General features: G+C 55.1%; 109 protein-coding genes (1 of these 109 running past the window's edge). 43 read left to right on the plus strand and 66 right to left on the minus strand.

Translation table 11 applies throughout. The features are described 5' to 3' along the window. Nucleotides 1–258: 258 nt before the first annotated feature. The 14 genes from PQR63_RS19360 to PQR63_RS19425 all read right to left on the minus strand — a co-directional run bounded on the left by PQR63_RS19360 (nt 259) and on the right by PQR63_RS19425 (nt 8,427). On the minus strand, nt 259–570 hold the full coding sequence (locus tag PQR63_RS19360) for a hypothetical protein (protein WP_408169589.1): 312 nt from the start codon (nt 568–570) through the stop codon (nt 259–261). A gap of 134 nt (nt 571–704) precedes the next feature. Continuing rightward, a complete protein-coding gene (locus tag PQR63_RS19365; RefSeq protein ID WP_408169590.1) occupies nt 705–1,241 on the minus strand; it encodes a hypothetical protein in 537 nt (178 codons plus the stop codon). A 201-nt stretch (nt 1,242–1,442) separates the two neighbouring features. Continuing rightward, nucleotides 1,443–1,730 (minus strand): hypothetical protein, encoded by a 288-nt coding sequence (locus PQR63_RS19370; protein WP_408169591.1) that lies wholly within the window; start codon nt 1,728–1,730, stop codon nt 1,443–1,445. A gap of 16 nt (nt 1,731–1,746) precedes the next feature. After that, nucleotides 1,747–2,169 (minus strand): hypothetical protein, encoded by a 423-nt coding sequence (locus PQR63_RS19375; protein ID WP_408169592.1) that lies wholly within the window; start codon nt 2,167–2,169, stop codon nt 1,747–1,749. Between the two features lie 113 nt (nt 2,170–2,282). After that, nucleotides 2,283–2,579: a hypothetical protein gene (locus tag PQR63_RS19380; protein WP_408169593.1), complete on the minus strand. Its 297-nt coding sequence runs from the start codon at nt 2,577–2,579 to the stop codon at nt 2,283–2,285. Nucleotides 2,580–3,837: 1,258 nt separating this feature from the next. Continuing rightward, entirely contained in the window at nt 3,838–4,146 is a 309-nt protein-coding gene (locus PQR63_RS19385) for a hypothetical protein (RefSeq protein ID WP_408169594.1), read from the minus strand. Nucleotides 4,147–4,221: 75 nt separating this feature from the next. Beyond that, entirely contained in the window at nt 4,222–4,671 is a 450-nt protein-coding gene (locus tag PQR63_RS19390; protein ID WP_083458103.1) for a hypothetical protein, read from the minus strand. Between the two features lie 69 nt (nt 4,672–4,740). Further along, nucleotides 4,741–5,262: a hypothetical protein gene (locus PQR63_RS19395; RefSeq protein ID WP_408169595.1), complete on the minus strand. Its 522-nt coding sequence runs from the start codon at nt 5,260–5,262 to the stop codon at nt 4,741–4,743. A gap of 57 nt (nt 5,263–5,319) precedes the next feature. Further along, nucleotides 5,320–5,805 (minus strand): hypothetical protein, encoded by a 486-nt coding sequence (locus PQR63_RS19400; protein ID WP_408169596.1) that lies wholly within the window; start codon nt 5,803–5,805, stop codon nt 5,320–5,322. Between the two features lie 328 nt (nt 5,806–6,133). Beyond that, nucleotides 6,134–6,844 (minus strand): hypothetical protein, encoded by a 711-nt coding sequence (locus tag PQR63_RS19405; protein WP_408169597.1) that lies wholly within the window; start codon nt 6,842–6,844, stop codon nt 6,134–6,136. A gap of 95 nt (nt 6,845–6,939) precedes the next feature. Further along, nucleotides 6,940–7,290 carry an immunity protein Imm33 domain-containing protein gene (locus PQR63_RS19410; protein ID WP_408169598.1) on the minus strand — a complete coding sequence of 117 codons (351 nt, stop codon included), beginning with the start codon at nt 7,288–7,290 and terminating at the stop codon, nt 6,940–6,942. 67 nt (nt 7,291–7,357) lie between these two features. Next, complete coding sequence (locus tag PQR63_RS19415; protein ID WP_408169599.1) at nt 7,358–7,681, minus strand: hypothetical protein; 324 nt, start codon at nt 7,679–7,681, stop codon at nt 7,358–7,360. Between the two features lie 57 nt (nt 7,682–7,738). Continuing rightward, a complete protein-coding gene (locus PQR63_RS19420) occupies nt 7,739–8,035 on the minus strand; it encodes a hypothetical protein (RefSeq protein ID WP_408169600.1) in 297 nt (98 codons plus the stop codon). 125 nt (nt 8,036–8,160) lie between these two features. Continuing rightward, nucleotides 8,161–8,427: a hypothetical protein gene (locus PQR63_RS19425; protein ID WP_408169601.1), complete on the minus strand. Its 267-nt coding sequence runs from the start codon at nt 8,425–8,427 to the stop codon at nt 8,161–8,163. A gap of 43 nt (nt 8,428–8,470) precedes the next feature. Between PQR63_RS19425 and PQR63_RS19430 the strand changes: the two genes are divergently transcribed. Both PQR63_RS19430 and PQR63_RS19435 read left to right on the plus strand, forming a co-directional pair. Continuing rightward, entirely contained in the window at nt 8,471–8,935 is a 465-nt protein-coding gene (locus PQR63_RS19430) for a hypothetical protein (protein ID WP_408169602.1), read from the plus strand. A 278-nt stretch (nt 8,936–9,213) separates the two neighbouring features. After that, the gene (locus PQR63_RS19435) at nt 9,214–9,402 is read left to right on the plus strand and encodes a DUF1289 domain-containing protein (RefSeq protein ID WP_408169603.1); all 189 of its coding nucleotides are present in this window, start codon (nt 9,214–9,216) and stop codon (nt 9,400–9,402) included. 630 nt (nt 9,403–10,032) lie between these two features. Here the strand turns inward: PQR63_RS19435 and PQR63_RS19440 are convergent. The 4 genes from PQR63_RS19440 to PQR63_RS19455 form a co-directional block, all read right to left on the minus strand. Then, nucleotides 10,033–10,230 (minus strand): hypothetical protein, encoded by a 198-nt coding sequence (locus tag PQR63_RS19440; RefSeq protein WP_094564099.1) that lies wholly within the window; start codon nt 10,228–10,230, stop codon nt 10,033–10,035. A 366-nt stretch (nt 10,231–10,596) separates the two neighbouring features. Further along, entirely contained in the window at nt 10,597–10,824 is a 228-nt protein-coding gene (locus PQR63_RS19445; RefSeq protein ID WP_408169604.1) for a hypothetical protein, read from the minus strand. A 1,117-nt stretch (nt 10,825–11,941) separates the two neighbouring features. After that, the gene (locus tag PQR63_RS19450; protein WP_408169605.1) at nt 11,942–12,706 is read right to left on the minus strand and encodes a sortase family protein; all 765 of its coding nucleotides are present in this window, start codon (nt 12,704–12,706) and stop codon (nt 11,942–11,944) included. Nucleotides 12,707–12,772: 66 nt separating this feature from the next. Continuing rightward, nucleotides 12,773–13,261, minus strand: a complete 489-nt coding sequence (locus PQR63_RS19455) for a hypothetical protein (protein ID WP_408169606.1) — start codon at nt 13,259–13,261, stop codon at nt 12,773–12,775. Between the two features lie 757 nt (nt 13,262–14,018). On the opposite strand from PQR63_RS19455, the gene PQR63_RS19460 reads away from it, so the two are divergent. Beyond that, on the plus strand, nt 14,019–14,648 hold the full coding sequence (locus PQR63_RS19460; protein WP_408169607.1) for a hypothetical protein: 630 nt from the start codon (nt 14,019–14,021) through the stop codon (nt 14,646–14,648). Between the two features lie 99 nt (nt 14,649–14,747). Here the strand turns inward: PQR63_RS19460 and PQR63_RS19465 are convergent, their stop codons facing one another. The 5 genes from PQR63_RS19465 to PQR63_RS19485 form a co-directional block, all read right to left on the minus strand. Then, entirely contained in the window at nt 14,748–15,818 is a 1,071-nt protein-coding gene (locus tag PQR63_RS19465; RefSeq protein ID WP_408169608.1) for a 5-methylcytosine restriction system specificity protein McrC, read from the minus strand. 4 nt (nt 15,819–15,822) lie between these two features. Next, on the minus strand, nt 15,823–17,649 hold the full coding sequence (locus PQR63_RS19470) for an AAA family ATPase (RefSeq protein WP_408169609.1): 1,827 nt from the start codon (nt 17,647–17,649) through the stop codon (nt 15,823–15,825). 359 nt (nt 17,650–18,008) lie between these two features. Then, nucleotides 18,009–19,256 (minus strand): hypothetical protein, encoded by a 1,248-nt coding sequence (locus tag PQR63_RS19475; protein WP_408169610.1) that lies wholly within the window; start codon nt 19,254–19,256, stop codon nt 18,009–18,011. 60 nt (nt 19,257–19,316) lie between these two features. Next, on the minus strand, nt 19,317–19,799 hold the full coding sequence (locus PQR63_RS19480; protein ID WP_408169611.1) for a hypothetical protein: 483 nt from the start codon (nt 19,797–19,799) through the stop codon (nt 19,317–19,319). 84 nt (nt 19,800–19,883) lie between these two features. Continuing rightward, nucleotides 19,884–20,018, minus strand: coding sequence for a hypothetical protein (locus PQR63_RS19485; RefSeq protein ID WP_408169612.1), 135 nt, complete (start codon nt 20,016–20,018; stop codon nt 19,884–19,886). 180 nt (nt 20,019–20,198) lie between these two features. Between PQR63_RS19485 and PQR63_RS19490 the strand changes: the two genes are divergently transcribed. The 9 genes from PQR63_RS19490 to PQR63_RS19530 all read left to right on the plus strand — a co-directional run bounded on the left by PQR63_RS19490 (nt 20,199) and on the right by PQR63_RS19530 (nt 31,545). After that, nucleotides 20,199–21,101, plus strand: a complete 903-nt coding sequence (locus PQR63_RS19490; RefSeq protein WP_408169613.1) for a hypothetical protein — start codon at nt 20,199–20,201, stop codon at nt 21,099–21,101. Beyond that, complete coding sequence (locus PQR63_RS19495) at nt 21,098–22,831, plus strand: hypothetical protein (RefSeq protein WP_408169614.1); 1,734 nt, start codon at nt 21,098–21,100, stop codon at nt 22,829–22,831. Before PQR63_RS19490 ends, PQR63_RS19495 begins: the two co-directional genes overlap by 4 nt. Nucleotides 22,832–23,135: 304 nt before the next feature. Continuing rightward, complete coding sequence (locus PQR63_RS19500) at nt 23,136–23,471, plus strand: ArsR/SmtB family transcription factor (RefSeq protein WP_408169615.1); 336 nt, start codon at nt 23,136–23,138, stop codon at nt 23,469–23,471. A gap of 146 nt (nt 23,472–23,617) precedes the next feature. Then, the gene (locus PQR63_RS19505) at nt 23,618–24,901 is read left to right on the plus strand and encodes an arsenic transporter (protein WP_408169616.1); all 1,284 of its coding nucleotides are present in this window, start codon (nt 23,618–23,620) and stop codon (nt 24,899–24,901) included. A 10-nt stretch (nt 24,902–24,911) separates the two neighbouring features. Beyond that, nucleotides 24,912–26,126 carry an MFS transporter gene (locus PQR63_RS19510; RefSeq protein ID WP_408169617.1) on the plus strand — a complete coding sequence of 405 codons (1,215 nt, stop codon included), beginning with the start codon at nt 24,912–24,914 and terminating at the stop codon, nt 26,124–26,126. Nucleotides 26,127–26,128: 2 nt separating this feature from the next. After that, nucleotides 26,129–26,560: an arsenate reductase (glutaredoxin) gene (gene arsC, locus PQR63_RS19515; RefSeq protein ID WP_408169618.1), complete on the plus strand. Its 432-nt coding sequence runs from the start codon at nt 26,129–26,131 to the stop codon at nt 26,558–26,560. Further along, the gene (arsH, locus tag PQR63_RS19520) at nt 26,541–27,275 is read left to right on the plus strand and encodes an arsenical resistance protein ArsH (protein ID WP_408169619.1); all 735 of its coding nucleotides are present in this window, start codon (nt 26,541–26,543) and stop codon (nt 27,273–27,275) included. Before arsC ends, arsH begins: the two co-directional genes overlap by 20 nt. 79 nt (nt 27,276–27,354) lie before the next feature. Next, nucleotides 27,355–28,716, plus strand: a complete 1,362-nt coding sequence (gene chrA / locus PQR63_RS19525; protein ID WP_408169620.1) for a chromate efflux transporter — start codon at nt 27,355–27,357, stop codon at nt 28,714–28,716. Nucleotides 28,717–28,941: 225 nt separating this feature from the next. After that, the gene (locus PQR63_RS19530; protein WP_408169621.1) at nt 28,942–31,545 is read left to right on the plus strand and encodes an EAL domain-containing protein; all 2,604 of its coding nucleotides are present in this window, start codon (nt 28,942–28,944) and stop codon (nt 31,543–31,545) included. Between the two features lie 71 nt (nt 31,546–31,616). Here the strand turns inward: PQR63_RS19530 and PQR63_RS19535 are convergent, their stop codons facing one another. The 3 genes from PQR63_RS19535 to PQR63_RS19545 form a co-directional block, all read right to left on the minus strand. Continuing rightward, on the minus strand, nt 31,617–36,038 hold the full coding sequence (locus tag PQR63_RS19535; protein WP_408169622.1) for a response regulator: 4,422 nt from the start codon (nt 36,036–36,038) through the stop codon (nt 31,617–31,619). A gap of 33 nt (nt 36,039–36,071) precedes the next feature. Then, nucleotides 36,072–37,235, minus strand: a complete 1,164-nt coding sequence (locus tag PQR63_RS19540) for an HD domain-containing phosphohydrolase (protein WP_408169623.1) — start codon at nt 37,233–37,235, stop codon at nt 36,072–36,074. A 350-nt stretch (nt 37,236–37,585) separates the two neighbouring features. Next, nucleotides 37,586–37,876, minus strand: coding sequence for a YciI family protein (locus tag PQR63_RS19545; RefSeq protein WP_408169624.1), 291 nt, complete (start codon nt 37,874–37,876; stop codon nt 37,586–37,588). A gap of 256 nt (nt 37,877–38,132) precedes the next feature. Here PQR63_RS19545 and PQR63_RS19550 point away from each other — a divergent pair, with 256 nt between their 5' ends. Continuing rightward, nucleotides 38,133–39,320, plus strand: a complete 1,188-nt coding sequence (locus PQR63_RS19550) for a winged helix-turn-helix domain-containing protein (protein WP_408169625.1) — start codon at nt 38,133–38,135, stop codon at nt 39,318–39,320. Here PQR63_RS19550 and PQR63_RS19555 read toward each other — a convergent pair. From PQR63_RS19555 to PQR63_RS19575, 5 genes are read right to left on the minus strand one after another with little or no spacing between them, the layout of a single operon-like run. After that, nucleotides 39,317–40,975 (minus strand): methyl-accepting chemotaxis protein, encoded by a 1,659-nt coding sequence (locus PQR63_RS19555; RefSeq protein WP_408169626.1) that lies wholly within the window; start codon nt 40,973–40,975, stop codon nt 39,317–39,319. The genes PQR63_RS19550 and PQR63_RS19555 overlap by 4 nt on opposite strands. Before the next feature lie 34 nt (nt 40,976–41,009). Continuing rightward, nucleotides 41,010–41,504, minus strand: a complete 495-nt coding sequence (locus PQR63_RS19560; RefSeq protein ID WP_408169627.1) for a DoxX family protein — start codon at nt 41,502–41,504, stop codon at nt 41,010–41,012. Nucleotides 41,505–41,535: 31 nt separating this feature from the next. Then, nucleotides 41,536–42,303 (minus strand): HvfC/BufC N-terminal domain-containing protein, encoded by a 768-nt coding sequence (locus PQR63_RS19565; protein ID WP_408169628.1) that lies wholly within the window; start codon nt 42,301–42,303, stop codon nt 41,536–41,538. Beyond that, on the minus strand, nt 42,300–43,142 hold the full coding sequence (gene bufB / locus PQR63_RS19570; RefSeq protein WP_408169629.1) for an MNIO family bufferin maturase: 843 nt from the start codon (nt 43,140–43,142) through the stop codon (nt 42,300–42,302). Before bufB ends, PQR63_RS19565 begins: the two co-directional genes overlap by 4 nt. 25 nt (nt 43,143–43,167) lie before the next feature. Then, nucleotides 43,168–43,446 carry a BufA1 family periplasmic bufferin-type metallophore gene (locus tag PQR63_RS19575; RefSeq protein ID WP_408169630.1) on the minus strand — a complete coding sequence of 93 codons (279 nt, stop codon included), beginning with the start codon at nt 43,444–43,446 and terminating at the stop codon, nt 43,168–43,170. Between the two features lie 255 nt (nt 43,447–43,701). Here PQR63_RS19575 and PQR63_RS19580 point away from each other — a divergent pair, with 255 nt between their 5' ends. Then, nucleotides 43,702–44,346 (plus strand): DUF1109 domain-containing protein, encoded by a 645-nt coding sequence (locus tag PQR63_RS19580; RefSeq protein WP_408169631.1) that lies wholly within the window; start codon nt 43,702–43,704, stop codon nt 44,344–44,346. Nucleotides 44,347–44,363: 17 nt separating this feature from the next. On the opposite strand, the gene PQR63_RS19585 is transcribed toward PQR63_RS19580, so the two are convergent. Next, a complete protein-coding gene (locus PQR63_RS19585; protein WP_408169632.1) occupies nt 44,364–44,948 on the minus strand; it encodes a TetR/AcrR family transcriptional regulator in 585 nt (194 codons plus the stop codon). Nucleotides 44,949–45,094: 146 nt separating this feature from the next. Between PQR63_RS19585 and PQR63_RS19590 the strand changes: the two genes are divergently transcribed. Together PQR63_RS19590 and PQR63_RS19595 are read left to right on the plus strand one after the other, a co-directional pair. Next, nucleotides 45,095–45,679 carry a sigma-70 family RNA polymerase sigma factor gene (locus PQR63_RS19590; RefSeq protein WP_408169633.1) on the plus strand — a complete coding sequence of 195 codons (585 nt, stop codon included), beginning with the start codon at nt 45,095–45,097 and terminating at the stop codon, nt 45,677–45,679. Continuing rightward, nucleotides 45,676–46,317 (plus strand): DUF1109 domain-containing protein, encoded by a 642-nt coding sequence (locus PQR63_RS19595; RefSeq protein WP_408169634.1) that lies wholly within the window; start codon nt 45,676–45,678, stop codon nt 46,315–46,317. The genes PQR63_RS19590 and PQR63_RS19595 overlap by 4 nt, the downstream gene beginning before the upstream one ends. A 37-nt stretch (nt 46,318–46,354) precedes the next feature. Here the strand turns inward: PQR63_RS19595 and PQR63_RS19600 are convergent, their stop codons facing one another. Together PQR63_RS19600 and PQR63_RS19605 are read right to left on the minus strand one after the other, a co-directional pair. After that, a complete protein-coding gene (locus PQR63_RS19600) occupies nt 46,355–47,296 on the minus strand; it encodes an AraC family transcriptional regulator (RefSeq protein ID WP_408169635.1) in 942 nt (313 codons plus the stop codon). Next, a complete protein-coding gene (locus tag PQR63_RS19605; RefSeq protein WP_408169636.1) occupies nt 47,277–48,725 on the minus strand; it encodes an aldehyde dehydrogenase family protein in 1,449 nt (482 codons plus the stop codon). Before PQR63_RS19605 ends, PQR63_RS19600 begins: the two co-directional genes overlap by 20 nt. 477 nt (nt 48,726–49,202) lie before the next feature. Here PQR63_RS19605 and PQR63_RS19610 point away from each other — a divergent pair, with 477 nt between their 5' ends. The 6 genes from PQR63_RS19610 to PQR63_RS19635 all read left to right on the plus strand — a co-directional run bounded on the left by PQR63_RS19610 (nt 49,203) and on the right by PQR63_RS19635 (nt 58,332). Further along, nucleotides 49,203–50,540, plus strand: coding sequence for an MFS transporter (locus PQR63_RS19610; RefSeq protein ID WP_408169637.1), 1,338 nt, complete (start codon nt 49,203–49,205; stop codon nt 50,538–50,540). A 13-nt stretch (nt 50,541–50,553) separates the two neighbouring features. Beyond that, the gene (gene nirB, locus PQR63_RS19615) at nt 50,554–53,130 is read left to right on the plus strand and encodes a nitrite reductase large subunit NirB (protein WP_408169638.1); all 2,577 of its coding nucleotides are present in this window, start codon (nt 50,554–50,556) and stop codon (nt 53,128–53,130) included. 144 nt (nt 53,131–53,274) lie between these two features. Continuing rightward, complete coding sequence (nirD, locus tag PQR63_RS19620) at nt 53,275–53,631, plus strand: nitrite reductase small subunit NirD (protein WP_408169639.1); 357 nt, start codon at nt 53,275–53,277, stop codon at nt 53,629–53,631. Continuing rightward, nucleotides 53,628–54,902 carry an NAD(P)/FAD-dependent oxidoreductase gene (locus tag PQR63_RS19625; RefSeq protein WP_408169640.1) on the plus strand — a complete coding sequence of 425 codons (1,275 nt, stop codon included), beginning with the start codon at nt 53,628–53,630 and terminating at the stop codon, nt 54,900–54,902. Before nirD ends, PQR63_RS19625 begins: the two co-directional genes overlap by 4 nt. 11 nt (nt 54,903–54,913) lie before the next feature. Further along, nucleotides 54,914–57,658, plus strand: coding sequence for a nitrate reductase (locus PQR63_RS19630; RefSeq protein WP_408169641.1), 2,745 nt, complete (start codon nt 54,914–54,916; stop codon nt 57,656–57,658). Between the two features lie 86 nt (nt 57,659–57,744). Next, nucleotides 57,745–58,332, plus strand: coding sequence for a flavin reductase family protein (locus PQR63_RS19635; protein ID WP_408169716.1), 588 nt, complete (start codon nt 57,745–57,747; stop codon nt 58,330–58,332). A gap of 155 nt (nt 58,333–58,487) precedes the next feature. On the opposite strand, the gene PQR63_RS19640 is transcribed toward PQR63_RS19635, so the two are convergent. Beyond that, on the minus strand, nt 58,488–58,691 hold the full coding sequence (locus tag PQR63_RS19640) for a hypothetical protein (RefSeq protein WP_408169642.1): 204 nt from the start codon (nt 58,689–58,691) through the stop codon (nt 58,488–58,490). Between the two features lie 22 nt (nt 58,692–58,713). After that, the gene (locus tag PQR63_RS19645) at nt 58,714–58,863 is read right to left on the minus strand and encodes a hypothetical protein (protein ID WP_408169643.1); all 150 of its coding nucleotides are present in this window, start codon (nt 58,861–58,863) and stop codon (nt 58,714–58,716) included. Nucleotides 58,864–58,896: 33 nt separating this feature from the next. Here PQR63_RS19645 and PQR63_RS19650 point away from each other — a divergent pair, with 33 nt between their 5' ends. Together PQR63_RS19650 and PQR63_RS19655 are read left to right on the plus strand one after the other, a co-directional pair. After that, nucleotides 58,897–59,934: a 5'-methylthioadenosine/S-adenosylhomocysteine nucleosidase gene (locus PQR63_RS19650; protein WP_408169644.1), complete on the plus strand. Its 1,038-nt coding sequence runs from the start codon at nt 58,897–58,899 to the stop codon at nt 59,932–59,934. 128 nt (nt 59,935–60,062) lie between these two features. Next, nucleotides 60,063–60,515 carry a hypothetical protein gene (locus PQR63_RS19655; protein ID WP_408169645.1) on the plus strand — a complete coding sequence of 151 codons (453 nt, stop codon included), beginning with the start codon at nt 60,063–60,065 and terminating at the stop codon, nt 60,513–60,515. 12 nt (nt 60,516–60,527) lie between these two features. Here the strand turns inward: PQR63_RS19655 and PQR63_RS19660 are convergent, their stop codons facing one another. Both PQR63_RS19660 and PQR63_RS19665 read right to left on the minus strand, forming a co-directional pair. Further along, the gene (locus PQR63_RS19660; RefSeq protein WP_408169646.1) at nt 60,528–61,802 is read right to left on the minus strand and encodes a glucarate dehydratase family protein; all 1,275 of its coding nucleotides are present in this window, start codon (nt 61,800–61,802) and stop codon (nt 60,528–60,530) included. 41 nt (nt 61,803–61,843) lie between these two features. Next, nucleotides 61,844–63,160 (minus strand): MFS transporter, encoded by a 1,317-nt coding sequence (locus tag PQR63_RS19665; protein ID WP_408169647.1) that lies wholly within the window; start codon nt 63,158–63,160, stop codon nt 61,844–61,846. Nucleotides 63,161–63,440: 280 nt separating this feature from the next. Here PQR63_RS19665 and PQR63_RS19670 point away from each other — a divergent pair, with 280 nt between their 5' ends. Continuing rightward, nucleotides 63,441–64,151, plus strand: coding sequence for a GntR family transcriptional regulator (locus tag PQR63_RS19670; protein ID WP_408169648.1), 711 nt, complete (start codon nt 63,441–63,443; stop codon nt 64,149–64,151). 29 nt (nt 64,152–64,180) lie between these two features. Here the strand turns inward: PQR63_RS19670 and PQR63_RS19675 are convergent, their stop codons facing one another. The 5 genes from PQR63_RS19675 to rph form a co-directional block, all read right to left on the minus strand. Continuing rightward, on the minus strand, nt 64,181–66,226 hold the full coding sequence (locus PQR63_RS19675; protein WP_408169649.1) for a putative bifunctional diguanylate cyclase/phosphodiesterase: 2,046 nt from the start codon (nt 66,224–66,226) through the stop codon (nt 64,181–64,183). Between the two features lie 4 nt (nt 66,227–66,230). After that, nucleotides 66,231–67,433 (minus strand): EAL and HDOD domain-containing protein, encoded by a 1,203-nt coding sequence (locus PQR63_RS19680; RefSeq protein WP_408169650.1) that lies wholly within the window; start codon nt 67,431–67,433, stop codon nt 66,231–66,233. Between the two features lie 140 nt (nt 67,434–67,573). Continuing rightward, entirely contained in the window at nt 67,574–68,845 is a 1,272-nt protein-coding gene (gene hemW / locus PQR63_RS19685) for a radical SAM family heme chaperone HemW (RefSeq protein WP_408169651.1), read from the minus strand. Further along, nucleotides 68,842–69,426: an RdgB/HAM1 family non-canonical purine NTP pyrophosphatase gene (rdgB, locus tag PQR63_RS19690; RefSeq protein WP_408169652.1), complete on the minus strand. Its 585-nt coding sequence runs from the start codon at nt 69,424–69,426 to the stop codon at nt 68,842–68,844. The genes hemW and rdgB overlap by 4 nt, the downstream gene beginning before the upstream one ends. Nucleotides 69,427–69,616: 190 nt before the next feature. Then, nucleotides 69,617–70,351 (minus strand): ribonuclease PH, encoded by a 735-nt coding sequence (gene rph / locus PQR63_RS19695; RefSeq protein WP_408169653.1) that lies wholly within the window; start codon nt 70,349–70,351, stop codon nt 69,617–69,619. 323 nt (nt 70,352–70,674) lie between these two features. Between rph and PQR63_RS19700 the strand changes: the two genes are divergently transcribed. The 4 genes from PQR63_RS19700 to PQR63_RS19715 all read left to right on the plus strand — a co-directional run bounded on the left by PQR63_RS19700 (nt 70,675) and on the right by PQR63_RS19715 (nt 74,910). Then, complete coding sequence (locus tag PQR63_RS19700; protein ID WP_408169717.1) at nt 70,675–71,568, plus strand: YicC/YloC family endoribonuclease; 894 nt, start codon at nt 70,675–70,677, stop codon at nt 71,566–71,568. 68 nt (nt 71,569–71,636) lie between these two features. Then, on the plus strand, nt 71,637–72,278 hold the full coding sequence (gmk, locus tag PQR63_RS19705; protein WP_007881848.1) for a guanylate kinase: 642 nt from the start codon (nt 71,637–71,639) through the stop codon (nt 72,276–72,278). Nucleotides 72,279–72,371: 93 nt separating this feature from the next. Next, the gene (gene rpoZ, locus PQR63_RS19710) at nt 72,372–72,575 is read left to right on the plus strand and encodes a DNA-directed RNA polymerase subunit omega (RefSeq protein WP_007881846.1); all 204 of its coding nucleotides are present in this window, start codon (nt 72,372–72,374) and stop codon (nt 72,573–72,575) included. Nucleotides 72,576–72,612: 37 nt separating this feature from the next. Then, the gene (locus PQR63_RS19715) at nt 72,613–74,910 is read left to right on the plus strand and encodes a RelA/SpoT family protein (protein WP_408169654.1); all 2,298 of its coding nucleotides are present in this window, start codon (nt 72,613–72,615) and stop codon (nt 74,908–74,910) included. Nucleotides 74,911–75,012: 102 nt separating this feature from the next. On the opposite strand, the gene PQR63_RS19720 is transcribed toward PQR63_RS19715, so the two are convergent. After that, nucleotides 75,013–76,005 (minus strand): LysR family transcriptional regulator, encoded by a 993-nt coding sequence (locus PQR63_RS19720; protein WP_408169655.1) that lies wholly within the window; start codon nt 76,003–76,005, stop codon nt 75,013–75,015. Between the two features lie 138 nt (nt 76,006–76,143). Between PQR63_RS19720 and PQR63_RS19725 the strand changes: the two genes are divergently transcribed. Then, nucleotides 76,144–76,752 carry an FMN-dependent NADH-azoreductase gene (locus PQR63_RS19725; protein ID WP_408169656.1) on the plus strand — a complete coding sequence of 203 codons (609 nt, stop codon included), beginning with the start codon at nt 76,144–76,146 and terminating at the stop codon, nt 76,750–76,752. Nucleotides 76,753–76,851: 99 nt separating this feature from the next. On the opposite strand, the gene PQR63_RS19730 is transcribed toward PQR63_RS19725, so the two are convergent. Further along, nucleotides 76,852–78,204, minus strand: coding sequence for a DUF3422 family protein (locus PQR63_RS19730; protein WP_408169657.1), 1,353 nt, complete (start codon nt 78,202–78,204; stop codon nt 76,852–76,854). A gap of 220 nt (nt 78,205–78,424) precedes the next feature. After that, nucleotides 78,425–78,982, minus strand: coding sequence for a transcription elongation factor GreB (greB, locus tag PQR63_RS19735; protein WP_408169658.1), 558 nt, complete (start codon nt 78,980–78,982; stop codon nt 78,425–78,427). A gap of 176 nt (nt 78,983–79,158) precedes the next feature. Here greB and PQR63_RS19740 point away from each other — a divergent pair, with 176 nt between their 5' ends. Together PQR63_RS19740 and PQR63_RS19745 are read left to right on the plus strand one after the other, a co-directional pair. Next, the gene (locus tag PQR63_RS19740) at nt 79,159–80,046 is read left to right on the plus strand and encodes a methylglyoxal synthase (RefSeq protein WP_094564145.1); all 888 of its coding nucleotides are present in this window, start codon (nt 79,159–79,161) and stop codon (nt 80,044–80,046) included. Between the two features lie 122 nt (nt 80,047–80,168). Then, nucleotides 80,169–80,759: a hypothetical protein gene (locus PQR63_RS19745; RefSeq protein ID WP_408169659.1), complete on the plus strand. Its 591-nt coding sequence runs from the start codon at nt 80,169–80,171 to the stop codon at nt 80,757–80,759. A gap of 90 nt (nt 80,760–80,849) precedes the next feature. Here PQR63_RS19745 and PQR63_RS19750 read toward each other — a convergent pair whose 3' ends face one another. The 4 genes from PQR63_RS19750 to PQR63_RS19765 form a co-directional block, all read right to left on the minus strand. After that, nucleotides 80,850–82,187 carry an EAL and HDOD domain-containing protein gene (locus PQR63_RS19750; RefSeq protein ID WP_408169660.1) on the minus strand — a complete coding sequence of 446 codons (1,338 nt, stop codon included), beginning with the start codon at nt 82,185–82,187 and terminating at the stop codon, nt 80,850–80,852. A 168-nt stretch (nt 82,188–82,355) separates the two neighbouring features. After that, a complete protein-coding gene (locus PQR63_RS19755; RefSeq protein WP_094564148.1) occupies nt 82,356–83,243 on the minus strand; it encodes a 23S rRNA (adenine(2030)-N(6))-methyltransferase RlmJ in 888 nt (295 codons plus the stop codon). Nucleotides 83,244–83,426: 183 nt separating this feature from the next. Next, nucleotides 83,427–85,163, minus strand: a complete 1,737-nt coding sequence (locus PQR63_RS19760; protein ID WP_408169661.1) for a ClcB-like voltage-gated chloride channel protein — start codon at nt 85,161–85,163, stop codon at nt 83,427–83,429. 11 nt (nt 85,164–85,174) lie between these two features. Further along, entirely contained in the window at nt 85,175–85,534 is a 360-nt protein-coding gene (locus tag PQR63_RS19765; protein ID WP_408169662.1) for a winged helix-turn-helix domain-containing protein, read from the minus strand. Between the two features lie 124 nt (nt 85,535–85,658). On the opposite strand from PQR63_RS19765, the gene modA reads away from it, so the two are divergent. The 3 genes from modA to PQR63_RS19780 are packed head-to-tail and all read left to right on the plus strand — an operon-like array spanning nt 85,659 to nt 87,842. Next, nucleotides 85,659–86,444, plus strand: coding sequence for a molybdate ABC transporter substrate-binding protein (gene modA / locus PQR63_RS19770; RefSeq protein WP_408169663.1), 786 nt, complete (start codon nt 85,659–85,661; stop codon nt 86,442–86,444). A 52-nt stretch (nt 86,445–86,496) separates the two neighbouring features. Then, nucleotides 86,497–87,174 carry a molybdate ABC transporter permease subunit gene (gene modB / locus PQR63_RS19775; RefSeq protein ID WP_408169664.1) on the plus strand — a complete coding sequence of 226 codons (678 nt, stop codon included), beginning with the start codon at nt 86,497–86,499 and terminating at the stop codon, nt 87,172–87,174. After that, on the plus strand, nt 87,171–87,842 hold the full coding sequence (locus PQR63_RS19780) for an ABC transporter ATP-binding protein (protein ID WP_408169665.1): 672 nt from the start codon (nt 87,171–87,173) through the stop codon (nt 87,840–87,842). The genes modB and PQR63_RS19780 overlap by 4 nt, the downstream gene beginning before the upstream one ends. 133 nt (nt 87,843–87,975) lie before the next feature. Here PQR63_RS19780 and aceA read toward each other — a convergent pair whose 3' ends face one another. Together aceA and PQR63_RS19790 are read right to left on the minus strand one after the other, a co-directional pair. Beyond that, nucleotides 87,976–89,280, minus strand: coding sequence for an isocitrate lyase (gene aceA, locus PQR63_RS19785; RefSeq protein ID WP_408169666.1), 1,305 nt, complete (start codon nt 89,278–89,280; stop codon nt 87,976–87,978). Nucleotides 89,281–89,426: 146 nt separating this feature from the next. Next, complete coding sequence (locus PQR63_RS19790; protein WP_408169667.1) at nt 89,427–89,621, minus strand: hypothetical protein; 195 nt, start codon at nt 89,619–89,621, stop codon at nt 89,427–89,429. 73 nt (nt 89,622–89,694) lie between these two features. On the opposite strand from PQR63_RS19790, the gene PQR63_RS19795 reads away from it, so the two are divergent. Both PQR63_RS19795 and PQR63_RS19800 read left to right on the plus strand, forming a co-directional pair. Continuing rightward, nucleotides 89,695–90,225 carry a PaaI family thioesterase gene (locus PQR63_RS19795; RefSeq protein WP_408169668.1) on the plus strand — a complete coding sequence of 177 codons (531 nt, stop codon included), beginning with the start codon at nt 89,695–89,697 and terminating at the stop codon, nt 90,223–90,225. Between the two features lie 142 nt (nt 90,226–90,367). Continuing rightward, entirely contained in the window at nt 90,368–92,596 is a 2,229-nt protein-coding gene (locus PQR63_RS19800) for an FUSC family protein (RefSeq protein WP_408169669.1), read from the plus strand. 241 nt (nt 92,597–92,837) lie between these two features. Here the strand turns inward: PQR63_RS19800 and PQR63_RS19805 are convergent, their stop codons facing one another. The 5 genes from PQR63_RS19805 to PQR63_RS19825 all read right to left on the minus strand — a co-directional run bounded on the left by PQR63_RS19805 (nt 92,838) and on the right by PQR63_RS19825 (nt 99,482). After that, nucleotides 92,838–94,571 carry a sensor domain-containing diguanylate cyclase gene (locus PQR63_RS19805; protein ID WP_408169670.1) on the minus strand — a complete coding sequence of 578 codons (1,734 nt, stop codon included), beginning with the start codon at nt 94,569–94,571 and terminating at the stop codon, nt 92,838–92,840. 341 nt (nt 94,572–94,912) lie between these two features. Next, entirely contained in the window at nt 94,913–97,504 is a 2,592-nt protein-coding gene (gene clpB, locus PQR63_RS19810) for an ATP-dependent chaperone ClpB (protein ID WP_408169671.1), read from the minus strand. Between the two features lie 120 nt (nt 97,505–97,624). Continuing rightward, nucleotides 97,625–98,095: an NADPH-dependent FMN reductase gene (locus PQR63_RS19815; protein WP_408169672.1), complete on the minus strand. Its 471-nt coding sequence runs from the start codon at nt 98,093–98,095 to the stop codon at nt 97,625–97,627. A 7-nt stretch (nt 98,096–98,102) separates the two neighbouring features. Next, the gene (crcB, locus tag PQR63_RS19820; RefSeq protein WP_408169673.1) at nt 98,103–98,477 is read right to left on the minus strand and encodes a fluoride efflux transporter CrcB; all 375 of its coding nucleotides are present in this window, start codon (nt 98,475–98,477) and stop codon (nt 98,103–98,105) included. 63 nt (nt 98,478–98,540) lie between these two features. Next, nucleotides 98,541–99,482 (minus strand): LysR family transcriptional regulator, encoded by a 942-nt coding sequence (locus PQR63_RS19825; protein WP_408169674.1) that lies wholly within the window; start codon nt 99,480–99,482, stop codon nt 98,541–98,543. A gap of 218 nt (nt 99,483–99,700) precedes the next feature. Here PQR63_RS19825 and PQR63_RS19830 point away from each other — a divergent pair, with 218 nt between their 5' ends. From PQR63_RS19830 to PQR63_RS19845, 4 genes are read left to right on the plus strand one after another with little or no spacing between them, the layout of a single operon-like run. Next, nucleotides 99,701–101,200, plus strand: coding sequence for an efflux transporter outer membrane subunit (locus PQR63_RS19830; protein ID WP_408169675.1), 1,500 nt, complete (start codon nt 99,701–99,703; stop codon nt 101,198–101,200). Continuing rightward, a complete protein-coding gene (locus tag PQR63_RS19835; RefSeq protein ID WP_408169676.1) occupies nt 101,197–103,452 on the plus strand; it encodes an FUSC family protein in 2,256 nt (751 codons plus the stop codon). Before PQR63_RS19830 ends, PQR63_RS19835 begins: the two co-directional genes overlap by 4 nt. Continuing rightward, nucleotides 103,442–103,642: a DUF1656 domain-containing protein gene (locus tag PQR63_RS19840; RefSeq protein WP_094564162.1), complete on the plus strand. Its 201-nt coding sequence runs from the start codon at nt 103,442–103,444 to the stop codon at nt 103,640–103,642. The genes PQR63_RS19835 and PQR63_RS19840 overlap by 11 nt, the downstream gene beginning before the upstream one ends. Before the next feature lie 58 nt (nt 103,643–103,700). Then, a complete protein-coding gene (locus PQR63_RS19845; protein ID WP_408169677.1) occupies nt 103,701–104,588 on the plus strand; it encodes an efflux RND transporter periplasmic adaptor subunit in 888 nt (295 codons plus the stop codon). 2 nt (nt 104,589–104,590) lie between these two features. Here PQR63_RS19845 and PQR63_RS19850 read toward each other — a convergent pair whose 3' ends face one another. The 8 genes from PQR63_RS19850 to PQR63_RS19885 all read right to left on the minus strand — a co-directional run bounded on the left by PQR63_RS19850 (nt 104,591) and on the right by PQR63_RS19885 (nt 112,402). Further along, the gene (locus tag PQR63_RS19850) at nt 104,591–105,907 is read right to left on the minus strand and encodes an Nramp family divalent metal transporter (protein ID WP_408169678.1); all 1,317 of its coding nucleotides are present in this window, start codon (nt 105,905–105,907) and stop codon (nt 104,591–104,593) included. Between the two features lie 29 nt (nt 105,908–105,936). After that, a complete protein-coding gene (gene moaE / locus PQR63_RS19855; protein WP_408169679.1) occupies nt 105,937–106,398 on the minus strand; it encodes a molybdopterin synthase catalytic subunit MoaE in 462 nt (153 codons plus the stop codon). A 131-nt stretch (nt 106,399–106,529) separates the two neighbouring features. Next, nucleotides 106,530–107,906 (minus strand): GntT/GntP/DsdX family permease, encoded by a 1,377-nt coding sequence (locus tag PQR63_RS19860; protein WP_408169680.1) that lies wholly within the window; start codon nt 107,904–107,906, stop codon nt 106,530–106,532. Nucleotides 107,907–108,021: 115 nt separating this feature from the next. Then, nucleotides 108,022–108,654, minus strand: coding sequence for a LysE family translocator (locus PQR63_RS19865; RefSeq protein WP_408169681.1), 633 nt, complete (start codon nt 108,652–108,654; stop codon nt 108,022–108,024). Nucleotides 108,655–108,691: 37 nt separating this feature from the next. Continuing rightward, entirely contained in the window at nt 108,692–109,333 is a 642-nt protein-coding gene (locus tag PQR63_RS19870; protein ID WP_408169682.1) for a class I SAM-dependent methyltransferase, read from the minus strand. A gap of 14 nt (nt 109,334–109,347) precedes the next feature. Next, nucleotides 109,348–109,605 carry a molybdopterin converting factor subunit 1 gene (gene moaD / locus PQR63_RS19875; RefSeq protein WP_408169683.1) on the minus strand — a complete coding sequence of 86 codons (258 nt, stop codon included), beginning with the start codon at nt 109,603–109,605 and terminating at the stop codon, nt 109,348–109,350. Between the two features lie 55 nt (nt 109,606–109,660). Next, nucleotides 109,661–110,905 (minus strand): molybdopterin molybdotransferase MoeA, encoded by a 1,245-nt coding sequence (locus PQR63_RS19880; protein ID WP_408169684.1) that lies wholly within the window; start codon nt 110,903–110,905, stop codon nt 109,661–109,663. 93 nt (nt 110,906–110,998) lie between these two features. Continuing rightward, nucleotides 110,999–112,402 (minus strand): aminotransferase-like domain-containing protein, encoded by a 1,404-nt coding sequence (locus tag PQR63_RS19885; RefSeq protein ID WP_408169685.1) that lies wholly within the window; start codon nt 112,400–112,402, stop codon nt 110,999–111,001. A 158-nt stretch (nt 112,403–112,560) separates the two neighbouring features. Between PQR63_RS19885 and PQR63_RS19890 the strand changes: the two genes are divergently transcribed. Next, nucleotides 112,561–113,847 carry a hydroxymethylglutaryl-CoA reductase, degradative gene (locus tag PQR63_RS19890; RefSeq protein WP_408169686.1) on the plus strand — a complete coding sequence of 429 codons (1,287 nt, stop codon included), beginning with the start codon at nt 112,561–112,563 and terminating at the stop codon, nt 113,845–113,847. Nucleotides 113,848–113,908: 61 nt separating this feature from the next. Continuing rightward, nucleotides 113,909–115,129: an ABC transporter substrate-binding protein gene (locus PQR63_RS19895; protein WP_408169687.1), complete on the plus strand. Its 1,221-nt coding sequence runs from the start codon at nt 113,909–113,911 to the stop codon at nt 115,127–115,129. 125 nt (nt 115,130–115,254) lie between these two features. Here PQR63_RS19895 and PQR63_RS19900 read toward each other — a convergent pair whose 3' ends face one another. Continuing rightward, nucleotides 115,255–115,343, minus strand: partial view of a LysE family translocator gene (locus PQR63_RS19900; protein WP_408169688.1) — the 3' end only. Its footprint extends 559 nt past the window's final position; 89 of the gene's 648 nt are visible here — the last part of the coding sequence; the start codon falls outside the window, past its right edge; its stop codon occupies nt 115,255–115,257.

Here is a 115,343-nt window from a genome sequence, read left to right on the forward strand (position 1 = left end):
AAGCGGTAACCCAGCAAGAGCTGGTCTCCCGGAGCCATGTCCAATCGAAATGGCAAGCACCACGCCAATCGTTCCCAGCCCCCCCAAATATGCGATAAGAGCTCGCTTTATGATGTTTTTTAGCTTGACTTGCATTTTCTTTTTTTGATGATGAGGCCTTGGGTAAGCATAAATCAGAAATTCGTAGTGCCTCTATTTTTTAACGGTCGACCAGTTCTCCAGCGTCTCCTTCTGGCCGATTACGGACTTGGAAATAAACTAGGTCGTTTCGTGTATCTGGATATCAAAGCCTGCATCTTTTGCGACCATCGGCCAATTTGACTCCGCAAGACCACCCTTCACTAAAATATCTCGCCAATCAATTTCTGCACTGGCAACACCGACCAATAGTCTTTCAAGGTCCGACTTAGATGATATAAAAATCGCCACCTGAACGCGTGCACGGGTCGTCGTCCACTCCTTGTCGGGAGGCGGCGTTGTCATACCAGACAATGCAGAAATAGCTACCTCGGCTTCTTGAGCTGGGAATGTAACCTTAATCTTCTCTTCAACTGGCGGAAAGATTCTCATCTTGGAGTCAAATTAATGTAATTGTGATTCACGTCTTTATCATCGCATGCTGCTTCCGCAAAAAACGCTCTTTCAGAAACGACCGCTTCTAGCCGATTGCGGACGTCGGCTACCGTCAAGTCCGCTTACGACAATCATTGAATTAATACGTATCCGCCATGTGTTTTGCATTCGCGAATAATCCGTTGTAGAGCGAGTTTCAAATCTTCGTTATCAATATTTTTATGTTGAATATGCTCTAGTGAGATTTCTTGCTCAAAACGTAGCAATGACTCTCCCCCAAATTTGGCCCCAGGCTTTAGTTCAGCCTTAATCCACGCTGAGCTGCAGGAACTAAGCAATGAAGCCCATGCTATCTCGTCACCCAAAACCCAGCTATCTTTCTCTAGGCCATTCTGGTCGAAATGGCTGACGCTCACGCTGAAAGACTTGCAGTCATGATACTCAACCTTCCCTCCGAATTTGACAATACTTTGGAGAAGTTCGTTTTCGATGTCGGTATTAGGTGGCGCGACGAGCTTGAACGTTTTCTTTCCCTCGATAGCAAAAAATAGGGCAAGCCTAATTTCATAAGTGTTTTGGACAATCGGAGATACTTTGCAGAGGACGAATTCTTGACTCGTTACATAGGTCGGCAAAATACCGCGAGGATTTTGAGATTGGGGTGGCATCGATTGGGGCAATTTATGTAGTTAGCATCGGGGATAATAGGACCAGAAATGCTTGTACTAGATTAATGGGCATTGAGGTATAAAAACGTCTTGTCGGCGCAATTCCGATAGCGCGCTCCTGGCCGATTGCGGATGTTCAAACCACCTAACTAGATGCTCCAGGAGAAGACTGTAATCTAGTGTCGAATTTTAGTTCGTCACCTACTCGCCATCTGCCCGCTCTGAAAAAAAACTTTTGTAGGCATCGGGAAAAACTGTAGCACACCATTTATAGAATTCTGATTTCTCTTGAATGACGATATACGTTGTTCCATCAAAAACTCGGAGACCGCGTCCTTCCTTATTTAGTTTTTCCAAAATACGAAGCCTTTTCTCGAGCCATTGCATGGGTGTGGCTGTTCCATAAATCTCAGCGTCCCTAAACTCTTTCAGAGAATCTATCGAGACATAGCCATTCGCTATTTCGGAATCCAATTCTCTATTATTCAATTGAATTTCGCCTTATTTATTCTGGGACATTGAGTGGAAATACCCGCAAGATGTTTAAGAGAGAGAAATGATTATTTCCTCGATGAGTCCAAAATATTTTCTCATCTGCGCCGACTTTAATATACTCGGCGGATTGTTTCACTTCATTCGGCGGCAGATTTATATCGTTGACCGTAGACATTTCTCCGAGCATATCGAGGTTAACGGCGGATATCCTGGCCGCAATTTCCCCAACTAGAAACTGACTTGTCACCAGCGTCCAAGTGTCATCATTCAGCCAAAAAATGATAAGTGGCGCTCCATATCCGGCGGCCTTCTTCAAAATATGTTCCGCGGCTTGCTCATTCGACAGGGAGAAATTTCGCCATAGGCAAGAGTCAAGATGATGTTTCGCTGCTCGCCATAGAATCCGGTCTTCATACCAATCCGATTTCTTCATTTTCTATACCTTGGAAGTGACCTACCCGCCACCTTTACGGACGAATTCTTTATCGGCAGCGCCGTAAAATAATGGATGACGGCTTCTGGCCGGTTGCGGATATCCATCTTAAGTTAATCGTACTGTCGAATGATGACAACGCATTCAGCCAAGAGTTTTACGCGAAAGCGCTCTTCCACTGACGCTAATTTCAAATCTGTTTTAAGCATTGCTTCTGCGTCCCACCAAAGGCGTGCACTTCCTACGGGAATATCTTTTGGTACAGCTTTCGTAAATTCCGAAAATATCTTGTGCTTAGTATCGAACTCACTACCAAGGGTTCGGAGCACGTTCTCAATGCGGCTAGCCCCAACAAAAAGTCCGACCTGTAATGTCAAGAGCGCCTTGGCCGCACTGACCAATTTTCGCACTCGTGCAGCTCGCTGTTCAGGGGTCATAGGTAGCAATAAAATTTATATGTCCGTTGTGGCCGATTGCGGAAGCAACGCGACAATCTAATTGTAATTTGGCCAAGCAAGCTGTACGGCACAAATACAGGATGTGATGAGTGTTGCGGAGCTCGCTGGAAAATTCATGGGATTTTTGCGTAGCCTCGCCAGTACCACTCCAAGCTCGCCAAGACATTCCATCCCTGTGGCAGCAGCTGTCATTGCGTCATGAACTTGGTGGGCTTCGTCCTCTCGCCCAAGTCGTGAGAGCTCTTCTGCGAGTTTGCGAAAGCAATCATATCCGTCGTTAGAGGCCATATTAGTCTGCGAAAATTTGGATTTAAGTAGTTTGATGAAGAGTCTGCTTCTTGACGGTAGCCGAAGTAAATTGCACTTGCTAATAACTCAACCGATTTTAGATTGAGGTCTTATACCATCGTCGTCAATTCGACAACACCATTTGACGTGGCTACTCCAGCCATCAGCTACGTTTCTGGTTACCTCGCCGTGAGCAATCAACTTATCAGCATGTCCATTGTCATCGACATCGTCCATGTAAACAGTGATGACCATACCCTCGGATAGCTCGACTGCCCTACCAGAAGAGTCCACCTTCGTGTCATGCTGAGATAGAAGTACAGTAGTGGCATCTACCATCTCATTAAAATCGACATAAAAAATCGGATGAAGCATACCTATCCTATTGTTAAACCATGGTTGCTCGAGATGTCTGCGTCTGGCCGATTGGAGACATCCTAGCTCTGCGAGGGCCAAATACCTATCAACCTCGTCGCAGTAATGTTGTCAGGCATAGCATCGTGATTGCCAGCTCCGTAAGTTACGTCGACTCGACATAGATTGCCACGCACATCCGCGAACAGAAGAATGTCTATTTCTTCCGATAGATTGGATTCAAACGCAAGCTCGCAAAATAGGCCAGAATCTGATTGTAGAGGCGCAACGATTGCTCCATCTGGAACAAGAAAGTCAAAACCGTTACACCCACAGTCACAAAGCGACGTCACAGCTCCGGCTGCGACCTGCTCAAAAAAAACACTACGAAGTGGCAACGCTTGGTCTTGTAATAGGCGAAGCCACTTCAGAGCTGTATCTTGGCTGTTAGGCATTCTCTTATCTTCTAATTTTAGAGCGATTTAATTTTTCGAAAAATCCGCTCTTGGCCGATAGCCGGCGTCCACCGGTTGAAACCGCCGCCGATTACAGACATTCTGCGACTCTCTTATTCGCACTCAAGTAAGCCCCAGAGATTCGATATGATTTGATTCAACTCCGCGTTAAGCGTATCTGTCGTAGTTTGATTTGTTGTCCAAATCATGAAATCCGCCAACGTCCCAGCGCCTCCAAGCATTCCTTTAAAAGTAGCTCTGGCCCGCTCAATGCGCTGAACCTCATCTGTTTCGATTACGGTCAGTTGCGTCAACATGTTGTCTATGCCTGGAAGATATACATGTCCGCGATTCTCTAGCAGGAGAATTTTGAGGCGAGCAAGCAAAGCGCCGCTAGCTGAAATACGACTCTTGATATTCATATTTTTCTTTTTCTCAACATTTGCTCTAAGACAGTGGCTGCTTCTGCCCAGTTGCGGGCATCTGGCGCGTTATCTCTATTTTGGTTTATCCCAATTGAAGCTGAAGCCAGTCGCATTGCGAATTGCATAGACACCTTCGTACTGAAATGAGAGTACGAATTGCATTGGAGACAGGTCCGCTAAGGTACTTAAGAAAATCCGGATTTCCTCTACGAATTCGTCAAATCCGCTATTCAGAGGGCGAAAGACCATTACATATCGCACTTTGAAATCACAGCCATGCCGCCCTTCAGCAGTGATATTCCCAATACTTGCTTGTTTGTGAAGATGGAAAGACGTTCTCGACTTCAAAAACCAACCATCAAATTGCTCTTCCGTTTTATAAAAATTAGACAAAAATCCTTTTTTTGGGGGACGCGAAAATGAATTGGTCAATTCCCCGACTACAGCAGCCTTTGCCGCCTTTTCCAAGGCTGCCCAATCTGGCGAGTCACCTTCAATCTCAAGATTCATGTCCAGAGACATAATATGTATCTTCCGTAGCTTATGGACTGGTTTATCAACGACTGCTGCCGCCGCCGATTGCAGACGTTATCAGCGATATTGTTCCGACCAACCAAGACGTTGTTCGACCCACTCATCCACTTCAGATGAATCTACAGTCGAAAGTAGTGCCCCCAACTTAATCTCTCCCTTTGCCAGCGCGAGAACCCCAAGAATAGCCTGCACGGTAAGTGCCTCACAATTCCGTGCCAAATCTGCGGCGGCAATCTCCATCACTTGGTGCCAGGCGTCCTGATAACTCTCCATCAGCCAGTCCGGAACTGAGGGATTCCCCTTGCGGTGACGCTCAGTTTCGATAGTGGCAATAAGACCGTAGAAATTCCAATCTCTACGTACTAATGTCGCAGCAATGGCCACCAACTGTGGTACCGCTGCGTAAGAGGCAATACCAACGTCGCCCTGGTGATGAAGCTCATTCCAGAGTTCATCCCAAACATCCACGCCGTCGCGCAAAGAACGTAGCGCAAACGACGCATCGTACGGAGAGCGATAACCTCCTTCAAATTCTTTCCACTTGGCGTCATCTAGGCTTAGCAATTTCTGAGTGTCCATTTTGTTGTCAAACTATCTCGCAGTCTGCTCTTGGCCGGTTTGCGACTATCACCGAGTTCATTTTTTCAACTCCCAAGAAGCTCCGAGCAAGGAATTGAGTGTCGCGGCGACGTCGGTTTCAAACGCACCTGCCTTTCCCACGTCGTAGGCTTGTCTCCACGTGTCATAGCCTTCTTTAAAATCCGGCACCGTCGATGACTTGCGTATTAGCTTCGTGACGCTTCGCTGTACAGCCGCACTCCGAAACGGTAAATGGGGTATGTCCGTGACGATATTTCCCTTTATTGGATTACGCATTCGAATCCCATCTATTCTGACGTGAACCACTTGTCCAAGGTCTTTGTACTGTTCAATTTTGAGCACCGTAACCGTTGACTCACTTTCACCGGGCCGCGTCTTGTATGCCCACACTTGGCCCTCCTGCAGGTTGGACGCATTCGCGAACGCAAGAGAAGACAATGTAAGGAGTACGAGTGTAATGAGGTGGCGCATGGATGGCTGAGCATTTTTATCGATTTGGTTAAGGATGTCGTCTATATTCATTCTTAAAATGTGAATGACCGTTACTGGCCGGAAGCAGACCTTAATCTTTCCCGAATCCTGAACGGACGTTTCTCCATATGAGCTCTGAAAATCGAAAATGATTGCAAAAATTGCTTTAACTGAAGCCTCAATTTTGCAGCCGCTTCTCTATTGCTTTGACTCTTGCCGCTCTTCTCGCTTCAGCGCCCGAACTTCCTTGAACAACTGGTATGTGATTCCCGCAAAAATGGTTAGCCTGTGTCATAGAAGCGATATGTTGCATCCTCGGATGTTTCGCTAATTTTATTGATTATGATGTGAAATGCCATAGCTAAAATTTGTGCGCAATTTAACTGGTGCTTCTGGCCGATTGCGGACTTTTCGAGTCCTTATCTTTTTGCGGTGAAGTGACGGAATCCGGATTTAATTTTTTGAAGCGGATTGTATAGAAATACTCCGCCGTTCCTGTGGGTATTCCCAAAAGTGCGTTCATATGTACTTGGGATATTTGCTCACGGATTAAATTTCCATCTTCGTCTTTGTATATCTGATACATCCCGCTGGAATCGTTTTTTCCCCATTCTGAACTACCCGAATTTTGACTGCGTCCTCCGCCAATCAGACGATTGTTCATGCAAACAAATTTAGACTTGTCTGTCAGGTCAGTATGATATTCGCCAGCAAGGCCGTCGTCGTAAAACACACTCAATAAATAGACTCGCTCGCTTATTTGCGTAATTTTCCCATAGCGCGGACGTTCTTGAAAACGAGTACCTTCCTTCGTCCGATAGCCCCGAATCATTTTTGTCCACTCGGTCGCGTATCCAGAAATTGGGAGTACAGAGTCAAGTCCATGGGTTCTTCCATATATTTTTTCGTTCTGGTCGCCTTTTAGAAGCGAGGCAATGAACTCATACTCACCACTTAAATCCGGGCACGGAGAATTCGAATTAGCTAGCGGGTCAACTCCGGAGGCCGGAGAGCCAGGATAAATCTCCCGGTCGTGCACACAACCTGTCAATCCAACCGCCACCAATATTAGAAACAATAAATTCTTCATTTTGTATTTATGCGCTAAATGAATACTAAGGAAGGAACGAGTAATGTGGAATCAAATTAGGGTCGTCAACATCAGCTTCTGGCCGATTTCGGTCACTACGTGTCATCGGATATGTTTTTAATTAATTTTTCGTCAAACCAAACATCCTCATAGGAGTCTGACCCAAGCAAAACTCTCCATCCCGGTGGCAGCGCCAGATACGGGATAATCTTGGTGCAATAACTCGCTACGTGGGAAACATGAAGTGCTTGATAGAAATTTGCATCTTCAGAATTCTCACCGCCGTGAATGTACCAACCACAATCCCCGTTATCAGGCTGGAGTCGAACTGCGTGAAGTGGCAACCTGTCCAACGTCTCCAAGGCAATACCCATCTTCTCGTCTATTTCTGGCGGCATGTACTGCGCATCAAATCGTTGGCAAGTTTTTTGTTGGTCGTCGTGCATAGTGAAGGCTCAATTTATTTTTAGTATCAAAGGCAGCTACTGGCCGACAGAAGGCATGCGCTGTGCGTCAGGCAAGCTTTGGCGGCTTTTGTAAAATCACGCCACCAGCAACTTCCTGAAGGTAGGCGGCAGCGCGCTTTGTGATTTCCTCATCGGGAGAGCGAATCTCTAAGACAAGAGGCGTAACCGATACTGAGTCAACATGAACTTGGTCCCGTTCGTTCCCGCTGCGAAGAATAAGTGAGACCTCAGTCCACTGGGTATCGTCCGGATGACTACTGTTACCATCCGAATCTATGTTCGCAGCTTTTCCCCAAAGATAATCAGCGATTTTGTAGTATGCCGGCCTATCGCCTGGGCTTTCCAGATAGAGAACAAAATCGTCATGCACGGCGTAGTTCCTCTCTAATTATGAGCGTTGCGATAGTCCGCTACTGGCGGATTGGGGTCAACGCCAATCGTAAGTAAATTTCCACGTGATTGCATCAACGGCGTTTGCATCAAGTTCAGGAAATTTCGCTAATAGCACCTCTCGAAAGAGCTTACTGCCTTCGAGAATATCGTGGCTCGTCCAGTCAATCGAAATATGCTCGGTCACTTTAAGCAGTTCTTTTATTTCCAGAACCAAACGATGTCCCTCTATATTTCCGAATGCCTGGAGGACGTTGTCGGCATCGGCCGAGGGAAACGGTTTGGTACCAAAACCTAGATAAATTCCTATCGCGCTGCTTAGGGATGACATCATAAGACTTTATACATTTGAAATAATCAGGATGACCACTCCTGGCCGATTGAGTGCATTCATCTGTTACATGAAAATTGGCAGGTGCGAGACAACCTTCCGCATGAGTCTCTCTGCTTAAGATTTTTTTATTCTCTATTTATCGGTGGAACGCCGGCTGATGTCTGTGCCAACAGCACCCGCTGATATCGTAGTAACTCTTGAGATATCAGTAGCATGACATTTTCTACATTCCCGTTGGGAACTGGTAAATGAGCGACATTACTCGTCATTTTCTGAATTAGGCCAAGCGCACCCGAGGCCTTGGATGCATCCAGTTGCGCGCACACTGCCATTAAAACAATGTCCATCGAGTGCATTTTTGCAAACAAATACTCTATTTCTTTTTCTTTCATGTTGTAACCTATCCTTAAAAATTCAACAATTTGCGAGGGCAATATGGAATGTGTATTAGTAGATATGCAGAAATATACCGCGTTAAAGGGCATGGTCGACCAGTCGGCAAAGGCATACGCAGCCGCTACTTCGCTCATTGACGCACTCAACCACACATTTGCAGGCACCAATTCAGCTTTAGGGGCTGGAGCGCTGAAAATTGCTCCCATTGCCCTGGAGTCATTTGAATTTTCAGTTACAAGCGGAGTGACACAGGGAAGACTGACCTACGATGCGGAAATAATTGAAGGTGCATATGTAGGCGCTCTCACATTGTGGAAGAGAAGTTTTAATGCCGAAGGCGCTCGAATTTGGACGAAAGCATGGAAAGTGTATCTGCCAGCAAACGACTCTCCGTATTACTTTGATGGTCGACAACGACAGGCACTAGAGATTATTGGACCACGAGGCGACAGGACAATAGTTACAATCGGCACCACGTTCATCGTGCGATTGATGGAAGAGTAATGCTTCCCTAAAGCGAGATATCGAGGGATAGTCAAAGGACAGTTCAAGCTATTCAAAAGGATGCTTGACTTTGTCCTGCCCGGAACCGTCGTCATCAGCGCTTCCTTCCAGTACCCCTAGCCTGTGGCTAACTAGACTTGCGTCCCCCGCCCCAAGGTTCCCTCTGGCGCACGCCGCAATCGCTTAATTTTTTATGCAAACTCTGGAATTACTATTGAAAAACCATCTTCCGCCAGCATGTCTGTCGGCATCTCAATCGAAACATCCAGGAATCGAAGGTGAGTAAAGAAGTTAAAAGCCCTTGTGTCTCACTTTGTTATCTGAAGCACGATGTCTGCACTGGGTGTGGCCGCTCCAAATCTGAAATCAAGGATTGGAAGAGCATGAAACACAAAGAACAGAAGGTGACCGTTGAGCGCGCAGTGATACGGCTGAAGGAAATCCGCAAGAAAGAAGGGAAGCGATAGGCTAGTTGCCGGCGTCACTACCGTTCCACACAAAACCAGTCAACGCTTCATATCCGCGATAGCGACCGATGGCCGGTTCTGCCAATGTCCGCAGAACTCCAGAGCCCGAGGCTCCGACCAGTCATCAACGCATACTGGAAGCAATAGAAAAATTGCTGCGACAGGCCAGCGTATCGAGTGGTATGCGTACGGCGCTCCAGGACGAGAAGTTTGAGCTAGCACTAGATTCCCTCGACCATCTCTACTGGATTGAGCCGTCTAATCGATAAACGGTTGAATTCGAGGTGCTAATGCGTCCAGGTGGTGTAGGTCGGCTTTTAACGGTACAAGCGGGGCCGGATGACCATTCGTAATTATTCCCTCTTTACGGGAACAATTTTATTGTCATTTATTTTCCGTGTACGCGGCACGGCGTTGCAATACTTTGTGCGCGCCACCGAGCCTCGCGGGAAACTGCTCTCAGGGATATTTGTCAAAAAAGCCTGCAGAAGAAGGCTTTTAAACGTTGCCGCCGCTTCCAGGAAATCAGTGACTAGCAGACCGAGAAGATTCAGGAAATTTACGGGCATTCCCGTAGAATTGCCCCCCCCCCGGCAGAGACTGCGCGGGGGTTGAAATTGCATAGAGTATTTACTCGTTGTCGTCCGAGGCCAAGTCGTCCGGAACACGACCTTCAGGGTCACCCGAAACTACAGGGCCATCAATCGACGCAAGTGCATTCCACTCTTCCTCATTGAAAAAGCGCGGTGCGGCTTGCATACGAGCAACAGCGTCCCGCACAACCGCAGTAGCTTGCTGTGGGGCGATTCTTTCCAAAACTGCGGCCATATTTAGCTCCTTTTCAGGGGTTTCTGATAGCATAAGCGATGAATCTTGTCAGTTGCAAGTGTAAAACCATCTCGTTCGTACTGCGAAAACAAGCCTTCAACCGGCTGAAGCAATCGGATATTGAGCACCGAAGCGCCTCGCCGTAAAGGGCTAGCCCTTCCAATAGGATTGGAAGCACCTGCCCGCTGACCGCTGTCACTACATTTCGCATTGCTCGATATTCTCGTTTTTAGTCTGAGAATTCAGGCCAAATCAACGGCAACTTCTGGCCGGAAGCGGACCTTAAAAAACCTAAAAACGGCATATCGCCTAACGAGGCGGCCACCTTAGATAGAGATTGGAATGGAAGCCCATTTACTTTTGCTGTTAAGGTTCTTGCTGCGCTTCTCGCTTTAGCGCCTTGAGTTCTTTGAGCAACTGATAGGTAATCCCTCCAAACACGATAATAAATAACGGCAGAGGGATAAGGAGAGGTTCGAAACCTTTTCCATAGCTCACAGACACTCCAAGATAAAAGAGAACCATCGCTACACCACCGGAGTATGCAATGACTGCTCGTTTAATCAGCTTCCTAAATCTCGTATTCTTGTCCATAAATTGGTCCATTCAGTCTGCGTAACAACATTTCTAAAACGCAGAGTAAATATTAACGCCGTGAGATATTTGTTCTAGCGACCATTTTCGATACAAATACACCAACCCCATTTGCAAGCGCCGCAACTATTGGAGGTGATTTTTCCAAAGATATATTCGACGACTGCTTCTGGCCGATTGCGGACGTCGAACGCCCTATGAACTACGGATTGACATCGCCAGCAACCGCAGAAATTCCTTCCCTCGCTTTTCTTTTAAAATAGAGCGAACAACGAGCAAAGAGAACGCAAGAAAAACAATCAAATTGAACCATGCCATTCCAATTAAAAAATTGTAGATATGGTCCCACTCATCCTCTTTATAAAAGATACGATACAACAACACAAAAACAGAGGCGATATCGCCCGATATCCAAGTCCAAAGAATTCTCCCTACGGAATATCCGTTGTCCCAAGTCTTAGACGTGAATAACTCCAACCAAAACCTCTTCCACGGCGAATGCATTGCTATTCCTTATTTTTTGAAAGAGGCGTTTGAGGGGGCAACAGTTTCAAATGTTTACTAATTTCAGACCTATTTCATTTTTAAAAAGTCTGCTTCTGGCCGGTTGCGGACCTTCGTGCAATGTATGTGCGACGAGTCTTTTCCAACAATGTCTGCAATCGAGATTTAGGCAGCCCGCTTCTGGTCTTCAACAGATGAGTTCTCCCATTTCAACCATGTCATCACCGAGAAGTTCGAAGCCAAGATTCTGTTTAGGGCAGATTTCGTCATTTCCGCGAAAAACATGAATGTCCACGTACTTTGAAATTGATGTCTTATTGTTCGTAAAGACAAAATATTTCACTTCCGTATCGCTCGGGCCAATCGGAGTTACACATGGCACTATACATACATCGAAATGGTCTTCGTACCCCTTAAGTGCTTCGCCAAGCGTTTTCGCGCCCGACTCAAAGGCGAGGTCGGTGTGAGGACAGGGACTACCTGTATACGAATAACGTGAGTTATTGGGACCGAAAATGATAGGCATGACACTTATTTAGGAATTTACAAAAAATTTTCATGGTCGCTTCTAGCCGGAAGCAGCCTAACCTATTTACCGGGTGCCGCCTGCCGTCTATCGATATGCATTTGTGTTGGGCAGTTCAACAACAATGCCACAAGCCGAAGGCAACGCCATCGCCGTCAGTTTCCCGGGGTTGATGCTCCATCGTTCCGCCAATAGTAGAGGAGCTTCTTCGTCAGGCAACGATGTCTCTCCGTTAAACATCTTGGCGGTTGCCTCTTCCAACGACAAGCTATTTAGTTCTGGCAGGCCCAAGGCGACTTCTTCCGCAGTTTGTGTGCCGATATTGGCATAGACGTCGCCATCACCAAACGCAAACATGCGGCTAATCTCGCCAGTTTGCATCCTTGCCCAAGCGACAAAACCGACTCCACGATAACTGCCAAAGAACTGAACGTCGGAAAAACAAGCTCCGAGGCGTGCATACAAGATGTCAAATGCGGAACCGATACCGTCGTGGCGGTCCGCCGTGTGCATCACAGGATAAGGCAGGGACGCTCCGGCCACCATTACCCAACCGTTGACTGGCGGTGTAATGAAGGCAAGGTCCTTTTCATAACCGCCAATACGGGAACTATAAGCAGAGCGAACGCCAGAACTCCAGTTGGCAATTTGGCCGGCTCCCAAATTCAATGCCTTCAGTACAGCTCCAACGTCGGATGTGTTGACTGCAAACCAGTTGATTTTAAGACCAAAGTCTTCAGGCACATCTGGATGCGTATTGAGTTCGAGCGACTTTGCAGGGGCGGGTAGATTGACTGCCTTTTTGGAGGAGAACCCGAAGAGATTGCCTATCAATGTTTTTATATTCGTCATCACATTTCTAAAAAATAACTATATTTCGAAAAATAGCGAAGTCTGCTCCTGGCCGATTTCGGACGGTCAAGTACGAATGTGAGATTGTAATTTTGTGTAGAGTAATTTCATTTTATCGTTTGTACTAACAACCTTTATCTTTACGCCGTGTACCGTCATTGAGACGAGATTACTTGCTTGGAAATGTAGGTCCTTCACATCGGCATAGTAGATTTTTTGCGTTCCGAAAAATACACATAGAAAGAAATCGTCATAGGTCGAGATTCGATAAAAGGGGCCTCCGAGCATCAACCAAGCGGGTCCAAATGCGATAGATGCTCTAAGTGAGAGTTCTGGAGATTTTTCTTTTTCTGCAGCTCTGGGCAACGTCGGAACAAGCCAAAATAAAATAATGAAAGCTACGAGAAGTATACAGAGAGCAAGAGCGGCTTCGTTTCCTTGAATATGACCGGTGTACCGCATTGAGTTTCTCTCCAAATAATTTTTTGGTTGGACGTCCGATTCTGGCCGATTGCAGACTTCCATCATTGTTTTAATTGGCTGCTGGTTACTCACGAGATTGATTCTGCTCTCGTTGAGCCAAGAGAAAATTTCTTTGGACGGGGCTCTTTAGTATAAGTTGGTGCTCTTCAAGAAACTTGGCCAAATGCGGTTCGTTCTCACGGACTCCGACGAGCCTGGCGCGCGCACTATCGAGTGCAATAGACGCCCTGCATGTCGAGCAGACAACGTAAGACTTGGAGAGAAACGGGATAGTCTTAATGGTGAAGAACGACACCCACTCGTTTTCCTTCCAGTGCTCCCACGTGCGCTTGTTTTGGCAACGGTAGCAATGGCAACTGAGTGCAAGACCAATCTTTTTCGTCTCCTTGACCCAACCGAACATGACTAACATCAGTTCTTCCCTTGTAATGGTTCTTAGTTTGTAATGCGCGAGCAGTTTACCAGTGGATATCACACCTACGTAGACTTATGCAGAGACCAAAGACCGAGTTTTTACTTTCCTGCGAACGCTCGCTCCTGGCCGATAGCCGCGTCTAGGCGACAGGCGGGCGGCGGCTGTACAGCTTAGCGAAGTTTTCCGCTCCGTTCGTGTTCCGGGCTGAAGGCATCACCAACATACGGTAGGCAGTGCGACTTAAGTTTGCGCTTGCCTTACCTAATATGCTGCATCCATCCAAAGTAATTTTTTCAACTCACTCTTGCGTGCTGTCGCACGGAACATCATTAAGTCTCTTTTTGCCAAACCAAATCACATCTTATTTGTGGTGTGATTCGCTATACCCAATGTAACCCTCACATTGGAGAAAGCATGGCAACAACACCTATTGCACGCAGCAAGTCTGCGGCCCTGGCCCGTATTTTGGATTGCGTCCCAAAAGGCTACCATCGCTACACTTGTGGCATTGTCGCAGCATCCAAGGCAGTATCTTTAGCGAAGAAGTTTCATCTCCTGTACGGAATCGGCTGCACTCCTGCCCAGCGTCTTACCAGGAAGTCAAAGGAGTATGCGAACACGCTTCTCGTCATGTACTGGCCAGTTGACACTGACGTCGTCGAATGGATGCTCCTATCGACTGATGGGAAGGGAATGGAGAAGGAGAACTTGCGTCATGCCGAAGACAAGCCGCGGCTGCACTTCCTAGGTTACGAGCTGACCCGCCACTCAGTACGAGGCAAAGCTACCTGGACGTGGCGCCGGCCGAAACAACAAATGGAAGAGCTCCATACTCTTCTTGCTTACCAAGCAGTAACCAAAAACTACAGCGCATTGGCGGCAAGTTTAGAGCGCATCGCGCGCCAACCGGGATTCCACGGAGTTCTCAGCCAATCGGCCGAACTGTTCCATGCCGCGCGTCGAACCGGATACACCGAAGCGCCACCAAAGTTGTTCTACATGCAAAAAACCAAGCACGGTGAGCGCATCTCCGTCGCTCCTTAAGGTGGGTGTTCACAAAGACAGCCTCAATGACTCAATCCTTGCTATGCACGGAGCTCTTAAAACGCCGCTAGTCTTCCATTCGGGAAGCCCCCCTAAACCTTAAGCAATCGTATCCCCAATTGCAAGAAGCTGTCTTTCCAACTCTTCAGCCGAGCCCATCAAATCTATTGTTTTGAACCGCATGCGATGCCCTTGTATGTCGATGTATGCATCTAGCGCCTCACCAAGTTGTGGATGCAGCAGCATGCCCTCACTGCGGAGGCCTTGTATTTGCAATTCTGCCTCTTGTGTCCTCAGGTAGGTATATAACTGGTACAAGTAACCGCTGCGAAGCACTTCTTCCCGATACCTTGTGGCTCCAAATATTTGAGTGAACTTGGTATCTATTACCAGTTTGCGCTTCTGGTCTGCATTCACGAGTTCAATGTCGGTTTGCATGCCGGGGAGATGTTCTCTTATAGCATCACAAGCATGGTCTATAGGCCAGCGCAGCTTACGGCCACTTTGAATCTGCCACCCTAAAGGACGCATTTGCATACGTAAAGCATTGGCCACGGCTTTTTCAAAAAGCCTGCGCACCAAATGCACATTGGCATCCTCTGCTAACGCATGTGAGCTTCCCGCTTGCTCGCTAGGAATTAAGGCTTCAAATACCATTTTTGCCAAGCTAACCATCAGGAAATCCTGAGTTTCATTGCGGCTGATTTGGTCGCTGGCAATAGCATCACGTGAAGGTTTCTGAGTTGACACTCCAAATCGTGCTAACGACTGCGAAAGCGTACGACACTCATGCGCGACTGCTGGGTCTGGCACCATTTTCGCCAAATAGTCGAGCGCCGCACGCACCAGCCGATTCCGTGGCGTATCCATGGTGTGCTCCTCAAAACGGCAGGCCACACGCCCTCGCTCAAGTAATTGTCCCGTGACCGTTCCCAGCACATCAATTCGCCCACGAACCCGCGAGAGTACAGCTTGTTTAGCTTGGTAACCGCGACTTAAGTTACACCTCAGGCGCTTCTGCACCACCCAAACTAATAGTCGAGCTACCAATTCTGGCAAATTCCTCGCCGACTCAAGTTGCACATTCAGCAAATCTTTAAAGCGCGCCAAATCTGCCGCATACAAAAACAACAGCCAAATGTTACGCAATGGAATGGGCGCTGCTGCCATGTACTTATGCCCGCTTCAGGAGCCGTCGTATTGCCTCATCCGCACGCTCAGGAGCGTCGAACCAATATTCATGCAGCAATGGGCCAATTTCTGATTGCACCACATCGGCAAACCAGGCCTGTGCATCGGTCACAAGTTCGTGCGGCGTAATATACGAGTGACCAACTTGGAATTGCGGCCCCAAGGTACGGTCTTCCGCCACCTCCTGATTCAAGGCTTCCATCAACGTCTTGATACGTCGAGTCTCTGCTAAATCTATTCCTTTGCTGCTGCACCATTGTTCCCAAGCGCTGTTCATAGTCGGTTCTAAGTTTACGAAGGCAAAGCGGCGGCGCAGTGCCAAGTCCACTAGCGCTAGCGAACGGTCCGCGACATTCATAGTACCAATCAAATAAAGATTCTCCGGCACATACACCTTTTCACCCCGAGTCTTGGAGTACGTTAGTTCCATCGCCTCAGCGCGTGAACGCTTGCTGCTCTCTATCAGAGTCAGCATTTCACCCAACACTTGAGCAGGGTTACCACGATTAATTTCCTCGATGATAAGCACATGCTCTAAGTCTGGCTGAGCTCTCGCTGCTTCCACGACCTGCAAAAAAATCCCATCTATAAGCGTCAGACGCCCATCACCGCCTGGACGGTAGCCACGCACGAAATCTTCATACGATAAGGCCGGGTGAAACTGCACCACACGCAATTGCTCATCAGAGACATTTTTTTGCCCAATCAGAGCCTTAGCGAGACGCCTAGCTAACCACGATTTTCCGGTACCAGGCGGGCCTTGTAAAATCAAGTTCTTTTTTTCGACCCAGCGTTTAAGCATGCTAGCCAACTCCTGCTCTGGAGTAAAACCGCCTTCGATAACGATGTCCGCAACACCGTACGTAGTCACCAATGGCACCTGCTCCATCTCTTCCAGCTCTTCGGATTCATCAACTTCGGGCGTGGCAACCGATACAACTTCCCCTTCACTACCAAATCGGTCGCGCCAGTATGGCTGGGCCATAAAGAAAGAATAGTCTTGTTGCGCGGCCTGAAAGGTAAAAGTCACCAGACGACGAGCCAGCTCTTCGTCTTCCACCCGTGCACGAGTAATAGTGGAGCGGTAGGTATAGAAATACCACTCCCTTACCTCGCCCAGTGCCTCCCACGCCACATCCACCGTGCGACCATCTCCATGGTTGCGGGTTACCGTACCAACGGCCTTGATTTTCATGCCACTTACAGACTGCCCTTTGGTATCAAACGGTAAACGGTGTTTGCGCACAAATGAAGCTTTGATAGCAATCAGGTCCCCTGGCTTCATGCTACGCACTTGCTTGGAGAATTTTTCTTCGTAGCCGTTTTGCCAAATGCCTTCTTTCAAAAAGCGTGGAATTTGGTCGCTCTCGCCATTACCCCACGTCGCACCAACAAACCAATACTGCGTATCGTCAGGTTGCACATCGTCCTCCGGTGCAACAACCTCTTCCTCGTGCCCCTTGAATTGTGTAGTTACACTTTTAAATACCGCCACGGCCTGTGTATCTGTAAATTCAGTTGCCTGTTTTCCGAGTTCCGTTAACGCCCATACACCTCGCTTTGGAGCGTACATCCAACCTGCTTTTGTCAAATAAAACCGCGCCCAAGCGGCACGGTTTTCAAAGGTGGGACGACCGTTTTTATTGGCCTGTGCCAAGTCACCTGCTGATAGCCCGCAATGCTCAGCTATATAGTCATACACCTGCCTGGCCTTGGCCTGACCACCGAAATGCTGCAAGGCGAGATACACAGGCGCGAAATAACTCACAAACTGCGGAACACCTTCTATTTTGGAGTGAAATAAAGACATACCTTGTAAACTTCCTTTGCTCTATAGGGCGCATAGGCCATTCTTGTTTCAGCTAAATTGTGATGCCTAATTGTTGCGTTGACTTTGTTGCCAGCCCTTCCGTCGGACTAGCGGGATGCCCACCAGCGCACGCCAATTGAGAACATTATGCTCGAATCGGCGTATGCTCGGAACGTCACACTGATAATAGGAAAGAAGCCTCCAAGGAAACCTCGGTGCCGTAAAGGTGATTTCCTCTGGAATGCATGGCGCACCATCCATCAAGAGACAAGCCGTGTAATTAGCGCATGCAAACACGATACTCACCTCTCGTGCTAGCCGGTGCTGCGCACAGGCGTTCGTGACGGACCTGCTAAAAGTCAACGCTCATCAAATTTAAAGCTTCCATCCTTCCGGTACAAATCTCTCATCCCAAAACGCAGTCTCGGATACTCGCCATGCTCAAGAGCGAAATTAAAGACTTCGAAATAGGCACGAGAAAATTCATCTACGTCCTCGCAAAACGAAGTCCAATTGTGCAGCTCAGCGTAGTCTAGCGCGATACATGGCAGGTCAATCTTTTTGAAAAGCCCAAACAGATGTTCGCTATACTCCGAGTAGCTGTCTGTAAAAAATTCGCGCACAACAATCAGAGATAGTATCTGGCGCCGCCCTAAATCAATCTCTATCTCTTTGTCGTCGATGAGCATGCGCAGCGGCTGAATTCGCTCCAAATAGCCGATTGCACCCTTAGCCTGAGCAATACCACCTTTCAACTGTTTTACCGCCCTTGAACGTTTTCTTTCCAGAGTATTTTTAAGAATTTCCTCAGTGTTTTGCGAGTCTTTTGCTTGTATCAGAAGACATATGTCATCAGTGATGACAATGATGTCTGCAATTTCTTCGCCATCGTATACCCGCTTCGGCGCATGGTAGATTTGGTCTACGCTGAGAACTCGCTGCAGCAGAAGGATAATATCTATCTCCTGAAAATACCCCGGCTCCGTCTTAACCAAAACTGAACGATTGAATCCTTGTCCGCCATGAAAACTATAGCGTTCAGGATTCATGTCCATAATTACCGTCTCTTCTGGAAAAATAGGCTTGTCGAACTTGATGGCAATCGCTTCAGCATCGTGTTGCTCTGTGCGCGTAGCAAACCATATCGTCGCCGCCTCAGCTAGTTCATGAACGACGTCGTGGGCCAGGTCGTAGAGTTTGGCATCGTTTAAGGTCCTCTTCGCCTCAGGTGATATGTGAACCGTCGCTTCATAACCGAGTAGCTCCCTATCGTGTTCATCGAAGAGGTGAACTTTGAGCTGACTTCCTAGCAGTGTTGCAATTATGGACTTTGACGTCGCGTCGTTTGAGAGCGGAGTCCACACGGTTAGCGGACTTTCAGCATCTTCAAAGAATGCAGTCATTAAGCCAATCGTTTGAATACCAGCGACATCCAAAGGCACTATATAGACTTTAAAACCCTGATTCATCTTTGCCGTCAGCAAGTATTGCTGAAGCATCTTCACAATTAAACTCGGGACCGCTTCACCTGGTATCTGAAATCCTCGAATACCCGCTGGATATTGGAGAACCATCTGTGCAATCTCGGGATAAAAGATAGTTAGCATTCGTAGCTTTCAGAATTGAGCGGCCAAATTACTTAGCCGGCTGCATTGTTAGGGGCGTCTTCAGGAGGCGAATCTTGAACGGCGTCGTTCTTGCGTCTGATACGAGCCTTCACAGAAGCCCTTCTTCACGACAACGGGCTTCTTGGCAGCAATAGCTGTTGCTACCACAGGCTTCCTAGATGCCGTTTTCTTTGCTTTAGCAGCCTTCTTCGCCTCAATCGTATCGATAGCAGCGATTTCCTTCTGTTGCGCCTTATAGGCCACGAGCCATTCGGCAGCAGCGGCTTTTGACTCAGCTTGAAGGTTCTTAGCCACGTCAGCATATTGCACGCTTGTCAGATTGCCGACGAGCCATCCGATACGCTTCGCGCCAGCCGCTGTGATGACGAAGTGCATATCAGGGAGGCCCCACATCGGTTCTTTATCGTTGAGACGCTCCTCGAACAGAGATTGTGCCTCTTTGTTCGCGATTTTCACAAAACCGCTGTTCAGCAAATTTTGCAATGTGATTTCAACGATTTTTTGCGCTTCGCCACGGTCCATTTAGCCATAGGTCATATGCAAATGCATTTGCAGCTGCTTACTTCCAAATGCCTTCTTCAATCCCATCAGCGACAGAGTCAACGCCTATGCCGGCGACAGGTTCTCAGCTTCTTTCTCGCTGACATCGGTGGTCAGCGGGAAGGTAACGTAGAGACTCAGGAGCGATGTAACAAGAGCTGCTGCTGGGTCTGGCTTTTCAATTTTTTGCAGCTTCGGCATTTCAGATTCCCCTAAGAAAGTTTTGCATTATACAAAGCCTTTCCATTGAGCAATTTCCATAGGGGAATTATGCGGTCTTGACGGTTATGGCCAAGCTCAATCTATCCGGGCCAAGTCGTTCGCCCTGACTGCTACAATCGTCGACAACTTATAATAAATTACGTCTCAGGGGGAATTCGAATGGATTCAGATTTTCCAGAGCTCTATCGGAAACTCACGTCTAACCGTGCTGTACCCGAAGCTGCAATTGCCACTCTCCCAGAGATTGCGGCACTCTGCCGAGCCCACAAATCTACAGCAGGCACAGATAACAAGCTACCGCCTTATGCCGACCACTGTTTCCACGAAATCGTCATATCTCTCCCGCTTTTCACAAGTGCCATAGCTCAATGGCTAACGTCGGATGAAGACTTCGAACTAGGTTCGGCTTTGCTTTCCAAGGCCAACGGAGAATATTTAGACGCGAAGTCACCATTGAGTTTCGATTTGGAGCAGGTTAAGGAAAACATGGCCATCCTTGCCGGATGCCGGCTAGCAGCCGAATTTTCCACCCCGGCTATAAGCTTAGGCTGGACTCTCAGTCTACTGGCAGCTCGACCAACATCGGAATTGACTCAGAACGCCGTGACATCGCTACTCGGCTATCACCTAGATGAATTCCCTATCACTAGCAAAAAACTTCTCACCGTCCCAAGTCCTGAATTCGAGTCTTTGGATTTATTTCAACTTGCGCGAGCTGAAATACAAAAACGTGCTCAATTTATCAACTCACTGCCCTTCGTGAACGAGTTTGCCATGACACCAGAGATGCACATGCGCTTGGTGGCGATTCGGAGACAAGAGAATCGAGAAATTCTACGAAGCGCAAATGACACCTCGTTCTTCGCAAAACTGTTTTCGACCCACCACTTCAAATATTCAAACAAAACGTCTGTAGAAATTCACCATGCCGATGGAATTGAGGAAACCACCCTAGATATGGCAACCCATAGCGTATCCATGGAGCTCCCCCTGTCTGAACGAACAGACCCCATGTTTGGAACTAAACTCCGATACGCCTTGTGGCAAGGTCACCTGAAATGAGCATACAACTTGTCCTTTCAAACTATCTCTCTGGCCTAAAAGAACGACACGAACTGGACGCACTTTTGCCGGAACTTCTGAAGGCCATGGGTCATTCTGTATTGAGCCGTCCTCAAGTTGGAGTAGGCCAAGGCGGAGTCGATGTGATGTCAACGTTTGTCAGCGAGGATGGCATCGAGACTGTCTTCTTGTTTGTCATCAAATTCGGCGACGTCAAGCGAAGTGACCTTTATTCGGGTGACCAAGCAATTGACCCATCTATCAGAGAAGCTTGTAACGACTTCGTCCGCAATAGGATTCCCGCTACGCTCCAGGACAAGCCTAAAAATATCGTTCTTATATCTAATGGCGAACTGCGACAAGAGGCACAAAGCGGCTTTGCTGCATTATCTAGTGATGTGGAAAGTCGGCCTCTCTGCTCTCTTCATTTTTGGGGCACGGACCAACTTACCCCACTCATCGAAAGACACCTCTTTGATGAGGCACTTTTGCTATCCAAAGGAAAATCAGACCTCAGGGCTGCGTTGGCAGGCCTAGAAAATTCAGACATGGCGATTCACTGCTTTGTCCGATTCGTAGCGCACTGCTTCGAGAAACCTGACGACGAAGCGACATCAAGCAACTCGACCCGCAGAAAGCGATTTCTGAAGAGGTGTGCAGCCGCAGCTATGGGATGGGCCGTGTTACTTGTTTGGGGAAAAAGCGAGAAAAACGAAAAGCCTGGCGTAGTTACTGGAGAATTTTTGGCTCTATACCTGTGGTCCGAAGCCGTGAAGGACGGGTTACAAGAGGATGAGGAGTTCCAAAGTCGACTCAGCAACGTCCTAAAAATTCAGACCAGAGCTTTACTGGAGTATTTTGCGAAGTCAGCACAGCAACTAATGAATCGAGAGGTAGTTCTACTGCACCGACCGGAAAGAATTTTCTACGCTGACCTCATTTTTGAGGAAATGGGTAGGCTCGCGACACTGATACTGCTGCTGGAAAAATTTCCTGAATTCAGCACCTACCGTCAAAGAACTATTCAATTGTCAGTATATCTGGTGAATGCGCATACCGGCTGCCGACTTCCAGTCTACGATGGCCAGGCAATCGATATCAGCCTCCTGCTGTCGGCATGGATGGGAAGTGCTGCTTGGTCGCATGCAAAGAATTTGGCCTTTGATATCGTCGACAGACTGGGACACGCGTTAGCTAGAAACCAATATCTTCCTATCGACACAGATTTGATTGATGACGCAATCGCGCTGAACATCACGAAGACAGCTGATTCACGAGACTTTTTCAAAACTTCCAGTCTCATACCGGCTCTCGCTACCGCCTCCGCATTCCTTGGCTCAGATGACACCATCCAACTCCTCAATGAGAAGATTCAGCCATTGCTTCAAGAGGTTACTCTTGAGCGTTGGTATCCGCAAGTAGCGCTAGAGACGCTGACCGCCTCGACGCAGTCGGTTCAGGACGTTGGAATATCTCGTGCGATAGCAAAGCTTTACCCCTCAGCTGCCGAGGAGCGTGATTCTTCGCTGAAGGTCGTAAAGGACGCCGCGTTGCCAACGGACTTCAAATGGCACAAAAACTGGGAAGTTCTGGTGGCACTATCGGCGCGACTTCATCGCCATCCCTTACCCACATGGTATTTGGCTGCAAAGCACCAGCAAGGTATGCAGTTGACCGCGAGTCCGGTTCAAGAATCCACAACCGTTGACGGAAAAAAGACGACCAGTTAAAGTACAAGAACTGGTACAAAGTGCTGGTACAAGGTGAAAAACAGGGGCAAAAAATGCCCTTGATTTCAAAGGATATTTTTTCTAAGTTCGCCTCTCACACCTTCCGCCAAAAACAGACAAAGCCTTGATTTCGTTGAGATTTCAGGGCTTTTTTGTTTTTGGGAATACATCCGGCCGAGAAATCGCCCCCCCCCCCCCCTTTTTAATCCCCACTGGCGGCACGCTTCAAAATGCATGCAAGCAAACTCCTTGCATTAACTCAATGATTCAACAATAATTGAATCATTGAGTTAATGAGAAAATCATGGATACCAGGGAAACAATCGCCGCGCTTGCCGCGCTTGCACAGGAGTCACGTCTCGCGGTCTTCCGCTTGCTGGTTCAGGCTGGTCCGGAAGGTATGGCGGCCAGCAAAATCGCTGAACAAATATCCGTTACCCCATCCGCACTGTCCTTCCACATGAAGGAGCTCTCTCACGCCAGCCTGGTGACCTCTCGTCACGAAGGACGCTTTGTCATCTACTCGGCCAACTTCAACACCATGAACGGTTTAATCGGCTTTCTGACGGAAAACTGCTGCGGAGGGAATGTGTGCTCACCCGTTAGTGCATGTCGAGAAAAGGAAGGATTGGCGACTTAAGATGCCGTTCGTCAATCTCGCAACGTCACCTGCCGAGCCGGATCAAAAGGCCGCGTCTTGCGATTTGCTGACTTTCTACCCTGCCTCGTTCTACATCAGTACCCTCGGTGCAATCAGACAGCCAACATAACAAGGATAAAAACCACGTGCTCATCGCTTTTACTATCTTCTTGCTGACTCTCGTTTTTGTTATCTGGCAGCCTCGTGGACTGGGCATCGGCTGGAGTGCATCCGCGGGGACCTTCATCGCTTTGGCGTTCGGCGTGATTCAGCTGTCCGATATTCCGGTGGTATGGCACATCGTCTGGAATGCGACTGGCACCTTCATTGCCATCATTATCATCAGCTTGCTTTTGGATAAAGCCGGCTTCTTCGAATGGTCGGCACTGCACGTTGCACGCTGGGGCGGAGGCAACGGGCGCAAGTTGTTTGTCCTATTGATTTTGCTCGGCGCGGCTGTCTCTGCGCTGTTCGCCAACGATGGCGCCGCGCTGATCCTGACTCCGATTGTGATCGCCATGCTGCTGGCATTGCGCTTCTCGCCGCAAGCCACTTTGGCGTTCATCATGGCCGCCGGTTTTATTGCAGACACAGCAAGCTTACCGTTAGTCGTGTCGAATCTCGTCAATATCGTTTCAGCCGATTTCTTCAAGATCGGATTTTCACAGTACGCGGCCGTCATGCTTCCCGTCAATGTCGTTTCGGTGCTCATGACTCTGCTGGTGCTGTTCTTGTATTTTCGTCGCGATATCCCCCGCGACTATGACCTCAGCCAGCTCAAAAAACCAAATGACGCGATTCATGACCGCGCTACTTTCATCGCCGGCTGGTGGGTTCTTGGTCTGCTGTTGGTTGGCTTTTTCTGGTTTGAAAGAGTGGGAGTCCCGATTAGTGCTGTCGCTGCAGCCGGCGCCCTCGTCCTCCTGATTGTCGCAGCAAAAAGCCGCATCATCCCCACACGCGAAGTGATCAAGGGGGCACCGTGGCAGATCGTCTTCTTTTCGCTGGGCATGTACCTGGTGGTCTATGGATTGCGTAACGCAGGCCTGACGGGTTATCTCACAGACATCTTGAACGGCTTCGCCCAACACGGCGTGTGGAGCGCTGCCATTGGTACGGGCCTGCTGACGGCTTTCCTGTCGTCGATCATGAACAATATGCCGACGGTCCTGGTCGGAGCGCTATCGATCGACGCAGCAACCGCGCAAGGCGTGGTCAAGGACGCCATGATTTATGCGAATGTCATTGGAAGCGACCTCGGCCCGAAGATCACACCAATCGGCAGCCTGGCGACGTTATTGTGGCTGCATGTTCTGGCGACAAAGAAGATTCAGATCTCCTGGGGTTACTACTTCCGGGTCGGCGCCGTGCTGACAATCCCGGTTCTGGTAGTGACGCTTGCAGCCCTTGCTTTGCGCTTGACTGCCTGAGTACCTGAACATGGACATCACAATCGATAAGCCAGCCTGGTTGATCCCCTCTCTCGGATTGACGCAAATCGTCGGGTGGGGATCCATGTTCTACGCCTATGGTGTGCTGATGCAGCCTATGCAGACGGAACTGCAAGTCTCCAAGCCAGTGATTGTCGGTGCCTATTCACTGGCGCTGCTGATTTCAGGCCTGCTGTCGACACTGGCCGGCAGCATCATTGATCGCGTAGGCGGTCGTTTGTTGATGGGAATTGGAACAGTATTGGCTGCGGCGATGCTGGCGCTGCTCTCCACCGTCCATAGTGTGACAGGCTTGTATGTGATCTGGGCAGGCATCGGCGTGGCGATGAGCGCTACGCTTTATCAACCGGCATTTGCGGTCATTACTCAAATCTTTGAAGCCGATTTTCGGCGTGCAATTACGATGCTCACGCTCTTCGGCGGTTTCGCCAGTACGGTGTCGTGGCCGCTGACGCAATGGCTCTTGGTGCATTTTGGATGGCGTGACACATGGATGATTTACGCCATAGCCAATCTCGCCATTTGCCTGCCGATCCATGCCTTGTTGCCTCGGGCTACCAGCATCAAGGCAAAGATCAAGAATCGCACGGCAAAGAGCATTGGCCTGGCAACGGTGTTGCGCGATCCTGGTTTTTATCTGCTCACGACAGCGATCACATTGAATGCACTGGTGTTTTCAGCGATGTCGTTGCATTTGATTTCTATTCTTCATGACAGAGGCATGTCCATTTACTATGCCGCAGGTATCGGCGCCATGATCGGCCCCATGCAGGTGTTAGGTCGTATTTTGGAAGCCACCGTCGGCAAGAAAGCCAAGACCAGACAGATTGGTCTGGTTGCCATTTCCTTGTTGCCTGTAGCCCTGATTTTGCTGTTTGCACCGGCGAAATGGTTACTCGTCTACGGATTGTTTGCCGTCATGTACGGTGTCGGCAACGGCGTAATGACCATCGTCCGAGGAACATTGCCGGCGGAACTCTATGGCCGTGAGGCCTATGGGGCCATCAGCGGCGCCATGGCCACACCCGTGACAATTGCCTTTGCTGCCGGCCCCTTTGCCGCCTCCCTGCTCTACGCCATCGGAGGCGGTTATCGAGGAGCTATCGCGGCGCTGATCGGTATCGCCGGCCTCGGTGCCGTGCTGTTCTTTTATGCCACTGCACTTCCTCGATCCGCAACAACTTCATTCTCACCTCAGGATTAATCATGACAACCACGATCTATCACAATCCCGCCTGCGGCACGTCCCGCAATACGCTCGCCCTGATCCGCAATAGTGGGGAAGAACCGATTGTTATCGAGTATCTGCAACATCCGCCTTCACGTGAAATCCTGATCCAGCTCATCAACGATGCGGGTCTTACTGTACGTGAGGCGATCCGCCAAAAAGGAACTCCTTATGCGGAGCTTGGACTGGACGATCCGGAGTTGACAGATGAGCACTTGCTCGATGCCATGCTTACACATCCGATCCTGATTAATCGTCCTTTTGTGGTGACCTCCAAGGGGACTCGTCTATGCCGCCCATCTGAAGTGGTGTTGGATATCCTGCAAAATACTCAACAAGGATCCTTTACCAAGGAAGACGGCGAAGTTGTCATCAACGCGGAGGGACAACGTGTCGCACCAGCCAAATGATCTGCAAAGCATCCTGCCAAACATTGCCGATGACTTGCTCAAAGCACCAACGGTAAAGGACTTTGCCAATATCGGCGCGGCAACGCATGCACCGCGATTCTTGCTGCTGTACGGTTCGCTGCGTGATCGGTCTTATAGCCGCTTGCTGACAATGGAAGCGGCACGTCTGCTTGAAGCGATGGGTGGAGAGGTGAAAATCTTCGATCCGCACGGGCTGCCAATGCCCGATGCCGAGCCTGAAACGCATCCCAAAGTCGTAGAACTGCGCGAACTGGCGCAATGGTCAGAAGGAATGGTCTGGTGTTCACCTGAGCGCCACGGCGCCATGAGCGGCATCATGAAGGCACAGATCGACTGGATTCCCCTGACGCAAGGGGCTGTTCGGCCAACACAAGGAAAAACACTGGCGGTGATGCAAGTATCCGGCGGTTCCCAGTCTTTCAATGCCGTCAATCAGATGCGTATTCTCGGGCGATGGATGCGTATGATCACCATCCCAAACCAATCCTCCGTGGCGAAGGCCTACCTCGAATTTGAAGAAGATGGCCGCATGAAGCCATCGTCTTACTATGAGCGGGTTGTTGACGTAATGGAAGAATTGTTCAAATTCACTGTATTGACGCGGGACGTGGCGCCGTTTTTGGTCGACCGGTATAGTGAGCGACGCGAGACCAGAGATCTGTTGGCGAAACGTACAAATCTCAACGCCATTTAGAACTCATTTAGTAAATAGGTAGCCTATTTATGAAATGAGTTCTAGCAAGTGAGTGTTCGCTACAACACAAAAAATATCCATGAATACACCCGATCTGCAGCCGCCTATTGAAGTGAGAACAGAACCGCCTGCCGTGCGATTTCGCGATGCATTTATTTTCTGGCTCAAACTCGGATTTATAAGCTTCGGCGGCCCGGCAGGACAAATATCCATCATGCACCAGGAGTTGGTAGAAAACCGACGCTGGATATCTGAGCGGCGCTTTCTGCATGCGTTGAATTACTGCATGCTATTGCCAGGTCCGGAAGCGCAGCAATTGGCTACCTACATCGGCTGGCTAATGCACCGTACGCGAGGCGGAATTGTTGCAGGCGTCCTGTTTGTCCTTCCTTCGCTCCTGATTCTGATTGTGTTGTCATGGCTTTACATCGCGTTTGGCAATCTGCCGTTGATAGAAGGCTTGTTCTACGGAATCAAGCCTGCGGTGACCGCGATCGTTTTGCAGGCGGCGCATCGCATTGGCTCTCGCGCTCTCAAAAATAGCGCTCTCTGGACGATTGCTGCGGCGTCCTTCGTTGCTATTTTCGCCCTCAATGTCCCCTTCCCTGTCATTGTCGTCGCCGCCGCACTGATTGGCTATCTCGGAGGAAAAATTGCGCCATCCAAATTCTCCGTTGGCGGTGGTCACGGAGCGGCGCAAAAATCGTTTGGAAAAGCAATCATCGACGATGACACACCAACCCCGCTGCATGCACAATTTCACTGGATAAAGTTGTTTAAGATCGTCTTCGTCGGAGCACTGTTGTGGGTAATTCCGATGTGGGGACTGGTCGCGATATATGGCTGGAATCACACCTATACCAAAATGGGATGGTTTTTTACGAAGGCGGCATTCATGACCTTCGGCGGTGCTTACGCCGTTTTGCCGTATGTCTATCAAGGCGCCGTTGCACAGTTTTCGTGGCTGACGCCCACCCAGATGATTGATGGGCTTGCCTTGGGTGAAACGACACCCGGCCCCTTGATCATGGTGGTAGCATTTGTCGGCTTCATTGGAGGGTATGCAAAGGCGGTATTGGGTCCCGATCATTTGTTCCTCGCGGGTGCCATTGCCGCGACGCTAGTGACCTGGTTCACTTTTTTACCGTCTTTTTTATTCATTCTCATCGGCGGGCCGCTCGTTGAAGCGACGCATCAGGACATCCAATTTACTGCTCCCCTGACTGCCATCACTGCGGCAGTGGTAGGTGTCATCTTGAATCTGGCAACCTTCTTTGGATTGCATGTTCTATGGCCGCAAGGATGGGCACAGCGTTTTGACTGGATATCCGGACTCATTGCACTTGCAGCATTGATTGCATTATTCCGCTTCAAACGAAATGTGATTCACGTCATCATCGCATGCGCCTTGCTTGGACTGCTCGCCAAAACATTCCTCTGAACAGCAACCGGCAATTGAAGACACGAGGCCGCCAGTGCCCCTGACGAGCCTTATGCAGGATCTTGCTTCCGTAGCATACCTGACAAATACACATTACAGATAAAACAACGCATCAATTGCTTAAGATGATTTATTCCGACACCCAAAAACAACACTCCCCCTTTACCCGATATCACATAATATTAAAAACGAGATTTCGACTCTCAAATTAATCGACACGCGGACATGCTGAAACCAACTATTAGCCGCATCGGCATCCTCCCCCTCTTCAGTGCTCTCTTCACAGTGCGGATGAGTAGAAAATTTCTTGGCAAATTTTTATTCACAATCTTGTTGGCAGGCATCTGTATTGATTCTTGTTTTAGCAAAGAATTGACAATCGGCGTCTACGCCAATCCACCCAAGATCTTTTTGGACAAAGATGGCGTCGCAGCAGGAATTCATATAGATCTTATCCGCCAGATCGCAGAGCAGGAACATTGGACGCTGCGCTTTATTCCGTGCGAGTGGCAAGCCTGTTTGCGAGCGGTGGAGCACGGTGAAATCGACCTGCTTCCGGATGTCGCCTACACGGATGAGAGGGCTTCCATCCTTGATTTCCATAAGGTGCCTGCGCTATACAGTTGGTCTATCCTCTATCGAAACAAAAATGTCGCCATCAACTCCGTTTTTGATCTCAAAGAAAAACGCATCGCATTATTATCTGGCTCTGTTCAGGCGGACTATTTCAAACAACTCTTGGAGAACTCGGGCATAAGCGTCAGGTTTGTTCCCGTAAGCAGGCTCGAATTGGGATTTCAAGCAGTTGAAGCAGGAAAAGCAGACGCCGTCATTGGAAGCCAACAAGCTGGAGATATGTTGGCCGAGCGCCATGGTTTATCTGACACGCCAATTGTTTTCCAGCCGGTAAAACTATTTTTTGTCTCGGCCAAGGGCCGGAACAAGGATGTCTTGGACGCAATCGATCGCAACCTTCGAGCCTGGCAAGAAGATTCCCAATCCATTTACTTTGAAATTTTAAGAAAATGGGGGCGTGGCTCGCGCTCTCAGATAGAAAGAACTGTTGTATGGGGGCTGATTGCTGCCATTGGCTTATTTCTTAGTGCGCTTGGAATCGCAGCTTATCTGCGACGAGAGGTCGAGATCCGCACGCGCGAGTTACGCAACAGCGAAAAGTCTTTACGGGTGGCAGCAACCGTATTTCAATCACAAGAAGCAATGTGGGTCATGGGCCCGGATCATCGCATTCTCGATATCAATCATGCTTTCGTGAAGGTAACCGGCTTCAATCTTGCTGAGCTTATTGACAAGATGACTCCGCCATTCTGTCTTGTTCAGGGCGAACCCGACTACCGGGACGAGATGTGGAAAATAGTGAAAGAAACTGGTCAGTGGGAAGGCGAAGTTCACGCAAAAAAGAAATCCGATGAACGATACATCGCCCGCCTTACCATGACCGCTGTGCGTGACGTCGCCGGAAAAATTACTCACTATGTGGGAACCCAGACAGATATCACCCAGCAAAAGCTATTGCTCGAAGAAACAGTCCGGCTCGCCTACTATGATTCGCTGACAGGATTACCCAATCGGCGACTGCTGATTGAACGCATTCAATCATCTATTGCGACCAATGCAGACAACAATAAAGACTTCGCGTTGATCGTCATTGATATCGACAATTTCAAGGATCTCAACGACTCATTAGGACATGACGTTGGTGATCAGCTTCTTAAGAAAATTGCAAATCGCCTCGTTGCTACTGCCGACTCTGCGGAGAATGTGGCTCGCCTGGGAGCCGATGAGTTCGTCGTTTTGCTCCAGGGGATAGAACGATCGGACTCTGATCGGGTGGTTCAGCGATTTGCTCAGCGCATCTTGACGGCCATGAATGATCCCTTCGAACTTGCGGGATTGAGCCATCATGCAAGCTGCTGCATCGGTGCATCGCTTATGCAAAACGAGGACTCAACCGCCCAAGACATGTTGCGTCGTGGTGATTTGGCAATGTATCAGGCAAAGAAAAATGGGCGAAACACTTTTTGCTTGTTTACAGTTGAGATTGAAAATGCTGTCAACTTCAGAACGGCACTTGAATTTGACGTGCGAAAAGCAATTGATCACAAAGAGTTTTTTCTTCACTATCAGCCGCAGGTTGATTTGCAGGGGCAACTCATCGGTGTCGAGGCCCTGCTGCGCTGGCAGAGCCCGGAACGTGGTTTAGTGCCTCCGGGCCTATTTATTCCAGTCGCTGAGACATGTGGATTGATGTTCAAAATTGGTCAATGGGTCCTTCGCCAAGCCTGTGAACAGTCAGCAAAATGGGAGCGGGAACGCCCCGAAAAACCCATAGTGATCGCGGTCAACGTTAGTGCAATTCAGTTCTGTAATCTTGAATTCACTTCCGACGTCTCACACATCATTACTCAGACTGGCGCCAATCCGGCTCTCCTTAAAATGGAGTTGACGGAGACAATGATGGTCGATGATGTTCAGGCCACTGTCGAGAAAATGTACATATTAAAACGCCTCGGCATTTCGTTATCGCTGGACGATTTTGGAACCGGATATTCGTCTTTGTCTTTGCTGAAGCGCTTACCCATTGATCAACTAAAAATTGATCAGTCATTCATCAAAGACATCTTGGTCGATGCGAGCGATGTCGCAATCGCAAAAAGTATCATCGCCCTGGGTTCTGCATTGGGTGTCGATGTGATTGCCGAAGGTGTTGAAACGCTTGAGGTCAGAGATTTTCTTTCCACTATCGGATGCACAAAATATCAAGGTTACGCATTTGGCCGACCCGGGCCGGCCGATCAATTGGCGTACTGATGCCAGCATTTTTCCCGCCTATATTTCTCGTCAATAAATCTTTGCGCTCATTCTTATCTGATTGCGAAGTATCACTGCGTGAAAGAAATTGCATTAAGTAACGCCAACGCTTCATCGAAGTCAAACCTGTCGATCTTGGCTGCTACCTTGTCCAGTTCAGCAGCCGCGGGCGTGTCGGCCACAAACGATTGCAACTCAGCCAGCATATCGAGCGAAGCAGCGTCGCTGCCATCCAGCAAACTTTTCAGTTGATCCAGACATTGCTCAAATCGTGGATCCAACACCGCCCTAACCGTAGCAGGTATCGCAGAAGACGACTGCTGAACTGGTCTGAGTTGAGCAATCCCCGCCATCACTATGACAAGGTTTTGATTCGCCGCCGCAACCAACGGTTCAAGTCCGGCCACTCCACTTTCCCGCTTGCAAGCAGCTTCCAGTTCAGCTGCCGACTGAGCAAGTGTCATCGCACCGATATTACCTGCCGTACCTCGCAAGGTATGCGCGATTCTGGCAGCGCTTGCTGCATCGTTCATCGCCACGGCATCGTTGAATTCCTGTAGAAACCCTCCCTGCGACTCCTTGAACTTGAGCAGCATCCGATAATAGAGATCTTGCTTGCCCATGCTTGTCGCCAGGCCTGCGGTGCGATCTATCCCCGGCAGATGAGGTAGCTCAGCCGATTGACCGCTCAGCGTCTTCCCGGAAGTTGACGGTGCTTTCAGTGTTGCTGAAGCCGATCTTGCAGATGAAGGATGGATCCATTTCGCCATCGTCGCAAACATCGTTGCAACATGCAGCGGCTTCGAAATATGGTCATTCATGCCGCAGGCAATCGCCTGTTCGCGGTCTCCAGTCATGGCATTGGCGGTCATCGCAATGATTGGCAGTTGTGAAAATCTGGATTGTTCGCGGATCTTGCGCGTCGCCGTGTAGCCATCCATGACAGGCATTTGACAGTCCATCAGCACGCCGTCGAAAGCATTATTTTCTGCAAGCAGATCGAGTGCTTCCTGGCCGTTTCTGGCAACCATGAATGCGATGCCCGCTTCATTCAGCAGCTCACCGGCCAATTCCAGATTCATGTCATTGTCTTCTACCAGCAACACACGGGAACCCGCCAGGAGTGCGATATTCGCCGTGCTCTGATCAATGCGCTCCAGTGACCGGCTTTCGGTCACGATGCCTTTGCCCAGCGCTTCTCCGATGGCCTCCAGCAACGTGGAGGGTGTGACCGGTTTAGTCAGTACCGACGACAGGTGGACTTGCATACGCGCCGCCTCTTCCTGCGCTTCATCACGTCCGAAGGCTGTGACCATAATGACTGACGGCACCGAATTGATCTCTCCGGCATTCATTTGCAATACGGTCTCCACGCCGTCCATGCCCGGCATCTTCCAATCCATCAGAACGAGGTCGTATGGCAACTCTTTCCGTTCGGCGTCCTTCAGCAAATGCAAAGCTGCAACCCCGCCGTTGGCCATGTCGACTTCGAGACCGAAGCTGCGCGCCATCGTCGACAGAATCTCCCGCGCACTGGCGTTGTCGTCAACGACAAGCACTCGCAGACCAAGCAGTTCTTCCGCCTTGAACATGCGTCGTGGCGCCGCATTGCGCTGCACTCCGAAACGCGCATGAAAATGGAAGATAGAACCCTTTCCATGTTCGCTTTCCACCCAGATACGGCCATCCATCATTTCTACCAGGCGCTTCGAGATGGCCAGGCCCAACCCGGTTCCTCCATATTTACGCGTGGTGGAACTATCGGCTTGGCTAAATGACTCGAACATACGATTGCATTGCTCCGGCGTCATGCCGATGCCAGTGTCTTTTACCCAGAAATGCAACTCCGTCCACTCTGCCGTGACGGATATCTGATTAACGCCAACGACGATCTCTCCTCGCTCGGTGAATTTGGTTGCGTTATTACCGAGATTGATCAGCACTTGCCCCAATCGCAACGGATCGCCAACAAGCGCCGTCTGGACGTCTGGCGAAGTATCGAACAGCAATTCCAGGCCTTTGTCATCGGCCTTGAGACCGACCATGCTGGCAAAATTCTCCATCACGTCTTCGAGCCGGAAATCAGTCCGCTCAATCGTCATCTTGCCTGCTTCAATCTTTGAAAAGTCGAGAATGTCGTTGATAATTCCCAGCAAATTTTCGGCGGAACGATGGACTTTCTCGATATAGTTGCGCTGCTTCTTGTCCAACTGCGTCGCAAGCGCCAGGTGGCTCATACCGATGATGGCGTTCATCGGCGTGCGGATTTCATGACTCATGTTCGCGAGGAATTCGCTCTTGGCACGCGTGGCATCCTCGGCAATCTCCTTGGCGCGGCGGACATCTTCTTCCGCGCGCTTGCGATCGGTAATGTCGTAATACCATTCGACCGTGATATCGCCGGAAGTCAGCGGCACCTTGATTGCACTCAGCAACACCTCGACCACCGAGCCATCGGCACGACGGAAGCCGGCCTCGTAGTTAAGCACATCGCCGTGGGAAATCGCCTCCGTATAGCGCTGCTTACAGTCGGCGTCGTCCCACAACTCGTCCGCTTTGTCCTGCGCAAACAATTCCTCCGCAGTCGCCCCCATCAGACTTTCAAGCTGGCGATTGCAATAAATCAACGAGTGATCGTCCTGGCGTTCGATTGACATCGCGACGGGACTGCTGTCGAGCACCTGACGCAGGCGCTTTTCGCTTTCCTGAACTTTGGCCTCCATCGCGCGGCGTTCACTCGTGTCACGCACCGATGCGCAAATGCATTGCCCATACTCCCCCACTGCCGGCAATGACGCCAGACCGATCTCGACCGAGAACATGCTGCCGTCCTTGCGTACACCTTGCAGATCCATCTGCCCACGTCCCATCTGACGCGTGCCGTCTTCCTTCATGAAACCTTTCCGTAATCCGGCATGATGCGGACGTACCGAAGCGGGCACCAATTGCTCTACCTGCAGCCCCATCAATTCGCCTGCGTCGTAGCCAAACAGCCCGTCGAGTTGAGTATTGGTGAGAATGATCTTTCCACGCTCGTCCACTACCAGCATGCCGTCCGGGGCAGACTCGACCACGCCGCGGAACCAGGCTTCCGTTTCCTTGAGTGCGGCTTGCTGAGCCTCCAACTCGGTCGCCTGCTCCTCCAGACGCGTTGCCTGCTCCTGGGATTGCATCAGCAAATGCTGCACGGTCAGTGAACGATCCAATATCTCCATGCTAATGGCCAGACGTGGAAGCACTTCATCTAATAAGGATCTGGCGCTGTCGCTGGCCGGATGAATACACGCCAGTTCGAGCACCCCTGCCAATTTTTCCCCATTGAGGATAGGCCTCACCAGAATTTCACTATGCGCAATTTCACCGAGTGCCGAGTGAATACGCCAGGCCCTGTCGCCAGTACTTCCTTGCGGCATCATTCGCGGCAACCGGTCTCTGGCGCATTGACCAAGCAGGCCTACTCCCGGTTCAATGGTGGCATCAGGCGAGCGATCACTGTTCACGGCGTAGCCTCCCGCAAAAACCAGGCGCTCACGCGCGTCGTCCCAGCGATAGATCAGGCCCTGACCGATATGCAACAGAGGCGCCAGATGTCTGAAGAACAAATCCGCCAGTTCTTCCGGAGAATCCGCTTGCTGTAACGCAGCTTGAATCATGGCCTCTTGCGACTTGATCCAGCGCTGAGTTTCCAGCTGTATCGATTCTGTCTGCAAGGACGCTATCGCGCGCGCAAGATCCCCGGTCTCGTTCTGATAATCCGTATGGGGGATGTCCAGATGCAACTTGCCGGCAGCCAGTTCTTCCACTGCCAGCCGGACCCGGTTGATAGGACGCCGGATGGATCTGCCGATCAGCCACGAAAAAGCCAGCGCCCACGCCAGCCCGCCAAGCAACAAGGCGTAAGTCAATACGTTGCGGGTGAATGCAAAGCTCTGGACTGTCACCGTCGTGTCGCGCACACCGAACTCTTTGACATCGGCAATTTCGCCCAAAAACCGATCCGCACTCCGGTTGAGTTCCTTGAAACTGATGCTCTCGACCAGCGATGCGGCTTCGCGTCGCATTCCTTGCTTGGAGAGATCCAGCGCCTCGGACATGGTCCGTCGCATGCGGCTAAGGTGAATCTCGAACTGCTCCAGACGCGCCACGTTATCCGCCTTGAACAGTGTCGGACGGGTCAGTTGAACGGCTTGCTGGACGTGCTGATACGAGTCGTCCATCTCTTGTACGGCCTCGTCACGCTCGCCCACAGATTCCGCACTGACGATGCGATGAGCCGCCAATACCATCTGCGAAAAATGGATTCTGGCCTCTTGTACCCTCGCGATGCCGACAATGCCTTCTTCCTGCAATCTCTGCAAGTCTCTGTTCATATCTGACTGGGTTTTCAGACTCTGAATACCGAGGGCAAGGGACAGCAACAACAACGAAACAAAACCAACGACCAGCTTATGACGAAGCGGCAGGCGCTCCAGAATCTGTAAGGCCGAACTCATGCGGGCTCCCATGTCATGCAATCTGCGGAAGAGTCACTCGGAACCTGAAATGAACTGCAACGCAACGGCCTTCTGCGCCATGTCGTGATCCGAATCCGCAAATCGTGCAGCAATCGCCTGGAACTGATCGATGCACGCCAGGAAAGCGTCGCAGACGTCCGGATCGAAGTGCGTACCACGTCCGTCGACCATGATGCGAGTGGCGTCCTCGTGCGGCATGCCATCCTTGTAGACACGCCGACTGATCAACGCATCGTAGACATCCGCCACCGCCATAAGCCGTGCAGAAATCGGAATATCGTCGCCCGCTTTGCCTTCGGGGTAGCCGGATCCGTCCCATTTTTCCTGATGGCCGTAGGCGATTTCCTTTGCCAGGCGAAGAAAATCCACGTCCATGCCTAGTTGTTGTTCTGCATGGGCAATGGCGTCACGCCCCAGCGTGGTGTGCGTCTTCATGATCTCGAACTCTTCCGGCGTAAAGCGGCCGGGCTTGAGCAGGATCCGATCAGGGATGCCAATCTTGCCGATGTCATGCAAAGGCGCCGATTTGAACAGCAACTTGATTGTTTCGTCATCGAGGAAATGACGGAAGCGCGGATGGTCGCGCAAGTGTTCAGCCAGGACTTTCATGTAGTACTGCGTGCGGCGGATATGGTTGCCTGTTTCGTTGTCACGGGTTTCTGCCAATGAGGCCATGGCGTGAATCGTCACATCCTGAATCGCCAGTACTTCCAGCGTACGCCGGGCAACCTCTTGCTCCAGATAGTCGCTTTTATCCTTCAGAAAGTCCGCTGCGGCCTTGACCTTCAACTGGGTCTCCACACGCGCCAGCACGACGGGAGGGCTGATTGGCTTGGTGATGTAATCCGCCGCGCCCATCTCCAGTCCGCGCGTCTCATCCGCAGTCGATGCCATTGCTGTCAGAAAGATGAGCGGGATGTCTCGCGTACGCGGCTCGGCCTTCAACACCTGCGCCACCTCATGCCCAGACAGGCCGGGCATCATGATATCGAGCAAGATCAGATCGGGAGGTGGATCGGCCTGCGCAATGCGCAAGGCCTTCTCGCCATTATTGGCTACCTTGATGACGTATTTGTCCCCTTCTTTAAGAAGGTTGGCCATCAACAGTAAATTGTCAGGACTATCATCGACAATCAAAACGATCGGCTTGCGATTGAAATCGTGGGCTAATTCCATGGCTTGCTCCGGCACAGTTCGCGGCGATTATTTATAGTGATATTGCGCGTACTACCCCAGCAAAACCTGCCGATATGACGGCCGGCATTACTGGCTACCAATTGATGAGATTGTTGCCTGAGCTCATCAATGCGTAATGTAGCAGAACATATGTACCTCTGGCACTATTAACGTTTCAGAGCGAGATTTCTTCAGCGCAACTTTTTTTAACGTCGCCTTCGGCAGCACGACCGAACACTGGAAATCTGACAGCTTATGATGTGGTGACATTGCGCGTCATCCATACGCGATTTCTGACGAAAATAAAAAAGACCCTTCTGGGCCTTTTTTGCGTAGTTAAATCTCAATCTTCAGTCTTGCGTCACCAGTACCGGATTAATTGCCAGCAACAGCCAGGGCTTGATTTCCGATCGTACGAAGACACAGCTGATCGCAAAGGGATCCTGATCGCGCAAAGCCTCTGCTTCTTCTTTCGTTGCGACTTCGTAAATGATCAGACCGCCACTGCCGTCCGAGAACGGACCTCCCAGTGACAGTTTGCCGGCATCGAGCAGGCTTTTCATGTAACGCTGATGATCGGGGGCGTGTGCTGCAAGCTTTTCCCTGTCGTCCGTGTAGGCGACGTAATTGATAAATTTCATGACTATCCTTGTCTGGTTTATAGGGTCGTAAACCTATGGTTTTCGCAAGGGCAAACGCAACGCCGATGCATGCCATCATCCCGATTACCGCCTCGCAGATAAACCGCCTGCCGCTGAATTGACTATTCGGCATTGACAAAGAGTACTGCCGAGACGGTTCATTAGCTGTAGCCGCGCACGTGAATCTGCCAAAGTCTCTACAATCTCATCCACCTTAATTCTCGGCCAGGCATTCGGCCTCCTCACTCGCAAGACCATGAGCACTCATTCAATCTCGCTGTCTTCTGCGCAGGCGCGCACCATCTGGCTGCGCGCGCAACGTCTTGACGAGCCGGCTCCTTTCGGCGCCGGTGCCGAGGCAGTGAGGCTGGCGACGGAGCATCTCGGTTATATACAGATCGACACCATCAACGTCATCGAGCGCAGCCATCATCACATTCTCTACACGCGCATTCCCGACTACAAACTGAGCGATCTGGAACAGGCGCAGTCGGTCGACAAGTCGGTGTTTGAATACTGGACGCACGCGCTGGCCTATGTGCCGACGACGGCGTTCCGCCATTTCGTCCCGGCGATGGAACAACGGCGGCTCAATCCGCATTCCTCTTTTGACGGTGTGGCCGAAGCCGACTATGCCGTGCTGCTCAAGCGCATCCGCAAGGAAGGCGGCCTTTCGATCCGCGATATCGAGGACGATGTGCTGGTGGAAAAGACGCATCCCTGGGGTAGCCGCAAGCCGTCGAAAAAAGCCTTGCGCTGGGGATTTTTCATCGGCGATCTGGTGATCAGCAAGCGTACCGGAATGATCAAGACCTATGAACTGGCAGGACGTCATTTCGGCTGGCAGCGACGGCCGTCGGCGTCGAAGGAAAAGCAGTTCGCACAATATCTGCTGCAACGTGCGCTGCAATCGCAAGGCATCGTCAGTCTGGATTCGATCTGCTACGGGAATGCGCCGATGAAGGCGATGGTGAAAGAATTGATCGCTGCCGACGTCAAGCGCAAACAGCTGATGCCCGTGCATCTGGATGGCGCACCAAAAAGCCAGCACTGGATCACGCCGGAACAACTTGAGACGGTCATCGCGACTCCCGAGCCGGTCTCGGGAGAACGCGTGCACATCCTGTCGCCCTTCGACCCGCTGGTCATTCAGCGCAAGCGGCTGGAATTATTCTTCGGCTACGAGCATCGCTTCGAGGCCTATGTGCCGGCAGAGAAGCGCGTGCTGGGCTACTTCGCCCTGCCGGTGCTGGTTGGCGACCGTATCGTCGCAGCGCTCGACCTCAAGATGGATCGTCAGGCCGGCAAGCTGCGCATGCAGAAGTGGAGCTGGATCGCGAAAAAGTCAGCACCGCTGAAAGGCCTCATCGAGGAAGAGCTGCATCGCTTTGAACAATTCCAGAAGCAATCGATGCGCTCAGTCCTGCCTCCGGATGAAAACTAGGCACCAACATAACCAAGCATGTTGCGCGGTGTGACGTCGGTTGCCGGCCGCATCGTGTCGCGCGCTTCCGTCGCTACTGCGTCTTTCTCTGCTTCTGTTTCTGATACGACGATGTTGAACACCGAGACCGATTGCACCAGACTGCCGGCCTGACGTGTCAGCGCATTAGCAGCCTCGGCGGTCTGATCGACCAGTGCGGCGTTTTCCTGAGTAGACTTATCCATTTCCACCACCACGCGGCTGACTTGCTCCAGGCCCTCAGCCTGCTCCTGCGTGGCGATCGAAATTTCATTCATGGTGTTCATCACGGTATTCACCGATGTCACGATCTGCTCCATGGCGCGACCGGTTTCGATCACCTGGGACGATGCCAGATCGATGCAGGCGGCGGATTCGCCGATCAAGACTTTAACCTCTTTGGCCGCTTCGGCGCTGCGTAATGCCAGCGAACGCACTTCCGTCGCCACCACGGCAAAACCTCTGCCCTGCGTGCCGGCGCGCGCGGCCTCGACCGCCGCGTTGAGCGCCAGAATATTGGTCTGGAACGCAATGCCGTCGATGACGCTGACAATTTCAGAGATCTTGTTGGCGCTAACAGAGACTTCTCCCATCGTGCCCACGATCCTTGACATCAGCTCGCCACCTTTGACGGCATCACCTGCGGCAGTTGCCGCCAGTTGGTTGGTATGACGGGTGTTCTCGGCATTCTGTTTGACAGCGGCGGACAGTTCTTCCAGCGTCGCGGCCGTTTCTTCCAACGACGAGGCTTGCTGTTCGGTGCGCGCCGCCAGGTCGATGTTTCCTTCGGCGATGTCGCGTGCGCTGCGGTTGACGTCTTCAGTACCGTTACGGATGGAGGACACGGTTTCCACCAAGCCTTGCTGCATGCGCTGCAATGCCCCCAGCAAGACGCCGATTTCATTGCGGGAAGCGCCTTCCACCGGCGAACTCAGATCGCCGCCGGCAATACGGTCGAAATGCATGCCGGTGGTGGCCAGCGGACGCAGCAGCACGCGGTCAAACAACATCCAGTACAAACCGACCAGCAGCAGAGAGAAGATGAACAGGCCACCGGCCAGATAAACCGCAATCATGTAGCGTTGCTCGGATGCGGCGCTCAAAGTATCGCGCACCGACTCGGCATGGCGAATGACTGTGCGCAAAGTCGACGCGAATACGCGATCGGCTTCTTCAGCGCTGGTGGTCGCTGCCGCATAGGCATCCAGCGACACATCGTAGAGCGCCACTTCACGCCCCTCCAGCACCTTGGTGTAGGCATCGTAAGCCTGACCGACTTGCTGTGACCGTTCTGCGAGGCCCGATGCCGACTTGTCGCCCTTGCGGTAACTTTCAAACGTTTTCTTGGCTTCTTGCAGCGCCATCGATGCCTTGCGCGTGTAGTCGTTGGCCTTGACCTGATCGCCGCGCACCAGGTTGATGTAAGCGTTATCCATATTGATCAGCGTGGACTGAAACAGCCGCTCGACTTCATGCAGCGGCTGGATCTGCTTGTCCGATAGATCGATCAGTTCATTCATGGCCTTGGCCGACTGGCGCGCATCGGTCCAGGCGATGAATACCGCCGTCCACAAAGCAAGCGAAAAGATGCCGAGAACGAACAAGAGGCTGGTGCGGATTTTCAGTTTGGCGAACATGGCTGGCTCACTATGGGTGACGGATAGGGAATAGTTATTTGATACCGAACAAGCGATCCAGCGACCAGGCACCGCCGCCGCGACCGACCAGGAACAGCAGCAGACCGGCCCAGGTCAGATGCGTCGGCCAGGCATCCGGATAGACAAAGATTTCAATCACGGCCGTCATACCCAGCAGGCCCAATGCTGCGGAACGTGTGAACAGCCCCATCACCAGCAGCAGCGGAAAGAAGTGTTCTGCATAAGCCGCCAGATGCGCGGCGATTTCCGGCGGCACCAGCGGCAGTTTGTATTCCTGTTCGAACAGCGTGTAGGTGCTGTCCTTGATGGTCAGAAAACCGGTGACCTTGGTACGGCCCGAGAGAAAGAACACTGCGGCGATAGCGACCCGCGCGACCAATGCCAGCAGCGAATCGCCGACCAGTTGTGTGGCACGTGCGACAGCGAAGTTATACCAATCGGCGATGGATTTCGGCTTCGTTGCGGTAGTCGTTGTGGTCGGTGTCGTAGGTGTCGGATAGGTAGACATGATGGTCTCCGTAAGTAAAAATATATGAGGATCAGCGCGTGGGTATGAAAGGCGAGGAAAATGCTTCGGCATGAATCAGTGTGCCAAGCAAGCGCGCGACATCCAACCCCGGTTCTGCTTCGACAGCCTTTGTCGTCGCCGTCTGCAAATCTTCACCGGCGGCACAGGCATCAAGAAATACACACATGCCGAGACTTGCCGACTGCCAGACAACCTGGCCGTCAATACGGCTCAGCAAAGCGCCCTCACCGTCCCAGTTGAGTTCGTCGACAAGATCGCGTTGTTCGCGATTGGCTTGCCAGATGGAATAGGCCGGCTGGTTTGCGCTCCAGTGCCAACGCACGCTTGCCCGTGGCCGCAAAGCGCTCTGCAGCAAATCCACCTCAGCCAATGCAGCCAGCATGCCGGCTTCCAACGGTGCCTCGTCGGCGGCGATATGACATTCGCTCCAGAGGCGATCAAGGCGTGCGACGTCGCCCAGATAAGGCAACTCGGCAGCCGGGCCAAATGCCGACAAAAAGTCGGCAAAACCACGGCCGTATTCGATCAGGCAGACGCTTTCCGGTGGTTCGGCGCAGGCATGGATCAAGGCTGCTGAGCGAAACCATTCTTCGCCGACCAGACGTGCGATGGTCGGATAGTTGGCCGCCAGCGCATCGACGCTGGCCTTGAGTACGGTATTGCGATAGACCTTGAAACCGGGCTGGCTGGTCAGCTTCTCCAGTGAATCGTCACTGTCGCCGACGCCATAAATGGCGCGAATGAATTCGTGTTGAAAGTGATCCGCAGCGTGATTCATTTCAGCACTCCCTGCGCAGACATGATCTCTTGCGCCTTGTTGCGTTCGGTCAGCAGTTCGGCGAAAGCGGGAATCTTGTCGTCGCGTTCGATCAGCGTCGGACGTTCACCGATGCGCTCGATCAGATGGCGATACAAACGCCAGACCGGCTCGATCACCGGCGCGTCGTGCGAGTCAATCAGCAGTTGTGTCTCAGTAGTATCGTCACTGTCCTCGCTATGGCCGGCCAGATGGATTTCCATGATCGCTGCGGCCGGCAGATTGTCGAGATAGGTGCGCGCGTCGTAACCGATGTTGTGGGCGCTGACATAGACGTTGTTGACATCGACCAGCAATCCACACCCGGTGCGGCGCACCAGCTCGTCGAGGAAATCGGTTTCGCTCCAGTCGTGATTGTCCATGCGCAGGTAGTGCGACGGATTCTCGATAGCGATGCGGCGTTGCAATTGCTCTTGCGTACGCTGGATATTGGCGGCGACACGTGACAGGATCTCGCTGGTGCGCGGCACCGGCAGCAAGTCGGGATAGTAGCGGCCATCGAATGTCGACCAGGCCAGATGTTCGGAGATGAGCGCGGGTTCGACCCGGCGTATCAGTTCTTTCAGGCGATGCAGATGCTGCTGGTCGGGAGCAGCGTCTCCCGCCAGCGACAGCGATACCCCGTGCAGCGACACCGGATGGCGGCTGCGGACGGCGTCCAGCCATGCCAGCCGTGGACCGCCTGCCATCAGGTAATTCTCGGGATGCACTTCGAACCACATCTCGGCTTCGGCGCATTGCAGCGCGTCGTCGAAATGTTGCGGCTTCAATCCCAGGCCTGCACCAAGTGTCGCTGTCATTTCAGGCTCCTGCTCCTGACTGCAATCAGATTGCGTTCAGGGAACCGGTGCCCTTAGGAGTCTTGATACTGGTGCAAGTGCCGGCAGGAACGTTCTTCCAGGCGTTGCCTTGGTAGTCCATCTTGGCAGTGCCGGCGCAGGTTGTGCCTTCGCCTGCCTTGCAATCGTTCTGACCGGCGAGCGAAACGCCGTAGCACTTTTCAACTGCAGTCTTCGCTGCGGCTGGTGTGTTTTGCGCCATGGCGATACCGGATGTCAGAGCAGCCAGGGTGAAAGCGGCAGTTGCGAGTTTGATTGTGTTCATAACGTACTCCTTGAAGATGGATGGATAGTGGATTGTTAAGAGAAGCAGATATCCGCCGGAAGCGTTCTTTTGCAGATGATCTGAACGTTAGTTCGTCGCACCATGGCGTTCGGTTACAGAAAATTGAAAATAAATTTGAAAATATTTATTTTGCAAACGCTGTAACCGAATCGGTCGCACCGACGAACATATAGGTAAGGCGTCTTGCCCGGCCGGTGGCGGCCCATGGCAGAAGACGCGAGGATGGAGAATCTGATGAAAACACCTGACCTGGTGTCCATGCTTGCAACAGGAACAACACGCAGCGATCCCGATATATTAGGTAAGCGACTTGGACTGGCTTTGCTGATCGGTCTGATCGGCGCATCCACGCTGCTGGTGGCTACCTACGGCATACGTGGCGACATGCCGGAATTGCTGGCGACGCCGCTGTTCTGGATCAAGGTATCGTTTCCGCTGGCGATATTGATGTCGGCGCAGGGCGTCACTGCACGGCTGGCGCGCCCGGGGGCTTTGCTAGGATTACAACGACTGATCCTGCTGGCGTTGCCGGTGCTGGCGATCTGGTTGGCGAGTATTGGCTTCCTGCTGCTGGCGCCGCCGTCGCTACGGCTGGCCTTGGTGCTGGGGTCGACCTGGCAGGTCTGCTCATTGAATATCGCACTGTTGTCGCTGCCGACTTTCTTTTCGATGTTCTGGGCTATGCGCGGCCTGGCGCCGACGCGACTGATGCTGACCGGTGCCAGTATCGGATTGGTAGCCGGGGCACAGGGCGTAGTGGTCTACACCTTGTATTGCACGGAAATGACGATGCCCTTCTGGGGAGTCTGGTATGTGATCGGCATGCTGGTGCCGACGGCGGTGGGCGCCCTGCTCGGCCCACGCCTGCTGCGCTGGTAGAGGGCGTAGTGATCTGTTCAGGGATCGAGCAACGCGGCAACCGGGCGTACCAGGCCTTCGAGCAAGGCGCGCTCGGGACGGGTGCGTGCCAGCACGCGAATGCCGAGCAAGGTGCTCAGCAACAAGCGTCCCATGTCTTCCGCCGATTGTCTGGAAGAAATGCTGCCGTCGCTCTGACCAGCGGCGACGCAGCGACGGAAGAAGGCTTCCACCTGCAACAGCACGTCGGCAACCACGCGCTGAAATTCGGGATCGTGCGGCGCGACTTCGAGCGCCGAGTTGACCAGCATGCAACCCTTGCGGTCCTTGTCGGCCAGCGAACGTTTGATGATTTCGTTGAAGAAGGCGGCGATGGCGGCGCGCGGTGGCATCTGGTTTTCGAAACGGCCGACGCGGTCGAGGAAGCTCTGTTCGACATAACGATCCAGCGCACGCCGGTACAAGGCGCGCTTGTCGCCGAAGGCGTTGTAGAGACTGGCGCCGGTGATGCCCATGCTCTCAGCCAGATCGCGTACCGAAGTGGCTTCGTAGCCACGGGCCCAAAAACATTGGACTGCGGCATCAAGCGCGGCTGTTTCGTCGAATTCGCGTGGTCGTGCCATGATGCTTCTGAAAACCTTGTGATTGCTGAGATTGCTCAGTTGATGCGGCTAGTATATCATTTTAAAACAAGTGATCTAAAACGAGCAGCAGCAACAGCAGCACTGCAAATGCCTGCCACCGACCTGAGCCATCGCATGGCCAACAGATGAAGCGACTGACAACAACAGCAGAAACCGATCCGGGGATGTCCGTCGAAGAGCGCCTGAAAGCGCTGCTTCTGGCCGGACTGGACGGCAATGAAACCGCCTATCACGCCTTCCTCAACGACCTCAGCGGCCGTCTGCGCGCCTATGTCAGGAAACGTCTGTTCCATCTGCACGACGAAGTTGAAGATATCGTTCAGGAAACCCTGCTGGCGGTCCACAACGCCCGCCACACCTACCGCGCGGACGAACCGCTGACGGCGTGGGTATATGCGATTGCGCGTTACAAGCTGATGGACTTCTTGCGCATGCGCTCGCGTCACGATGCCTTCAACGAGCCGCTGGACGACTATGTCGACATCTTCTCCAGCTCCGATGAAGAACCGGCCAACGACGCCAAACGCGACATCAACGTCTTGCTGGAACAATTGCCGGACAAGCAACGCCTGCCTATTGTTCACGTTAAACTGCAAGGCATGTCGGTGGCGGAAACCGCGCAACTGACCGGCTTGTCCGAATCCGCCGTTAAAATAGGCATACACCGCGGCCTCAAATCTCTCGCGGCCAAAATACGATTGTTTTCATGAAGACTGACGATTTCATTTCCATGCTCGCTACCGGCGTCAAACCGGTGGATCGTCACGTGCAGTTCAAACGCTTCTCGCAAGCCATCCTTGTCGGCGGTGCCGGCGCCTTCATCCTGATGGTGTTGATGTTCGGCATTCGTCCGGATATCGGCGTCATGCTGGTCACGCCGCTGTTCTGGTTCAAGATGGCCTTCCCCTTGTCGCTGGCTGCCGCCTCGCTATGGCTGCTGACGCGCCTGAGCCGACCGGGTGCAGGTCTGGGCAAGCGCTGGATCGCACCGGCCACGCCTGTGCTGGTGATCTGGATCGCGGCGCTGGCCGTGCTGGCGGTTGCGCCGGAAAGCGAACGCCTGAATCTGATCATGGGCTTCACCTGGCGCCGCTGTCCTTTCAATATCGCCATCCTGTCGATCCCGACCTGCGTGACGATCACCTGGGCGGTACGCCAACTGGCGCCGACGCGCCTGCGTCTGGCGGGCGCCATGGCGGGCTTGCTGGCCGGCTCGGTAGCGACCGTCGCCTATTGCCTCCACTGCCCGGAAATGGGCGTGCCTTTCTGGGGTATCTGGTATCTGGGCGGGATGCTGATTCCAGCCGTGCTGGGATGGCTGTTCGGACCGATGGTGCTGCGCTGGTAAGTACCCGGCGAATGGGTACTCTCTGCTCCCACCAACCTTACTCGACGACGTGATGCCTGAGATATTCAACGTCCTCTAACGGCGACGCCCCGAACAGGCGGCGATATTCGCGGCTGAACTGCGACGGGCTTTCATACCCCACTTTGTAAGCCACCGTGGCCGCTTCCACGCCGCCTGCCATAAGCATGCGGCGTGCTTCCAGCAGACGTGTCTGCTTCTGGTATTGCAGCGGACTCATCACCGTGGTCGCCTTGAAGCGATGGTGCAAGGTCGACACGCTCATACGGACTTGCTTGGCCAGTTTCTCTATCGACATCGGCTCGGCGTAGTTCTGCTTGATCCACTGGATGGCGTCATTGACCCCGCGCTCCTGATAATGCGAGAGCACGGTGTGGTACAGCACGTCGCCGTTCTGTGCCGAGATCAGACGGTACATGATCTCCTGCTTGAGGATGCGCGACATCGCAGCGATATCCTGCGGTTTTTTCAGCAGGCGTATCAGTCGCAAAAAAGTCTCCTGCAACTCAGTGCTCGATTCTTCGACATAGGCGCCGACGCGCGTGCTGCGTTTTGGCGGCGCAGGAATGTTGAGTTCAATGATGAAGGCGGCGATTTCTTTTGGATCGAGATCGATGCGCACGCCGTAATACGGCGCGTCGTCATCCGCTTCCACAATCTGCCCCGACACCGGTAAATCAATCGCCGAGAGCACATAGCTGCCGCTGCCGTAGTGGTTGACAGTCTTGCCGATCAGCACTTTCTTGCGCCCTTGCACGACCAGGCACATGGACGGCTCCAACATGCCACGGCTCAAGGCTGTGGGCTGGCAGATACGGATGAAGGACAGATAAGGAATCGCCGTCAACACATCGCGCTGCGAGGTCGGCACGCCAGTGAAATGCGCAGCCACCTCCGCCCGCAACTGCCCAAGCAGATCGGAGGTGGCTGCAACGAAGGAATCAGCGTTGGGCGTTTTCATGGACCGGGACATCGTAACCAATGATGGCTTTCGGTTCAACATAAGCTTCCAGACCGTAAGGCCCGAATTCGCGGCCGATGCCGGATTGTTTGAAGCCGCCGAATGGTGCGCGCGGTTCGTCGTACAGGCCATTGATGAAAACGCGCCCTGCCACGATCTGCGACGCCACGCGGTTGGCGCGCTCCAGGTCGGCGCCGCTGACGTAGCCGTGCAAGCCGTAGACGGTATCGTTGGCGATGTCGATGGCTTCTTCCTCGGTGCGGTAGGTCAGGATAGACAAGACCGGGCCAAAGATTTCTTCACGGGCGATGCGCATGTCATTGGTGACGTTGACGAAGACAGTCGGCTTGACGAAGTACCCCTGTTCCAAACCTTGCGGATGTCCTTCACCGCCGACCAGCAGTTCTGCGCCTTCTTCCACGCCGAGGCGGATATAGCTTTGCACGCGCTCGTATTGCTTTTGCGTGACCAGCGGGCCGATGGCGGTGTCTTCGTCGCCGGGATCGCCGACCTTCATTGCTGCCACCGCTTGTTTGACAAGAACCTTCACCTCTTCCAGACGCTGCTCGGGCACGATCAGGCGTGTTGCCGCAAGACAAGCCTGACCGTTGTTGAACGCCGCCGCCATGACCGCCTGCGGAATCGCCGTCGCCAGATCGGCATCATCCAGCAGGATGTTGGGCGATTTGCCGCCGAGTTCCAGCGTGACGCGTTTCATGGTATCGACGGCGCCGCGAGCGATCTGCTTGCCAACGACTGTGGAGCCTGTGAAGGAAATCTTGGCGATGTCCGGATGACGGGTGATCTCAGCGCCGACAGTGTCGCCGCGTCCGGTGACGATATTGAATATACCCGGCGGCAGGCCGGCTTCATGTAGACACTGTGTGAGCAGGTTCGTCTGCATCGCGCTCAACTCGCTGGGCTTGATGACAGCGGTGCTGCCCGCCACCAGCGCCGTCGACAGTTTGCTGCAGATGAAACCGTAGTTGGCATTCCAAGGTGTGATCAGACCGACGACGCCGAGCGGCTCCATCGTGACGCGCGCGGTACCTGCCTGACGTACAAAGTCGAAGCTTTTCAGCAGTTCGATGGCCAGCAAAAAACTATTCGCAGAGCGCGCCACCGTACCGGTGCACATGCGACGCGTACCACCGTATTCAGTGATCATGACTTCGATCAGTTCTTGCGACCGGCGCTGAATGGCGTCATGCATGGCTTGCAGATAGCCGATGCGCTCTTCCTTGCTGCTGCGGGAAAAAGACTTGTACGCCGCTTTGGCGGCGGCAATGGCGCGCCGTGCATCTTCCTCGTCAGCCAGACGGACGTCGGCGATGACGGTCTTGTTGGCAGGATTGATCAGTTGCATGACTCCCGTGCCGTGGGGCTGGACGAACTGGCCGTTGATATAGATTTCGTTGATGTGTCGCATGTCGGTTTCCTGTTGAAAGACTTCAGTGGGCATGCGAAACATGGTACGAGTCGGGCACCTGGACACGGTAGACCGATGCTGCAGCAAGATTGCCTGATCCTGCCGCTCTGCGAATTTTCTTGCCATCGGAACATGTCAGCTTTCCTGCTGCCATCAGGAAAGACTCACGCCGTCTACCCAAAATCGCCCGGTGCATCGCACCATTTACGAGCAGCCGTGCACCGCGACACCTCATAACGTGACATATATTTTCTGCGCGTTCTCCTTCCCGCCACCCCACTCTCCTCCGAAGCCCTTCTGCAACAAGGGATCCAGCCCCTCTGGCACAGGCTTTGCATAGTGTTGAATACGGATCAACGACGATCCCCCCAATTCTTAATGCCGATCTAAAGACGGATCTGCAGGACAACGGCGTCCGCTTAGCTTGGCATTCTTGCCTTGTTGAGCGGGCGCCTTTTTGTTTTTTACGGGATAAAAATGGCCGTGACTTCTCAAAACAGCACCAGCAAGGCAAGCAAGATCCAGCTCTTCTCGATCAGTTCGCCGCAAATGCGCGCCTTCCATCTGACATGGATGGCTTTCTTCGTCTGCTTCTTTGCCTGGTTCGCCTGCGCGCCGCTGATGCCTGTCATCAAGGGCCAGCTCGGCCTGACCATCGAACAGATCGCCAACATCAATATCGCCGCCGTCGCCGTGACGATTCTGGTGCGCCTGATCATCGGCCCGATGTGCGATCGCTTCGGCCCGCGCAAGACCTACACCGGCCTGCTGCTGATCGGCGCCATTCCAGTGATCGGCGTCGGCTTTTCGCAAAGCTATGAGAGCTTCCTGTTCTTCCGCCTGTGCATCGGTGCGGTCGGCGCCAGCTTCGTGATCACGCAGTACCACACCTCAGTGATGTTCGCGCCTAACGTTGTCGGTACTGCCAATGCGGCAACTGCCGGTTGGGGCAATGCCGGCGGCGGTGTGGCGCAAGGTCTGATGCCTTTGTTGCTGGCGGCCATGCTGATGCTGGGTGTGGGCGACTACCTCGGCTGGCGCGTAGCTCTGCTGGTGCCGGGCTTGCTGATGCTGGTGATGGCGGCGCTGTATTGGCACTTCACCCAGGATTGTCCGCAAGGCAATTTCGATGAATTGCGCGCTGCCGGCATCACTATCGACAGCGGCAAAAAAGGTGGCTGGGCAAGTTTCCGCGCGGCCAGCGCCAACTACCGCGTGTGGATGCTGTTCGTCACCTACGGCGCGTGCTTCGGCGTGGAAATATTTATCCACAACATTGCCGCCATCTATTACGTGGACCATTTCGGTCTGTCGCTGAAGAGCGCCGGCATCGCAGCGGCCAGCTTTGGTTTGCTGGCGCTGTTTGCCCGCGCATTGGGCGGCATCATCTCCGACAAGGTAGCACTGCGTGGCGGCCTCAATCGCCGCGCCACCCTGCTGTTCGTGATGATGCTGGGCGAAGGCCTCGGCCTGTTGTGGTTTGCCCATGCGGGTAGCGTCACGCTGGCGGTCGTCGCGATGTTGTGCTTTGGCCTGTTCACACACATGGCCTGCGGTGCGACGTATGCGCTGGTGCCCTTTATTGATCGCAAAGCACTGGGTGGCGTGGCCGGCATCATCGGCGCAGGCGGCAACGTCGGCGCGGTGCTGGCGGGCTTCCTGATGAAAGGTCTGGGCAATACGCAACAGACGCTGAGCATGCTCGGTGTGCTGGTGACGGTGTCGGCGCTGTGCGCCATCGCGGTACGTTTCACTGCTACCGACAAGAGCGACGAGCCTGCGCTTACCGTTCCTGCCAACAATATTCCCGCCTGAGGAGAACCGGATCATGAACATCATCGTCATTGGCCACGGCATGGTCGGTCACAAGTTTCTGGAGTCGCTCGCTGAAAGCGGCGCATCCAATATCAACGTCACCGTACTGTGTGAAGAGCCGCGTCCGGCTTACGACCGCGTGCATCTGTCCGAATTCTTCGCCGGCAAAACCGCCGACGATCTGTCGCTGGTGACACCCGGCTTTTTCGACGCCGGCGAGAGCAGCATCCACTTCGATCTGAAGCTCAACGCCAAGGCGCAGAACATTGATATCGTCGCCAAGACCGTGACCGTCAACATCAGCGGCACCGTCGAGACCATGTCTTACGACAAGCTCGTGATGGCGACAGGCTCCTACCCTTTTGTCCCGACCGTCGCGGGTAACCAGCGCAAGGATTGCTTCGTCTACCGCACCATCGAAGATCTGGAAGCGATGCTCGAATGCGGCAAGCGCTCAAAGACCGGTGTGGTCATCGGCGGCGGTCTGCTCGGTCTGGAATGCGCCAAGGCATTGCGCGACATGAACCTGGAAACCCACGTCGTCGAATTCGCCCCACGCCTGATGGCGGTACAGGTTGACGAAAGCGGCGGCCGCATCCTGCGTCAAAAGATCCAGGACCTCGGCGTCACGGCCCATACGCAAAAGAATACGCTGGAAATCGTCGACGGCAAGACCGGCACCCACCGTATGAATTTTGAAGACGGCACGCACCTCGACACCGACATGATCGTGTTCTCGGCGGGCATCCGCCCTCGCGATGAACTGGCGCGCGAATCGGGTATCAAGGTCGGCGACCGCGGCGGCATCGTCATCGACAACAGCTGCATCACGTCCGATCCCAATATCTACGCCATCGGCGAATGCGCCTTGTGGAACGGCAAGATTTTTGGTCTGGTCGCACCCGGTTACGACATGGCACGTACCGCTGCCAAGCATGTATTGGCACATTTGAACGACGCCGCCGACAGCGTTCCTCAGTTCAACGGCGCCGACATGAGCACCAAGTTGAAGCTCATGGGCGTAGACGTCGCCAGCATCGGCGATCCGCACGGCAAGGAAGCCGGCAGCCGCTCGTTCCAGTTCACCGATGAGCGCAAACAGATCTATAAAAAGATCGTCGTCTCCGAATCCGGCAAGCATTTGCTCGGCGCTGTGATGGTCGGCGATGCAGCCGAATACGGCACGCTGCTGCAGATGATGCTGAACCGCATTGAGTTGCCGGAGTTCCCGGAATTCCTGATCCTGCCGCAAGCCGACGGCAAGGCCAAGGTCGGCCTCGGCGTCGACGCCCTGCCTGACTCCGCACAAATCTGTTCCTGCAACAACGTGTCGAAGGGCCAGCTGTGTGCCGCAGTGGCGTCCGGCGTGACCAACATCGGCGAGCTCAAGAGCTGCACCAAGGCAGGTACTGCCTGCGGTGGCTGCGTACCGCTGGTGACGCAGGTGATGAAGGCCGAGATGAAGAAGCAGGGCCTGGCCGTCAACAACCACGTCTGCGAACACTTCGCCTACTCGCGCCAAGAGCTGCACCATTTGGTACGCGTGAACAAGATCAAGAGCTTCGGCGACCTGCTGGCGCAACACGGCAAAGGTCTCGGTTGCGACGTCTGCAAGCCGGTCGCCGCCAACATCCTGGCCTCGTGCTGGAATGACTTCGTGCTCAAGAAGGAACACGCCAGCCTGCAGGATTCCAATGACTACTTCCTCGGCAATATCCAGAAGGACGGTACCTACTCGGTCGTGCCGCGCATGGCCGGCGGTGAAGTCACGCCGGACGGTCTGATTGCAGTCGGTCAGATCGCCAAGAAGTACAGCCTCTACACCAAGATCACCGGCGGCCAGCGCGTTGATCTGTTCGGCGCCCGCGTCGAGCAATTGCCGGACATCTGGGAAGAACTGATCGCCGCCGGTTTTGAAACCGGCCACGCTTACGGCAAGTCGCTGCGTACGGTCAAATCCTGCGTCGGCTCGACCTGGTGCCGCTATGGCGTCGACGACAGCGTCGGCCTGGCGATCGAGCTTGAGAACCGCTACAAGGGCCTGCGCTCGCCGCACAAGATCAAGTTCGGCGTATCCGGCTGCACGCGCGAATGCGCTGAAGCGCAAGGCAAGGATGTCGGCATCATCGCCACCGAAAAAGGCTGGAACCTGTATGTCTGCGGCAACGGCGGCATGAAGCCGCGCCATGCCGAACTGATCGCCTCCGATCTCGACAAGGCATCGCTGGTGCGCTACATCGACCGCTTCCTGATGTTCTATGTACGTACGGCGGATCGCCTGCAACGCACCAGCACCTGGCGCGACAACCTGGAAGGCGGCCTTGACTACCTGAAGAGCGTGGTCATCGACGACAAGCTGGGCATCGCCGCCGAACTGGAAGCCGACATGCAGCACGTGGTCGACACCTATGAATGCGAATGGAAGAAAGCCGTCAACGATCCGGAAACACGCAAGCGCTTCCGCCATTTCGTCAACAGCAAGGACGCCGACCAGAACGTCAAGTTTGTCGACGAGCGCGGCCAGATCCGTCCGGCCACGGTGGCCGAGCGCAAGCTGATCGATATTCCGGTGGTGGCTGAGGCGGTATAAAAGTTATCTGTCGTTCTGACGAAAGTCAGAACCCAGCGGCGTCAAATGCCGACGAAATGCACACGATGCTGATTGACCTAAGAAACGACACTGGGTCCTGATTTTCATCAGGACGACGGAGACGGATAGATGAAGGAGAAAGACATGCATAGCGACCGACAAATTGAACATTGGATTGAAGTCTGCGATATCGCCGACATCGTTCCCAACACCGGCGTCTGCGCGCTGATCAATGGCGAGCAGATCGCGGTGTTCCACGTTGTCGATGCCAATCAGGAAGAGACCCGCGTCTTCGCTATTGGCAACTACGATCCCAACGCCGATGCATCGGTGCTCTCTCGTGGTCTGGTCGGCAGCATCGGCGAGCGCATCGTGGTCGCATCGCCGATCTACAAGCAACACTTTGACCTCCAGACCGGCGAATGCATTGAAGCACCCGAACATTCGGTCAGCGCGTATCCGGCCCGCATCGATCACGGCAAGGTCTGGGTGGGCGCATGACAGTCGCTCCGGTCGCTGCCGAGTCTTCAAACGCCTCTTCAAAGAAGCCGTCGCTGGTCGTCATCGGCAATGGCATGGCCGGCATGCGCACGGTCGAGGAATTGCTCAAACTGGCGCCGGATCTATACGACATCACCGTGTTCGGCGCCGAGCCGCACGGCAACTACAACCGCATCCTGCTCTCGCCAGTGCTGGCGGGCGACAAGAGCATCGATGACATCATGCTCAATACGCGTGGATGGTACGAACAAAACCACATCACGCTGCACGCCGGCGATCCGGTTGAAAAGATCGATCGCCGCAACCGCACCGTGCGTTCGCAAGCCGGCGTGGAGATTCAATACGACCGCCTGCTGCTGGCGACCGGCTCCAAGCCTTTTATCATTCCGGTGCCGGGTCATGCGCTGCCGGGTGTGATCGCTTTTCGCGACATCCAGGACGTCAACACGATGCTCGACGCTGCCCGCAACCATCGCCATGCGGTGGTGATCGGCGGCGGCCTGCTGGGGTTGGAAGCCGCCAACGGCTTGCTGCGGCAAGGCATGGATGTGACCGTGGTACACGTCACTGACAGCCTGATGAATCAGCAACTCGACAAACCTGCGGCCGCGCTGTTGAAAAAGGCGCTCGAGATGAAAGGCCTGCGTTTCTTGCTGAACGCGCAGACGGAATCCATCGTCGGCGCCGATCGCGTCACGGCGGTTCGCTTCAAGGATGGTTCGGAAATCCCTGCCGATCTGGTCGTCATGACCGCCGGCGTGCGCCCCAACATTGAACTGGCGAAAGGCGCCGGCCTGCATTGCGACCGCGCCATCGTGGTTGACGATACACTGCAAACCTACGATCCGCGCATCTACGCCGTCGGCGAGTGCGTGCAACATCGCAAAGCGACCTTCGGCCTGGTCGCGCCGATCTGGGATCAGGCGCGCGTCTGCGGCGCCCATCTGGCGGGTGCCGGACATCGCCGCTACGTGCAACAAGCCACCGCCACCAAACTCAAGGTCACCGGCGTCGATCTGTATTCGGCAGGCGACTTCATCGCGGCGGAAGACACCGAAGACCTCGTGCTGCGCGATCCACGACGCGGCATTTACAAAAGACTGGTACTCAAGGGCAGCCGTCTGATCGGCGCGGTGCTTTACGGCGACGTCAAGGACGGCCCGTGGTACTTCGATCTGATCCAGAAAGGTGGCGACATTTCCGCCATCCGTCATCAACTGCTGTTCGGCCAGGCGATCTGTAGCCAGGCCCAAGGCAACAAGGCAGCCTGATCGGAACTATCGTGAATCTCTCCCACATACCGCTCTCGACCGTCGGCACCAAGACCACCTGCCCGTATTGCGGCGTCGGCTGTGGTGTACGCGCCTCGATGCAAACCGACGGCAAGATCGTGATTGCCGGCGACGAACTACATCCGGCCAACAAAGGCCGCCTGTGCGTCAAAGGCTCGGCGCTCGGCGAAACGGTCGATCTCGATGGACGCCTGCTTCATCCGAAGCTGCGCGACGAGCATGGCAACATGCACCGCGTGAGCTGGGATACCGCGCTCGACAAGGTTGCGGGCGGTCTGCGCAGCATCATCGATCAGCATGGCCCGGACTCGGTCGCGCTGTATGTCTCCGGCCAGTTGCTGACGGAAGACTATTACATCGCCAACAAGCTCATGAAGGGCTACATCGGCAGCGCCAACATCGACACCAATTCTCGCCTGTGCATGTCGTCGGCCGTGGCCGGTCACAAGCGCGCGTTCGGTGAAGACCTGGTGCCGATCTGCTATGAGGATCTTGAGTTGGCCGACATGGTCGTGCTGGTCGGGTCTAACACCGCGTGGTGCCACCCTATTCTTTTCCAGCGCATCGCCAAGGCCAAGGAAAACCGTCCGGAGATGAAGCTGGTCGTCATCGACCCGCGCCGTACCGCGACCTGCGAACTGTCCGATATGCATCTGCCGGTCAAGCCGGGCACCGACGTCTGGCTGTTCAACGGTTTGATGAGTTATCTGGCGCATCGCGGCGCGCGCGACAGTGCATTCGTTGCCGCGCACACCACCGGCCTCGGCGAAGCGCTGGCGATTGCGGACGCCGATTGCGCCGATCCGCACGAAGTCGCCCGCATTTGCAAGGTCGATGTCAACGACTTGCTGGCGTTTTACGAATCGTTCGCCAATACCGAAAAAGTCATCACGGCGTTTTCAATGGGCGTCAATCAATCCTCCGCCGGCACCGACAAGGTCAACAGCATCATCAACTGTCACCTGATCAGCGGCCGTATCGGCAAGCCCGGCATGGGGCCGTTTTCCATCACCGGCCAGCCCAACGCCATGGGCGGACGCGAAGTTGGCGGCCTCGCCAACATGCTGGCCGCACACATGGATCTGGACAATGCGCTGCATCGCGACACCGTGCAGACCTTCTGGGATTCGCCGCGCATGGCAGACAAGCCGGGGCTCAAAGCCGTCGATCTGTTCAACGCCATTGAAGCAGGACACATCAAGGCGGTATGGATCATGGCGACCAATCCCATGGTCAGCATGCCGGACGCCAACGTGGTTCAGCGCGCCTTGTCGAAGTGTGAACTGGTAGTCGCTTCCGACATCATGGAAAAGACCGATACCAATGCCTTCGCGCATATCCTGTTGCCGGCTTTGGGCTGGGGTGAAAAAGACGGCACGGTCACCAATTCGGAACGCCGTATCTCCCGCCAGCGCACCTTCCTGTCGGCGCCCGGCGAAGCGCGCCCAGACTGGCAAGTTATCTGCGATGTCGCCAAACGCATGGGCTACCGCGGGTTCGACTTTGCCGGCCCGCATGCCATCTTCGACGAACACGCACGTCTGAGCAGCTATCGCAACGGCCCGCCGCAAATCGCCGGACACAGCCATCGCCTGTTCAATCTGGACGGACTGACCGGCATGAGCAAACAGCAGTTCGACGAACTGCAACCGATACAGTGGCCGGTCACGCGGTCGAACAGTACAGATGCCGCCGTCACTGGGACAGCCCGCTTGTTCGGCAACCATCGCTACTCCCACCCCGACGGCAAGGCGCGCTTCGTCGCGACGCCACCGCGCGGACCGGCGCATCTGCCGGATGAAGAATTCCCGCTCACGCTCAACACCGGCCGCGTGCGCGACCAGTGGCACACCATGACGCGCACCGGCAAGTCGGCGCGACTGGCCGACCACGTACCGGAATCTTTCGTCGACATGCACCCGCAAGATGCCTTGCGCTACGGCGTACGCGAAGGCGGCCTGGCACGCATCAGTTCCCGCTGGGGCGCAATGGTCGCACGCGTGCAACATAGCGGCGGCATCGCGCGCGGCAGCGTCTTCGTCCCCATCCACTGGAACAGCCAGACCGCCTCGGATGCGCGCGTCGGCGCCCTGGTCAATCCCGTGGTCGATCCGATATCGGGCGAGCCAGAGTTCAAGCACACACCGGTCAACATCGAAGAATTCGGTGTCTCGTGGCATGGCTTCATCCTCAGCCGCAAGGCGCTCGCGCTGGATGAAATCACGCATTGGACACGCATCCAGGGCCGTGATTTTGCGCGTTACGAACTGGCCGGCCGCAATGTCATTGCCGACCACGGCGCGTGGGCGCGCAAGCTACTCGGGGTGCACGACATCGACGCCGACTGGCTGGAGTACGAAGACAGCACCGCCGGCGTCTACCGCGCGGTGCACGTCGACAAGGACCGCATCGACATGTGCATCTTCCTGTCCAAGCGCCCCGACCTGCCCTCACGCGCGTGGCTGGCGAGCCTGTTCGACAAGGAGCAACTGGAAGAAGCTGACCGCGTCGGCCTGCTGATCGGCCAACCCATCGAAAAAGGCGCCGATACCGGGCCAACGGTCTGCTCCTGCTTTGGCGTGGGGCGCAATACCATCTGCAATGCGGTACGCGAACAAGGGCTGAAGACCGTCGCTGAAGTCACCTCCTGCCTGAAGGCCGGTGGCAATTGTGGCTCCTGCGTGCCGGAGATCAAGAAGCTGCTGGTGGAGACACATGCGGCGGAAACTGCCTGAGCGAGCCTTCCGGCACGGCATCCCTCAGCAAGGCACGACGTGATCGGCCATAATTCGTGTTCGACAACGAACGTATGAATAAAACAATGGACGAACATATCTCTCCGGTTGCGTTGGAAAAAGCATATCGCCTGCTCAATCACGGGCCGACGGTATTGGTCTCCGCGGAACATGACGGCGTCGACAACGTCATGGCGGCGGCGTGGGCGTGCGCTCTGGATTTTGCACCGCCAAAAATCACCGTGGTGCTGGACAAGCAAACCAAGACCCGCGAGCTGGTCGAAAAAAGCCAACGCTTCGTCATTCAGATTCCCAACGCGGCCCAACTGGAATTGACGCAGGCGGTAGGATCAGCAAGCTTGTCGGATGATCCGGACAAGCTTGCAAAAAGTGGCGCCGAGCTGTTTCGCATTGATGGCCACAAGATGTCCTTTGTTGCCGGTTGCTCCGCGTGGCTCGCCTGCAAACTGATTGCCGAGCCGCACAATCAAAACACTTACGACTTGTTCATTGGTGAAGTCATCGATGCGTGGGCGGACGACCGCGTATTTCAGAACGGCCATTGGAATTTTGAAAACGCCGACCCCAAATGGCGTAGCCTTCATTACATCGCAGGCGGCCACTACTACGCCATCGGCGATGCACTCACTGCGGCTGGTAGCACTGAAGACTGACTGCGTAAATTCTCTGCTGCGCGTTCATCGTTCCACGTTGTGAGCGCCTATGTCTCAGAACTGGGTGCTGAAAAAAATCGCTGCACGTAAAATTTACGTGCAGCGATTTATGTGAAAGAGGAAGAAAAACGAAAGCGGCCATCCAAGCCGGAAAACTATTCCGCCGGGCGCGCCGTCACGATGATGGGTGCGACGTTGTCGCCGTTGCCTTGCTCAAGCGACTGCCGATAGCGCTCGGACCGCTCCATGTTGATCTGGTACTGTTCTTCCGCATGACGGTAAGCCAGTTGTTCCGCAGGAGAGCGGCTGCAGCCGGTGATGGCGAGGGTGCACAGGATCAAAAGCAGGAACTGCCGCATCAATGTCTCCGTGGGGATTATCTTATTTCTTTTCGGCAATCATATACTCAATATATCCAACAGGCAATTTTTCCAATAAGAAATCACCGCTGCAAGATGCTCCCGCATTGACTTTCAGACAACTGTGGCGAATTTCCGGATTCTTCGGCATGCTTTGGGCTGCCTGCATCATTCGAAAACGCCGTCCCACGCAAAAGGAATCTCCTTGTCCGTCAACTCTTCCCTGTTCAACAAATTTTCCTGCGCCGTGCTGGTACTTGCGGCCTTGTTCACAGCAAGCGTCGCCCACGCCGACCAGAAACGCTGCCTCAGCGAATGCAAACCGCGCATCGGTATCGTCTCTGCCTTTGGCGCCGAGGCAGAGCTTCTGCTTGAGCAGACACGGAAAAAACGCGAATGGCGCATCAACGGCAATCGATTCACTACGGGCGTATTACGCGGCAACCCCGTGGTCATCGTGCTCAGCGGCGTGAGCATGGTCAACGCCACGATGGCGACACAATTGATGCTGGATCATTTCCGCGTCGAGCGGCTTCTCATGAGCGGCATTGCCGGTGGCGTGAATCCTGCCAATCACGTTGGCGATGTGATCGTACCGGAGAGCTGGGCGATGCCCATGGAGGTGTATTGGAATGGTGACGGCAGCCTGCCCGCAGCATGCGGTAACGCGGGTGACGTCAGTTGCCTGGGCTTGAAGCTGGCGACTGAAAACGGTAAGGCCCGCCCGGATTTTCAGGTTGATGCCGCTGGAGGAAAGATCAGCAGCGGTCTTTTCATGCGTGACAGTTTTGTGATGACTGCCGCCAATGCACCGCAGGGAGAGTTCCGTTTCGAGTTTCAGGCAGATCCGGACATGTTGGCACTGGCGCGTACCTTGCGACCTGCGCTCGCAACATGCGGACCAAAAAATCCTGCACTGTGCGTCGCCATCCAACCGACATTGAAAGTCGGTGGACGCGGGATTTCCGGCACGGCCTTTTTAGCCAATGCCAGCTACCGCACTTATCTCTACGAAACGCTACAGGCCCAATTGGTGGACATGGAAACTGCCGCTTTTGCGCAGGTCGCCTATGCCAACGGTGTTCCTTTCATTGCATTTCGCAGCGTCTCTGACCTGGCGGGAGGTAACGACTTCAAAGATGTCGGCGCTTTCTTCGGCAGCGGTCTGGCGGAGACCAATGAAGCAAGTGTGACGCTGGCGTTTTTGGAGGCCTGGAAACAAGCACAGCTCAAGAAAAAATAGAAAATACACCGCGTTTTTATAGAAACATTTTTATATTTCGGCACTGTTCTTCATGATGACTTGAAAATGATGAACCAGACTTTTCATTGAGGCATCTCATGTTCGGCCTACTTCAAAGGAAACCGGACATGATCTCTGCATTCAAACTCACCAAGCCGCTGACTTTTGCGCTGACAACGCTGGCCCTTGCGAGCGTCACTTTTACAGGGCGAGTTGCCGCGCAATCTTCCACAACAACTCCACTGCCGATCAACGCTGAATCTCAAGCGGAAATTCAAGCGGAAATTCCGCCTCCAGTACCTACCAATGTAGTACCGGTGGACATGATGCGCAGTTCGGGAAAATGGATCGGCAAGATGTCCTTCAATGACATTCCGACCAGCACACCTTCCCAAAAAACAGCGGCGACGCCTGCCAGGTTCAATTTCAAACCGCCAACACCCGGCTGGATTAGTGTACTGGATGCTGCCAGCTCTATAGCGTACGGCATCATTCCCATCGGCTTGCCCAATGTTATCCATTCCGGTAATTCCTACAGCGCTCCTCCCCCGCCAGACACTACGGTCCCGTTTTCCAAATAAGATGGACACCAATCAAAACCGCGGCTTGACCGTCTTCCAATCAGGCTTGTACTTACGCATCTGACGTACATCGTCGCGCGAGCGGATGCCGCAGCCGAGATACAGCTCGTGCAGTTTCGCCAGTTGATCGCGATCCAACTCCACACCCAGACCCGGCGCGCGCGTAATGCTGACGCAGCCGTTGCGAATCGGCAGCTTGCCGCCTTTGATGACTTCTTCGTCGGCTTCCTGCCATGGGTAGTGTGTGTCGCACGCATAAGAGAGATTCGGCACCGCCGCTGCCACGTGCGACATTGCCATCAGGCTGATACCCAGATGCGAATTGGAATGCATCGATACACCCAGGCCGAATGTATCGCACATCAACGACAGCATCTGCGTGTCGCGCAAGCCGCCCCAGTAATGATGATCGGCCAATACAATTTGCACACTGTTGAGCGCGACGCTGCGACGGAATTCATCGAAATCGGTCACGACCATGTTGGTCGCCAGCGGCAACCCGGTGCGGCGACGCAGTTCGGCCATGCCTTCCAATCCTGGTGTCGGATCTTCGTAATATTGCAGATCGTCGCCCAGCAACTCTGCCATGCGTACTGCCGTTTCCAGCGACCAGTTAGCGTTGGGATCGATGCGTAGCGGTGTATTCGGGAAGGCTTTTTTCAAAGCCTTGATGCAGGCGACTTCATGTTCCGGTTCCAGGGCTCCGGCCTTGAGTTTGATGCTTTGAAAGCCGTTCTCATCAATCATCCTGCGCGCTTGCGCAACGATCTGCTCTTCGCTCAGCGCTTCACCCCAGGCATCGGGCTTGTAGGGGCTGTCGATGTGTTGCGCATATTTGAAAAACAGATAGGCGCTAAACGGAATTTCAGTACGCACGGCGCCGCCAAGCAAATCAACCAGCGGCACATTCAGATAGCGCGCCTGCACGTCGAGCAAAGCGACCTCAAACGCAGAATAGGCATTGCTGACGGCTTTGCTGGCATGCGAGCCGGGAGCCAGCTCGGCACCTGAGTTATTGGCTGGCGACATGCCCGCCACCGTCGCCTTGACGATGGCGCGCAAGCCGTTGAGGTTGAATGGATCGAGGCCGATCATCTGTGTCTTGACCTTGTCCATCACTGCCAGGGCCGGCGCATCGCCATAGCTTTCACCCAGACCAAAATGGCCGTTATCGGTTTCGACTTCGATGACGGAGCGCAAGGCATACGGCTCATGAATGCCGCTGGCGTTAAGCAAAGGTGCATCTTTGAATGCGATCGGGGTGACGGTGACACGTGTGATTTTCATGGTCTTGGTTCCGAGAATCAGTATTGATAAGCAGTAATGAATTATTTCTTGCCGCTCTGTGCTGTCGTGCGAGCGAAAAACACCACGACCGCCGCAACCAGCGATGTCGCCGCCAGCGCGTACAAGCCGCCTTCGATAGAGCCGGTTTTTTGCTCAAGGAAGCCGAAGGTGGTCGGTGCGACAAAGCCGCCAAGATTGCCCAGTGAGTTGATCAACGCGATGACCGCTGCGGCAATCCGCGCATCGAGGTAGGACTGGGGAATCGGCCAGAACAGCGAGGACGCTGCCTTGAAGCCGACCGAGGCGAAACAGATGGAGACAAAGGCAAACACTGGCCCGCCAAAGGTGGACACATACATGCCGATCGCCGCAATGACCAGTGCAGCCGCGGCCCAGGCCTGCTGAAACTTGAAGCGTGCCGCCAGCGTGGCGAACAGATACATGGCGAGGATGGAAATGATCCACGGAATCGAATTGAACAGGCCGACCTGAAAATCCGAATACGTGCCCATCTTGCGAATGATGCTGGGCAGCCAGAAGGTCGCGCCATAAATCGTCAGTGAGATCGAAAAATAGATGAAGCAGAAGATGACGATCTGGCTATCGCGCAGCAGCGTCCATGGCGAGATGTGCGCCGGTTTGCTCTTCTCCCGCTCGGCTTGCTCAGCCGTGATAGTGCTGGTAATGAGATCGCGCTCGCTCTGCGTGAGCCACGTGGCGTCGGCAGGCCGGGAATCAAGCCAGAACCAGACGAAGCCGCACAGCACCACGGAAGCCAGACCTTCGATGATGAACATCCATTGCCAGCCGTGCAGGCCACCGCCTTCAATCTGCAACAAGGCACCCGACACCGGCCCCGACAGGATCGACGCCAGCGCCGAACCACTCAGGAAGATCGCCATCGCTTTGCCGCGCTCGCCGTTAGGCAGCCATTGCGTGAAGTAATAAATCACGCCGGGAAAGAAGCCTGCTTCTGCCACGCCGAGTAAAAACCGCAGCGCATAGAACGATATCTCGCCCTGTACAAAGGCCATCGCAGTCGCAGCAATGCCCCAGGTGAACATGATGCGTGTCAGCCATGCTTTGGCGCCGAACTTCTGCAGCAGCATGTTGGACGGTACTTCAAAGATCGCGTAGCCGACGAAGAACAAGCCGGCCCCCAGACCGTAAGCGGCCGTACCGATACCGATATCGGCGGCAAGGTGCGTGCGCACGAAGCCAATGTTGACGCGGTCGATATAGTTGACGATGAACATGATGACAAACAGCGGCAAAACGCGCTGCTTGATCTTGGATACCGCCTTGTCGAGCGGCGATAAAGCCCGCCCTGCAATGCTTGCTGCCTGCGCTGTATTCACTGCCTGTCTCCTGCGTTTTTAGTATGAGAAAAAGCCAGTGGCCTTTTACGTTAAAACATTAAAACACTAATATATTAGTGTGTCAATGAGACTGAATTGTCCTGAATTGCCTTATCATGCGGATAACAAAGAGGATCAGGCTCGCATCAGGCGTCATCTCTCAGCAGCGATATCGGATCTGACGGCATCTCGGGATGGAGACTCCGATTGCGCCGCCCTCTTTTTTTTGTTTTTTGTTTTTGTCTTATTGCCGGACCGGACTCATCATTCACGATCAACCATGAACAGCCCTTTGCCCTCCCCCCAGCCTCAGCGCCCGCATCAGTTGGACCGCTCGCGCCACGCGGCGCCGCAGGTGTTCGAACGCCTGCGCGAAGCCATCATCACGATGCAGCTCACGCCCGGTACAGTACTGTCGCGTGCCGAACTGGCGTTGCAATTTGGTCTGAGCCAGACGCCGATTCGCGACGCCCTGATGAAGCTTGGTGAAGAAGGATTGGTGGATATTTTTCCGCAGCACGCGACGGTGGTACGTGCGGTGGACATTGCGATGGCGCGGCAAGCACATTTTCTGCGCCGCTCGATTGAATTGGAAATCGTGCACACGCTGGCGTCTTCGCCCAACGAAGGACTGATCCTCCGTCTGAAAAGCAGTATCTCCAACCAGACTGCGCTGGCAGAAAGCGGCGACTACAGTGCCTTTGTCGAGGCCGATCAGGCTTTTCACCGGCAGATGTATGAGGCGGCGAACATTCCTGATTTATGGGCGATGGTACGCCGGCACAGCGGGCACCTTGATCGCCTGCGCGCCCTGCATGTGCCGATTCCCGGCAAAGCGCATGCGGTGTTGCGTGACCACGCCGCTATCGTCAAGGCAATCGCGGCGGGCGATCCCGCAGCGGCGCAAGATGCTTTGCGCACGCACCTGTCCGGAACCTTGTCGCATCTGGACGAGATCCGCGAGCGCTTTCCGCACTATCTGAAGGATTGAAGAAAGATTGAAAGATTGAGCCTGGCGACTCAGAGTGCCGCCGAAAACTTGCGGCCTTCGGTCAACATGAGATGGAAGTCGGCGGCCGGCACCGGACGCGAGAACAGATAACCCTGCAGCTCGTCGCAGCCTGCTTCGCGCAGGAACTCGAATTGCTCCATGCTTTCCACGCCTTCGGCGATGACTTTATGGCGCAACTGCTTGGCGATGCTGATGATGGCGCTGGCAATCGCGCAATCGTTGGTATCTTCCGGAATACCGGTAGTGAAGGAACGATCGATCTTGAGGGTATTGATCGGGAAACGCTTCAGATACGACAAGCTGGAATAGCCGGTACCGAAATCGTCGAGCGAGATCGTCACGCCCAACAAACACACCTTTTCCATGATGGAGATCACGCGGTCGGTGCTATGCATCAGCATGCTCTCGGTGATTTCCAGCTCCAGCCATTCGCCGGTCAGCTGATGACGGCTTAGCGCCGCCCTGACCCGGTCCGGCAAGGATCTTGTGAATTCGCGCGCCGTCACGTTGATGGCGATGCGGATCGGCTCCATGCCGGCTTCTTTCCATCGACGCGCTTGCGCGCAGGCTGCTTCCAGCACCCAGTCGCTGAGCTGGACGATGAGCCCGGTCTCTTCGGCGATGGGGATGAAATCACCCGGCAGCAACAGGCCACGTTCAGGATGCTGCCAGCGGACAAGCGCCTCGGCACCGGTGATCTGACCGCCGACCAGATTGATCTTCGGCTGGTAATACAGCAGCAGTTCGTTGTATTCAAAGGCGTGCAGCAGACCGGTTTCAATACGTAAAAGATCAAGCGTATTGCGGTTCATCTCTTCGCTGTAGTAGGCGTAACCGCCTTCGTTATTCTCGCCACCCTGCTTGGCGCGGTACATGGCGATATCGGCCAGGCGCAGCAAGGTTTCCGTGTCAGATGCATCTTGTGGATACATGCTGATACCGATACTGGCGCCGACCCGCAGCTCGTGGCCGTCAATGAAGAATGGCTCATCAAAGAGCGCAATCAGTTTTTGCGCGACAAAACCGGCGTGGTAGTCCTTGTCGATATCGAACAGCGCAATCGCAAACTCATCGGCACCCAGGCGCGCCACCACGTCTTCATCACGCAAAGCCTTGCGCAGACGGATCGCCACTTCGACCAGCAACATGTCGCCGGCGACGTGCCCGAGCGTGTCGTTGATCGGCTTGAAACGATTCAGGTCGATGAACATGATGCAACCGTAGACGTTGTCCTGCTGTGCCGCAACCAGCGCCTGATCAACCGTACGCGTCAACAGCGTGCGGTTGGGCAAGCCGGTCAGCGAATCATAGTAGGCGAGATGGTGAATCAGTTTTTCGGCGTTCTTGCGTTCGGTGATGTCATTGATATAGCCGATCATGCCGATGGGCTGACCATGCTGGTCGCGCATGACCGATAGCGACAAACTGGCCCAGAACGCTTCGCCCGATTTCTTGCGGCGACGCACTTCCATCTCGCGACCACCTTGCGAGAGGAACAGGTCGCTCAATGAGGTATCGTCCTCGTCTTCGTTCTCGTAAAGAAAGAGAACGTTGCGGCCGATGGCTTCGATGGCGGTGTAGCCAAAGAGTTGTTCCGCGCCACGGTTCCAACTGGTGATGAAGCCGGCCTGATCCATCGTGATGACGGACTCATGCATCTGGTTGAGGATCTGCGCCTGCTGCTCCAGCTTGGATTCAATCTGATCCAGCGCACGGCTGCGCTTTTCAGTGTCTGCGCGATTTTGCAGCAGACGCCCCGTCAAGCCGGCGAAGGATGCCAGCCGGGCAATTTCAGTATCGCTGTATTCCTTGCCGACGGAGTCGACTGCAGGAAAAGCATAGTGGCCGTAGAGCAGGCCTTCATGCGCGACGATTTGCGCCAATACCGAATTGGGCAAAGGCGCTTCCGAAAAATAGCGGCCGTTCGGACGGCCAAGAAAGGCCGAGACGATTTCGCTCAACGCGTCATGCAATGCCAAGCCTTCCAGCCCCAGCACTGCATCAAGCAGGGCCGAGCAGCAGGCGAGATCATTGCTGCTGAGCGTGGCGATCATCGTGTTATGCCTCGTGACTGACTTTGGATGCCCAGCGATAGGCCTGTATCAAACCACGGCAATAGCCTTCGGCGGTAATGCCTGCCGAGACCAGATCGGTGTGGCGCAATGGAATGCGACCGTACTCGGCGCGCTCCACCACATCCAGCAAGCGTCCCAGGCGTCCGCGCCGTTGCATCAGCGCATCGACGATATCCTGAGGCAATTTGAGCGGCTCGATAATCAGCCTTAACGGCATCGCCAGCAAGACATCCAGCAGCGAGAACATGCCGACGATGAAGGCGCGATCCTGCTCGTCGCGGTCACCGTCCATTTGCTGGCACAGCGCTTCCATCATGGCGGCGCGCGCAGCAGCACGTGGCAGCAGAGGATTGGCGGATTCATCGCCCGGAAAACGCGCATACAGCAACAATTGCAACCAACGCTGCAATTGACGGCGGCCCAGCAAATTGATGGCTTGGGTGAAATTGGTGATGTGCGCTGAGAATCCGAACGCCGCCGAACTCACCAGCTTGAACAGCTGATACGACAAGGCCGGATCCTGCTTGAGCAGCGCTTCCAGCTCAGGCGCATCGGCATCATGCGAGACCAGTTCCAGCAGCTTCAGCAGACGGCCGCGCGAAATCGCGTCCTTCTGCGTGACGGCAGAGGAAGGAAGCAACGGATATTCGCCACTAAACCAGCGGAAGCCTTCGGCACGGCAAGCGTCGAACAGCACGGGATCGGGTACGTTTTCAGCAATATGCGGACCGCGCAGGCTGGTGAGCCAGCTAGCGGCTTCCGGCTGAATACCTGCGCTGCAATCCAGCGAAATGGATTCAACATATTCGGAAAACAAGGCCAGACGCGACGGCAGGCCATCTGCGATCAGACCATAGCCCAGCTTGTTCAGACGTTCCAGCAAAGGATGGCGCGCCGCATCGACGCAATATTCCACCGGAATGCGCAGAATCAGGTTGGTGTCTTTCGGCGGTGCGCCGAATTCGCCGACAAACCGCTCAGGATTGGGGACGGTAAGGATGCAGGCAAGACCGTTGAGGGCTTCGCCGAGACCAAATTCGTTAAAAAGCCGGGAAAACAAATCGCATCCGTTCTCATCGAACGGGGAGACATGAAGTGACAGAGCCGTCCATAGGTAATGGACGTCTGCGACAGGCTGTAGAAACACGAGAGGAAAAGAAGGAGTACTTTTATCCTGGACAGCCATTTTGTATAGATGTCACGGTGAGCAGCCGCAACATTTTTAATTAATTATTAACAATAAATAAGGTTGTTTCCAAAAAGAATTCTTATCTAAATCCAAATATTTTTCTAATATACCCGATAAATCACGACTTGCCTAAGTGATCATTCAACTAAAAACATTTCTTGTAAATCATTCAAAAAACGACGCCCCAGTTCGGTCGGCCGGATGTTCATGTGGTCCCGATATAGCAGGCCTTTTTTCTCGGCTTCGTTGAGCGCAGCGTCAATATTGTTGATACCCATGCCGGTGCGTTCAGCAAACAGATTCGCGGGGAAACCGTCTTGCAGACGCAATGCGTTGAGCATGAACTCAAACCCGAGCGCATCGCGACTGATCTCACCCTCTTCTTGAATGGCATTGCCGGTTCGCATCTTCTCCAGATAGGTCTGTGGATGCTTGTGGCGCATTTGCCGCACGATGCGATGCGGGAAAGAGAGCTTGGAATGCGCCCCGGCGCCGATGCCCAGGTAATCGCCGAACTGCCAATAATTGAGATTGTGACGGGCCTGATGCTTCGGCTTGGCATAGGCCGACACTTCGTAATGCTGGTAACCGGCTGCCGTGGTCAATTCGGTGATCATGTCCTGCATGTCTGCGCTGACGTCGTCGTCGGGTACCGCCGGCGGATATTTGGCGAACAAGGTGTTCGGTTCCAGCGTAAGGTGATAGAGCGACAGATGCGGCGGCGCGCAATCGATGGCGGTCTGAATGTCGCGGCGCGCCTCGTCGACGCTTTGCGACGGCAAGGCATACATTAAATCGAGATTGAAGTTATCGAAATTGGCGTGCGCGATGTCGACCGCCTTCCGTGCCTGGTCACCGTCATGGATCCGACCCAGTGCCGCCAGATGCGTCGAGTTGAAGCTTTGGATGCCGATCGACAAACGGTTGATGCCACTGACGCGGTAGGACTTGAATTTTTCAGCTTCGAAGGTGCCGGGATTGGCTTCCATCGTGATCTCGATGTCGACGTCCATGGGCAACAACGTGCGGATGTCCGACAGCAGACGATCAAGACCGGCCGCCGACAACAAACTGGGCGTACCACCGCCGATGAAGATCGAGTAAATCTTGCGACCCCAGATCAACGGCAGCGCCGATTCGAGATCGGCGCGCAAAGCATCGAGATATGCGTCTTCGGGAAAACTCCCCTTCACTTCATGCGAATTGAAATCGCAATACGGGCATTTTTTTACACACCATGGAAAATGCACATACAGCGACAACGGCGGCAACGCCGTCAGTTGCAAACTACCCGGTTTCAGGAAGGCCAGAGCGGCTTGCGCCGGACCTTGTCCTTGCTGGCCTGGCTGAGTTGGCTGGTCAGACATCGACGACAAATTGACGCTGACTGGCTTGATTGGAATGATCATCGGAGTTTTTCTACCAATGCGCGCAACGCCTGGCCGCGGTGAGAATGCGCGTTTTTCTCTGCAGCGGTCAACTCCGCCGCTGTTTTTCCCAACGCCGGCAGCAAGAAATACGGGTCATAGCCGAAACCGCCCTCGCCGCGCGCATCAGCGACGATTTCACCGTGCCACGAACCATCGGCGATCACCGGTTGCGGATCATCGGCGTGGCGCACATAGACCAGCACGCAATAATAGTAAGCAGACTTGTCTGCATGCGCCGCCAGATCGGCGATCAGTTTGGCGTTGTTGGCGGCGTCTGACTTCGGCTCGCCGGCATAGCGCGCCGACCAGACACCCGGTGCGCCGCCGAGGGCGTTGACGCACACGCCGGAATCGTCGGCCAGCGCCGGCAAGCCGGTCAGACGCGAGGCATGGCGCGCCTTGGTCAAGGCGTTTTCAACGAAGGTGGCGAACGGTTCTTCTGCCTCCGGGACGTTGAATTCGCCTTGTGGACGTACGTCCAGGCCGATTTCGCCGAGCAAGGCGCCGAATTCTTTAAGTTTTCCCTGATTATTGGAAGCGAGAACGATTTTTTGTGTCATGGCTGATAACTGATAACTCCGCAAATAGCTGCGGATGAATGGCAAACGTAAAAACGCCATGTCCGCAGAGAACGGACATGGCATGTCGGGATTGTAAAAGGATTCGGCCGAGGCTGCTGAAACTGCAACTGAGCTCTGTCGGTTGCAGAAGTGTTATTTCGACACTGCTTTGCAACTACATCGAAGCAGCTTACTTTGTCAGACCCAGTGTTTGTTTCTGCAGGGACAACAATTCCTTGATGCCCTTATCGGCGATATCCAGCAAGCTGTTCAAGGTGGCGCGGTCAAATGCAGCGCCTTCGGCGGTACCCTGCACTTCGACGAAATGACCGGCATCGGTCATGACGACGTTCATGTCGGTGTCGCAGTCGGAGTCTTCCAGATAGTCCAGATCCAGCACCGGCACACCACGATAGACGCCGACCGAAATGGCAGCAACGAAGCTCTTGACCGGGATCTTGGTGATCAAACCGCGCCCCAGCAGCACCGAGAACGCGTCGTAAGCTGCGACCATGGCGCCGGTGATGGCAGCCGTACGCGTGCCGCCGTCGGCTTGCAGGACGTCGCAGTCAAGATGCAGCGTGCGCTCGCCGAAGGCTTCCAGATCAAAAGCTGCGCGCAGTGCGCGGCCGATCAGGCGCTGAATTTCCTGCGTGCGGCCGGATTGCTTGCCTTTGGCGGCTTCGCGGTCCATGCGGGTATGCGTCGAGCGCGGCAGCATGCCGTATTCGGCGGTCATCCAGCCCTGCCCCTTGCCCTTCAGGAATCCCGGAACCTTTTCTTCAATGCTGGCCGTGCACAGCACACGGGTGTCACCGAACTCCACCAGCACCGAACCTTCCGCGTGTTTGGTGTAATGGCGCGTCAGGCGGACGGTACGCAAATCGGAGGTGGCGCGTCCGCTGGGACGTTGAAAGTCAGTCATGTGTTTCCTCTAGAAATCGGGGGCGACGGCCCTGATGGTTGTGTTCAGGACAATACGGAAGAGCAGGTTTTGATGGCGTAGTGGCGCAGAACCGGCAAACTTTTTACAATGCGCTATCCAAACCCAAATACAATCACGCCTCAGTTGTCAGCAGGCTTATTTGATTAAGCCGGCCGCAGACGCGACGTAATAAATTTTTCACCGGCATTGTCTTGATAAATTGCCGGTTTGTAAAGGAAGCGCACGGCGCTCCCAGCAAATCATCCGGTCGTCCGTGCAAACAGGATGGCCAACACCCGGAGAATCGATTGACCATTTATAGCATGACCGGCTACGCCGTCGCCAAACGTGAAACCGCTGCCGGCGCAATCACCGTCGAAATGAAGAGCGTAAACTCGCGCTTTCTGGATTTGCAGTTCCGCGTCAACGACGATCTGCGCGCGGTAGAACCGGCGATGCGCGAAGCGATCATCAGCAAGCTGGCGCGCGGCAAGGTCGAATGCCGCCTGAGTTTTGGCCGCAAAGTGGCGGAAGGCTCTACCCAGGCACTCAACCAAACCTTGCTGGCGACCTTGGCGGATTTACAAAGCCAGGTTCGCAAGCAGTTCGCCGAAGCAGCGCCGCTGACGGTCAGCGAATTGCTGCGCTGGCCCGGCGTCATCGAAGAAGCCGAGATCGGTCAGGACACCTTGCAAGCGGATGTGCTGTCGACTCTGCAAGAAACTTTGACGGCATTCATCGACAGCCGTGCGCGCGAAGGCGCTGCCCTGCAAACCGTCCTGGAAACCCGTATCGATGCGATGGAAGCTATCGTCGCGCGCATCACGCCGCTGGTGCCGCAACTGGTCGCGCAATTCCAGCAAAAAGCCACCGAACGCATGCAGGAAGCGCTTGGACTCGTGACCAAGGACGGCGCGACAGCGTCGTTGCCGCGCGAAGAAGTACTGGAACGCATTCGCCAGGAAGTCACGCTGTACGGCATCCGCATCGACATCGCCGAAGAACTCGCACGCCTGTCGGCGCATCTGACCGAGACCCGCCATATCCTGAAAAAAGGCGGCCAGGTCGGTAAACGCCTGGATTTCATGATGCAGGAGCTCAACCGCGAAGCCAATACAGTAGGTTCAAAAGCGGCCATGAAAGAACTCGCCGATGCGTCAATGGAATTGAAACTGCTGATCGACCAGATGCGTGAACAAGTGCAGAACCTCGAGTAAATGCTTGAATAAGCATCTATAGTTACAGTTTAAAAAGACATTCAATCAGAACGACGAGAGAGCATTCCATGCCCGCAAAAAATCCTACCTCCGGCAGCCTGTTCATGGTCGTAGCGCCTTCCGGCGCCGGCAAATCGACTTTGGTCAATGCCCTGCTCAAGCAAGAGCCGGAAATCAAACTGTCGATTTCTTACACCACCCGCCCGCCACGTCCGGGTGAGGAACACGGCCGCGAATACTATTTCACCACCGCCGACGACTTCCTGAAGCGCCAGGCGGAAGGTGAATTCCTGGAATGGGCCGAAGTACACGGCAACTATTACGGCACCTCGCGTCTGATGATCGCCGACCAGATCTCCAACGGCACCGATGTGCTGCTGGAAATTGACTGGCAAGGCGCACAGCAGGTGAAGAAGCAGTTCTCGAACGCGATCGGGATTTTCATTTTGCCGCCGTCAATTGCAGCGCTGGAAGAACGCCTGAAAAAGCGCGGACAGGACGAACCGCACGTCATTACACGCCGCATTCTGGCGGCCGGCGGCGAAATCGCTCACTCTCCGGAGTTCGAATATGTTATTATTAATCAAGAGTTTGCAGTCGCTTTGTCGGAATTAACGGCAATTGTCAAAGCAGCGCGTTGCCGCTTCCCGCAACAAGCCGCGCGCAACACTTTCTTATTCACTCAGCTGGGCATCCATGCCAGCAGCTAGGCAGCAGCAAGTTTTATTGCCGCCACCGCGCTGGATCGGGCTTGATTTAAGCTGAACCAGAACCATGTAAGAACCAAGTAATCAGGAGTATTTATGGCCCGTATCACGATTGAAGATTGCCTCAAGCAAATCCCTAACCGCTTTCAGCTGACTCTGGCTGCGACTTATCGCGCACGTCAACTGCTGCAAGGTCACACACCAAAAGTGGACGCCAAGGACAAGCCAACCGTGACCGCACTGCGTGAAATCGCAGCCGGCAAGGTCGGTATCGAGATGCTGAAAAAAGTGCCTGCCTGAGTTTGACCCACGTCCATGCTGCTGACAACACCAACGTATGAGCCTGACACCAACAGATTCAACCCTCGGTTCTCCGTCATCAGCATCTAGCACTCCTAGTAATACCACCCGAGCGTCGTCCGGACGCTCGGCGTCAAAGAAAAATTCGCAAAATCCCCCGGCAGACCCTGCTCCCGCGTTGCACAGCGGCGTGGCGACGTTTACCCATCTGACGCTCAAGCTCGAGGAATATCTCACCCCTTCCGAACTGAAGAAGGTCAAGGAAGCCTATCGCTTCTCGGATGAGATGCACCTGGGCCAGATGCGCAAGTCGGGCGAACCCTATATTTCTCATCCTCTCGCGGTCGCTGAAATCTGCGCCGACTGGAAGCTCGATGCGCAGGCCATGATGGCCGCCCTGCTGCACGACGTGATGGAAGACCAGGGAGTAAAGAAGGATGAGCTGATTGAACGCTTCGGCGCGCAAGTGGCGTCGCTGGTCGACGGTCTGTCCAAGCTGGACAAGATCGAATTCCAAAGCCAGATCGAAGCGCAGGCGGAAAACTTCCGCAAGATGCTGCTGGCGATGGCGCGTGACGTGCGCGTGATTCTGGTCAAACTGGCTGACCGTCTGCACAACATGCGTACGCTGGGGTCGATGCCGCCAGATAAGAAACGCCGCATCTCCCGCGAGACCATGGAAGTGTATGTGCCGATTGCGCACCGCCTCGGTCTCAACAATATTTATCGCGAGTTGCAAGAGCTGTCGTTCTCGCATCTCTACCCGCTGCGTCATCGCACGCTGCTTAAGGCAGTCAAGTCGGCACGCGGCAATCGCCGCGAAGTTGTGACCAAGATTCTCGAGTCAGTCACCAGCACTCTGATTGCGGCCGGTATTCCCGCGCAAGTCGATGGCCGTGAAAAAACACTGTTCGGCATCTATCGCAAGATGCGCAACAAGCATCTGTCGTTCTCGCAGGTGTTGGACGTCTATGGCTTCCGCGTGGTGGTCGACAGCTTTGCCAATTGCTATGTTGCGCTGGGCACGCTGCATTCGCTGTTCAAGCCGATGCCGGGCAAGTTCAAGGATTACATTGCGATCCCCAAGCTCAACGGCTATCAGTCGCTGCATACCACGCTGATCGGCCCCTACGGTACACCGGTAGAGTTTCAGATTCGCACGCAAGACATGCACCGCGTCGCTGAATCCGGTGTCGCTGCGCACTGGCTCTACAAGGATGACGAAGGCAGCCTGACGGATCTGCAGCAGCGTACGCATGCGTGGCTGCAATCGCTGCTGGACATCCAGAAGCAAACCGGTGATTCGGCCGAATTCCTCGAACACGTCAAGGTCGATCTGTTCCCGGATTCCGTCTATGTGTTCACGCCGAAGTCGAAAATCATCGCCCTGCCTCGCGGTGCGACGGCACTGGATTTTGCCTACAACATCCATACCGACATCGGCGATCAGACGACATCCGTCGTGATTAATCACGAACCTGCGCCATTGCGCACAGAATTGCACAACGGCGACATCGTCGAAATCATTACCTCGCCGTCGTCGCGCCCGAGCCCGAACTGGCTCGGCTATGTCCGCACCGGCAAGGCCCGCTCGGCGATCCGCCATCGTCTGCGTACGGTCAATCTGGCCGAGTCTCAGGCTCTCGGCAAACGCCTGTTGACCAACGCACTGAATACCCTCGGTCTGGAGCCCGACTTGCCGTCGGCAATCATCGAGCGCCTGCTCAACGAATCCAGCGCCAAGACCATGGATGAGCTGTACGCTGATATCGGCATCGGCACTCGCATGGCGCCGCTGGTGGCGCGTCACATCATGGGCATGACCGAAGGCGGCGGTTCGATTCCGCAGCTCGATGTCGAAGGCCATGTCCTGCCGAGCAAGCCTGACCCGGTCGTCATTACCGGCAACGAAGGCTCAACTGTGCAACTCGCCGCCTGTTGTCTGCCTATACCGGGCGACAAGCTGATTGGCCATTTGAAGCACGACCAGGCATTGATCGTCCACGTCGAAGATTGCGAAACCGCTAAGCGGCATCGCGAAAAAGAGCCGGATCGCTGGATTGAAGTGACTTGGGCCGGCGAGCTGAACCGCCGCTTTGAATGCCGTATCACCATTCTGGTCCATAACCAGAAAGGCACGTTGGCGCGCATTGCGGCTGAAATCGGCGAAGCCGATGCGCATATCGTTTCCGTAAGCATGGATGACGACGGAGATCCGGCGATGAAGCATCTGCGCTTCACCATTCAGGTTGAAGACCGCGTGCATCTGGCCCGTACCATGCGCGGCATTCGCAGCATCGATAGTGTGACCCGCATCCTGCGCGAACGCAGCTAAGCGGTCAACTCAAGACAAGGCGGCGCTGACGCGTTCCGCCTTGTTGATTCTTTCTTGACTCTCACTTTTTCGGCCTCATCCAGCTATTTGAGCGGATATCGACTATGCCGCTTTCTGCGTTTGCGGCGCTTTCTCTGGCTCCTGCACCCCCAGCACCTCCTGCGCCTCAGGAACTGCGAAACGCATCTCCCGATGGGTGCCGTCACAAGCACCGTGCTTGACCTTCTCCGCAACGTATTCAATCAAGGCGCTTACTGCCAGCGATAATTGCCGCCGGTTGGGATAGACCGCATACATGCCGCTCAGGTCACGTTGATACTGCGGCAGAATGGCGACCAGGCTGCCGCGTCGCAAGTCTTCGGCAGCCACCATCGTCGGCAGCAAAGCAATCCCCAATCCTGCACGCGTAGCACGCAGCAAGCCCTGTGCCGTGTTAATACACAGGCGCGGCGCTATCCGTATGCTTTCGACTCCTGCAGGGCCTTCCAGGCGCCATAGAGCGGCTTGTACGGTATTGGCGGCAGCGAGACAATCGTGTTCTGCCAACTCTTCCAGCGTTACCGGCATGCCATGCTTTTTCAGATAGGCCGGGCTAGCCAGCAAGCCGCGATAGCTTTCGCCGAGTTTCCGGGCCACCAGGCTGGAATCAGGCAACTGTCCGGCGCGAAACGCCAGATCGATGCCCTCGGCGATCAAATCGACACGCTCGTCGCTGAGAACAAATTCCAGCTGCACCTTGGGATGGCGCTGCATGAATTCACCCACCCACTCCATGGCAAAGTTATCGAAAAAATCGGCGGGTGCCGCAACACGCAGCACACCGCTTGGCTCACGATTACCGTCTGATAGTGTCGCCCCCGCTTGCTGGATATCTTCAATCCCCGGCGCACAGCGGTCGAAAAACTCACGCCCGGCCGCCGTCATGTTCAATTGACGCGTAGAACGCTGCAGCAGGCGTACTCCCAGACTCTCTTCCAACAGTTGTAGACGCCGGCTGATGGTATTGGACGGCATGCCGAGACGGCGGCCGGCGGCGGCAAAACTGCCGGCGCGCACAACGTGGACAAACACAGCGATATCGTTCAGATCCAGCATGATTCATTCCATAAATGGATTAGTGAAATCAAATTCTCCCATCTATTGATGTGATTGGAAAGGCTTTATATTCCATCCATCGCTACTCCCGCGACACCGACGCAGCATTCATCCAAGGCAACTTTCCAAGGAACAAGCATGAGCACTCTTCTTCACATCGACTCCAGCGCCCGCTTCACCGGCTCCATCACCCGCCAACTGAGCGCAGCTTACGCTGAGCAGTGGCAAGCCAAGAACGTCGGCGGCAAAGTCGTCCGCCGCGATCTGGCAAAAGACACTCTCCCGCACATCACCGAAGCGCTGATCGGCGCCTATTACACGCCTGCTGACAAGCGCAGCGCCGAACAGCAATCGATCATCGCCTTGTCCGATACATTAGTAGATGAATTGCTGGCTGCCGACACGCTGGTCATCGGCATCCCGATGTATAACTTTGCACCACCGTCGGCGTTCAAGGCATGGATTGACCATATCTGCCGCGTCGGCCGCACTTTCGGCTATACGGACAAAGGCGCAACCGGCTTGGTTACCGGCAAGCGCGCTATCGTGATCCTGTCGCGCGGCGGCGTTTATTCGGAAGGTCCTGCGCAAGCACTGGAATTCCAGGGCACGTATATCCGTGGCGTACTGGGTTTCCTCGGTATCACCGATGTCGAACTGGTGATCGCTGAAGGTGTGTCGATGGGCGAAGAAAAGACCAAGCAAGCCATCGCTCAAGCACAGGAACAAATCAGCGCAAACGTCTGATCTTTGTCTCTGCAATAGAAAAGCCGGATCCATAAGATCCGGCTTTTAATTTTTTGCTTTTCGCTTTGTGCGGGAAAACCGCCTCAGCAGCAGGTTCACTCAAGCATCGTGCATGGTCTTGTGCAATCGTCTTAGTCCCAACCACACGCCTGCCGCAAATACCGGCACCATCACGCCGGTCGCAATATCGGGATTAATGGGTACTCCTGCCGCCTTCAAGGCTTTGCCTGCATAACCGAACAAGCCAACCATGTAGTAGGAAATTGCCGCCACCGACAAACCCTCCACCGCCTGCTGCAACCGCAATTGCTGCGCGGCGCGAGCGTTCATCGACTCCAGGATCTGACGGTTTTGCTGCTCCTGCACGATCCCTACACGCGTGCGCAACAAATCGTTGGTGTGAGCGATACGCTCGGCCAATGCTTCCTGCCGGCGCGCTACCGAGGTACACGTATCCATCGCCGGAGCGAGACGTCTCTCCATGAACTCGCCGATAGTCGGCACGCCTTCCACACGGCTCTCGCGCAACTCTTCGATGTGCGCCTTGACCAGCCGGAAATACGCCTGCGAGGCCGAAAAACGATAGCTGTTTTCCAGCGACATCTTCTCGATGCGAGCGGCCAGTCCGGTAATCTTGCGCAGAATCCGCTCATCCTCAGCCTGCGTCTGCTCGGGATTGCCGCTGCTGTGATCCATATCGACCATCGTTGCCGTCAGGGCTGCCAGATCACTTTCAATTGCGCTCAACACCGGCGCAGCCTGCTGCGCATGCGGCAAGCCCAGCGAGGCCATCATGCGGTAAGTTTCGATTTCCAGAATGCGCTGCGCCAGACGGCCACCCTGCATGTCGCGCAGATCGATATCCCGCACCACAAAGCGACTGAAGCCATCCGCTTGGATCAGGAAGTCGGTCCAGATCTCACCGCCTTGCAGCACCTTGCTCGACGACAGCAACTTGCCTTCGAACAGTCGTTGCATGCTGGATATGCAGCCACCGTTTTCCTCATCCTCTTTCGACACGCGCTCCAGCACTACATGTGCAGCCACCATGATCTTGCCTTGCAACGCCAACAACCATTGCTGCGGCACATGCTTGAGCGGCGCTTCGATAAATGCTTCGTCGATCGTCAGCGCCGACTCGTGATGCTGCGCAAAGGTGAAGGTGGCAAATTCCGTATGGCACTCCCACTTCAGACGAAAGCGCCCGAAGTCATGGTAGAAATGCTTGGCATCAACGCCAGGTGCAGTCACACCAAAATGGACGCACAAGTCCGTCAGCAAGGCGTGCTGGAATACAGCATGGCGACTGGCGTCAGCCGCCTGGTCGCGCACATACACGGCCAGATGCGTCAGACTCTCGGGGGCCTTGAGGTGCAAAAACGGTCGCGAGTGCACTTCTGCGGCCAATGCAACGCGCTGCGGATGATTCAGATTGGCGTACACGATGGACATGAACTTACCTTTTCAATCAAAAACAGAATTCGGTTGCAAGCACAGTGGGGTCTGAACAGTAAGCCCTGAATATGACACCGGGATGATGACGCTACACCAACACAGCGAAGCAGGATTCGTTCCACGTGTTCACTCTGCATGCAGCCTGCAACAAGTCCGTGTCGACAAGCGCATCCCGCGCAGACGCTTACCGCGAGTGATCTCAATTGGGACGGCGCACTCAGGCTTGCGGGGCCGGATAGCTCACTTCAAGAATCGTCAACTGCTCGACGCCGGCCGGCGTCTGCAAAGTCACTTCATCACCCTCGCGCGCTTTGGTCAGCGTGCGTGCCACCGGCGACACCCAACTGATCTTGCCGTTGAGCGGATCCAGTTCATCGATGCCGACGATGGTGACGGTGTGTTCGACGCCATCCTGATTTTCATAGGTCACGGTAGCACCGAAAAAAATCTGATCATTGCCGTGATGGATAGTCGGATCTACTACCTCTGCGATATCCAGACGTTTGGTGAGAAAGCGGATACGCCGGTCGATTTCGCGCAGGCGGCGCTTCCCGTAAATGTAGTCACCGTTTTCGGAACGGTCGCCGTTGGAAGCTGCCCAGTGGACGATGCGTACGACTTCCGGGCGATCGACATCGATCAGATGCAGCAGCTCGTCCTTGATACGCTTGTGTCCTTGAGGCGTCATGTAATTCTTTGACCCAGGCGGAATCGCCGGCAACGCCAGTTCATCATCATCGTCGCCATCGGATTCTTTTACGAATGCTTTATTCATGTTCTCACTTGCATATTTCACTTGGTGCAGACCGGCCGGTATGTCCATCATTGTAGCGGTATGTTAAAGTCGCCGAGAACGCTTTTCGCTGATAACTCATATTCACACGGCAGCACCTGCACTGCATTCAAGCCCTAAAAAACCACGCTTCCACAACGCTTCCATCAGTCACCTCCATGTCCACCACTACTCGCTATCGCATCGGTCTGGCCGCCAACCGCGCCCATCAAGACGCCCCGAACTCTGCATTGGTTCAGCTGCTGCAAGGCTCACGCGCACGCATCGAAGCCTTGCAACCGGAACTGGTCGTCGTCGGCAGAACACTCGACGCCATCGGTCATCTCGGCCTGCTGCCAAACTATCCGCATATCGAGCGTTTCCCCTATGGACGCCAGGGTGGACTGATGAAACTGGTATCACGCGTCGTCGACAGCGATCCGGCGCGCAAACTGGATGCGATCATCTACCTGATCGATCCGGTTGATCCTTCTTCTACGTTTCCGGAAGCGGTTGCACTCAAGCGCCAGTGTGTCATCCACGGCAAACCTTTTTTATCAACGATGGCCGGCGCACGCGAATGGTTTGAGCTGGAAGCCATCGCCAGCGGCGCTGCCCCCGACCCAAAGCTGGATCCTTATTTCGATCTCAGCAAGGAAGGCATCGCACTGATTGCCCATGATTCAATGAAATCACGCATGCTGGCGCTGGCCGAGCGTCATTTTGAAGTGCTCGACAGCTTTGCCTTCCGCTGCGCCACCGGCACCACCGGCGGCTTGCTGAACGAGCTGGCGATGAAAATCAAAGGCGAAGCCGGACGCAACTGGGTCAAACCATTTCTCAGCGGACCGCTTGGTGGCGATGCGCAGATTGCCGAGTTGATCCTGGAGCACGAATGCCGCCGGGTATTGTTCCTGGAAGACCCACATGTTGCCCGCCAGCATGAAGCCGACATCCAGTTGCTGGAACGTGCCGCCCGTACCGTCACCGACTACGCATCGTGTATGAGCGATGAAAAATGGGGAGATCGCTGGCTGAGCCTGATCAAGCAGCGTCAGGTGGGCTAAAGTCTGGCAGGCTAAAGACGATCCACGATCACCAAGGCCTTGCCTGATGCGGAACAGCTTGTATTTCCGGCGCTTGCCCAACATATATCTAGCAAGCTCTCCGCATCCATAAGGATCAATCCTTGTCGCACAAGATCAGAAAATACCTGCTTGCGCCTTTCATCTATACCGCGGCGATTCTCCTGCTGTTCGAAGAATGGTTGTGGAATGCCAGCAAGCGGCTGTTTGCACGTTTGCCGCTCATCCCGTTCATCGCCCGCCTCGAATCCTGGATCGGTAATTTCTCACCTTATGCTGCACTGGCAATTTTCGTGCTTCCCAGCCTCTTACTGCTGCCGGTCAAGATTCTCGCCCTGCTCTCCATCGCCCATGGTCACCCTACGCTTGGACTCGTTATCATCATCACCGCCAAGGTACTCGGGACCGCGTTGGTAGCACGCTTGTACGCATTGACGCAAAAAGCATTACTGACCCTCCCATGGTTTGTGCGATGCCGCGATGCGGTATTGAGATTCAAGGACAAGATGATTGCCCAGCTGCGCGCTACGCAGGCATGGCAACAAGTCGAAGCCGGAATGACAGCCTTCACCGCGATGCGTCGCAACTGGTGGACAGGCTTCAAGGCGCGCTGGTTTAACAGCAAGGGCCAGAGTAACCGCCTGATGCGCCTGATAAAAAAATACGCCGCAAGGCGGCGTGATCGGGGCGGATAACTAAGCCGCTTCAAGTTATTGCGAAGATCCCAACCAAAACGGGCCGGCAGATTTAGCAAATCTGCCGGCCCGTCAAGATGGCTTATGTATTCACTCGGAGACGCTGCTGGTATCCGCGTCTTCCGTCTTCTTCGCTGGTGTGTGACCCATATTGGTGGAGATATTGTTGCCCCACTCAAAGGCTTCCGTCTCCAGAGCGTAGAACTCTTCTACGGACAACTGCAGGCCGGTCAGCAAATCATTCATCTCTGCTACGGTTTTGTCGGCCTTTTCAGTCCACTCCGCCAATTGCAGGATCTCGCCATAAAAACCGGTGCGGAACAGCAAAGCATCGCGGATCTCTTCACTGACCGTAATCTGAGTCAGAATCGCCTCCATCCGGATGCCGAACAAGGCGTCAACCAAAGACATGATGCCGACGGTAAAGGCGATTTCAGACATCTTGCGGCGACCAGGCCGCACTTTTTCCGTGATCAGTTCCAGTATTTTGCCGCGCGTCGCGGCCAGGATCAGCAGCGGCGACAGCGAATGCTTCTCTTTTTCGGTATTGGCAAACAAGAGAATCTGCAGCCAGCGCTTCAATTGGCGGCGTCCCAGCACGATCAACGCCTGACCAAGCGAATCGATGTGCTTCATGAAACCGTATACAGGTGTATTGACGAGACGCAGCAGCGTCAGGCTCAATGCCACGTCACGCTTGATGTAGCGGACGATTTCACCGTTATCGACGTTGCGCACCAGCAGCGTCAGAATATGCATGATGACGATCTTCGACGCTTCCAGTTTTTTACCTTGCAGGATCACCGGTTTGGCAAAGTAATAGCCTTGAAAGTAATCGAAACCGAAGGTCACGCAATCGCGGAATTGCTCAACCGTCTCAACCTTTTCGGCCAACAGCATCTTCTGGGCGCGCTTGAAGTGCACACTCAGCTTGAGCAGCTTGCTGGCGTCGAGCTCCATGACGTCGATCTTGATGATTTTTACCAGCGGCAGCAACTGAGCGATGTCTTCAGACTCTGCGATCACATCGTCGAGTGCAAACACATAGCCTGCACGGGACAATTCGGTCACGCGCTTGACCAGCTCAGGAGTGACTTTGACGGTCTCGAGAATTTCCAGCACGACCTTGTCAGACGGCAGAAAATTGATGAAGTCGCTCATCAGCACGGTGGCATCAACATTGATGAAGCCGTGCAAACTGCCGATGACGTTGTTGAGACCCAGTTCGGACGCATGCGCGATCACCGATGCGGTCGCGGACACGTCATCGTTGACATTGGCGGGGCCAAAGGCGGCACTGCGGAATAGCAACTCGTAGCCGATCAATTCCTGTTCGCGATTGAGGATCGGCTGTCGTGCCAAAAAAAAGTCGTGGGCGTGTTGTTGCACTGGCGCCGGGGTGACGTGATCAGAAGACGGTTCAGTCATGATTTCTTGTTGTAAATAACCCCAGCACTTTCGGCAGACAATGTATCTTCGGCATGACTTTCTATTGTATGCCGTGATGCGTCATGAATACCAGAAAACATTTCACAGGTGAGACGGCAATGCAGCCCTAGCCCGACATCGGCGCCAATCTCGTCAGAACGAACCATCCTAGGCTTCTCCCGATTCCAGCAAGAAGCCTGCACCGCTGTCCCGTCCCAATACCTTGACCAGATAGGGCATGACTTCCTTGAGAGTGGCTTCCAGCGTCCATGGCGGATTGAGCAAGAACATGCCGCTCGTATGCAAGCCAAAACCGTCCGGCGACGGCGAGCAGATCGACAGCGTCACATTCAGCCAGCTCTTGGCACCAAGGCGTTTAAGTCGGTCCGAGAATTGTTTGGATTCTATCCGTTGCAATACGGGATACCAGACCGCGTAAGTCCCGGTGGGGAAGCGCACCAATGCGTCCTGCAGCGATTCTTTTACGCGCTGATAGTCACGCTTGTCTTCATAAGGAGGATCGATCAGCACCAAAGCGCGGCGCGATGGCGGCGGCAGCAAGGCCTTGAGCGCCAGAAAACCATCACCGCGTTCGACCAGCACCCGACGGCCACGGCCGGACGGACGCTTGCCCTGCTCGGCTGCATGCGCATCAAGCTTGCGGAAGTTATCCGCCAGCACTTTGCTTTCAGTCGGATGAAGTTCAAACAGACGCAGACGATCCTGCTCGCGCATCACCTGGTTGGCGCAATAAGGCGAACCCGGGTAATAGCGCATCTTGCCGCTGGGATTGAGGTCTTTGACCAGTTGCACGTAGTCGGCAAGGGCTTCAGGCAGATCGGTACGATCCCACAATGGAGCAATGCCGGTTTCGTATTCGGCATTCTTGCTGGCGTAATTCCCGTCCAGCGCGTAAACACCCGCACCGGCATGGGTATCGATCACCATGTACGGAGTTTCTTTCTGGCCTAAATAACGTAGTAGTTGGATCGTAACCATGTGCTTGAGCACATCAGCATGATTGCCAGCATGAAAGCCATGGCGGTAACTCAGCATAAAATCGTTCGAATCCCTGATATGTTAATGGCGTCAACGGCCAGCTGTGGCAGCACTCTTGCGATCAAAAAACGATGCAATTTGGTACTTTCTCACAAATAATCTCGCATTCTAACAAGGTTGCCCCCTCAATAGTCGTCCCTGCTCTCGTTTGTTACAAACCTGCCAACACATTTTTGCAACCTACTCGCCAGAACGATCCAGTCTGAAATAAGCATCCAGCAATGATGTCTTGAAGACAACGCCCAACAACTGCGGATTTTCAACACTGGCGATCACCGGTAAACGCTCCCCCTGGTGATCGAGAAACAGCTGCAAAGCCTCGCCCAGCGACATGTCTGGCGTCACTTCATGCAGAAAATGCGTGCGCATGAACTCGCCGGCGCGCTTGGTATCGGTATCGTTCTTGTCGAGCAGCAACGATGTCACGTCCTGCAAGGCAACAACACCTAGATAACGGTTGTCCTGATCGGTAATGTAAATGTACTTCACCGGATATTGCAGGAAAATCCGCGTCACCTCGGAAAACGGCGCGTCCTTCTGCAAGACGGTTTCCGCCGGCTTGATCAGTTCGCTCATATGCGTGCCGCGCAGGCGGATACGCTCTGCTGCGTCGCGGTGGCGTTTGAGGGTAATCTCGTACATCGAATTGCCATCGAGGCTGCGCGCGATGAAATACGCCACCACACACGACAACATCAGCGGCAGCACCACCTGATAGCTCAGCGTCATTTCAAAGATCATCAGAATTGCCATCAACGGGGCATTGGTGGCCGCCGCCAAAAAGGCCCCCATGCCGACCATCGCATAAGCAAACGGCTGCGAGATCGCATGCGGCCACAACGCGTGCGCCACATCGCCGAACAAGAAGCCGATGGCGGCGCCCACGAACAAGGTAGGCGTAAAGATACCGCCCACAGCGCCGGAGCCGGTGGTCAGCGCGGTCGCGACGATTTTGTAAATCATGACGACCAGTACAGTCGACCAAAGCCAGTTGGTGTGCAGCAGCGAATTGACGACGCTGTAGCCGTTGCCCCAGACTTCCGGCACCTGGATTGACAGCAGGCCGACCAGCAAGCCCCCGACACCCAGACGCAACGGCAGCGGCAAGCGGGTTTTCTGGAACAGCTGCTTGCTGATATCCAGCAAACGCAGAAACTGCGGCGCCAGCAAACCGGCGATGATGCCAAGCACGACAAAAAGGATGATTTCAACACCGCCGACTTCCGGGAAGTACGGCATTTCGTAGGCAGGTGCATAACCCGGCAGTTCACGCATGGTGATGTTGGCCACCACAGACGCCACGACGACGGGGCCGAAGCTTTCCATCACCAGCGCACCGAGCACGATCTCCGTCACGAAGAAAGCACCGGCAATGGGCGCGTTGTAGGCAGACGTAATTCCTGCCGCCGCACCACAAGCCACCAATAGCCGCATGCGCGACGCCGGAAAGTGCGCGAAACGCCCCACCAGAGAAGCACACAAGGCCGCCAGCTGAACCATCGGCCCTTCTCGTCCGATCGAACCGCCCGAGCCGACGGTCGCTAGCGACGACAAGCTGCGCAACAAGGTATGCCGGATTGGAATGCGACCGTCACCGATGGCAACCGCCTCCATATAGTCAGAGGTCGCACCGGCCGGCATGCGTTTGGCCCAGATCAGGATCAGCCCGGCCACTACGCCACCGCCGGTCGGTAGCAGCACACGCATATGCCAGGGCAGACCCTTGGCGATTTCAACGAAGCTGCCGCTATGGCCGGTCAGCAGGTATTGCACCCAACCGATGCATTCTCGGAAAAAAATGGTCGCTAACGCGCCGACGAAACCGATGATGGCCGCCCACAACAGCATTGCGTGGCTTTCCGACATGCGGAAAAGTTTTTGCAGGCGAAAGCGAAATTTAAGGAGACTGGTGCGCATCGACAATGTCTTCAGTCTTTGTCGGCATCGACAATCAGCGACCGCAAATACTGCATGTCTTTTTCAACTGCGGCATCCGCCTTCTTTTGCATCCGTTGATAGCAAGAAATGACCTCGCGCGCCACCTCGGTGATGCTGGCGCCCCCGCCTTTGGCGCCGCCGGTTGCGGTTTGCACCAGCGGCTTGGTGAAGCAGCGGTTCATTTCTTCCACCAGCAACCAGGCACGTCGATAGGACATTTCCATCTCCCGTGCTGCGCCGGAGATCGAGCCGGTGCGTTCTATCGCTAGCAGCAGCGCGGCTTTGCCGGGGCCGAAGGCAATCGTCTCGCCTTGCATCACGCGCAGTCGTACGGTTTTGGAATTTGTCATGGACGAGATTGTAGCAAGGGCCTCGCTCAAATTATATGTATATCCGGCAGCGAATTGACTATCGCTATATCCTTACGTATATTCCGATCAGATTCGCCTTCCCATTTAAAAAATCAGGAACCCCATGTTCACGACCGCTACCGCACAAACCATGCGCCGACTCGCCGCGTCCGCCTCTTTCTTCTTGCTGGCGCTACCCTTCGCGGCGACAACTGCACACGCCACTGACCTGGTGGTGTCCGCTGCCGCCAGCCTGACCAACGCATTCAAGGATCTCGGTACGGCGTTCGAACAGCAAAACCCGGGCGTCAAGGTCATCAATAACTTCGGCGCGTCCGACATCCTGATGCAACAAATCGTGCGCGGCGCCCCGGCTGACGTATTTGCTTCCGCCGACCAGACCGCCATGGACAAGGCCGTCGCCGAAAAAGCCGTACAGCCGGCTACCCGCAAGAACTTCGCCGCCAATCAGATCGTCCTGATCGTGCCGAACGACAGCACCCTGCCGTTGACCAATCTGAAGGACCTGACACAAGCCAGCGTCAAGAAAGTTGCCCTCGGCAATCCGGCGTCAGTACCTTTCGGCCGCTACACCAAGACCGCGCTGGAACATGCCGGCCTGTGGGATGCGGTGCTCGCCAAAGGTGTGATGGCGCAAAACGTGCGCCAGAGCCTGGACTATGTCGCCCGTGGGGAAGTCGAAGCCGGTTTCGTGTTCGCAACCGATGCCGCCGTGATGCCGGACAAGGTCAAGGTGGCGATCCGTATCCCATCCGACACGCCTGCAACCTATCCGATCGCCGTCACCACCAACACCGCACAAGCGGAATTGGCAAACAAATACCTCACCTACGTGCAATCGGCTGCCGGTCAGGCCGTTCTGGCCCGTTACGGCTTCCTGAAACCCTGATACCCTGCGGGCTGATTTAACTTCAACTCTTACTCACTCAGGCGTTTTCTTTATGGGTTCAGTCTGGACGCCGTTGCTCCTCTCGTTGAAAGTCGCGGGATGGGCAACGGTGCTCAATCTTTTCTTCGGTGTCGCGGCGGCTTACGGTCTGTCGCGCTGGCGCTCGCCCTTGCGCGACCTGATCGACTCCATTCTGACGCTACCGCTGGTGCTGCCGCCGACTGTCCTTGGCTACTATCTGCTGGTGCTACTCGGCAAGCGCGGCGTCTTTGGCGCATGGCTGTCCAAGATGGGCATTGAGTTGGTATTTACCTGGCAAGGCGCCGTGATTGCGTCAACGATTGTTGCCTTCCCGCTCGTCTTGAAATCGGCTCGCGCCGCCTTTGAAAACGTCGACAAGCAACTGGAAAACGCCGCCCGCGTACTGGGCGTCTCTGAAGCCGGCGTATTTTTCCGCGTCAGCTTGCCATTGGCCGCGCGCGGCATCGCTGCCGGCGTGTTGCTGGCGTTCGCGCGGGCGCTGGGTGAATTTGGCGCGACGCTGATGATTGCAGGCAATCTGCCGGGACGTACGCAAACCTTGTCGGTCGCCATCTACGAAGCCGTGCAAGCCGGCGACGATTCCACCGCGACCTTACTGGTCGTCATTACCTCAGTCACTTGCGTCGCGGTCTTGCTGATCGCCGGACGACTGGTGCCGGAACATGCACGCCGGGCGGATCTGTCATGAGCGTCGACGTCCAAATCCGCAAGGAACTGCGCGCCAATGATCGCGTATTCGACCTCAATATCGCCTTCTCGTCCGACAGCGACCGCATCGTGCTGTACGGGCCATCTGGTGCAGGCAAGAGTCTGACACTTAAAGCCATCGCCGGCCTGATGACGCCGGACGAAGGCAAGATCAATCTCAATCAGCGCACATTGTTCGACGCCGCGCATGACATCAACGTCCGCCCGCAGCAGCGCAACGTGGCTTACCTGTTTCAGGACTACGCCCTCTTCCCGCATCTGACCGTGGCGCAGAATATTGCGTTCGGCTTGCAGCGCGGCTGCTTCAACCTGCGTCGCCCGGCAGCGCATCCGACGGTGATGAAATGGTTAGAGGCATTCGGCTTGGAAGCCACTGCCGGCAGCTATCCTTCGCAGATTTCCGGAGGCCAACGCCAGCGAGTTGCCTTGGCACGCGCGCTGGTGGCACAACCTGATATTTTGCTGCTGGACGAGCCTTTCTCTGCGCTGGATCTTTCCCTGCGTGAACGCATGCGCCACGAGCTGAGCGAACTGCAGCAGCAATTGCGTGTGCCGATGCTGATCATTACGCATGATCCTGCTGACGTCGATATCCTTGGCGACGCCGTCTTTGAAGTGCGCGACGGCACCATCAGACAGCACAAATAACGCGTCGGTAAGATTCAATAAAAAAAGCCGCACTCTTGTGAAGTGCGGCTTTCCCACCACCGGGGTTGTACCCCCTAGTCTCCTCAGACATTCTCTCCAGCCTGATGCCGTTCTCTATAATTGAGACTCAGCTTCAGGCGACTTTCTTTTCCTTACCGTCGAAGAATTGTTCATCTTCGGTCGAACCGTGCAGCGCAGTCGTCGACGACTGACCTTGCTGGATTGCTTGTGTCACTGCGTCGAAATAGCCGGTGCCGACTTCGCGCTGATGCTTGACGGCAGTGAAGCCCTTGTCGGCGGCTGCGAATTCGGCTTCCTGCAACTCGACGAAGGCCGACATCTGGTTGCGTGCATAGCCATGTGCCAGATTGAACATCGAGTAGTTCAGCGCATGGAAACCAGCCAGCGTGATGAACTGGAACTTGTAGCCCATTGCGCCCAGTTCCTTCTGGAATTTGGCGATGGTCGCATCGTCCAGATTCTTCTTCCAGTTGAACGATGGCGAGCAGTTATACGACAGCATCTTGCCTGGGAACTTGGCATGGATGGCTTCGGCGAACTTCTTCGCGAAGGCCAGATCCGGCTTGCCGGTTTCACACCAGACCAGATCGGCGTATTCCGAATAAGCCAGACCACGCGAGATGGCCTGCTCAATGCCCGGACGGGTCTTGAAGAAGCCTTCAACAGTACGTTCGCCGGTCAGGAAAGGCTTGTCGTTGTCATCCACATCAGAAGTCAGCAAATCGGCTGCTTCCGCGTCGGTACGGGCGATCACCAATGTGCTCGTGCCGGAGACATCAGCCGCCAGGCGCGCTGCGTTGAGCTTTTCAACTGCTTCGCGTGTCGGCACCAGCACCTTGCCGCCCATGTGGCCGCACTTCTTCACCGATGCCAGTTGATCTTCGAAGTGAACGCCGGCGGCGCCTGCATCGATCATCGACTTCATCAGTTCATAGGCGTTCAGCACGCCGCCAAAACCAGCTTCTGCATCAGCCACGATCGGCGCGAAGAAGTCGATATCGTTCTTGCCCTCCGACCATTGGATCTGGTCTGCGCGCTGGAAAGTGTTGTTGATGCGCTTGACCACCATCGGCACCGAGTTGGCCGGATACAGCGATTGGTCGGGATACATTTCACCGGCCAGATTGGCGTCGCCGGCGACTTGCCAACCGGACAGGTAGATCGCCTTCAGGCCGGCCTTGACTTGCTGCATCGCCTGATTGCCGGTCAGTGCGCCCAGTGCGTTGACGAACGGTTCGTTGTTGACCAGATTCCACAGTTTTTCAGCGCCGCGCTTGGCAAGCGTATGTTCGATTTGCACCGAACCGCGCAGGCGCACCACGTCGTCAGCAGTGTAGTTGCGCTTGACACCTTTCCAGCGTGGATTTTCTGCCCAGTCTTTTGCCAATGCCTGGATTTGCTGTTCACGTGTTGTCATGGTCAATCTCCTTAAGGTTAATCAGGTAGTCGAAAAATGGAGGTCAAAAAGTGAATTCCATGACTTCATAGTAGGCTTTTAGGTGCGCAGCAACAATGTCTTATATAAGACATATCAATAAATTATTTTCCTTATTATTCAATTAGTTAATTTAACGATTTTGCGATACGAAATGAAATTTCTGAAAATGAAATAAATTCATGATGCTGCGCAATCGCATTTTTCACAATATGAAACGGTGTTTTTGCATCATGAAAAATCGCCGTTTTAACCGCCGACTTCACACCTTCTTTCACGCAAATGAAAACGTGCACGGCATAATGGCACGATTCTTTCATCATAAAAGTAACGCTCTATCGACCAACGATTCAGCTCTTTATCGCATCCACATCATTCATAAAGACAAGGAAAAACATGAACAGCAGAGAAGAGATACTCAAGCAATGGCAAACCCGCGAAGCTGAAGTCCGCGCCAAACTCGCCGCGCCCGGCGTCGCCTCGATGGACGACCTGAAAGCAGGCACAGGCATGGAGTTCTTGCAGCGTATCTGGGACGGCGAACTGCCATCAGTGCCGATCGGCGAAACCATGGACTTCGTCCCGGTCGAAGGCGAACCCGGTCGCATTGTCTTTCAAGGCACACCAGGAAAGCAGCACTACAATCCGCTCGGCAGCGTGCACGGCGGCTACTTTTGCACCCTGCTCGACTCCGCCGTCGGTTGTGCAGTGCACTCTGTATTGCCGCAAGGCGTGGGTTATACGACGCTGGAACTGAAGGTCAACCTGATTCGCGCGTTGACGGCCAAGACAGGCACGGTGCGCGCCGAAGGCAAGGTCATTCAGGTCGGTAATCGTGTCGGCATCGCCGAAGGCCGCATTGTTGACGTTGACGGCAAAATTTATGCGCATGCAACAACAACCTGCCTGGTGTTTCCATTGCCATAAACTAATTGGTCAAGTAAGCACGTCGGATGAATGGCGACATCGTCCGACAGCGCTTTCAGCAGACGTCGGGTGGCGAATCTGTTGTCTATTACAGATAGAAGGGTCAGAATGGCGTCTATAGAAATTTACGCCGACTGCCTACATGCATTACGCCCTGGATATACGCACTTTCCTCTTCAGCCATTATTTCTATACCGGCCTGCGCATCGCCACGGGTGTCGTCGGGCTCACCATGCTGGTCTTCAACATGGCGGACATGCAGACCACCATGACGGTCTTTCTCGGCGCGCTTTGTACCAGCCTGATGGACTTGCCGAGTCCGCTGCGACACAAATTCAATGAAATGCTGGCAGGCGTCCTGCTCTGCACGCTGGTAATGCTCGTGATCAGTCTGTGTGCGCCGATCCACTGGCTGGTCAGCGTGGCGATGGTGGTTGTCAGCTTCCTCGCCAGCATGATGGTGGTGTACGGCAAGAAGACGCTGCCGCTGCAATTCGCTGCGCTGATGGTCATGACGCTGTCGATGGAAAACACCGTGCCGTTTGAAGAGGCCTTTCTGCATGCCGGCTTCTTCCTCGCCGGCGGCTTGGGTTATCTGGCGTATTCGATGACGGTGTCGTATTTTTTACGACGTCGCGTCAAACAGCAGGTTTTGGCGGAAGCGCTGTTCGAGCTGGCGCGCTATCTGCGCATCAAGGCGGATTTCTACGACGTGCGCAGCGATCTGCAGTCGCAGTTCACGACACTGGTGCGCCAGCAAATCGTGCTGGCAGACAAGCTGCAAGCGTCGCGCGACCTGGTGCTGCGCGACATGCACACCAAACAGGACGGCTTGCTGGTACACGTCCATCTGAGCATGCTGGAGCTTTACGAGCAGGTCTTGTCGACGCATGCCGACTATGCGCTGCTACGCAGCCATTTCGGCGATACCGACGTCATCATCTTTTTACGCGACCTCGCCAACAAGACGGCCGAAGATATCGAATCCATCGCCTATGCGGTCACCCGCAAGCGCGCATCCACACCGACCGTCAATTACAAAGCCGAGTTGCGCGCCGTGCAATATGAACTGCAGCAGTTGCAGCAAGACAGCCTCGCCGGACACATTCCGGATGAAGCCATCACGGTGCTGCGCGTCACCTACAACAAGATCCTCGACATCATCGAACTGATCGCACAATTGCATCTGGCGACGAGCACGCCGATCGACGCCATCCCTATCCTGCCGGGTTCGGACATGACGCCTTTCCTGACGCAACAAAAATACAAAGCCGGCCTGCTGATTGCCAACCTGCGCTGGCAATCGCCCATCTTCCGCTTCGCCATCCGCGTGGCGCTGGCGGTGTCGACCGGGCTGTGGATAGCATCGGCACTGCCGTATATGTCGCACGGCTACTGGATTGTCTTGACCATTGTCATTATCCTCAAACCCAATTTCAGCTCGACCAAACAGCGTATGAGCGACCGTCTGATCGGCACTATTATTGGCTGTCTGATCACCGCATTGATTCTGCGCTTCGTACACGACCCGATGGGATTGCTCGCGGTTCTTTTTATCGCCAGCGTGGCGGCGCCTGCGTTCACTTACGTCAAATATCGCTACACCGCGATTGCGGCGTCGGTACAGATTCTCATGCTGCTGAACCTGTTGCTGCCGGCGGGTCATCACGGTGTAATCGGCGAACGCCTGATCGATACCATCATCGGCGTGGCCATTGCCACCATCTTCAGCTACGTCCTGCCGAGCTGGGAATATCGCGACCTGCCGCGCCTGCTCAAGAACGTTCTGCATGCCAGCCATCGCTACATCAAGGCCAGCCGCGACATGCTGGAAGGAAAAGTCGGCGATGACTTTTTCTACCGCGTCTGCCGCAAGGGTTTCATGGATAGCTTGTCGGCGCTGATTTCGGCACAGGTGCGCATGATGGACGAGCCGATGAGCAAGCAGCGTGCCGTGCGCGAGATCAATCGTTTCGTGGTTCAGAACTATCTTGTCGCAGCCCACATTGCCGCCCTGCGTATCATGCTGCGCCGCCATGCTGAAGGCCTGCCGCGTGAACCGGTCAACAAACTGATCGAACAAACCTACCTGAACGCCACCGCGCATCTGCTGCAAGCGCAAAGCATTCTTGAAGGCCCGAACCCAAAGCAGACAGTCCCAGTTGAGGATGTCGCACCCGCCGTTGCAAATCCATTCGCAGACACGGTAGCGGATGAAGATTTCGCACTCACTTCACAGCCCAGCACTCCGGAATGGTCAGGCTGGCACACGCTACGCCGCCGCTCCGCACTGCTCAACAATGACCTGCAGGAAATCGTGGCGCAGACCGGTGCCATCGAAAGCATTCTGCGAAAAGCAGAGCCTGTATAAAAAATGGCGGGAGCTTCCGACTCCCGCCGTTTTCATTTGTCCTGCATCCGTCCTTGTACGTCTCAAGCCACTTGCGCGCAGCCTGCACTATTAACGTCAACGCGTCCTGCGTCTTCTGCATTTCCGACCAATCGTGCGTCTTGAAGCCTCGGTCCGGACAATAAACGAGAAAGGCCGTGCAATCTGCACGGCCTTTTACTGGATGCTTCGCGAGCTGCTTCGCTGGCTTAATTCTTCCGCATCAATCTTTCTCGTCAGGCTCCGCCGGTGCATCTGGCGCACTTGAAGTCTCCGGCACCTCGTACGACAAGACACGATGCATGCGCTTTTGCTCGAACATGCGTTCATCAGCCACGCGCAGCAAGGTCTCGATATCGAGACCGTCCTGCGGAAACAGCGCCACACCGATGGACGCATCCACAATGTACTGATTACCGTCGCGTCCCTCGATTGGCTGATTGAGGAAGTTGCGAATCTTTTCTGCGATCGACTTGGCGATTTCTTCATCCGACACGCCATGCAGATAGACCACGAACTCGTCACCACCGAAGCGCGCCACCGAGTCATCCTTGCGCAGAGCGTGCTGCAATTGCGACGCCGCCGAGACGAGCACCTTGTCGCCTTCGTCATGACCATATTGATCGTTGATCGACTTGAACTTGTCGAGATCGATAAACAGCAAGGCAAAGCGCAGCGGGGTTGCTTCACTGCCCTTGCGGCGGCGGAAATCGATCTGCGCAATGAAGGAATCGCGGTTGAGGACGTTCGTCAGGCGATCGGTGCGCAGGTTACGCTCCATCTCCTGGAAGCTTTGCGCCAACTGACCGATTTCGTCGCGGCGATCAATATTCAACGATGGGAAAGGCTCCCCGTTGCCGATACTCTTGGCAGCCAAAGTCAGCTTACGGATATCCCGTAACACCCAGCGCAATATGACAAAGCCCAGCACAAAAGTCATGCAGACCGCGATCAAACCCAGCAGCAAGGTCTGGTATACGCCGCCCGTCACTGATCCGAGGAAGTCGGAACGACTCACCGCACTGACGACGACCCAGTCAAGTCCTGCGTCGTCGTGATGCAGCCGAAATGCCAGCTCAGTCTTGGGCCCGTCGCTTTGCAAGCGCTGAACGACCAGCTTTCCAGGCTCGAGCTTTTGCTTCTTGAGATATGCAGTCAGATCGGCATAAGCTTGGCGTAACAGTGGCGAACTGCTTTGGCTGGCATTGAGACGAACAAAATCAGATCCGCTCATTTTGTGGATAGGCTCATTCACCGACGTGGCGATCAGGTCGCCGGACATCTCCACGATGAAGGCCACGCCGTTCTTGCTCAGCGGCAGTGCCTGCAGGAATTCGCTCAGGCGGCGTAATCCGATGCTGCTGGTCGCCACGCCGAGCAAGGTACCGTCTGTCGAATAAACCGGCTTGGACAAAGTAATGCCGAGGAATTTCAGGCGAAAATCAGTAAACACCGGCGACCACGTTTCGCTCTTACGCCGCATGGCCTGGACGTACCAGGGCCGCGTGCGCGGTTCGTAATCCTGTGTCGCAATCAGCGTCGGCGTCGTGCCGGGGCCGCGCAAATGGTAAACGTAATTTTTGCCTTGCGGATCACGTGTGCTGTACATGAACAGGTTGACCTGTTCCTGCTTCACACCCAGGAAGCTACCATCTGCGCCGCCAAAATAAACGTAGCTAGGATCGTCAAAGAGACTATTAGCCAGCCACAAGCGTTCTTCCAGCGCTGCCTTGTCTTTCGGGAAGGGAATCAGAATCGGCTGACCGCCTTTTTCTGCGGGGGGAATCGGATCGGGAGCTACCACGCGCAGACTCTCGCGCGCACCCAACAACTGACGGTCAGTCGCCTGCCCGACACGGCTCATGGTATCCATCAGCGCATTGCGCGCCAGTACCTCGGTGGCATCATCGCCCGCACGATATAAAAACCAGCCTATCGTCACTACCAGGCATAACATCAGGAACACAAACGGCAGAATAAACAGCCGTTGTAATGAAGATTGCTTCAGAATTTCACCCCTTGCCGGTTGGCAGAATCTTAAAGATTGCCATCATTGCCATAATCGCCCACGACGGGTTGACCACGTGCTTTATTGTTTTTTATATACGATTTCGCATCAAATAGGTCAACTATGCCCCTTTGACGCGCTATCGTCCTCTGATCTCAGAGTTTAATCGTTTACGCAAAAAAATTCCCTGATGCTATGAAAAATACCGTTTTTCTCTGTGGCATTTTTCCAAACATCAGGGAACTAGATAGCATAATTACAAGAAACTGATCAAGTCATTTCAGCTTGCCTTAATGTGCATTAAACGAAAGTGCACCATTTTCGACACCGACGTGCACGACATCCTTGGGACCGAATTTTCCTTGCAAAATCAGCTTGGACAGCGGGTTCTCGATTTCCTGCTGAATCGCGCGTTTCAACGGACGCGCGCCATACACCGGATCGAAGCCCGCCTCGGCGATCTTCTGCAAGCCGGCATCTGAAATCACCAGACCGATATCCATCTTGGCCAGACGGCTTTCGAGAATCTGCAACTGGATCTTGGCAATCGCGCCGATGTTCTTTTCGTCGAGTGCATGAAACACCACGATCTCGTCGACCCGATTGATGAACTCCGGACGGAAGTGCAGCTTGACTTCGGCCATCACCGCCATCTTCACCACCGCAGGATCGCTGCCTTCCATTGCCTGGATCTTATGGGAACCAAGATTGGAAGTCATCACAATCACCGTGTTCTTGAAATCCACCGTGCGGCCTTGTCCGTCGGTCATGCGGCCATCATCGAGCACTTGCAGCAAGACGTTGAACACGTCGGGATGCGCCTTCTCGATTTCATCCAGCAGGATCACGCTATAAGGCTTGCGCCGTACCGCTTCGGTCAGGTAACCGCCCTCTTCATAGCCGACATAGCCCGGTGGCGCGCCGATCAGACGGGCGACCGAATGCTTCTCCATGAATTCGCTCATGTCGATACGGATCATGGCTTCTTCGGTATCGAACATATACGATGCCAGCGCCTTGCACAATTCGGTTTTACCAACGCCGGTAGGGCCGAGGAACATGAACGAGCCGTAAGGCTTGCCCGGATCGCCCAGTCCGGCGCGCGAGCGGCGGATTGCGTCCGAGACTGCAACAATCGCTTCGTCCTGGCCCACCACACGCTCGTGCAATACCTCTTCCATGTGCAACAATTTCTCGCGTTCGCCCTGCATCATGCGCGAAACGGGAATACCGGTCGCACGCGCAACAATCTCGGCGATTTCTTCAGCGCCGACCTGCGTACGCACCAAACGCGGCTTACCGACGGTCTGTTCACTAGCCGCATCCTGCTTGTTTTGCGTTTCCAGCGCCTTTTCCAGTTCAGCCAACTTGCCGTACTTGAGCTCAGACACTTTCTGCCAGTCGCTCTTGCGGGTGGCGTCATCCATCTGCAGGCGGATCTGCTCGATTTCTTCCTTCAGATGCTGGCTGCCTTGCACGGTCGCTTTTTCCGCTTTCCAGATTTCTTCCAGATCAGCGTATTCGCGCTCAAGCTTGACGATCTCTTCCTCGATCAGCGTCAGGCGCTTTTGCGAGGCCTCGTCCTTCTCACGCTTGACGGCTTCGCGCTCGATCTTCAGCTGGATCAGGCGACGATCAAGCTTGTCCATGACTTCCGGCTTGGAGTCGATTTCAATCTTGATCTTGGCAGCTGCTTCGTCGATCAGGTCGATCGCCTTGTCCGGCAGAAAACGATCGGTGATATACCGATGCGACAGCTCCGCTGCTGCGACGATCGCCGGGTCGGTGATATCAACGCCATGATGGACTTCGTACTTTTCCTGCAGACCGCGCAAAATCGCGATCGTGGCTTCCACGCTCGGTTCATCGACAATGATCTTCTGGAAGCGGCGCTCCAGCGCAGCATCTTTTTCGATGTACTTGCGATATTCGTCCAGCGTCGTAGCGCCGACGCAGTGCAGCTCACCGCGTGCCAGCGCAGGCTTGAGCATATTGCCCGCATCCATCGCACCTTCGGCCTTGCCTGCGCCGACCATGGTGTGCAACTCGTCGATGAAGACAATGGTCTGGCCCTCGTCCTGAGCGATTTCCTTCAGGACGGCTTTCAGACGCTCTTCGAATTCGCCGCGATACTTGGCGCCGGCCAGCAAGGCTGCCATATCGAGCGACAGCACGCGTTTGGACTTGAGGCTGTCCGGCACTTCTCCGCTGACGATACGTTGCGCCAGGCCTTCGACGATGGCGGTTTTACCAACGCCCGGCTCACCGATCAGCACCGGATTGTTTTTGCTGCGGCGTTGCAGCACCTGAATGGCGCGGCGGATCTCGTCGTCGCGGCCGATCACGGGATCCAGCTTGCCGTTGCGGGCGCGCTCGGTCAGATCAAGGGTGTATTTTTTCAGGGATTCACGCTGGCCTTCGCCTTCTTGCGAAGACACGCTGGCACCGCCACGCACGGTGCTGATGGCAGCTTCCAGCGATTTGCGCGAAAGGCCGTTTTCACGCGCGGCACGGCCGGCGTCGGACTTGTCGTCGGCGAGGCCGAGCAAGACCATTTCGCTGGCGATGAACTGATCGCCATGCTTTTGCGATTCTTTGTCGGCCAGATTAAGCAAGGCTACCAGCTCGCGGCCAATCTGCACTTCGCCACCATTGCCCGTTACCTTAGGCAAGCGTGTCAACGCATGCTGCAAGGCTGAAGTCAGCCCGGCAACGTTGACGCCGGCGCGCTGCAACAGCGAACGAGCGCCGCCGTCATCTTGCGCCAGCAAAGCCAGCGTCAGGTGGACGGGATCGATGTATTGGTTGTCGTTGCCGACAGCCTGACTCTGGGCATCTGCCAGAGCTTCCTGCAATTTTGTTGTGAGTTTGTCGAGACGCATGATGTGCTTTCGCTCCGAATTTTGAATACTTAGAAAATTGGGACGTGCAGACGTATTTCAAGGAAGCATCCGGCCATCGGAAGAGGAAATCCCGTCGGATTTGATTCAGATCAACTGTTCTTAACTATTGTTGACAGACAGCCCCAGCGACTGGAGGTGCCGCTGCAAGGCTTGCAAGGCCTCATTCAGCGCAGCAACAATCCCTGCGCGGGCAAGCATTGCCGCGCAATCCAGCTTGTTGGTCGGTAAAGCGACCGTCAGCGAAGCGGCCAGAACGACGTCGGCGTTCATCATGGCGAGGGTATCGAGCAAGGAGGACTGTGCGTGGATGGCGCGTCCGGAAGCGTTGATGGCAGCCACCGGCTTGTTGATGAATTCACCACTACCGACTACCCAGTCCAGCGCATTCTTGAAAGCGCCTGGCACGCCGTGGGCGTATTCCGGACTGGCGATGAGAATCGCGTCGGCGTCGCGCAATACGGCGCGAAACGCCCGCACTTCGGCAGGCTCCGCGCCTTCCAGATCGGGATTAAAAGAAGGTAACGCGGCACGCAAGCTGCCGGACAAGGTCAGAATCCGAAACGGCTGCACCGGACAATCAGGCAAACAAGGCGCGATACGCCGCAAAGCCGGCCACGCAGAGAATGATGGATCCCAGCAAATGCAACCCGGAATGCGCAATCGCCCACATATAGTCGCCGCGCTGCAGCAGCATCATGGCTTCCGCCGAGAAAGTGGAAAACGTTGTCAGTCCACCCAGAAAGCCGGTGATCAGAAATAAACGCCATTCCGGCGGCAAGGACTGATGCCCCTCAAAAAATGCCACCAGAAAACCGATCACAAAACCACCGCCCCAGTTGGCGGCCAGCGTACCCAGCGGCAGCGCACTGCCGCCCACGTTCAACCACAGGCTCAGTCCCCAGCGCAACCAGGCGCCCAGCGCCGCTCCCATGCCTACTGCCAGCCATTTCATCGTCAGTTTCCGTTCATATCGAAGTGTTGGTGTTGATCGCCATGCGACCACCGCAATACGCGATCATGGCGAATGAACCGTGATCCGGTCAAGCGCCTGATGATCATCCTGCATGGCTTTGTCGACGCTCTCATGCATCCAGTCGACCCAGGTGCTGATCTTGGCGTCGAGATATTGCCGCGACGGATACAACGCGTATACGCCCATATGCTGCATGCGGAACTGCGGCAACACGCGCACGATGGTCCCGGCGCGCAAAGCATCGACGGCGGAATAGATCGGCAGCACGCCAATGCCCATGCCCTCTTTCAGGCTCAGCAACATCGCTTCGGCGACGTTGACCTGAAAGTTGGATTTGATGGCGACGGTCTCTTTACCGTCCGGACCTTCCATCACCCACTCATTAAGAGGCGACACCGAGCTCACCAGTTGCAGACAGGAATGATTGAGTAACTCCGAGGGTTTTTGCGGCGCGCCGTGCTTTTCCAGGTAGAACGGCGAAGCACACAGAATGCTGTAGATGCTGCCAAGCTGGCGAAAGATCAGACCGGAATCCGGCAATTCGCGCGCCAGCACCAGCGAAACGTCGAAGCCTTCTTCCAGCAAATCCGGCACGCGCTGCGCCAGCGTCAGCTCGATGGCGACGTCTGGATAGCGCTTCTGATAATTGGAAATCGCGGGGATCACATAACGCTGCCCGAAGCTGGTCATCGTGTGGATGCGCAATCGCCCCGACGGCCTGACGTAGGCGTCGCCGGCTTCGGCTTCAGCCTCCTGCACATAGGACATGATCTGTTCGCAACGCAGCAGATAACGCTCTCCCGCTTCGGTCAGCGCGATCCGCCGCGTGGTGCGATTGAGCAAGCGCGTACGCAGATGACGCTCCAGATCGGCGACGGCGCGCGACACGTGCGCGGTGGTTAAATCCATTTGTTGCGCGGCCAGCGTAAAACTGCCAGCATCGACTACACGCATGAATATGCGCATGTTTTGCAAGGTATCCATATATTCCTGTCTTAAATCCGACCGACACCGACCGTTTTGACTGTGCAAAGCAACAAAATGATGCAAAGCGGCCTTTCGGATGCTGCATTGTTACCCAAAACAGCGCAATCATTATTGCAGTAATTGAAAAGACCCTTTGTGTTTCCTGCGGTTTTTCTCTAGATCTTTACCAAATAGAATGACAAACGCTGCATATTTGCATTTTTTGGGATAGTCTGATGAACACCACTGCTGACAAACGCCTCTTTGCTGCGCCGCTCCTGGCCCTCTGCATGGCGTCATTGCTCGTCCTCGCGGGCTGCGCCGACAACGGCGGCATCAAGCCACAGGCGGCTTTGCAGCAGCCCAACACGCTCGATGTCGGCAACGCCATCCGCCAGGTCGGCGCTGAAGCCGGCTGGCCCAAGCGCGCCTGGTGGGAAACTTACGCAGATCCCCAACTCAATCGTCTGGTCGCCGCTGCCGTCGCCGGCAACCCCAGTATGGCCATCGCCGCTGCCCGTGTGCGCCAAGCGCAAGCCATGGCGGTTGTCGCTCATGCTGGTGAATTGCCGCAAGCGCAGCTGGATGCCGCCATCGGCCGCAAGGACTGGTCCGACAACGTCTATTACGGCGCCAGCTTCCGCGACAAGCTGACCTGGAACAATACTGCTGCGCTGAGCCTTTCGTACAACCTCGACCTGTGGGATCGCAACCGCAACACCACCGAGCGCGCGCAGGATGAAATCCACGCCGTCGCCGCCGATGGCCGTGCCGCCCAGCTCGATCTGGAAAGCAATGTCGTACGTACCTACGTGCAGTTGTCGTTGCAATATGGACTACTGGATAACACGCAAGAAACCCTGAAACAGGAACAGCGCATCCTCGATCTGGCTAATCGCCGCTTCAAGGGCGGTATCGGCACTCAGATGGAAATTACCCAAGCGGAAGTCCCCCTGCCGGAAACCCGCCGCCAGATCGAAGCCCTGGAAGAAAGCATCGCGCTCATCCGCAATCAACTGGCCGCTCTGCTTGGCCAAGGCCCGGGCGCCGGCGACAGCATCACGCGTCCGAGCATGAATCTGCAGGCTGGTATCGGTCTGCCGAGTGCGTTGCCGGCTGAACTGATCGGCCGCCGTCCCGACATCAGCGCCGCGCGCTGGCGCGTTGAGGCTGCTTCGAAAGGCATCGCAGTCGCCAAGGCCGCCTTCTATCCCAACATCAACCTGATGGCCAGCATCGGCCCAGCAGCAGCGGGCGGTAGCCTGTTCAGCTTCCTCAGCGCGCCAAACCTCACGACCAGCTACGGCCCGGCGATCTCGCTGCCTATCTTTGAAGGCGGACGCCTGCGCGGCCAACTCGGCGCCACCACCGCAGGCTACGACTTGGAAGTGGAGCACTACAACATGTTGCTGAGCCAGGCGCTCAGGAGCATCGCCGACCAGATCGTGACGCTGCAGGCCATCAAGCGCCAGCAAGTGCAAGCCGACCTGTCGGTGGCGGCCGCGCAAAAGAACATCGACATCGCCACCCGCGCCTATCAACGCGGTCTGACCAACTACGTGAATGTGCTTACCGCGCAAACACAATGGTTGCATCAACAGCAGGTCGTGCAACAACTGCTGGCGCAAAAGCTCAACGCCTACGCCAGTCTGACCGTCGCGCTGGGCGGTGGACTGGAAGTATCTGTTCCTGAAGATGCCGCAGTCGCAACAGCTGCTACAGGAGTGGCACCGTGAACACACCGGTAACGCCAGCTATATCGGCACCTGCAGCTGTCCGGCCACCCTTCGGCCAACAGCTGCGTGAAGCTGCCGCCGACTGGTGGCAAACCGAATTCCCAAACTGGATCTACGTCTTCAAGATGGTCTTTGCCGGCCTCTTGGCGCTTGGCATCGGTTACGGGCTGGACTTGGAATCGCCGCGTTCGGGCCTGATCACAGTTTTTATCGTGATGCAGCCGCAGAGCGGGATGATCCTGGCCAAGAGTTTTTATCGCGTCATCGGCACCCTGGTCGGCTCGGTCGCGATCTTCGTCTTCGTCGGCCTGTTCGCACAGACCCCGGAACTGTTCATCCTCGCGACCGCCCTCTGGATCGGTCTGTGCACGCTCGGCTCGGCACACAACCGCAACTTCCGTTCGTACGGTTTCGTACTATCGGGTTATACAGTGGCATTGATCGGTCTGCCGGCAGCACTCAACCCGGCACTGACGTTCGATTCGGTCATGACCCGCGTAACGGAAATCACCGTCGGCATCGTCTGTGCCGGCGTAGTCAGCGCACTGGTCTTTCCGCAAGCCAGTGCCCCGGGTCTGGTGCGCATCATCCGCGGACGCTTCACCGCCTTTGTCGATCTGATTGGTGCCACGCTGGGCGGCACCGCCGACCGCAAGGCGCTGGAAGCCACCAACGCTCGCTTTGTCGGCGACATCATCGGCCTGGAAGCGCTACGCAGCTCGGCGATTTTTGAAGATCCTGAAATCCGCTTGCGCAGCGGCCGCCTGACCCGCATGAACAGCGAGTTCATGGCTCTGTCGACCCGTGTGCACGCCCTCCATCAGCTGATGAACCGCCTGCACGACAGCCGCAATCCTTCCGCGCAACTGGTGATTGATGCAATTTCCCCCTACTACCAGGAAGTACAGCCTCTGCTCACACGCAGCGGCGGTGAACCGGTGATGACGGCAAGCGACGCCGCCGATGCGGCGCTCAAGCTGGACGCGTACAAGCAAGAACTGCCGCGCCGCGTGCGCACCACGCGCGCCATGCATGCGGACGCGTTCGGCGACGAGGCAATCCTCGATTTCGATACTGCCTCAGAACTGCTCTATCGCGTAATCGACGAGCTGCATGCCTATACGCTGACCTACGCCTCGCTGGTGCAACGCCGCCATGAGCGCGAGCAATGGGAGCACACCTACGCCCCAAAAACCAGCCTGGTCATCGCCAGCATCGCGGGTGCCCGTGCTGCCATCACACTGATTGGCTTGTCGACATTCTGGATCCTGAGCGGCTGGCCCAGCGGCGACGTCGCCGCACTCAATGCCGCCGCATTTTGTGCGATCACTTCTGCTGCGCCGGATCCGGCCAAGGCGACGCGCACCGTCACCATGGGCGTGGGCGTAGCGGTAGTACTCGGCTATTTCTACACCTTCCATATCGTGCCGCAACTCGACGGTTTCTGGATGCTGGCCGCCGCACTGACGCCGGTACTGATGCTGGCAGTATTGCTGACTACCAAGCCGTCGCTGGCCGGTTATGGATTGGGCATCTGTATCTTCTTCCCGTTTGTGGCGGTGCCCGACAACCTCGCTCACTTCAACGCGGCAGGATATCTGAACGAATGTATCGCCCTGATGGTCTCGCTGATCGTGACCACCGTCGCCTTCATGCTGCTGTTGCCGCCGACCACCAACTGGACCGTGCGCCATCTGGAAAAACAATTGCGCAAGCAAGTTATCCAGGCCTGTTTTGGCAAGCTGGCGCATCTGGCATTGCAATTTGAAAGCGGCACGCGCGACCTGATGCATCAGATCACCATGGTCACCGGCAGCCGCCCGGCGCTACGCAAGGACGCCTTTGGCTGGATGTTCGCCACATTGGAAATCGGCCACGCCATCATTGAACTGCGTACCGAGCTGCACGGCATCCGCAGCGGCAATCCGGAGCTATTGCCGGACACCGCCTACACGGCCCTTAATCGCCTGCGCGAAACGCTGCCGGCGCTGTTCGAACAACCCACGCCCGCGACGCTGGCGGCGGTACTGGGCGCCAACAACAACGCCATCGCTGAAGTGCAGCGTGCCATCGGCCCTCACTATCGCGAACGCAGCGAGCGGCATCGCTTGCAGCGCACGCTGAGCTACCTGCATTTCATCCGCACGGCGTTGCTGGATCCGCAATCGCCGCTGCAACCCATGCATCAAAACCAGGACGCACGCGCCAACACGTCTTCGGGAAACCATTCAGGAGCAAGCCATGCCGCGTGAAATTTCTTTCTTTGACGCTTACGTGCCGACACTGCTACTGGCCGTGATTGTTGCCGGCGCCATTGCGCTGGTCGCCGACCGTATCCTGGTGCGCATCGGCTTGTACAACCTGGTGTGGCATCCGGCGCTGTTTCGCGTCAGCTTGTTCACTTGCATCGCGGCGCTGCTCGGCCTGGCGATTTACAGTTAGCCTGAAAAAACGGCAACTTCAGAAAAACAGATACGGAATCAATCAGGAGTAATCCATCATGTCGGTCAAAACCATTTTTCGATTCATCATAACGGCGCTGATTTTTCTTGCCGCCATCTTCCTGGCGTGGACGCTATGGCAGCACTATATGGTCTCGCCATGGACCCGCGACGGCCGTGTACGGGCCGACGTCGTCAACATTGCACCGGATGTCGCCGGCCAGATCGTGGATCTGCCCGTGCGTGACAACCAGCTGGTGCACAAGGGCGACCTGCTGATGCAGATTGACCCGTCGCACTATCAATTGGCGCTGCAACAGGCAGAAGCCTCCGTGTTGGCGCGCAAGGCCGATCTCGACATGCGCCGTGCACAGGCACGCCGCCGTGCTGACATGGATAGCCTGGTGGTCTCGCGTGAAAACCGTGAAGATGCCGGCAGCCAGGTTACCGCGGCCGATGCGCAATACCAGGTCGCCATCGCCCAGCGCGATGCCGCCAAGCTCAACCTCGACCGCACCAAGGTCTATGCACCGGTCGACGGCTACATCACCAATCTGAGTGTGCGCCGTGGCGATTACGCCAGCGTGGGCGCAGCCAAGATCGCCATCATCGACAGCCATTCGTTCTGGGTATATGGGTATTTTGAAGAGACCAAACTGCCCTACGTTGCCGTCGGCGACAAGGCAAAGATCCAGTTGATCAACGGTGCCACATTGCGCGGCCACGTCGATAGCATTTCACGCGGCATCTATGACCGCGACAATCCACAAAGCCGCGAACTGCTGGCCGACGTCAATCCGACCTTCAACTGGGTGCGTCTGGCACAACGGATTCCAGTGCGAATCCATATCGATGAAGTGCCGAAGGATGTGCTGCTGGCTGCAGGCCTGACCTGCACCGTGACGCTGGAGCCAAACGGTCAGAACAAGTCTGCTTCCGCCAAATAAGCTCAAGTAAAAAGCTGCACCACCAGCCACACATTCGCCGCGCTGATGCCGAGGAATAACATCCACGCCAGCGCGGCAAGCCATATCGGGTTGACGAAGTCGCCCATCAAGTCGCGCCGGCTGGTCAGTCGGATTAGCGGATACATCGCAAACGGCAACTGCAAGCTCAGTACCACCTGACTGAGCACCAGCAGACGTCCGACCGAATGCTCGCCCAAGGTCAGCACACCGATCAGCGCTGGAATCAAGGCCAATCCGCGCGTCACCATGCGGCGCTGCCAGCACGGGATCTTCAATTTCAGAAAACCTTCCATGATCACCTGCCCGGCAATCGTCCCGGTGAAGGTGGAACTCTGCCCCGCCGCAAACAAACCGATGCCGAACAAGATCGCCGCCAGCGAAGACCCGGTAATCGGATCAAGCAAGTGATACGCCACATCCAGATCCACCACGTCGGTACGGCCGCTGCTGTGGAATGCCGACGCAGCAATGATCAGGATTGCGGCGTTGATCGCCATCGCGATGATCAGTGACACAGTCGTATCAACGCGCGTGTAACGAATCGCCTCCAACAGGCTGCGGCGGTCACGCCTGACCGCACGCGTCTGTACGATGGAAGAATGCAGATACAGGTTATGTGGCATCACCGTCGCGCCCAGTACACCGATCGCCAGATACAGCGGTTCACGGCTAGACAGCGCCGCCAACGATGGCACAAAGCCTTGCACCACGGCATGCCAGTCGGCTTTGACGAAGGCCAATTGCGTGAACAGGCATACCGCAATCGTCACCACCAGACCAAGGATGATTGCCTCAACCTGGCGGAATCCGCGTCCCTGCAAACCCAGCACAATGACGGTGTCCAGCGCGGTCAGCAGCACGCCGACAGGCAGCGAGACGCCCAGCAGCAACTTGAATGCCAGCGCGCAACCGAGCACCTCGGCCAGATCGCAGGCGATAATCGATAGCTCAGCGAATACCCACATGCCCTTGCCTACCGCCGGCGGATAATTTTCGCGTGAATGGACGGCCAGATCCTTGCCGGTAACGATGCCTAGCCTTGCACACAGGCATTGGAGCATAATCGCCGCCAGGCTCGACAACATCACCACGAACAGCAACTGATAGCCGAACTGCGACCCGGCCTGAACCGACGTCGCCCAGTTGCCCGGATCCATATAGCCGATGGAGATCAGCAAGCCGGGGCCGACATAGACTTTGAGCTTTTGCCAAACGCCTGCATTTGGCGGCACCGACACGCTGCCGGAAACTTCAGAAGGACAAAATGGCGCAGTGGCGGTCGTTGGCAGACGGAACATGTTTTATTGTTGTAGAGAAGAAGAGAAGATCAATCTGCTTTAGGCTGCCATTTCGACACCGCCTGGTCGTCGCTCTCGCGCGCATCCACCCAGCGTGCGCCGTCGGGCGTCTGTTCTTTTTTCCAGAACGGCGCCTGCGTCTTGAGATAGTCCATGATGAACTCGCAAGCGGCAAAGGCTTCGCCGCGATGCTTCGAGGTGACCGCAACCAGCACAATCTGATCCAGCGGCTGCAAGGGGCCGACGCGATGGACCACCAGCGCATCGAAAATCTCCCAGCGCGCCTTGGCGTCGGCAACGATCTGCTCCAGCGCCTTTTCGGTCATGCCGGGGTAATGCTCCAGTTCCATTTCCCGCACGCTGGCGCCATCATTGAGATCGCGCACCGTGCCGACAAAGCTGACTACCGCCCCCACCTTGGGGTTGCTCAGGCGCAGTGCAACGATCTCGGCACTGAGGTCAAAGTCGGCAGTCTGGACGCGGATCGGCATAGAAAAAATGGAGAGGCAAATGGAATCGCCCTCATTGTACCCAATGTCTTGCCGGCATCGACCAAGCCATTGCCGCCAGAAACGACAAGTCCCGGACCAGCCGGGACTTGTTCATAGAAGGAGGAGCACTGTTAAGTGAGGATGCCCCACAGCAGCAGCGTCATGCCCAGCCCCACCACCGAGACGATAGTCTGGATCACCGACCATGTTGCGAAGGTCTGCTTGAGATCGAGACCGAAGTATTCCTTCACCATCCAGAAACCGGCGTCATTGACGTGGCAGAAGAACACCGATCCGGCGCCGATTGCCAATGCCATCAAGGCATTGTGCGTGCCGGACAAGCTTGCCACCAGCGGCGCAACGATGCCGGCGGTTGCAGTGGTCGCCACCGTTGCGGAACCAGTTGCCTGACGCAGCGCCACGGCGATCAGCCATGCCAGCAAGATCAGCGGCACGTGCGTGCCGGTCGCAACCTTGGTGATGGTATCGCTGATACCTGCGGTCAGCAAAGCCTGCTTCAAGCCGCCACCTGCGCCGATGGTCAACAGCAGACCGGCAATCGGCGGCAAGGCCTTGCGCAAAATGGCACCGACTTTGGTACGGTCAGTTCCCTGCGCCCAACCCAGCACGATCACGGCGAACAGCACCGTCACGGTCAGTGCGATGATCGGCTCACCGAAGAAGTTGAGCATTTCAAACAAGGTAGTTTCAGGTGTGACCCAGATCTTGGCGACGGTGCGGCCCAGCATCAGCACCACCGGCAGCAGAATCGTTACCAGCGATGCCAGGAAGCCTGGTTGCAGCTCAGCCGCTTGCTGGCCTTTGAACAAGGCACCGATCTGTTCCGGCTCGCCGATCGGCATGCGCGGCGCAAGCCACATGCCGTACAACGGACCAGCCAGAATCACAGCCGGAATCGCGACGATAAAACCGAGCAGCATGGTAGTGCCAAGATCCGCATGCAAGGCGCTGACTGCAATCAACGGGCCCGGATGCGGTGGCAGCAAGGCATGCAGCGTCGTCATGCCGGCCAGCGCAGGAATCGCCACGCGCAGAATCGGCTGCTGCGACCGGCGTGCCATGACGAAGATGATCGGCGCCATCATCACCAGGCCGACTTCAAAGAACAACGGCAGGCCGACGACGAGCGCCACCAGCGCCATCATCCACGGGATCGCCTGACCCTTGGCGTATTTCAGCAAGGTCGTGACGATCTTGTCGGCCGCCCCGGAGTCCGCCATCAGGGCCCCGAGCATCGCGCCCAGCGCAATGATGATGCCCGCTTCGCCGAGGATGCTGCCGGCGCCTTTACTGAACGCCGAAGCGATCTTTTCGAGCGGCAAGCCCGCACCCATGCCGGCGATGAAGGTGCCGAGCAGGATAGAAAGGAAGGGAGCGATTTTCAGAACACTGATCAGCACAACTATGCCGATCAAGGCGATGAGAACGGATAGCAGCAGGCGCGTATCCTGTGCCGCCCAGGCGGCAATTTCAGTGGTCAGGTGCAAGATATCTCCTTGTCTTCAATGTATGAGCGTCCCCTCACCTGATTTTCTCCTGCCTCGCACTACTCTGGCGCTTAGCATTTTTTTCTACGAGCTATGCTTCTTCAACTACATTTCTTCAACTACGTTTTACTGTTGCCAACAATGCGCCCGCACCGATAAAAGTCGCACCGGACAGGCGATTGAACATCTTCGCCCGCCCCGGCGTACGCAGCCACGGCGCCACACGTGCAGCAAAGTGCGCATAGAACGTCAGCCAGAACAATTCGAAACAGACGAAGGTCGCGCCCAGCACCAGAAACTGCGGCAACTGTGCGGCCTGCGGATTGATGAACTGCGGGAAGAACGCGGTGAAGAACAACAGCGCCTTGGGATTGCTTCCTCCGACCAGGAATCCTTGCCAGTACAAACTGGCGCGCGACTTTGTCGTCGCCGGCGCGCGCCCTTCGTCCACGCCTATCGTGCTTTGGGTCGAGAAAAAAGTTCGCACGCCAATATACGCGAGATAGGCAACGCCGCACCATTTCAAAATGAGAAACACCTTTTCCGAAACTGCAAGAATCGCTCCCAGTCCTGCGGCCGACACCAGCATGATCAGACACACCGCCGTCACGCTGCCCAACGCACCGGCAAAGGCGCGACGTACGCCGTGATGGATGCCGTTGGTAATGCACATCAGGACACTGGGGCCGGGTGTGACGGTCAGAACGAATACCGCCGCGAGATAGAGAAAAAAGGTTTGTAGCGTCATGATCGCTGTTTTTGTTGAATGATTTCAGGGGCGCAATTTACACGGACTTGCGCCACACCGTCGCCAGCCATGCCTGCTCGGCGCGCAGCAGTCCATCGGGACGGTAATAATGCCGTATCTCGGCAAAACCTGCTGCCGTCATGAAGCTGCGCCAGGCTTCCAGATCGTGATACGAACCATAGCGCCCACTGCTCCAGCCTTCGCTGTTGCTGCCGCGCGGATTGGAGCAGAACAGCACGCCGTCAGGCTTGAGCGTTTCGCGTAACTGAACCAGCACGCGCGGCAACTCAGCGACCGGAACATGGAACAAGGACGCATTGGCAAACACGCCGTCAAATAAGGCGGCCGGCAAATCCAGTTCAAAGAAGTTCTGATGCCACACTTCGCAGCCCGAATCGACGCGCGCCATCTCGACAAAACTGGCCGTGCCGTCAAGACCGATGGCGCGATGGCCCAGCTTGGTAAAAGTCTGCAAGTCGCGCCCCGGCCCACAGCCGAAATCCAGAATGGTCAGCGGCGCCGACGCCGATGGAGATTCCGCGATGGCATCCAGCAAGGCATTGATGTTCTGGCTGACGTCATGGTCTCGCGTGCCTTCGCGGAAGTCGACCGCGCGGCCTTCGTAATGCGCCAGCGTGCCGCCGGCAATGACATCAAGCTGTTCTTTGGGCAGCGGCATGATTTCCCTCAAACTCAACCGCCCGTTACCGGCGGGAAGAAAGCGACTTCGCCACCCTCTTCGATCAACGTATCAGGCTCGACCATGTTGTGATCGTAAGCCATGCGCAATGCCTTCTCAGGCGACAATACTTCCATCCACAGGCCACCACGGCCCATCAGGAAAGCACGTACGTCGCCGACGGTCTTGACGTGATCCGGCAAATCGACGACTTCTTGCGTGGCGCCGAGCGCCTCACGCACGCTGGCAAAAAAACGGAGTTCTATTTTCATGTGTTTCAAATCCTTTGAAGACGATGGACGACACGCACTTGCCGGACTTGCCGGCTCAGTTAAGCAAGTGGTCGAATGGAATAAACCGCACAAGATCGCCCTCGGCGATGGTCTTGCCCGGTGCGTTGTCAATCAGACCGTCGCCCCATACCGTTGATGTCAACACACCCGAGCCCTGGTGCGGAAACAGATCAAGCCCGCCCTGATCGTTGAAACGGGCTCGCAGAAATTCCTGACGGCGGTCGGCTTTGGGCCAGTTGAAATCGGCACGCATGGTCAGCGCGCGCGGTGCGACGTTTTCCACGCCTTGCAGGCGCAGCAAAAACGGCCGTACAAAAATCAGGAAGGTAACGAAGGTCGACACAGGATTACCAGGCAAGCCAATGAAGAAGGCCTTGCCGCTTGCATCACTGCTACGATTGATTTCGCCGAAAGCCAGCGGCTTACCCGGCTTCATGGCGATCTGCCACATATTGAGACGGCCTTCCGCTTCGACAGCCGGCTTGACGTGGTCTTCTTCACCGACCGAGACACCGCCGCTGGTGATGATCAGATCGTGGCTGGCTGCTGCAGCGCGCAAGGTGTCACGCGTAGCTTGCAACTGATCCGGCACGATGCCGAAATCCTTGACGTCGCAGCCGAGGTTTTCCAACAAGCCACGCAGCAAAAAACGATTGGAGTTGTAAATCGCGCCGGGCTTCAACGCTTCGCCCGGCATCGTCAGCTCATCGCCGGTAAAGAACACCGCCACACGCAGCTTGCGCACTACCGGCAACGTAGCCAATCCGACTGAAGCAACCAGACCCAGCTCTTGCGGACGCAAGCGTACACCGGACGGCAGGATGGTGCTGGCGGATCGGATGTCTTCACCGATGGTGCGAATCCAGTCGCCCGCTTCCGGCACATGACGAACGATCACGTGATCGCCATCGGCATCTTTACTGAACTCGCAAGCCTCCTGCATGACGATGGCGTCAGCGCCTTCCGGCACCATTGCGCCAGTGAAGATGCGCGCTGCCGTGCCAGGCTCCAGCGCGGTGCCGACGTGACCTGCGGGAATACGTTGCGATACCCGCAAACGCGTTTCACCGCTGGCACACTCGGCCGCGCGTACGGCGTAGCCATCCATCTGCGAATTGTCCATGCCCGGCACGTTGATCTGCGACACCTGCGGCGCCGCCAAAACGCGGCCGTTGGCTTCCAGCGTGGGGACGATTTCCGTGTCGGTCAGCGGGACGGCGGACTTGGAAAGAAACTTGGTCGCTTCCGCGACACTGAGCAGAGGTGGCTTGACTAGCATAGAAAGAAAATGGATTGCCTCGAAAAGGCCTCCATTCTAGTGCAAACCGAGGCTTGGAGCTGACTATACGATCAGCCCTGCACTAGTCCACTTCTAGCGCAGCAACCCCTGCATCGCTGCCGCAAAACGCGGATCGCCAAGCAAACCGACGTTGTAGCGCGACCAGCGAGATTGCACTTCGGTATCGATGTGAAATATGCTGCCCGGTGCAGTGACGATATTCTGCCGCATCAGCGCCTGCGCCAGCGTCTTGGAATCCGGGAAACCCGGCATTGCCGCCCAGACATACATCGATTGTGCCGGTGCGCAAAACAGTTCTGCGCCCAGCTGATCAAGCAGACGACGTGCGTTCTCGGTGGCCTGCGTCAGGCGATCGCGCAGACGGGCTGCGTGACGGTTGTAATGTCCCTCGCTGAGAATGACATCGAGCGTGCGTTCGCAATACTCGGAACTGCTCACGTGAATCAGCATCTTGATGTCGGCAAGATCACTGGCCAGATCGCGGTGGCAGGCAAGAAAACCGACGCGCAAAGCCGCCGATACCGACTTCGAAAAGCTGCCGACATAAATCGTGCGCCGCAGTTGATCCAGCGTAGCAATACGCGGCGCGGCGTTGGGCTTGAAGTCGGCGAAGGTGTCGTTCTCGACGATGATGGCGTTGTAGCGGTCGGCCAGTTGCAGGATCTTGTGCGCCTTGTGCGGCGAGGTGTCGGAGCCGGTTGGGTTGTGTGCCAGCGTCTGGGTGAAGAACAGGCAAGGTTTGCCGATTTTCAACTCCCGCTCCAACGCTTCCAGATCGGGACCGTCGGCCAGACGCGGGATACCGATGATGCGCGCGCCACTCAGCTTCAGCTTGCCGAATAGCATGTAATAGCCCGGCTCATCGACCAGCACGCGGTCGCCCGGTTTGACGAAATTGCGGATCACGATATCCAGCGCCTGATTGGCGCCATGGGTCAGCACGATCTGGCTGGCCGACGCTTCGATACCGTGATTGGCGAGCCGATGTACAAGGTGCTGGCGCAATGGCTGGTAACCGAAACGGCTGCCGTAGCCGAACAAGGCGCCGAGACCGGTGCGCACCACCTTCTGATGAAATTTATCCAGCCGCACTTCGCTCAGCCAATCCACCGGCGGAAAGCCGTCTCCCAGACGCAGATGTTCAGGATCACTCTTCAATTGTTCACGCATGAGCCAGACCACATCCATAGCCCGGCTCAATGAAGTGGCCTCGTCGTCTTCCTTGATGGCCGGCGCCGCTGCGCAAACGAAGAACCCGGAACCTCGCCGCGGCTCCACCACACCGAGTGCGGTCAGATAATCGAACGCGTTGACGATGGTGTTCTTGGCGCAGTCATGCGTCCTGGCCATGTCACGGATTGATGGCAAGCGGCTGCCGGGTGCATAGACACCATCGCGGATCTGGCGCTGTATCAGTTGAACCAGTTGCCGTGTAAGGGTCAGGGGCGCGGCGGCTTCGGGGGATTTGGTCGGCATGGCGGTTCCGGATGATGTTGCATCGCAGGAGAAGTGTCTTGGGTACAGTTGCAGTACTGTTCGTCAAAAGTGTACCAAATATATTGGGTACAGCCTGCTATTCTTGCCTCATTCCATTCCGGCCAACGCCGGATATAACATCGAGACTAAGGCCCGCCATGACCGTCGATTCCCGACTCCCGCAATTCCGTTCACTCACACCACAGCAACGCCTGGCGCAAATTGCCGAACGCGCCAGCCTCAGCGCCGATGAAGCCGCCTTGCTCGGCAATCCGAGCGCGCTGTCGCTGGATGTCGCCAACGGCATGATCGAAAACGTGGTCGGCACCTTTCAGCTGCCGATGGGCGTGGCCGGTTATTTTCAACTCAATGGTAAGGATGTACTCGTGCCGATGGCGGTGGAAGAACCGTCCGTGGTCGCAGCAGCGTCCTTCATGGCCAAGCTGATCCGCGATTGCGGCGGCTTCCATACCTCCAGCAGCGAACCGCTGATGCGCGCCCAGGTACAAGTCATCGGCGTGACCGATCCCTACGGCGCGCGACTGGCGATTCTGAAGGATCGCCAGACCATCATCAATATCGCCAACAGCCGCGACCAGTTACTGATCAGTCTGGGCGGCGGTTGCAAGGACATCGAAGTCCACGTCTTCCCTGACACACCGCGCGGCGCAATGGTGATCGTGCATCTGATCGTCGATGTGCGCGACGCGATGGGTGCCAACACCGTCAACACCATGGCTGAAGCGGTTGCCGGCCATATTGAGCAAATCACCGGCGGCAAGGTGCGCCTGCGCATCCTATCCAACCTCGCCGACCTGCGCCTGGCGCGTGCCCATGTGCGCGTCTCGCCGGAAGCATTGACCACCGCCGACTACGACGGCGTTGACGTGATCAATCGCATTGTCGATGCCTACACCTTCGCGGCTGTCGACCCTTACCGCGCCGCCACGCACAACAAGGGCATCATGAACGGCATCGATCCTGTCATCGTCGCCACCGGCAACGACTGGCGCGCGGTCGAGGCAGGCGCCCACGCCTATGCTGCACGCAACGGCCATTACACCTCGCTCAGCACCTGGGAAATCGGCAACGACGGCCATCTGGTCGGCACACTGGAAATCCCGATGCCGGTCGGTCTGGTCGGCGGCGCCACCAAGACGCATCCGCTGGCTCGCCTGGCACTCAAGATCATGGATGTGAAGTCGGCGCAAGAACTGGCTGAAATCGCCGTCGCCGTCGGTCTCGCCCAAAACATGGCTGCCCTGCGCGCCCTCGCCACTGAAGGCATCCAGCGCGGCCACATGGCCCTGCATGCGCGCAACATTGCGCTGGCAGCCGGCGCAACGGCGGATGAAATGGATTGGGTGGTACAGCAGATGGTTGCCGCCAAAGACGTGCGCGTCGATTTTGCAATTAAGCTGCTAAGCCAGCGACGTGAAAAATAAGACTCACCCGCAGTACAAAAAAGATCGCTTCATCAGAAAGCATCGATAACCAGGAGACAACATGCAAGCACAATTCAAACTGAATACCCTCGCCCGTCTGATCGCAGCGTCCGCGCTTTGCTTCGCTGGCGCCGCGCAGGCGCAGGTGTCGGACGACGCTGTCCGCATCGGCTTCATCACCGACATGTCCGGCCCCTATGCCGACACGGACGGCGCCGGCGGCCTCGAGGCGATCCGCATGGCAGTAGCCGACTTCGGCGGCAAGGTGCTGGGCAAGCCGATCGAAGTGCTGTCCGCCGACCACCTGAACAAGGCCGACATCGCCGCCACCAAGGCGCGTGAATGGGCCGACCAGCGCGGCCTCGACATGCTGATCGGCGGCGTCAATTCCGCCACCGCGCTGGCGACCAACAAGGTGATGGCGGAAAAGAAACGCGTCTACATCAACATCGGCGCCGGCTCGGCACGCCTGACCAATGAAGAGTGCACGCCCTACACCGTGCACTATGAATACGACACCGTGGCTCTGGCCAAGGGCACCGGCAAGGCGGTCGTCAAGCAAGGCGGCAAATCATGGTTCTTCCTGGAGGCTGACTACGCATTCGGTCATGCGCTGGCCAGCGATACCGGCGCCGTGGTCAAAGCCAACGGCGGCACCGTAGTGGGCTCGGTGAAGCATCCGCTGTTCGCCTCCGACATGTCGTCCTTCCTGCTGCAAGCGCAGGGTTCCAAGGCGCAGATCCTGGGCCTGGCCAACGCCGGCGACGACACCGTCAATGCGATCAAGGCGGCCAAGGAATTTGGCGTCACCAAGACCATGAAGCTGGTGGGCCTCTTGATGGTGATCAACGACATCCACGCACTCGGCCTGAACAACGCCGAGGGATTGATGATGACCGACAGCTGGTACTGGGACAAGGACGAAGCATCGCGCCAGTTCGCCAATCGTTTCTTCCTGAAGATGAAGAAGATGCCGAGCACGCACCAGGCGGCAGCCTACTCCGCCACCACCACATATCTGAAAGCAGTCGCCGCCATCAAGACCGATGATTCGACCAAGGTCATGGCCGAGCTGAAGAAGATGAAGATCGATGACTTCTACAACAAGGGCTACATCCGCGCCGACGGCCGCAACATCCACGACATGTACCTGTATCAGGTCAAGTCGCCGGCAGAATCGAAGAAGCCTTGGGATTATCTGAAGCTGGTGGAAACCATTCCCGGCGAGCAGGCATTTACTACCGTCGCCGAATCGAAGTGCAGTTTGCTGAAACCGCAGTAATCAAAAAATCTCCTGCAGTACCTGAAGTTGTTGTGGTGTGAACCGGCCGGCATTTGAACAATGCCGCCGGTTCTTTTTTTATGTGCGTCAGCTTTTAAGGCAAGCCACTAGGAGTCATTTTTAGCTCAGTTACCGCTGCGACGATAAAACGCCATCGTGCCTGCCAGCGCCAGCAGAATCGCGCCGCAAGAGCGATCCAGCCACAGGACTGCGC

Source organism: Herbaspirillum rhizosphaerae (genome assembly GCF_046025915.1).
Classification (GTDB): domain Bacteria; phylum Pseudomonadota; class Gammaproteobacteria; order Burkholderiales; family Burkholderiaceae_D; genus Herbaspirillum; species Herbaspirillum rhizosphaerae_A.

Coding starts and splice junctions, on each gene's coding strand:
- PQR63_RS19360 (WP_408169589.1), bottom strand. CDS start 570: ATGAGAATCTTTCCGCCAGTTGAAGAGAAGATTAAGGTTACATTCCCA.
- PQR63_RS19365 (WP_408169590.1), bottom strand. CDS start 1,241: ATGCCACCCCAATCTCAAAATCCTCGCGGTATTTTGCCGACCTATGTA.
- PQR63_RS19375 (WP_408169592.1), bottom strand. CDS start 2,169: ATGAAGAAATCGGATTGGTATGAAGACCGGATTCTATGGCGAGCAGCG.
- PQR63_RS19385 (WP_408169594.1), bottom strand. CDS start 4,146: ATGAATATCAAGAGTCGTATTTCAGCTAGCGGCGCTTTGCTTGCTCGC.
- PQR63_RS19390 (WP_083458103.1), bottom strand. CDS start 4,671: ATGTCTCTGGACATGAATCTTGAGATTGAAGGTGACTCGCCAGATTGG.
- PQR63_RS19395 (WP_408169595.1), bottom strand. CDS start 5,262: ATGGACACTCAGAAATTGCTAAGCCTAGATGACGCCAAGTGGAAAGAA.
- PQR63_RS19400 (WP_408169596.1), bottom strand. CDS start 5,805: ATGAATATAGACGACATCCTTAACCAAATCGATAAAAATGCTCAGCCA.
- PQR63_RS19405 (WP_408169597.1), bottom strand. CDS start 6,844: ATGAAGAATTTATTGTTTCTAATATTGGTGGCGGTTGGATTGACAGGT.
- PQR63_RS19410 (WP_408169598.1), bottom strand. CDS start 7,290: ATGCACGACGACCAACAAAAAACTTGCCAACGATTTGATGCGCAGTAC.
- PQR63_RS19420 (WP_408169600.1), bottom strand. CDS start 8,035: ATGATGTCATCCCTAAGCAGCGCGATAGGAATTTATCTAGGTTTTGGT.
- PQR63_RS19425 (WP_408169601.1), bottom strand. CDS start 8,427: ATGAAAGAAAAAGAAATAGAGTATTTGTTTGCAAAAATGCACTCGATG.
- PQR63_RS19430 (WP_408169602.1), top strand. CDS start 8,471: ATGGAATGTGTATTAGTAGATATGCAGAAATATACCGCGTTAAAGGGC.
- PQR63_RS19440 (WP_094564099.1), bottom strand. CDS start 10,230: ATGGCCGCAGTTTTGGAAAGAATCGCCCCACAGCAAGCTACTGCGGTT.
- PQR63_RS19445 (WP_408169604.1), bottom strand. CDS start 10,824: ATGGACAAGAATACGAGATTTAGGAAGCTGATTAAACGAGCAGTCATT.
- PQR63_RS19450 (WP_408169605.1), bottom strand. CDS start 12,706: ATGACGAATATAAAAACATTGATAGGCAATCTCTTCGGGTTCTCCTCC.
- PQR63_RS19460 (WP_408169607.1), top strand. CDS start 14,019: ATGGCAACAACACCTATTGCACGCAGCAAGTCTGCGGCCCTGGCCCGT.
- PQR63_RS19465 (WP_408169608.1), bottom strand. CDS start 15,818: ATGGCAGCAGCGCCCATTCCATTGCGTAACATTTGGCTGTTGTTTTTG.
- PQR63_RS19470 (WP_408169609.1), bottom strand. CDS start 17,649: ATGTCTTTATTTCACTCCAAAATAGAAGGTGTTCCGCAGTTTGTGAGT.
- PQR63_RS19475 (WP_408169610.1), bottom strand. CDS start 19,256: ATGCTAACTATCTTTTATCCCGAGATTGCACAGATGGTTCTCCAATAT.
- PQR63_RS19480 (WP_408169611.1), bottom strand. CDS start 19,799: ATGGACCGTGGCGAAGCGCAAAAAATCGTTGAAATCACATTGCAAAAT.
- PQR63_RS19485 (WP_408169612.1), bottom strand. CDS start 20,018: ATGCCGAAGCTGCAAAAAATTGAAAAGCCAGACCCAGCAGCAGCTCTT.
- PQR63_RS19490 (WP_408169613.1), top strand. CDS start 20,199: ATGGATTCAGATTTTCCAGAGCTCTATCGGAAACTCACGTCTAACCGT.
- PQR63_RS19495 (WP_408169614.1), top strand. CDS start 21,098: ATGAGCATACAACTTGTCCTTTCAAACTATCTCTCTGGCCTAAAAGAA.
- PQR63_RS19500 (WP_408169615.1), top strand. CDS start 23,136: ATGGATACCAGGGAAACAATCGCCGCGCTTGCCGCGCTTGCACAGGAG.
- PQR63_RS19510 (WP_408169617.1), top strand. CDS start 24,912: ATGGACATCACAATCGATAAGCCAGCCTGGTTGATCCCCTCTCTCGGA.
- arsC (WP_408169618.1), top strand. CDS start 26,129: ATGACAACCACGATCTATCACAATCCCGCCTGCGGCACGTCCCGCAAT.
- chrA (WP_408169620.1), top strand. CDS start 27,355: ATGAATACACCCGATCTGCAGCCGCCTATTGAAGTGAGAACAGAACCG.
- PQR63_RS19530 (WP_408169621.1), top strand. CDS start 28,942: ATGCTGAAACCAACTATTAGCCGCATCGGCATCCTCCCCCTCTTCAGT.
- PQR63_RS19535 (WP_408169622.1), bottom strand. CDS start 36,038: ATGAGTTCGGCCTTACAGATTCTGGAGCGCCTGCCGCTTCGTCATAAG.
- PQR63_RS19540 (WP_408169623.1), bottom strand. CDS start 37,235: ATGGAATTAGCCCACGATTTCAATCGCAAGCCGATCGTTTTGATTGTC.
- PQR63_RS19545 (WP_408169624.1), bottom strand. CDS start 37,876: ATGAAATTTATCAATTACGTCGCCTACACGGACGACAGGGAAAAGCTT.
- PQR63_RS19550 (WP_408169625.1), top strand. CDS start 38,133: ATGAGCACTCATTCAATCTCGCTGTCTTCTGCGCAGGCGCGCACCATC.
- PQR63_RS19555 (WP_408169626.1), bottom strand. CDS start 40,975: ATGTTCGCCAAACTGAAAATCCGCACCAGCCTCTTGTTCGTTCTCGGC.
- PQR63_RS19560 (WP_408169627.1), bottom strand. CDS start 41,504: ATGTCTACCTATCCGACACCTACGACACCGACCACAACGACTACCGCA.
- PQR63_RS19565 (WP_408169628.1), bottom strand. CDS start 42,303: ATGAATCACGCTGCGGATCACTTTCAACACGAATTCATTCGCGCCATT.
- bufB (WP_408169629.1), bottom strand. CDS start 43,142: ATGACAGCGACACTTGGTGCAGGCCTGGGATTGAAGCCGCAACATTTC.
- PQR63_RS19575 (WP_408169630.1), bottom strand. CDS start 43,446: ATGAACACAATCAAACTCGCAACTGCCGCTTTCACCCTGGCTGCTCTG.
- PQR63_RS19580 (WP_408169631.1), top strand. CDS start 43,702: ATGAAAACACCTGACCTGGTGTCCATGCTTGCAACAGGAACAACACGC.
- PQR63_RS19585 (WP_408169632.1), bottom strand. CDS start 44,948: ATGGCACGACCACGCGAATTCGACGAAACAGCCGCGCTTGATGCCGCA.
- PQR63_RS19590 (WP_408169633.1), top strand. CDS start 45,095: ATGAAGCGACTGACAACAACAGCAGAAACCGATCCGGGGATGTCCGTC.
- PQR63_RS19595 (WP_408169634.1), top strand. CDS start 45,676: ATGAAGACTGACGATTTCATTTCCATGCTCGCTACCGGCGTCAAACCG.
- PQR63_RS19600 (WP_408169635.1), bottom strand. CDS start 47,296: ATGAAAACGCCCAACGCTGATTCCTTCGTTGCAGCCACCTCCGATCTG.
- PQR63_RS19605 (WP_408169636.1), bottom strand. CDS start 48,725: ATGCGACACATCAACGAAATCTATATCAACGGCCAGTTCGTCCAGCCC.
- PQR63_RS19610 (WP_408169637.1), top strand. CDS start 49,203: ATGGCCGTGACTTCTCAAAACAGCACCAGCAAGGCAAGCAAGATCCAG.
- nirB (WP_408169638.1), top strand. CDS start 50,554: ATGAACATCATCGTCATTGGCCACGGCATGGTCGGTCACAAGTTTCTG.
- nirD (WP_408169639.1), top strand. CDS start 53,275: ATGCATAGCGACCGACAAATTGAACATTGGATTGAAGTCTGCGATATC.
- PQR63_RS19625 (WP_408169640.1), top strand. CDS start 53,628: ATGACAGTCGCTCCGGTCGCTGCCGAGTCTTCAAACGCCTCTTCAAAG.
- PQR63_RS19635 (WP_408169716.1), top strand. CDS start 57,745: ATGGACGAACATATCTCTCCGGTTGCGTTGGAAAAAGCATATCGCCTG.
- PQR63_RS19640 (WP_408169642.1), bottom strand. CDS start 58,691: ATGCGGCAGTTCCTGCTTTTGATCCTGTGCACCCTCGCCATCACCGGC.
- PQR63_RS19645 (WP_408169643.1), bottom strand. CDS start 58,863: ATGATGCAGGCAGCCCAAAGCATGCCGAAGAATCCGGAAATTCGCCAC.
- PQR63_RS19655 (WP_408169645.1), top strand. CDS start 60,063: ATGATCTCTGCATTCAAACTCACCAAGCCGCTGACTTTTGCGCTGACA.
- PQR63_RS19660 (WP_408169646.1), bottom strand. CDS start 61,802: ATGAAAATCACACGTGTCACCGTCACCCCGATCGCATTCAAAGATGCA.
- PQR63_RS19670 (WP_408169648.1), top strand. CDS start 63,441: ATGAACAGCCCTTTGCCCTCCCCCCAGCCTCAGCGCCCGCATCAGTTG.
- PQR63_RS19675 (WP_408169649.1), bottom strand. CDS start 66,226: ATGATCGCCACGCTCAGCAGCAATGATCTCGCCTGCTGCTCGGCCCTG.
- PQR63_RS19680 (WP_408169650.1), bottom strand. CDS start 67,433: ATGGCTGTCCAGGATAAAAGTACTCCTTCTTTTCCTCTCGTGTTTCTA.
- hemW (WP_408169651.1), bottom strand. CDS start 68,845: ATGATCATTCCAATCAAGCCAGTCAGCGTCAATTTGTCGTCGATGTCT.
- rdgB (WP_408169652.1), bottom strand. CDS start 69,426: ATGACACAAAAAATCGTTCTCGCTTCCAATAATCAGGGAAAACTTAAA.
- rph (WP_408169653.1), bottom strand. CDS start 70,351: ATGACTGACTTTCAACGTCCCAGCGGACGCGCCACCTCCGATTTGCGT.
- PQR63_RS19700 (WP_408169717.1), top strand. CDS start 70,675: ATGACCGGCTACGCCGTCGCCAAACGTGAAACCGCTGCCGGCGCAATC.
- gmk (WP_007881848.1), top strand. CDS start 71,637: ATGCCCGCAAAAAATCCTACCTCCGGCAGCCTGTTCATGGTCGTAGCG.
- rpoZ (WP_007881846.1), top strand. CDS start 72,372: ATGGCCCGTATCACGATTGAAGATTGCCTCAAGCAAATCCCTAACCGC.
- PQR63_RS19715 (WP_408169654.1), top strand. CDS start 72,613: ATGAGCCTGACACCAACAGATTCAACCCTCGGTTCTCCGTCATCAGCA.
- PQR63_RS19720 (WP_408169655.1), bottom strand. CDS start 76,005: ATGCTGGATCTGAACGATATCGCTGTGTTTGTCCACGTTGTGCGCGCC.
- PQR63_RS19725 (WP_408169656.1), top strand. CDS start 76,144: ATGAGCACTCTTCTTCACATCGACTCCAGCGCCCGCTTCACCGGCTCC.
- PQR63_RS19730 (WP_408169657.1), bottom strand. CDS start 78,204: ATGTCCATCGTGTACGCCAATCTGAATCATCCGCAGCGCGTTGCATTG.
- greB (WP_408169658.1), bottom strand. CDS start 78,982: ATGAATAAAGCATTCGTAAAAGAATCCGATGGCGACGATGATGATGAA.
- PQR63_RS19740 (WP_094564145.1), top strand. CDS start 79,159: ATGTCCACCACTACTCGCTATCGCATCGGTCTGGCCGCCAACCGCGCC.
- PQR63_RS19750 (WP_408169660.1), bottom strand. CDS start 82,187: ATGACTGAACCGTCTTCTGATCACGTCACCCCGGCGCCAGTGCAACAA.
- PQR63_RS19755 (WP_094564148.1), bottom strand. CDS start 83,243: ATGCTGAGTTACCGCCATGGCTTTCATGCTGGCAATCATGCTGATGTG.
- PQR63_RS19760 (WP_408169661.1), bottom strand. CDS start 85,163: ATGCGCACCAGTCTCCTTAAATTTCGCTTTCGCCTGCAAAAACTTTTC.
- PQR63_RS19765 (WP_408169662.1), bottom strand. CDS start 85,534: ATGACAAATTCCAAAACCGTACGACTGCGCGTGATGCAAGGCGAGACG.
- modA (WP_408169663.1), top strand. CDS start 85,659: ATGTTCACGACCGCTACCGCACAAACCATGCGCCGACTCGCCGCGTCC.
- modB (WP_408169664.1), top strand. CDS start 86,497: ATGGGTTCAGTCTGGACGCCGTTGCTCCTCTCGTTGAAAGTCGCGGGA.
- PQR63_RS19780 (WP_408169665.1), top strand. CDS start 87,171: ATGAGCGTCGACGTCCAAATCCGCAAGGAACTGCGCGCCAATGATCGC.
- aceA (WP_408169666.1), bottom strand. CDS start 89,280: ATGACAACACGTGAACAGCAAATCCAGGCATTGGCAAAAGACTGGGCA.
- PQR63_RS19790 (WP_408169667.1), bottom strand. CDS start 89,621: ATGATGAAAGAATCGTGCCATTATGCCGTGCACGTTTTCATTTGCGTG.
- PQR63_RS19795 (WP_408169668.1), top strand. CDS start 89,695: ATGAACAGCAGAGAAGAGATACTCAAGCAATGGCAAACCCGCGAAGCT.
- PQR63_RS19800 (WP_408169669.1), top strand. CDS start 90,368: ATGCATTACGCCCTGGATATACGCACTTTCCTCTTCAGCCATTATTTC.
- PQR63_RS19805 (WP_408169670.1), bottom strand. CDS start 94,571: ATGTTATGCCTGGTAGTGACGATAGGCTGGTTTTTATATCGTGCGGGC.
- clpB (WP_408169671.1), bottom strand. CDS start 97,504: ATGCGTCTCGACAAACTCACAACAAAATTGCAGGAAGCTCTGGCAGAT.
- crcB (WP_408169673.1), bottom strand. CDS start 98,477: ATGAAATGGCTGGCAGTAGGCATGGGAGCGGCGCTGGGCGCCTGGTTG.
- PQR63_RS19825 (WP_408169674.1), bottom strand. CDS start 99,482: ATGGATACCTTGCAAAACATGCGCATATTCATGCGTGTAGTCGATGCT.
- PQR63_RS19830 (WP_408169675.1), top strand. CDS start 99,701: ATGAACACCACTGCTGACAAACGCCTCTTTGCTGCGCCGCTCCTGGCC.
- PQR63_RS19840 (WP_094564162.1), top strand. CDS start 103,442: ATGCCGCGTGAAATTTCTTTCTTTGACGCTTACGTGCCGACACTGCTA.
- PQR63_RS19845 (WP_408169677.1), top strand. CDS start 103,701: ATGTCGGTCAAAACCATTTTTCGATTCATCATAACGGCGCTGATTTTT.
- PQR63_RS19850 (WP_408169678.1), bottom strand. CDS start 105,907: ATGTTCCGTCTGCCAACGACCGCCACTGCGCCATTTTGTCCTTCTGAA.
- moaE (WP_408169679.1), bottom strand. CDS start 106,398: ATGCCGATCCGCGTCCAGACTGCCGACTTTGACCTCAGTGCCGAGATC.
- PQR63_RS19865 (WP_408169681.1), bottom strand. CDS start 108,654: ATGACGCTACAAACCTTTTTTCTCTATCTCGCGGCGGTATTCGTTCTG.
- PQR63_RS19870 (WP_408169682.1), bottom strand. CDS start 109,333: ATGCCGCTGCCCAAAGAACAGCTTGATGTCATTGCCGGCGGCACGCTG.
- moaD (WP_408169683.1), bottom strand. CDS start 109,605: ATGAAAATAGAACTCCGTTTTTTTGCCAGCGTGCGTGAGGCGCTCGGC.
- PQR63_RS19880 (WP_408169684.1), bottom strand. CDS start 110,905: ATGCTAGTCAAGCCACCTCTGCTCAGTGTCGCGGAAGCGACCAAGTTT.
- PQR63_RS19885 (WP_408169685.1), bottom strand. CDS start 112,402: ATGCCGACCAAATCCCCCGAAGCCGCCGCGCCCCTGACCCTTACACGG.
- PQR63_RS19890 (WP_408169686.1), top strand. CDS start 112,561: ATGACCGTCGATTCCCGACTCCCGCAATTCCGTTCACTCACACCACAG.
- PQR63_RS19895 (WP_408169687.1), top strand. CDS start 113,909: ATGCAAGCACAATTCAAACTGAATACCCTCGCCCGTCTGATCGCAGCG.